Source organism: Xylella fastidiosa (assembly GCF_011801475.1).
Classification (GTDB): domain Bacteria; phylum Pseudomonadota; class Gammaproteobacteria; order Xanthomonadales; family Xanthomonadaceae; genus Xylella; species Xylella fastidiosa.
The window spans coordinates 1152915-1268257 of record NZ_CP044352.1 but is presented as its reverse complement, the minus strand read 5'-3'; the positions used below and the strand labels follow the sequence as shown (position 1 = coordinate 1268257).

Genomic DNA, 115343 nt, shown 5'->3' with positions numbered 1-115343 from the left:
CGCCAAGTTGGAATCAATGGTACAGCGCACGCGACAACAGCAGACAGCCGTATCCCAGCCCGGACACATCGACGTTGCTGTAATACGATGCTGCGGCATCCAGTGGTCAACAACAATGACACAGCAACCAGACACAACACGTTCACCGACACAACACGCCATTGCCTATATATCTATGGATCACGTGCAACCAGACAATGAGTAATACAGACACCCCATACCAACGATAAAACAGCCATCACAAATGGATAAACGAAGGACACCCCTCAACCGAATCCCAGAACATGCAAACCAATATTCCAGCCGCTGAAAAACTTGCGGGCAATCCAGTCGAAGCAGCCTATCAAGCTACAGCGCTTGGCCATACAGCACACGCTACACAGCAGCTTTCCCCACCATATATCCTCATTTAAAGACCACTCTGCCCAATGACAACACCAACAACATCAAAGGTCATTAAAAAGCAACGCTGCACAAACTTCAAAACAACACGCATTCCTCAAGGTCAATCCGAGATATTGTCAGCATCACATGAAGAACTCTTTTAAACCGAGTTCATATCGCTGACTGAAGTAGATCCATGACCATTCACAATTTCGACCTACTGGTGGTCGGTGGCGGTATCAACGGCACCGGCATTGCCCGTGATGCCGCCGGACGTCACCTCTCAGTGTGTCTGTGCGAACAACACGACCTGGCCTCCCACACCTCCAGCGCCAGCACCAAACTGATTCACGGCGGGCTGCGCTACTTGGAATATTACGAATTTGCGTTAGTCAGCAAAGCATTGGCCGAACGCGAAATCTTGCTACGCCAAGCACCGCACATTGTCAGGCCACTGCATTTTATCCTCCCGCACCAACCCCATCTGCGCCCCACCTGGATAATCCGCGCGGGCTTGCTGCTGTACGACCACCTTGGCTTTAGTCGACGCACCCTGCCTCGCTCACGTCGCTTGAACTTGGCCCAACATCCCGCTGGGCAACCACTCAAACAGGAGCTGCACACCGGCTTCATGTATTGCGACGCCCAGGTCCAAGACGCACGGCTGGTCGTGCTGAATGCAATGGATGCAGCACAACGTGGCGCACGTATCCTCACCCGCACCCGCTGCGTGAGAACGCGCCGTGACGGCGCACATTGGTTGACTGAACTGGAAGACGCTCAAGGAAGACAGCAACAAATTCGTACACGGGCCATCGTCAATGCCGCCGGCCCCTGGGCCGTCACGTTTCTGGATCACATCGCTCAACAGCCACATCAGCACACACTGCGTCTGGTGAAAGGCAGCCACATTGTAGTACCCCGTCTGTTTGAACATGAGCATGCCTATATCTTCCAACAACCAGACAGACGCATCGTCTTTGCCATTCCTTACGAACAACATTTCACACTGATTGGCACTACCGACGTCGACTACGTAGCTGATCCGGCAAATCCACACATTGACGCTGCCGAAACCATGTACCTGTGCAATGCAGTCAATTCGTATTTCAGACAACAAATCACACCGGAAGACGTCCTCTGGAGCTACAGCGGAGTCCGTCCCCTACTGAACGATGGACACAACAATGCATCGAAAGTCACTCGTGATTACCAATTAGAAATACTTGGAAACAGCGCACCATTACTCAACGTGTTTGGTGGCAAACTCACCACCTATCGCAAGCTTTCCGAAGAAGCAGTGAACCAGCTATGCGTAGCATTGGACCACCCCTACCGTGCCTGGACTGCCAATGGGCCACCCCTGCCTGGCGGCGAACACCACGACATCGCAGCGCTACAAAACACACTGCGCCAACACCGCCCATGGTTACCTACTGCCACTGCGCAACGCCTGATACACAACTACGGCACCTATGCCGAAACGCTGCTCGGCAATGCCACCAACCTACACACCCTGGGAATTCACTTTGGCGCCGACCTGTATCAAGCCGAAGTAGACTACCTGCGCACCCACGAATGGGCATGCAGTGCCGAAGACATCCTCTGGCGCCGCAGCAAACTCGGCCTGCATTTAGATGCGCATGGCACACAGCGCCTTGAAGACTATCTACGCTCCTGCTCACGCATCCCTGATCACGCGGACACAACAACACAATGATCCTGCCAGCTCCAAAACATCAATTGCACTGCCCCTGAAGCTAAGACGTTTCAGCCACCACGGAATGGAGATAAATGCACTCAATCCCCCTGCCCCCTGCCTGAAGGAACACCGCAATGAACCGAAAGATGTTTGGCGAATTAATTTCCGAAGCAATCGCAATGTTCATCATCATCGCATTGGGCGAATCTGCGGCCGCAATGTACATCCTTTACGACCCCAGTCCTTATCAAAACGCCTACTGGGGCCTATGTATCTGCTGGGGATTGGCGGTGACAATCGCCATCTACGTCACCGCTTCGGTTTCCGGAACCCATGCCAATCCGGCCGTTACCTTGGCACTGGCGCTCTACCGCGGCTTCCCTTGGAAAAAAGTATTGCCGTACTGGGCAGCACAAGTCATCGGCGCCTTCATCGGTGCAATGATTGTGTACCAGCTCTATAGCCCTGTCATCGACTACTACAACCACATTCACCAACTCACCCGAGACGCTGGCGGGGCTGCTGGCGTGTTTTTCACTTCCACAGGGATGGCAATCACCCCCATACACGCACTCGGTGATGAAATCATTCTGACCGCATTCCTGGTCTTCGGCATTTTCGCAATCACCGAACGCTTCAACGAAGCAGCGCCCACCGCCAACAGCGGCGCACTGGTCATCGGACTCCTCGTAGCAACCATCGGTGCCTGCATGGGCTACCTAGAAGGATGGGCCATCAACCCAGCACGCGATCTCGGCCCACGTCTGTTCGCCTTTCTGGCGGGCTGGGGTGAATCGGCATTCCCCGGAAAAGATCACTACTGGTGGATTCCGATTATCGGCCCCCTGATCGGCGGCGTGATGGGTGCAACCGCATTCCAATGCCTGATCTATCCATTCCTACCGGCACGGGTACAGGCCAAACAACAAGCCGCGATACTGCTGCACAGGAAGCATCCCTGAATCATTCCCCTTCACCAAGACCACGCACCCTGTCCGTATCGAAAACACTGCACTGATGAAAAAAAAATACATACTGGCCATTGACCAAGGCACCACCAGCTCCCGGGCCATTCTGTTTGACCACAAAGGCCGCATCATCGGGATGGCACAGCGGGAATTCACCCAGATATTTCCCCAACCTGGCTGGGTCGAACACAACCCGCGCGACATCATGACCAGTGTGTACACCACGATCACCGAACTGCTCAACAACACCCAGATTGACGTGCGCGCCATCGCCGGAATCGGTATTACCAACCAACGCGAAACAACCGTCATCTGGGATCGTCAGACCGGCCAACCGATCTACAACGCAATCGTTTGGCAATCACGCCAAACCAAGGACATCTGCGACCAACTCACGACCGCCGGGTACCAAGATATGGTTCACGCCAAAACCGGACTCCTGATCGACGCCTATTTTTCAGGCACCAAGGTGAAATGGATTCTGGACCATGTCGAAAACGCACATACACAAGCAGCGCGCGGAGAACTGGCATTCGGCACCATCGACACCTGGATCATCTGGAACCTGACCGGCGGCCAAGTCCATGTCACCGATTACAGCAACGCCTCACGCACCCTGCTGTACGACATCCACGCCCTGCGTTGGGATCCAGACCTGCTGACAATGCTAGACATACCAGCGGCGATCCTGCCGGACGTCCGTTCATCCAGCGAAATTTACGGTCTCACCCAAACCCCGTATTTCCACGGAGAACAGATACCGATTGCCGGAATCGCCGGCGATCAGCAAGCCGCACTCTTCGGCCAAGCCTGTTTCGAACCTGGCATGGCCAAAAACACCTACGGCACCGGCTGTTTCATGCTCATGCACACCGGCAAAAAAGCCGTGGAATCCCAAAATGGACTACTCACTACGATCGCTTGGGGCCTGAATGGAGAAATCGAGTACGCACTAGAAGGCTCGATCTTCATCGCTGGCTCTGTGGTGCAATGGCTGCGCGATGGATTACGCATGTTCGGCAAAGCCAGCGATTCACAAGCCTACGCCGACCGTGTCAGCGACAACGGCGGCGTATACGTTGTACCGGCCTTCGTTGGCCTGGGTGCGCCCTACTGGCGTAGCGATGTCCGCGGCGCAGTGTTCGGACTGACACGCAGCACCACCAAAGAACACTTCGTCCGCGCCGCACTAGAATCAATGGCCTACCAAACCCGCGACGTCCTGAGCGCAATGCAGGCAGATGCAGACATCGAACTCAAAGAACTACGCACTGACGGCGCGGCCATCACCAACGACTTCATGGCCCAATTCCAGAGCGATATCCTCGCCGTGCCAGTGCTGCGCTCGCAGATCGCCGAAACCACAGCACTCGGTGCCGCCTACCTGGCTGGACTTGCGACCGGATTTTGGTCCAGCCGCGAAGAGATGACGCAACACTGGGCGATCAATCGCTGCTTCAAGCCACAGATGGATAAGGAACAACGCGAGCACCTATACGCAGGCTGGAAACAGGCCGTCGAAGCCACATTAGGTTTCCGTGTGGCCTGAACGCGGCAGTGGCAGCGACATCACCAACACGTATCCCTTTTCTCAGACCACCCTGCACCAGCGCATCACATCCACAGCGACATACAACGCCCGAGCCACACCAGGCCCGGACGATCACATCACCGCAACATAAACATCACGTCCATGACCAAGCAAGGCCAAGGGGGAAACACAGTATCCCAAGATAACCGCTGCCCAGAGGGATCATCGACAACACATTCAAATCGTCGTGGCAGCCAAGCCACCATCAACCGGCAAATTGACACCGTTGATCCAGCGGGCCGCATCACAGGCCAGGAAGATCACCGCCTCAGCAACCTCATCCGCATAAGCAGGCCGCTTCATCTTGCTCGCATCAGCCTGTACCCGATCCGGACCCAACATGCTGACAAAGTCACCCAAAATCGGAGTAAAGACCGGCCCAGGTGCCACACTATTCACTCGCACTCCATGCCCAGCAAACCAATCACGCGACCGCAGCATGGTCCAGACGATCAGTGCTTCCTTAAAGTACTGATAGCAGATGGAAGCCGGCACCGGATGCGCCACCAACCAATCCAGCCCCGCAGCGAAATCCGGGGTGGCAGCTAATTGTTTGTGCAACTCCAAGCGTTGCGGCCATTCGGCACCCAAAAGCGAAGTCATGTTGATGACATTGCCTCCCGGCGCGAGGCGCGGCAGCAAGGCTTGAGTCAAATGACGCAACCCCAAGTAATTAACCTTAGCAACGAGGTCAGCCGCCACCGTACCCGGCACACCGGCAATATTAGCCAGCACATCAATACGTTCGGGCAACTGCGCGATTAACGCATCAATGGAGGCAGGATCACCAAGATCAGCATGGAAAAATCCATGCAACGTCATGGTGACTGGTCGACAATCGATACCGATCACCGTGGCACCGTGAAAACGTGCCAACCGTGCTACCTCCGAACCAATACCAGACGCCACGCCAGTAATGAGCACCGTTTTGTTGTGCAAATTCATGTAACAACAACTCCACCTAAAAATCACAGTGGCAGCGAGCATACGTGGATGTGAAGATTTTATTAGAGACAACACTCTCACTTCGTAACCATCCCAAAACCGCTCCTAAAATGACGATAACGGTGCTTATCCTTAAGATGTAGACCTAATCTCATTTTTGAGAAACTTACATCATTCCCGCTGATTCCCACTTTCCCAGCATGCGTATGGACTTAGTCATCTCCCCTTCCCCCTAAGTAACACCACCATCATTCACCAAAGCACTCTTGCCCCCGTACTCCACCCCACTCCAGAAGGTGACCACGATGTTCGACATCCCCGGCCTGAGCACAGGTGATTTCCATGGTTTCCCCTCACTGCTGATACAGACCCCGTTCTCACATGCAGCGATCAGTCTGTTTGGCGGGCAGTTGCTTTCATTTGTACCGAGCGGTGGAGAAGAAGTCATGTGGCTATCCCCCCTGGTCCAGCCACCACCCACTGCAATCCGCGGCGGTATCCCAGTCTGTTGGCCTTACTTTGGCCGCCAAGGGCAACGCGACACCATGCCCGCGCATGGGTTCGTGCGTACTGTGCCATGGCAACAAGTGGAGAGCTGCCAAGAAAACGATGGAAGTCTGTTTCTCGTCATGGCACCGCCACCACTCAAACACCTGGGGTTGCATCTGCGGATGACACTGCGTATCGGCCGCACCCTGGAACAAGAGTTAGCCACCGAGAACATCAGCCACGCTCCGATCAGCTTCACCCAAGCGCTGCACAACTATTTCAGAGTCAGCAACGCACTACAGGTCACGGTCCAAGGACTGGATGGAGTGGAATATCTGGACAAATTCGAGGGCTATACCCAACGCCACCGCCAACAGGGCCATTGGACCTTACAAGATCCACATGATCCTGGCCGTGCGGATCGTATCTACGTCGACACCAGCGGCCATTATGTGCTGGTCGATCCATTATTTTCCCGGCGCATCGTGCTGACGACGGAAGGCAGCCACAGCCTGGTGGTGTGGAATCCAGGTCACGCTGGTGCAAGCAACATGATTGATGTCGCCGACGGCTGGCGCGACTATCTCTGCCTGGAACCAGCTAATGCAGGACCAGATGAAATCGAACTGCTCCCCGGAGCACGCCATGTGCTGCGCCAGAGCATCGCCATCGCACCACTGTAGCGCCTGCGATAGCACCCCAACAGCATCCTGCCCTCTCATCGGCACATCACCACAATGCGTCAATCGCTGCCCCAAAACCATTCCAGAGCCGGTGTCGCCACGGAAACGAATCTCAAGACCGACATAGCCACACCACACACGCCACAATTGAAGTACACCGACACTTGACCTGGAGATGCCAGGGACCTACGCTGCACACGTTGCTGATTTCATCTCTATATCTGGATGAAGCGATGAAATTAAATAAAAGACCGGCGAAGGATGCTTGCATCCCATGCCGAATCTGCGCCGCAACGGTGAATGGAAACGACCTCCGTCATTCACACCAGGCACCACCGCGTCCCTGGAACATGGCGGACAGTAGGCTTGCCGTGTACTCGCACGGCTTTTCCATCCATCCGAAGACCCATCTGGATCGGAGGAGTACATCATCCTTTGTTCCAGCATGGCGCTCCGTGGGAAGTAACCCGACCCGCATTGAGCAGACATGCATCCGCATTCTGTCCACTCCAACCGGTCCGCTAGCGGAGCAGAAGGCCAATACCCTGGAATCGACAACAAGCAGGATGCACCTTTATTTCGCTCTTCACCGCCCTTACAAGTAATGAGAACACCCACTATGACAATTGTGACCAACCTGGGTTTCCCGCGCATCGGCGCACGACGCGAACTCAAGCGCGCCCTAGAAAGCCACTGGCGTGGCGAGACCGATGCCACACAACTCCAACACACTGCACGCGAACTACGCGCACGGCACTGGCGACTACAACGTGATGCGGGCGTGGACCTGCCACCCAGCAACGACTTCAGCCTCTATGACCACGTCCTAGATACCGCATTCCTGTTCGATGCCATTCCACAGCGCTACCGCGGCCTGGTAGATGCTGATCCTCTGGCCGGTTACTTCGCGATGGCGCGTGGCCGCCAAGCTGACAACATTGATCTGCATGCTCTGGAGATGACCAAATGGTTCGATACCAATTACCACTACCTCGTCCCAGAACTGCACCGTGACCAACACTTCGCACTACGCGGTAACAAACCCATCGCCGAGTTTGAAGAAGCACTGGCACTGGGCATCACTACCAGACCGGTGCTCCTTGGACCAGTCAGCTTTCTCCTGCTGTCTAAGACAGTGGATGGCAGCAACCGGCTCGACCTACTGGAACGTTTACTGCCGGTCTACACCCAATTGCTGCGCCAATTGCAGGAAAGCGGTGCCGAATGGGTGCAAATTGATGAACCAACACTTGTGCTGGACCTGGATGCACAAACACAGCAAGCCTTCCGTAAAGCCTACGCCATACTCAATCAAGGACCACGCCCAAAATTGCTACTGACCAGCTACTTTGGTCCGCTCGGCGACAACCTCGAACTGGCCTTGCAACTGCCTGCCGATGGCTTACACATCGACTTAGTGCGTGGCACCGAACAGTTGGATGCGGTCCTCAACACCTTGCCCGCGGGACGGGTACTCTCCGCCGGACTGGTGAATGGACGCAATATCTGGCGTACCGATCTGGATAACGCACTGACGATGGCACGCTACGCGCAGGGCCACGTCGGTGCGGATCGGTTATGGCTAGCACCGTCATGTTCACTACTGCATGTGCCTGTTGACCTGGAACAGGAAAAAAACCTGGACGCCGATGTACGCAATTGGCTCGCATTTGCCAAGCAAAAACTTAGCGAACTGCGCGTACTGGCTGACGCACTGGACAACAAGCCAGAAGCAGAAACAGCACTGACCCAAACACGCCAAGCATTGGAGGCACGGCGCCAATCACCCAAAGTCCATCGCCCCGACGTGGCACAGCGTCTGGCCGCACTCACACCGGACACCACCCGGCGCAACACGGCCTACCCACAACGCAGCCAGGCACAACAACACACACTCAACCTACCCGCTTACCCAACCACCACCATTGGCTCCTTCCCACAGACGCTAGAAGTCCGTGAGGCCCGCGCGCAGTTCAAATCCGGCAAGTTGTCTGAAAGCGACTATGAGGCGTTTTTGAAAGCGGAAACCGAACGTTGCGTACGTACCCAGGAAGAGATCGGGTTGGACGTCTTGGTCCATGGCGAATTCGAGCGTAACGACATGGTCGAATACTTCGGGGAGCAATTGGACGGCTTCATCTTCACCAAGCTCGGTTGGGTACAGAGTTACGGATCACGCTGTGTCAAACCACCCATCATTTATGGCGATGTAGTGCGTCCAGCACCGATGACCGTCACCTGGTCGGCTTACGCACAATCACTCACCGACAAACCAATGAAAGGGATGCTCACCGGTCCGGTGACAATGCTGCAATGGTCGTTTGTACGCGATGATCAGGAACGCGCGCAGACATGCCGGCAGATCGCACTAGCCCTTCGCGACGAAGTCCAGGATTTAGAAAAAGCCGGAATCAAGGTGATTCAAATCGACGAACCAGCCATCCGCGAAGGGCTACCGCTGCGCCGTGGTGAATGGGCAGACTATCTGAACTGGGCTGTGGAGAGCTTCCGCATTGCCTCTTCAAACGTCCATGACACTACACAGATTCATACCCACATGTGCTACTCGGAATTCAACGACATCATTGAAGCCGTGGCTGCATTGGATGCAGACGTGATCTCGATTGAAACATCCCGTTCACGCATGGAATTACTGGATGCCTTCGTGAAATTCCGCTATCCAAACGCCATCGGCCCAGGGGTGTACGATATTCACTCCCCGCGTGTCCCACAGGAAGAGGAAATGGTGCTGCTATTGAAAAAAGCACGCGCAGTACTTCCCCCGGAACAATTGTGGGTCAACCCGGATTGCGGCCTGAAGACGCGCGGTTGGAAAGAAACACGTGCTGCATTGCAAACAATGGTGCATGCCGCGCAGCGGCTACGTGCCGAATAAGCACAGACCATCCGTATACAATCGCTGGGGCGTTCAACCGCCCCAGCTCGTACTGGAGCACCCTGTATGACCTCCCCAACTCCTACTCGCCAACCTCTACAACTTCCACAAGGCCAGCGCCTGCTATTACATTCGTGCTGTGCTCCCTGCTCAGGCGAACTCATGGAAGCCTTTGTGGAGTCCGGCATCGATTACACCATTTTCTTTTATAACCCCAACATTCACCCACTCAAAGAATACGAACTGCGCAAACAGGAAAATATCCGTTTTGCGGAGAAAAACGGGGTGCCATTCATTGACGCCGATTACGACACTGATGCTTGGTTCGCCCGCGCCAAGGGCATGGAGAACGAACCAGAACGCGGCATCCGCTGCACCATGTGTTTTGATATGCGCTTTGAACGCACCGCGCTGTACGCACACGAACACGGCTTCCCTGTCATCACCAGTTCTTTAGGGATCTCCCGTTGGAAGAACATGGAGCAAATTAACGACTGCGGGCATCGTGCCGCTGCACCGTATCCCGGATTGGTCTACTGGGATTACAACTGGCGCAAAAACGGCGGCAGCCAACGCATGATCGAAATCAGCAAGCGAGAGCACTTCTACCAACAGGAGTATTGCGGCTGCGTCTACTCACTGCGCGACACCAACCAACATCGCCGCACACAGGGCCGGGAACGCATCAAACTCGGCGTGCTGTACTACGGCGACACCCCTGAATCTGCAAACACAAACAGTACATCAGGTGTCACCCCAACAGAGACAACGGATTAAACTGCCTCACCTGTTATCTCAATGGAGCACTTCATGCACCCTGAAAACGTCGCATTGATCGTCGTCGACCTACAGCCTGATTTCATGCCAGGCGGCGCACTGCCATGCGAGGAAGGTGCATCCATTGTCCCCGGAATCGCCGCACTCTTGGATGCGCGCCAGTACTCTACGATCGTTGCAACGCAAGATTGGCACCCGGCTGACCACGTTTCGTTTGCCTCGCAACATCCCGCACAGCGACCGTTTGAGCAAATCACCCTGTATGGCCAACCCCAGACCCTATGGCCCGATCACTGCATCCAGGGCAGCGCCGCAGCGGGGCTTGATAGCCGTGTTGATTGGCGGGCGGCTGATCTGATTTTGCGCAAAGGCACCCGCCGCGACACCGACTCTTATAGCGCGTTCCGCGAAAACCACGGTCCCAACGGCGACCGCCCGGCCACTGGTCTGGCTGGCTGGTTGCGTGAGCGCGGTATTGAAGAAGTCCACGTCTGCGGGCTGGCCCGTGACTACTGTGTCCTGTGGACTGCGCAAGATGCCCTCTCGGCAGGATTCAAAGTCCGTTTTCTGTGGCCGCTGACACGTCCCGTCACCCCTGAGGGTGACGCCCCAACCCGTAAAGCGCTTGAAACCCTAGGGATCATCATTGATCACGGCTGAAGATCAATCCTCGCAACCCACATTGCACCACCGCCAAGGATGTCACAGAATCGACTCCTCACTACTGAAAACAATCAGCAGCGCAACCGTTGTGCTGCCCAAACCGCCAAGCGTTCACGTCCAATTTTGGCGTTATGACGGATATCCACCGGGAACCCTGGATGTCCTAGAACATCGACAATACCAACAGTGTGTATAAAAGCCCGTGCCGTGGCACGCAAGCGCTGTTCTAACGCAGCCACATCCACACCGGGCAGCGCCTCGTAGCACAATACGGGGCGCTGCGCGCCAAGCGTACCAATACCCACCAATGCAGTGCGACGCACCCCATCAATAACATTGAAAACAGGCTCGACCTGCTCGGTATACAACGGTCCCTGTACTGTCTCCACACGATGGGTCTTGCGCCCACAGAACCACAAACGGCGCTGCGCATCAAAGTAACCCAGATCTCCCATGCGATGCACGATACGCTCACTGCCATCAGCCAAACGCTCGCGGATTTTAGCCAGGCGCGTTGCTGCTGTACGGTTGTAATAAGCATCGGTGGTACTGGGACCAACGACAGTCACTTCACCAATCTCCCCCAAATCCACTTCACGCGCCCCGCCCCACTCTGCAATCCCCTCATCATCAATCGCGATGATACGTACCAGATTAGGTGCGATCACATGACCAACGCACGTCCCTGCACCACGCTCCGTCGCAGCACGCGTCGTTTCTAATTCACGACTCTCAATCACCGCAATTGGTAAACATTCGGTCGCTCCATACGGTGTCAAAAATTGCGCCTCATCCGACAATAGCGCGCGTATCTGTGCCACTACATACGGAGGCACTGGGGCACCTGCTGAGGTCACGCAACGCAGGGTTGGCAATGGTTTGCCATACTCAGCTAAGACCCGCAGCAATGCCGGTGAACCGAATAAATGATTCACCCCGAAACGCGCGATGGCATCATGCAGCTTGCGTGGATCAGCCCTGGCTGGGCACCTGGGATCCATATCCGGAATGATGCTGGTTAAACCAAGTGCTGGATTAAATAACGCAAACGGAGGAAAGGTCGGCAAATCTACCCCTCCGGGCACAATGCCAAGCGTTTCCCGCAACAACGCAATCTGACCGACAAAATGCCGGTGACGATACACCACTCCTTTAGGCACGCCTGTCGAGCCACTGGTAAACAAAATCGCGGCCACCTCGTCGGCAGTCGTATCGGCCAGTTGTGCGCTGGCACCTATGCCAGCACGCTCCAGGTGCGCCAGCGTGGTGCCACACCATGCCCAACGGGTACCGACACTGACAACGCGGGTGACAGAAGGCGCCCAACGCAATAAACGCCGCGCCAGTTGGGCCAGAAAAACACCGATGAATGCCTGAGGTTCAGCCTCGCTCAAGCATTGTTTCAAGGCCGATCGATCAATGCCCGGATCCACGAGTACCGGTACGGCGCCCACCTTGAATAGGGCAAACATCAGCAGGAAAAATTCCGGTGAGGGCCGCACCATAACCACCGTACGCACACCACGACCGATACCATAAGCGATGAAACCAGCCGCAATCGCATCACTGCGGCTGTCTAATTCACGGTAGCTGAGGGTTAAATCATAAGCCGCCATCCCGCCAGAACCGGGACGCCCCGGACAGCGAATCGCAATCTGCTCGGGGCGTTCGGATGCCAAACGCGGCAGCGCAGCAGCGATGTTACAAGGCTCTTTCATGTGTTGAATTCCACCCCCTGAATAGCAGCGTCCATTCCAGCCGATCACATCCCCAAAACGCCTGGGTTGTTTGATACTCACCGCATACCTTTCCCCCTGTCTGCCGCTACCATCACAGCAATAACGTTGTGATCATGACCACGAGGAACCTGTTATCACCCACACTTGAACAATGACGAATCAGTCATCATAGAAACCGCGCTCACGCGTAGATGCACTGGCATCTGCTTGATCTGTTGATTGACCGAATCTGCTGATGTTGAAAGTGGAACAAGAACTGACCTCCAACCCCGTTACTTCCAACCTCGATGTTTGATGTCCAAATGCAGGCTGTATAACGCCGTGAACGCTGGTAACACGTTCTGTAATACACCTACCGAATCCTGCTTGGCCGAGAACATGAAGTAACTCAGTGTCATCAAACTTCCGAGCACACTCATGTACCAAAACAGCCGTGGAATCACTGGCCTACCGGCACGCTTGGAAGCTAAAAATTGGACTACCCAACGTCCACCGAACAGCAACGCACCGCTATAACCAATCAGTTTCCAATAGGTGATATGAAGTCCTGTCCAATACAGCCATTGCAACTGTGCGTTCAATCCATCGTCTCCAGATCTCAATACTCACGCGCGTCGATACACATGCTACGCGCTATCAACCATGCCACGCCATACAAGTCACGGATGCCGACTAAAGCACGATTAAGATTGTTGTACTTGGACACTCCAGAGACACGAGAACGATGATTCACCGGCACATTCGCCGTTTTCCAACCAGCACGCTGCATCAGCACTGGCAAGAAACGATGCATATGATCGAAGTGCGGGAGTTCTAAGAACACTGCACGCTCAAACAGTTTGATACCGCAAGCAGTATCAGGGGTGTCATCGCGCAGCACACGTGCCCTGATCGTATTTGCCCATTTGCTCGCCCAGCGCTTTGAAACTGTATCTTGACGATACACACGCCAGCCGTTGAATAGTTTCACCGATGGTTCCGCTGCTTCACGTGCAGCCAACAGTTTGAGGATATCGGACGGATCATTCTGGCCGTCACCATCCAGAGTGACCACCCAAGGCGCACGCGCAGCTTTGACACCATTGCGTATCCCCGTACTTTGTCCCGCTCGAACCGCATGGTGAAACACGCGTAGTTCCGGAGTGGAGAGCTTCAACGCCCGCAACACAGAGAGCGTGTCGTCTTTCGAATTGTCATCAACATAAACAATTTCGAACACCCTCACCCCACGCAACACACCCACGATCTCTGCAATCAGGGGGGCGACATTATCACGCTCATTGAACACAGGAACAACAACTGAAAGCTGCAAATCAGTCATGGGTTATCCATCGCAACAACTATTACGATCAAAAAGCATTACGTTGAGGCACGGGTATCAAAGTAGTGACGGCACCACTCCACCACTTGCGGCATACCGATCTCAATGGATGTGACTGGTTCAAATCCAAATGCAGCGCGTGCCGCTGCAATATCAGCCATTGTGGCCATCATGTCACCCGGTTGCATTGGTTTGTAATGCTTATCGGCAGGACGGCCAGCAGCCTGTTCAATCACCTTGATGAAATGCTCAAGCGACACGGGGGTATGGTTACCTAAGTTGAATAAACGATGCGGCACCGCTTGTTCACCCGGAGCATCAAGGGCACCAATGACACCAGCCACGATATCATTGATAAAGGTGAAGTCACGCTCCATGCGGCCATGGTTGAATACTTCAATAGGTCGCCCTTCCATTACAGCGCGGCTAAAGATCAGCGGCGCCATGTCAGGCCGTCCCCAGGGACCATAGACAGTAAAGAAACGCAGGCCAGTCGCACGCAATCCATAGAGCTGAGCATAGCTATAAGCCATCACTTCGTTAGCAACCTTCGTTGCCCCATACAGAGAGCGTGGCTGGTCCACGCGCTGCTGCTCCGAGAACGGCGGAATCGCTGAGTCCCCATACACTGAACTGCTCGAAGCGTACACCAGGTGCTGCACACGGCAATGACGACACAGCTCCAACACATTGAGAAAACCGACAAGATTGCTATCTACGTAGGCATGTGGGTTTTCAATGGAGTAGCGTACCCCCGCCTGCGCCGCCAGATGCACCACCTGATCAGGCTGGACCTCATTAAAAAGAGCCGCGCATCTCTCACGGTCAGTCAAGTCAAGCGTTCGAATGTAAACATCCGGACACAGCGCAGTCACGCGGTCGCGCTTCAGTTGCGGATCGTAGTAGGCATTGTAGTTGTCCAACCCAACCACGGTATCGTTACGCGCGGCCAGTGCGCGACACACATGAGCGCCGATAAAGCCGGCCGCACCTGTGACCAGCACCGTCATCGGGAGCCTCCACAGAAACCACAGACCCGCACATCCATACAACCAGTCGTAGCAGATGCATCCATCCTATCTATAGGCATGACAGAGTCTGCAACGTGCTTGGGAAAGGATCGATTACACATCTTCATGCCAGCCCTACTCCAACCACCACACAGCACGACGTATAGTAGCTATAGGTGTCGTCATCATGCGGATACACCACAATCAATTAGCGTTCCTGCGCGCAGTCCAGAAACAAGCACTGGTGATTGTTCCTCATCATCATTGGTAGACATGACAACAACAGTGGAGAAACCATGAGGACACTTAACCAACCGCACGAGCACGCAATCTCTCCAAAACACCATCAAGGACATCCAAATCGGTGTAGTGGATGACCAATTTACCTTTACCAGTACGGCCATGATTGATCGCCACTTTGGTACCCAAACGCTCCGACAACTCCGTTTCCAACGAGGCGATGTCGGGTTGCGCAGGAGCACTCGCGAGCGACTTGGACTTCTTGTCACGGATGTCTGGCACTTTTCCAGCAGCAAATTGCTGAGCACGGTGCTCGACCTCACGGACTGACCACCCTTGGTCAGCTGCTTCCTTGGCCAATTTGGCGGCCAGCTCAGGAGTCAGAGTCAACAACGCACGGGCATGCCCCATCTCCAACTGATGTGACTCCAGCAGCGTACGGATCCCCAGAGGAAGTTCAAGTAAACGTAAAAGATTAGACACTGCCGCACGTGAACGACCAACAGCCTCAGCCGCCTCAGCATGGGTTAACGAAAACTCATCAATCAGTCGCTGTAGCGCTTGTGCTTCCTCAAGTGGATTAAGATCCTCGCGCTGGATGTTTTCAATCAGCGCCATCGCAACAACGGTACGGTCATCTAACTCACGAACGATCACCGGTACTTCCGTCAGCCCAGCCAATTGCGAGGCCCGCCAACGGCGCTCCCCAGCAACAATCTCAAACATATCCACATCCAACTCACGCACGATGATCGGCTGAATCACCCCCTGTGCCTTGATCGAATCAGCAAGCTCTGCCAGCTTGGCTTCACTCATCTCTCGCCGCGGCTGATACTTACTAGGTTGTAATTGCGTGGTCTGCAGGGTACGCAGTACTTCGCCAGGTAACTGCTCCTGGGCAACTGTTGGTGGGACAGAAGATCCACCCTTAGACCCAAGCAAGGCTTCAAGACCACGACCCAGGCCGCGCTTCTTGAGGGGGAGGCTGGGTTTATTCATTAATTAATCTCCACAACGTTGGCTTTTTTGCGGTCTTTTTGACGGAGAATCACTTCATTGGCCAAGCCCAAATAAGCTACGCTACCACGCGAGGCGCCGTCATAACCAACGATGCTCTTACCGTAACTTGGAGCTTCAGCCAAACGCACATTACGCGGCACAATCGTCCGGAACACTTTGTCACCGAAGTGCTCTGTTAACTCCGTCGACACTGCATTGGCCAGATTATTGCGGATATCAAACATCGTACGCAGTACACCCTCAATCTCCAGTCGCGGATTCAGATTGACACGCAGCGCCTCAATCGTTTCAAGCAACGCACTCAACCCCTCCAGCGCGTAATACTCGCACTGCATCGGCACAATCACCGAATCCGCTGCGGTGAGGGCATTCACGGTCAGCAGCGACAGCGCCGGCGGACAGTCAATCAAGATGAAATCGTACTCACGGCGAATCGGTGACAGCGCACGCTTCAATCGCTGCTCACGCTCGCTTTGCTCCATTAACTGGATGGCCGCTGCAGTCAAATCAATGTTGCCTGGCAGCAAATCGAAACCTTCCGGCGCCCTGGCCCGACTCTCAGCAACACTCCTTTCACCCAACAGAACCTCACAGGTAGACGAGATCAACCCGTTCTTATCCACGCCGCTGCCCATCGTCGCATTGCCCTGCGAATCAAGATCCACCAACAGGACTCGCTCGGATGCACGCACCAAGCCTGCCGCCAGATTAACCGCTGTAGTGGTCTTACCGACACCACCTTTTTGATTGGCAATGGCGATGATCCTGGCCATAGAAGGAGTTTTGATGAAAGGGGTCATCCGAGCATTATGCGGTCTACGAGGTCAATCAGGAAAATTCTGATACCGCTTCTACCAGACAACAGCGCATTTCAGCTTTAGAGAAAGAATGCTCCAAATGTCAAGTCCAGTGAGCACCAGACATCGCCTAACCTGAAACACATTTATGTATCAAATGAACATGGCCAGAAAAGAGCGACACTCCGCAATAGAAAATAGATGCATTTATCACAAAGAAGCACCACGCCGTGTAGGAATAAGGATAGAAACGTGAGCATAGTCGCCCATCACATCACTTCCATTCCATCTCGCCCTTGGCCACCTTGGCACTGAGTTCGAGCGATCCCTCTCCACCAAGTCCGGGATAACGTTGCTTCATCGCCGCGATCAACGCAGCCGAATCCTTGGCCTTGACGGTTTCCTCGTCAAAGGCACGAATATAATCGGCAGTGAACGTCACCGAGCGCACGTCCAGCGACGCGCCAGGCAAAAAATGTCCTGGAACCACTACCTTCGGATCCATTGATTTGATCCGATCCAGCACAGCCAACCACTCCATGTGGGACTGTGGGGTCTGTGTGTCAGCCATCCATACATGCTGAGCCCCCATCACCGAGATACCGCCAGCAACTGTTCTGCTTGAGGGAATCCACACGAAAGTACGGTCAGGCGTCGGACCATCCATACCAATAATCCTCAATTCCTGACCTTCCAGTACCAGCTGGTCTCCTTGCATTGGTTCTGGAATCAAGATTTGTTTCGGTGCATCCTGTCCCAGCTGTGGCGCCCAGAGCTTCAGTTTCGCATCTTTGGTGGCCTGGATATGCGCGATAGTTTGCGGAGTAGCGAACACCTTCGCCTCAGGGAAGGCAGCGTGCACACTATCCAGACCAAAGTAATAATCAGGGTCACCATGACTGATATAGATAGCCTTCAGACGCTTGCCAGATGCTTTTATTTTGTCTACAAGCTGACGTGCATCAGCCGCAGAAAACTGCGTATCAATCAAAATAGCATCCGCAGTCCCTGTCACCAATACAGAGGAGACTGCAAACATCGAACGCTCGCCCAGGTTAAAAACTTCAACATTCAAAGGAGTTTTTTTAGCACCTTCTTGTTCCGACCCTTGGTGGGACGACTGGGGCGGTTCAGCAGAACGATCTGCCGAGTTGCATCCAGCTAATGTCACCAGGACCATCAGCGTACACACTAAAAACGCATATCGAATTTTATTTAACGCTTTCATTTCAAGCTCTCCTACTTTTCAATATTTTTGAAATAAAATAAAAATGCACTCTCTTTATTGATAATAATTCAATACTTTCGCCCTGATTAACGAAATCACGAGCATGTGCTGTTGTCACTATATCATTGCAAAGTTGGCGTATTTTTCCATCAAGATGCTGTTTCCGTACTTACAGCAGTGTGCAAACAGGCAGGCGCCACTTTGCTGACCTTACGAGTAAGCGCAACGCTTTATTGCAGTACACATATACCCAATAACCAGTCTTTATTCCGGTAACTGACACCAGAACGCATCACCATCGGATTACATCCAATGTTTGTCTTATATCGTTGTATAACCTGATCTTGTTTTCAGGCAAGGGATGATGCTGAGAAACGATTGACAATCAAATGAATAAAACCACATCTGATATCAAACATAGCAGGCAGAAAAATAACTTGCAGGGAGTTTAATAAAGCAGCTCACTTATGGAACACAAGAAGCGCCAATGGTATTTCACAGAACGGATAAACGACAGCCGATGCTGTTTGGCTCTATGACATCAGTATGTACTTCAATGTCATCATCAGATGTTGATGAAGTTTTACGTTAATTTCTCATCATTGAGCCATGCTGCTATTGACAGCTTCAACAGACAGACAGTCATTACCGTTTCTCATCAACATCATGTCGTTGCAGGTTTGCTAGCAATTCAATAGCGCTCATTGAACAGGGAGCGATACTCTGCTCACCGTTACAGTGTACCGTGGCAGATCACTGACAGATCACAGCACCTTTGTGACATTGCCGCCACTTAGAACTCAACCAATCCGACTCAAACCATCCATGTAAGGACGCAACACCTCCGGCACCGTAATCGAACCATCAGCATTCTGATAGTTCTCCATCACCGCAATCATCGCACGGCCAACAGCGACACCAGAACCGTTGAGTGTGTGTACCAATTCCGGTTTGCCGGTGACAGAATTGCGCCAACGGGCTTGCATGCGTCTGGCTTGGAAATCACCGCAGTTGGAACACGATGAAATCTCGCGATACATTCCCTGCGACGGCAGCCAAACTTCCAAGTCGTAGGTTTTGGTCGCAGCAAATCCCATATCACCGGTACACAGCAGGATCTTGCGGTAGGGCAGTCCCAGCATTTCCAACACTGTCTCTGCGCAGCGAGTCATACGATGGTGCTCACCTTCACTGTCTTGCGGTTTACATACGCTGACCAATTCGACCTTCTCAAACTGGTGCTGACGAATCATGCCACGCGTATCACGACCACCGCTGCCTGCCTCGGAACGGAAACACAATGAGTGTGCAACCATACGCAACGGCAGGCGATCCGCCTCAATAATCTCGTTACGTACTAAATTAGTCAGTGAAATTTCAGAGGTCGAAATCAAATAGCGCCGATGCTCACCGAGCTGAGTACTGAACATGTCCTCTTCAAATTTCGGTAGTTGACCAGTCCCATGTAAGCTGTCTGCATTGACAATGATTGGGACATTGACTTCTTCGTATCCATGCTGGCTAACATGTAAGTCAAGCATGCACTGCGCCAGTGCGCGATGCAGCCGTGCAATGGGGCCACGCAATACAGTGAAACGCGCACCGGATAGCTTGGCAGCACTCTCGGCATCTAACCAACCATGACACGCACCCAATTCAACATGATCCTTGATGGCAAAATCAAACGTACGTGGCACTCCCCAACGGGCCTGCTCTACGTTGTCACGTTCATCGGCACCCAACGGCACATCTTGCTGTGGCAAATTGGGAATATCCAAGGCCACTTTCTCTAATTCAGTACGGATTTCCTCCAACGCTATCTCCGAGGCTTTTAAATCATCACTAAAAGCGGCAACCTCAGCCATTAACGCAGACACATCTTCACCCTTGCTCCTGGCTTGGCCAATCGCCTTGGATTTACTGTTACGCAGGGATTGCAACTCTTGGGTATGCACCTGGATACGTTTACGTTCGCTTTCCAATGCTTCAAGGGCTGCAACATCAAGAGTGAAACCGCGTACAGTCAACAAGCATTCAGCGAGTTTCGCAAGTTGTTGACGGAGTAGAGTCGGATCGAGCATAGAAGCATCACGGTGCAATGGATCGGATGATGATTATGACCCGTTAAGGGGCATCAATGCCTCCGGCGTACATTCATCTGCGCTATGAAATAATGGGAAGATTCGTCCAGGCCTATGTCCCATGTACGACCGCCGTATTTATTCCTCCCCTCCCACCCTCCCCGCGCATACATTCAAAATTACCGGCATCGCATTTGGTATCGGTATACTCTTATTTTGTTTTTTTTGGATGACAGGACGCAGGCAAGGCACTGCCACCGATACTCGGGTAGCACCGGTGGCCGAAAGTACGCAGACGCTTCCTCCGTTACCAGCACCGTTGCCAGCAAAAGGCAATGTTGCTGCCAATATGCCCAAGGCACCATCAGATCCGCTCCCAGAGAACGACCTGGACACAAACAACGGAGCAATCAGCGACACGCTTCCCGAATCCATCCCGTCAGTTCCCAACGACGCAGCAACGCCTAATATGTCGGCGCAAGCACAGATGCCGACCGCAACAACATCAACCCAGAACGCAGCAACAACGGCTGCCAGCAGCCAACCCACTCCTATCCCTGGAAAAATGCCACCACCTGACTATCCAGTCGAAGCGGCGGCACGTGGCGATCACGGTACCGTCACGGTGCGAATACTGGTGGATGCCGAAGGTGCTCCCAGTGGTGTGGAAATGGCTAAAAGTAGCGGCTCGCGTGACCTGGATAATGCTGCACTGCAAACGGTACGCAACTGGCGCTTCAAACCAGCGCGTAACAGCAACGATCAGCCGGTACCGGGGAGCATTGAAATCCCATTCGAGTTCAATGTCGGGCAGTAATCTCACTACTTTGCTCGTTAACGCCACATGGCAAGGCATCACCTGCTGATCTTGGTCATCAACCCAGCAGGCCGCTTCTTGACCACTTCGGCACAGCAGCATCGGCGTAGAAATCACGGGGGGGTTCTTTTGATTTTACGAATTGGCTGGCAAAGCAGGGAACGTACAACAATCATCGCAAAACCCCATATTATTTGTTGATTTAAAAAAATTTCCCGATCAAGGTTTCCGCAACTTACCGACTATCTCCCGTTGGTGCTCACTTGGTCGGCTTCACTATATTTCACCCACGGGCCGATACACCCGCTGAGTGATTTGCTGCTGAGTGTGGCCTAACAGCTTGCTGGCATGTTCCAACGGTAGTTCACTGGCAGCCTTGGGGTGAATATCGCGGAACTGAAAAATAAGAATTCTTTTTGCTAAATCCACTTCGCCCAATTCAGAAGCGGCCTCCGCAGCAGCAGCTCGCGCACGTTGAAATTGGACTCGCAAGGGCTTGCTGCCTAGCCCAACGCCTTTCGATGTGGAGACGAGAGAAAAGCCGACAACCTTACGTTTGCGTGCCTTGATACGGTCGATCACTTTTCCTAATACTGTACGTATGCCGTCACCCTCCAAAAGGATTCGCAGCTTCTTTTTTGTTTTGTTGTACCTCAAGCGAGCCATCTCTAATATCCGTAAAGCGCATCTTGAGGACATCAGCAGGACGTTGGCCGGTTAAATAGGCTAAATCCATTGCATCTTTGAGTTCTTCACACGCCTTGGCATATACGGCGTTCCATACAGCAGCATCAGCGTAGAAATCACGGGGTTTTTCTTTGATTTTGCGAATCCCTTTCACTTGGTTTTCTTTATTGGTGTAGCCCCATTCACGCGCCATAGTCCACACGCTGGAAAACACACTGAGTTCCCGGTTAGCGAGTACCGGCGCAGTGCGTGCGCGTTTGTCGCGGTACTGTGCAAGCTGCTGCGGGGTCACTGTATGGATATTCACGTCGCCGAATACTTTGCGTAGTGTGATAATGCAGCTTTTAATTTGGTACCGGGTCGCACGCGCTTTAGTGGGAGCCACTTCGCGCAAATAGCGATCAAATATAAAGCCAAGTACTTCTGTTTCTACGGGGGCCTTGCAGCACTCCAGCTCCGCCCATTGACGCTTTGCTTCGTTTAAATCACCACCCAACGGAATTTCAACGCGCCGCCCTTCGGTAGTGCGCCCGTTGTAGTAAAACGACTCCCACACTTTTCCGCTTTTTAATACGCGGGTACGGCGTAACATCTTGGGCGGTAAATCTTTGTGGCTTGATTTTGGGCGCATTGTGCTGCTTTCTAGTCATCTAGCGCAGCAAAATTAGGAAGCTTTACCGGGCGTATACCAGCCCCTGCCATGTGCAGCGACTCACCGGCGACGCACAAACGTGCATACCAACACCCCACAATCGGGCGTCCAGATGCGTTGATCACATAACACCAGCCTTCGCTGTCTAACCATTTACGTTGGCCAGTTACGTTGGCCAGCACATATCTTGTAACCGGTTAGCTCGCACACTTCATTAGCGGTTAAAAATTCTGATTCTCTCGAGGCCGTTTCGTCCGATTGTGTGGTACCAACAAATCGGTAATTGTAGGTGTCGCTCATCGCGTCATTGCTCCTTGTGATGTGAGTTGTTTATATGTTTCTCTGCGTTTCACCGCTTCCAGCAGCAGGTCCTGTACTTCGCGTTTGGATTCACGGCGGACCATCACCAATTCATCCACCGTATCTGCTGCCACGATGTGGTGAATGAAGACGGGGGCGATCATGTCCGGCTTGCGCCTGACGTGTGGGGCCAATGCGTTCGATGATTTGTTGGTAGTGCTCTAGATCCCCGTGGACTGGGCGCAGTTTGTGGACTACGCCAGGCGCGATGTGGCGGCCATGCGGGACGTGGTGAAGCGCTTGCCGTCCCACAACTACACGGGGGCGGAGCTGGCGCTGTGGTTTCTGGACCAAACTATTAATGACCGAGGCGTTCTGGTCGATACGGACTTAGCGCAGGCCGCCATCGGCGCTGTGGAACGCGCCAAGCAAGCACTGGCCGAGCGCACCAGTGACCTCACAGCAGGAGTGGTGCAGGCGGCAACCCAGCGCGATGCACTGTTACACCACCTGAGCACCGCGCACGGCGTGGCGTTGCCGGACATGCAGCAACACACGGTAGAGCGCTGCCTTGACGATCCGCTGTTGCCAGAGACGGTGCGGGAACTGCTGTCCATCCGCAGGCAAGCCAGCACCACCAGCACCGCTAAGTATCAGGCGCTGCTGAACTGCACCAGCCGCGATGGCCGCCTGCGCGGCACGCTGCAATTCAACGGGGCCAGTCGCACCGGACGGTGGGCGGGGCGGCTGTTTCAGCCGCACAACCTGCCCCGCCCCACGCTCAGCCAAGAAGCGATCACGGTTGGCATTGATGCCATGAAAGCCGGTTGTGTGGATTTAGTATTTGACGATGTCATGGCGCTGACCAGCAGCGCGCTGCGCAGCTGTCTGATTGCACCAACCCATAAAAAGCTGGTCGTGGCCGATCTGTCCAACATTGAAGGCCGCGTGTTGGCGTGGCTGGCCGGTGAAACCCCCAAGCTGCACGCGTTTGGTGAGTTTGATACCTGCCAAGGGGTGGATGGTACATGGCACAGCGGCGAGGCCATCACTCACGGCGCACTGCGCGGGGCACCGATCACCTTGCAATGGAATGCCGAGCACGCGCCTATTCGCAAAGGGGACGACATTTACAAGCGCGCCTACGCCCATTCATTCGGGATAGCGCCCCAGGCCGTGACCAAGCAGCAACGCCAAATCGGCAAAGTGCAGGAATTGGCCTTGGGGTATGGCGGCGGTGTCGGGGCCTTTGCCGCCTTTGCGGCCATGTATCACATTGATTTGGAGGCGATTGCTGGATACTACCCCCCGCCCATTTCCACACATGAAACTGCTCCGCCGCACCAGCCACATCACCGGCATTAAGCTTGCGTAACAGCGTCGAGCGGTGGAACGCACCCGCACCAATGTTGAAGCTCAGCGATACCAACGCATCAAATTGATGTTGCGCCAAAGTCACCTTCACATGTCGCCGTACCGCTGGCTCAAATTCTTTCGCTAAGCGTGCACGTAACCGCGCATCTGCTTCCTGCTCATTGGTAAGCCGCAACCCTGGTACGACGTGCTTGCCCGTCTCGCCATAGCCAATCGTCAACACACCACCAGGACAGGTGTACGGACTCAGCTTGCAACCCTCAAAAAACTTGATGAGTGCAATGCCTTCTTCGCCAATGGTCTGCATGGGGGGACTCCAGTACGCAAAAAACCGCTCGAAGGCGGTATGAGCCAAAAAAAATCCCGCTAAACAGCGGGGATTAGAACGCGCTTCACTCAGCGGCGTGTTACGTGCTATCTGCTAAACGCTGCTTCGTTACATCGCAGTACCACGGTGATAGCTCCATCCCAATAAACCGATGTCCAGCACGCAAGGCGGCAACGCCGGTTGTGCCGCTGCCTGCAAATGGATCAAGGACCGTAGAGGCAGGGGGGACGATCTTTACCAGATGCTCCATCAGCGCTAACGGCTTCCCCACTTGGTGCCGCTTTTCGCGGGGGGCTGTGCCGGTAGCAAAAACGCCTACCGGCGTGACCGGATGCGCTTTGGGATTCATCAGGCCGCAGGACGCCCAGACGATAAATTCAGCTTGGCTGCGAAACCGGCCTAGCTGGGGACGACATGCAGGCGTCTTATCCCATACCACAATGCCCTGCCACGCCCAGCCTGCACTCTGTACGGCATCGGTGAGCGTTGGCAGCATCCGCCAATCAGTAAACACTAAAAGCACACCACCAGGGCGCGTGACGCGGCGACACTCTGAAAGCCATTGGCTGGACCACGCTAAAAAACCTCGGTGGTCGCGGAAGTCGCAATCAAAATCAGGGGCAACGTGTTTCGTGCCGTTGTTGATATATTTTCTTTTCGTGGGCTTGAAGCGATCCGCCATCCGCATCGCACCGGAACAGTACGGCGGATCGGTAATCACCGCGTCCACGCTGGCGCTGTCTATGCCGCAAAGCAGCCGCAGTGCGTCGCCTTGGTGCAGCCTGTACGCAGCAGATGACGCAACAATCATAAGGTTTTAGTGCCTAAAATATATGAATGATAGGCTATCATCGCACCCAACAGTATGTGACCGTTATAACCCATTGTTTTATAATGGAATTATCATAAGAAAACTACGATCATTTCCGCAATCGTTTCCGCAACTTATTTAGTAATTTTACTAAATAGTTTCCACGCTGGCGAAAACGGACAGAAAAAAACCGCCTTTAGGCGGTTTTCATGGCTTTATCTGAGTTAAAAAGCCCCGCGCTGCGTTAAGGGGCAGAAGGGGGCAATGCATCCATGCGTTCGGTGACAGGTCCTTGGACGGCCACGGCAAGAGCAACGTGTGTATCTGGTTTACTGCTGTTCGTCTGTGTATTGCCCCAGCGCGTGCGGGCTTTGCTGGTTGCGGCGGGGAAAAGACGCACTATGACGATGCCAAACCAATTGGCACAACGGGATCGTGGCTATCCTCTGTGGCAACCACACTTCCCTTGTTTTTCTTAGATGACATCGCAATGCAGCATCTGCCTGACATTGTCCCCCTGTTGTTTCAGTGAAACGTCGGACGGACAATAGGATGTACTGGTTCAATAGAGCTGAAGATCCAAACAAGCACACTTGGCTGGCGCTTCCTCAGTGAATCGCGTTAGCCTCAACGGCTTTGGTGCTGTCAATCGGCAAGGGCGAAGCAATGTGTGCAACATCATTGGAATATGACGGATAACGCACCAATCACATTTGATGGAAAAAGGTTCGCCGCACATCTGAGTACGGCGCCTGGCGTCTATCGTATGTACGCTGCTGACGACACGTTGTTATACGTTGGCAAAGCAGGGGCGCTGCGCAAACGCGTTGCCAGCTATTTCAATGGCACTCCAAAAAATACCCGGCTGACCGCCATGCTCGCCCAGGTGGTACGCATGGACGTCACCATCACGCGCAACGAAGCCGAAGCCCTGCTGCTGGAGAACCAGCTCATTAAATCACTGACTCCGCGCTATAACGTCTTGCTGCGAGACGACAAGAGTTATCCATACGTACTGCTGACACGTGAGGCATGGCCACGCATTGCACTACATCGCGGCCCACAGATCGTTCCAGGCCGCTACTTCGGCCCCTATCCTGGGGTGACCGCGGTACGCGACATGCTGAATCTCATACACAAACTATTCAAACTACGCAGTTGTGAAGACAGTGTGTTCCGCAACCGTTCGCGACCATGCCTGCAATATCAAATTGGACGTTGCAGTGCACCATGTGTCAACGTGGTCACACACGATAATTACACTGAGGCAGTACACCGTGTGACGCTGTTTCTTGAAGGGAAAAGCGATCTGCTTGCAGAAGAGTTGATACAAGCAATGCAAGTTGCCAGTGAACATCTGGAATTCGAGCAGGCCGCGCGGTTGCGCGACCTGCTCACCTCATTACGCAGCATGCAAAATCGGCAATACGTGGACGGACGCGCCGCAGATTTAGATGTGCTGGCCTGCGCGGCTCTATCCGGTCACGCCTGCGTACTGCTGCTCAGTTTCCGTGATGGCCGCAATCTTGGCACACGTATGTTCTTTCCCAAGACAAATGGTGAAGAACGCACCGCTGAGATACTCAGTGCCTTTGTCTCTCAATACTACGCGGAGTACCCACCTCCACCGGAGATCCTGCTGGACCAAGAAATCCCCGATCACACACTCCTGGAAGCCGCATTCAGTCGTTCCAGCGCACATAAAATCAGCCTACGCTGGAACGTCCGTGGTGAGCGTGCCGGTTACGTCGAGTTAGCCGTACGTAACGCTCAAGTAGCCTTATCCACCGAACTCACCAGCCAACGTGCCCAGCGGGTACGTAGTGAAGCAGTACGTCAACTGCTCGGTCTGGAGGGGCCGATTAAGCGTGTAGAATGCTTCGACATTAGTCACACGATGGGTGAGGCCACGGTTGCCTCCTGTGTGGTGTTTGATGCTGTTGGTCCGGTACGTTCCCAGTATCGGCGTTACAACATCACTGGCATTACCCCTGGTGACGACTATGCAGCAATGCGTCAGGCCATCGAGAGGCGCTTCCGCCGTGCGGTTGAAGAAGACAAACAGGGAGAACGACCGGACGTGCTATTCATTGACGGTGGTGCTGGCCAGTTGGCACAAGCCAAGATGGCACTCAACGCTGTTGGGGTGGAAAGCGTGCTGCTGGTCGGCGTGTCCAAGGGCGAAGAGCGCCGTGCAGGACACGAGACGCTGATTATGCTGGATGGACAGGAGCTGCATCCTGGAGCAGCTTCACCCGCGTTGCAGTTCATCCAGCAGGTGCGTGACGAGGCACACCGATTTGCAATCACTGGACACCGCGCACGTCGGCAAAAAACGCGGATGACCAGTAAATTAGAAGACATTCCTGGAATCGGCTCACGCCGCCGCGCCAATCTTCTCAAGCATTTTGGTGGACTGGCGGGAGTCAAAGCTGCTGGCCAAACCGAGATTGCCAGGGTGGAAGGCATCAGTACTGCGCTGGCAGCCAAGATTTACGCCAGCCTGCATGGACTATCGAAAAATGATGCAGCAAATGCGTCGAGGGTGTCATGAAATTGACCGTCCCCACTTGGTTAACGCTGCTACGGATCGTGATGATCCCTGTGCTCATTGTGGTGTTCTATCTACCTTATCAATGGAGCAATATTGTCGCTACGGGAGTGTTTGCGATCGCTGCAATTACCGACTGGCTTGATGGATGGATCGCACGTCGTTACGCGCAACATTCGTTATTGGGTGCGTTTTTAGACCCAGTTGCGGACAAATTGATGGTGGCCATCGCATTATTTCTCATTGTGCAAGGTCACCCGACACCGTCGATGGCATTTTGGGCAGCAGTGATCGTTAGTCGTGAAATTGCAGTGTCAGCATTGCGTGAGTGGATGGCCGAAATTGGTCATCGTGCCAAGGTGCGTGTAGCTGTCCTTGGCAAAGTGAAGACGACGGCTCAAATGATTGCGGTACTGTGTCTGCTCTATTCGGTGACACCCGAGAAGAAGGCGATCCATCAAATATGGTTTGGCCACTTGATCTTCCAAGTCGGTTATTGGACATTGCTGATTTCCGCGTTACTGACACTGTGGTCTGGTTTCCAGTATTTGCACGCTGCCTGGCCTAGTTTACGTACCGGAAAACCTGTAGTGATTAAAACGCACATCAGCAAGAACCGACAAAATTAATAGTTGACAGCATTCGTCAAGCGTGTAGGATTTCGTGGCCCAAGCGGGAATAGCTCAGTTGGTAGAGCGCAACCTTGCCAAGGTTGAGGTCGCGAGTTCGAGCCTCGTTTCCCGCTCCAATAAAATCAATAGGTTGCGCAATCTTATCAATATTTGATTTATTGACTGGCGCGCAGCTTGCCCATATAGGCGTCAATAGCGCCAACAACATCTGCCATATAGTCGTCACCCCTGTATTTGGCGTACCCCCCCCGTAATCCCACTATATGCACGGTGCCGCAAGCATCCATTGAATGTTCTCCGCAGCCACGCCTGCAGAGCATAGCTCGGTAGACATCGTGTGACGGATCACCTTTTGAACGGTGTCCTTGGGTAAGCCTGCCCACGTCCGTAATGTGAGCGCCACGCAGTTCTGAAGTTCGCAACGGATTTACTGCGCAAGCGCACCAACGGCCCACTGTCTACTGACAATATTCATCAAAACGATGGCTAAGCCATCAGCCAGAAACTAAGCTAGGGCCCCCTGAAACAAGCGAGAGCCCCCCTAAAATCGCTTCCGCTTGCGGTTTTTCGAACACAATAAAATCAATGCGTTATGTAAAAAAATTACAACTAACTGATTGATAAGTGCAGGTCAATAAACCTGATAAAGACTATTTACACGGAGACATCATATCCAAGTGACCCACCTTCAGTGGTTGCACAGGCATTACATTATCGAGCAATCCAGTCTCATCTATGGTGTCTTGGTCAGCGAGCTGGACTCTTCTGTGGCTCCCTAGAAGACCCACTATCAGAGGGTACGAAAATCGCGATACCTGCCGCTTGCTTTCGCATGGTAGGAATACCAACACTCAAACCACTGGCGATACTTCCAGCAAAGCTTCCAGCACCGATCGACACGCCGCCACCGGAACGCTGTGAGCCGACACCCACCAAGACCACGCCATTAGCACCAAGTTTGGCTGCCTCACGCTTGAGTTGGGCTATCGCAGCATCCGTTTGAGCTTGACTGCCAAATCCAGAACCGCTGATCGATTCAAGCTGTGCGATCTCTATAGCATTGGCAGGAGCATTCGAGTAAATGCGTACTAACGCTGGATCAATCGGTGTACGCGCTGAGCTTAACATTACTTTAGAAGTGCTGGCACAACCAACCAAAACGAGAGAGAAAAGAGTGGCGATCACAAAACGCAAAGACATGGGCATGGAACTCCTGAACTAAAACTAATGCCGTAGTGGAAATGATGTGAGTAGGTCACTGAACCTGGAAAGACTATCTTAACGTGATTGCCATCACTCATTATTATCTGGAGGTATTAGACATGACGCAGTCGTCACCATGCACCAAGCATAACGTGAGGACCGATCTTCCGCCGAAAGCGTCTTCATAGGGAAACGCCATGAAGATCATTGCTCACTGGGCATGATCGAAAGGGTCCGCCCACTCCAAGCGGATATGCTCGTGTCTTGGTTGGTCCTGACTCTTCTCCAAACCCTCATAAGGCAAACGCGTAGCAGAAGGTACGAAAATCGCGATACCTGCGGTTTGCTTCCGCATAGCAGGGATACCAATATTCAAAGCACTGACGATACGGCTAGCAAAGCTTCTAGTATCGGAACGTTGGGAGGCACCTCCCACCAATATCAGACCATTAGCACCAAGTTTGGCTGCTTCACGCTTGAATTGCGCTATCAAAGCGTCCCTCTGGGATTGACTTCCAAATTCAGAACCACTGATCGATTCAAGCTGTGCGATCTGTACGGCATTGGCAGGAAGATTAGGATAAATGTTTACTAATGCTGGCTCAATCGGCTCACGTGCCGGGCCTAACATTACCTTGGAAGTAATGGCACAACCAACCAAAGCGAGGGCAAAGAAAGTGACGATCACAAAACGCAAAGACATGGTCATAGGACTCCTGAACGAATTCCATGGTCACTGAACCTGGGAAAGATCACCTTACAGTGATTATCCTCACATATTTTATATGCTGCGACATCAGGCATCAGACAGACTTCACCATGCACCAAACACACCTCGGGAACCTACTTCCGAACACTCTCAATAGAGACATCCAATGAAAATCATTGCTCCCTCGACATGATGGAGAGAGTCCGTTAACTCCAAACGGATGATGTAACCGCGACATTACGTCCCATAAGCACCATCACAGAGCCGCATATAATGATTGTCATAATAGACTCATTCACCTGATGCAGATTGTAGACCTCTGTATACGATCGTCCCCTCTGCGGTTCACCAGGCTGGCCCTTAATTTAACGTCCCGCACAACCTAATCCAATCGACTTACCTATCCAAATGACCGCAACCGGACCATGAACATTAGGAGAGTGAGGTCAATACACATTGACTCTCATCCCTCTTGCCTCCGTTTCGATCAGTATTCAACCATCAGCCCTTAAAAACACTGGCACAAAATATTGCTTTCCCAATCGTGACAACCACATAACAACTGAATGTCACGCCCCACCCCATCATTCACATCAACTCAATCATGGCCTATCCACATTACCGTCCACGGCGTATGCGCCGTCATCCCTTTATTCGACGACTGATACGCGAATACACCTTGACTGTGGATGACCTAATCTGGCCGGTCTTCGTGCATGGCCTACCCGGGCGGACACCCATCGCATCAATGCCTGGTGTAGAGCGGCTCTCACTGGATGCACTGCTCCATGAGGCCGAACACGCATTAACTTTAGGTATTCCACTCATCAGCTTATTCCCGGTCATTGATCCGGCATTGAAAAGCCTTGACGCCGCCGAAGCATGGAACCCAGATGGCTTAGTACAACATGCAGTACGTGCACTTAAAACACGCTTCCCAGAGATCGGCGTCATGACAGATGTCGCACTAGATCCATACACCACACACGGGCAAGACGGAATCATCAACTCACAAGGCTACGTACTCAACGACATCACCGTAGAAGCACTGGTAAAACAATCACTCTCGCATGCACAAGCAGGTGCAGACATCATCTCACCCTCTGACATGATGGATGGCCGCATCGGTGCGATTCGCAAAGCCCTAGACACTCATCCAAACTTCGTAGATACCAGCATCATGGCTTATTCGGCCAAATACGCATCGGCATTCTACAACCCGTTTCGGGATGCAGTGGGCAGCGCGACCAACCTTGGTAAAGCCGACAAAAAAACCTATCAGATGGACCCGGCTAACAGTGACGAAGCACTCCGTGAGATTGCCTTGGACATCGAAGAAGGCGCAGATATGGTGATCGTCAAACCTGGATTGCTTTGCTTGGATGTAGTACGCCGGGTAAAAGAGACATTCCGGATGCCCACTTACGCATATCAAGTCAGCGGCGAGTACGCCATGATCAAGGCTGCTGTATCCAACGGCTGGTTAGAAGAACGCAGCGGTGTGCTGGAAACGTTAATAGCATTCAAACGTGCCGGTGCAGATGGCATATTGACCTACTTCGCACCACAAGTAGCAAGCTGGTTGCGTGAAGGTAAATCGGAGGATTAAAGACGCACGCTCAACAATGGGAATATCACCTCACCACCTGGAAACACAGCGACACTGCATCGGCCATACACGCTTGATCAAATCAGAGGATAGCTCCACTCCAGGGCTTACAGACAGCGTTCCCAGCATAGCTACATCAATAAGAAACAGTATTCACGTTTGATTGGTACACCGCATTGCACACATAAATAGCAACGTGCTGTACTACAGTAGCTCAGCACGGCACGCAACGTTAGCAGTTTACCGTCAAGAAACCACATGAAGAAATACATGCACAGCTAGTGCGTCCTGAAGAAAAACGGGAGATGCACAGCAGGATGCGGAAACTCCCTGTCTAAACACAACGAGCGGCAGTTTCCCTATATGATGCATCCGCATCATTGATCATGTGTTTACTGGAACCATAGACGCTGTATCCAGAAATCCATACACATGTTCAATAAGGCCGCCTCGGGTAACATACTTCTTTTTGCGATGCTACCCGACGCGGCCTTAATGCGACAGAACCGTTTTCGTTCCACTGAGCGTCAACCCCCTAACAGCGCGGACATTATCACCAGCGGTTAGTGATTTTCATAATTCGAGATTTCTATAAGATTAAGGTCAGGATCACGCAGATATAGTGAAGTTATAGCACCGCACGCCCCCGTCCGGGATACCGGACCATCGACAATCACAATGTCGTTTTTTTCTAAAACCTTCTTTATCTCATCAATTGAGTAAGAACTTATCAGGCAGATATCCAGGGAACCAGGAACAGGAAGATGCGCTTTAGGCTCTATCTCTTTACCATATTCGTGAACGTTTATTTTTTGTTGTCCAAACTTGAACGCGATTCTGTTATCACCAAACTGGATCAGCTCCATTCCCAGTATACGAGTATAAAAATCAGAGCATACTTTGATATCCCTAGTGGTGATAACAATATGATCAATGCAACTTATCATTTACAACCCCTTGTTTAATAAAATCACTTGCTACACTAAATGGCGAACAGTATTTTCGCCAGTTAGCTTCTAATCTAAACATTCTGTTGACGGAAATTTCTGCGGTTCCATTCCAGCGTAAAACCCAAAAACTGGCCTTTTTGCGCATTATCACCCAACAGGCCTTACCTCATAAGGCTCTTCATCGCCACTGCTCGTGGTTAGGAAACCCCCAAAGGGTCGATTGAGTTTCCTAACCATAAACAGGTCGTTCTGCTCAGAGAGCGAGCCGATGCATGAACACCAGAGGTAATTCAGCTTGCTGCCCAGCTTCGCGCTGATGCCCAGCTGGCATCCCTTTTTGAGAAGCCACTCAATATCAGGGGCAACATCATGCGAAAAACGCCGTTGCTTCAGCGCGGTACCCAGCCAGCGGGTGAGAAAGAGGTTTTCCTGCGCCTGTGACAACACATCGCCATTCTGTCTGGCCAGTGCAAGCGCCACCAGGGCGCACCACGCCAGATGACCCAATTTTTCTGTCAGCGTCACTGCGTGTCCTTCTCCTTAAATCCTTCTGTCGCCTGCATTATCCCGCCGATATTATTGCGCAGTGTGTCCGCTGGTACCTGGCTTATGCCCTGAGCCTACGCAATGTCGAGGAAATGATGGCGGAGCGTGGTATTGCCGTGGACCATTACACGCTTCACCGCTGGGTCATTCGCCTGCTGCCGTTACTGGATATGGCATTTCATCGGCATAAACGTCCTGTGGGAAGTCACTGGCGAATGGATGAAACGTACATAAAAGTCAAAGGTCAGTGGAAATACCTGTACCGTGCCGTCGATACAGCAGAGCAGACCATTGATTTTCTGCTGACTGCCCGACAGGATGCCGTTGTGGCGCTTCGTTTCTTTCATAAGGCCATCCGTCATCACGGTGAACCCGAGGTGGTCGCTATCGATAAAAGTGGTACTAACACCTCAGCTTTGGCCGCGCTCAATGCCGACAAACCCGATGAGGAAGCAATTCAATTAATATCAGGCAAAGCAAGTACCTGAACAACCTGATTGAGCAGGATCACCCAAGTATTAAACGTCGGAGTCGACCGATGCTGAGATTCAAATCGTTTCGACGGGCACAGACGATCCTGGCCGGCATAGAACTGCTCCGCATGATACGAAAAGGGCAATATCAACACCTGCAAAGTGAGGAGCTATCGCCTGCGGAACAATTCTACCTGCTAGCGACCTAAATAACCGCCAACGCAACTTTTGCCAACTTCATGTCACTAATGCGACAGAGCCGTCGCTGCCGCAACAATAGACATGCTGTACGCATCCACTCATTCATCCCACTACCCGTGCTGCAAGGTCTCCGCTCCCCATGAATCATTCCCGCTCTCATGCCCTCTTTGTCCAGGCCCAAACACGCATCCCTGGTGGCGTTAATTCACCAGTCCGTGCGTTCCGCTCAGTTGGCGGCGAACCGTTCTTCGTTGCACGTGCCGACGGCCCTTATCTGTTTGACGTCGACGGCCACCGCTACATTGATTATGTCGGCTCTTGGGGACCGATGATCGTCGGCCACAACCATCCAGCGGTGCGTGAAGCAGTGCAAGTGGCGATTAGCAACGGCCTGTCCTACGGTGCCCCATGTGCCGCCGAGGTGACCATGGCAGAAACCATTGCGCGGCTCGTGCCATCCTGCGAAATGGTGCGCATGGTCAACTCTGGCACTGAAGCCACATTGTCAGCGATCCGACTAGCGCGCGGTGCCACTGGACGCAATTACATCGTTAAATTCGAAGGCTGTTACCACGGCCACGGCGACTCATTCCTAGTCAAAGGCGGCAGCGGCATGCTGACCCTTGGCATACCAAGCTCACCAGGGGTGCCTGCCGAGCTGAGCAAACTAACGATCACGTTGACTTACAACGATTTCGATGCGGCCACGGCACTGTTTGAGGAGATGGGACACCACATCGCGGCCGTCATTGTTGAACCTGTCATCGGCAACGCCAACTGCATTCCGCCGCAACCAGGCTATCTGCAACATTTACGCACCCTGTGCACCCAGTACGCAGTGCTGTTGATCTTTGATGAAGTCATGACCGGCTTTCGCGTCGCACTTGGCGGCGCGCAAGCGCTGTACGGAGTGACACCGGACCTGACCACCTTCGGTAAGATCATCGGTGGCGGCATGCCGGTCGGTGCCTATGGTGGCCGCCGCGATCTGATGCAACACATTGCCCCAACCGGTCCAATCTATCAGGCAGGCACCCTCTCCGGTAACCCAGTGGCAATGGCGGCTGGTCTGGCCATGCTGGAGCTAATACAGGCTCCGGATTTCTATACGCATCTGAGCAACGCCGCCGCAGCCCTGTGTACCGGTTTGCAACAAGCAGCCAGCCAGGCAGGCATTGCAATGACCACACAACAGATTGGCGGTATGTTCGGACTGTTTTTTACCGATCAACAGGTGGAAACCTATGCCCAAGCGACCGCCTGCAATACCGACCGCTTCAACCGCTTCTTCCACGCGATGCTGCAACGCGGCGTGTTTTTTGCCCCATCAGCGTATGAAGCAGGATTTATCTCCAGCGCCCATTCACCAAACATCATAGAGACCACGCTGGAAGCTGCGCGTACAGCCTTCCAAACAATAGCCAACGAAGCAGCGATCCTGAGTAAATCAGAAACACCTATAAAAATGCGATGACTAAATAAAGTAAAACGCACTTCAGCAACGCACCAAGAAAGTGAGCCTATTGCAGACATTACTGTTTTCAGCAACACAGCATATTGCCGCACCGCTCAACCCAATGTTGTGGTCATCGGAATCGCAGCACGCGGACGCTTGGCCAATTCCGCCGCCAGACAGGCAGCAACAGCAGCATAGGCTTGCCCAACGCTCCCTTTAGGTGCAGCAACCGTAATCGGCTGACCCAAATCACCATGCTCGCGAATTACAATGTCCAATGGCAATGACCCAAGCAATGGCACATGGTAGTGCTCTGCCATCCGCTGCGCGCCTCCTTCACCAAACAGATGTTCCACATGTCCACATTGTCGGCAACAGTGCATCGCCATATTCTCGACGATACCAAGGACCGGTACATTCACCTTTTCAAACATTTTCAGCGCTTTACGCGCATCCAGCGTGGCAATGTCCTGGGGTGTGGTCACAATGACAGCACCTGCCACAGGAATCTTCTGCGATAAGGTCAGTTGGATATCACCAGTGCCCGGCGGCAAATCAATCAACAGATAGTCAAGATCACCCCACAAAGTGTCATTGAACAATTGAGTCAGCGCAGAGGTGGCCATTGGACCGCGCCAAATCATCGGGGTATCAACATCAATCAGCAGCCCGATCGACATTGCCTCAATTCCAAATGCACGCAATGGCTCAATCAATTTATTGTCTGGACTCTCCGGACGCCCACTTAAACCCAGCATCGCCGGCACACTCGGCCCGTAAATATCTGCATCCAGCAGCCCCACCCGAACACCCGTCCGCTGCAACGCAACAGCTAGATTGACCGCAATCGTTGACTTGCCTACCCCACCCTTGCCCGAACCAACCGCAATGACATTACGCACGCGTGGATGTGGAGAGAGACCAGTTTGGACAGCGTGGCGGCTGACTCGGGGAAATGTGTTACTCAATTGCAGGGGCGCAGCACAAGCGCGCTCATCGGTGGTGACGCCGCCATCTTCGCTCATTCGCAGGATTCAGCCAAGAGGCAGCCTGCCCGCGATACAACATCGCATGGCACCACATGATGGCCTGCTCAACCACATTCCATACGTATATATCAGCAATGAACCTCTGCACCACTCAGCATCAACATTCCACAGCAAGCACAGCAAAAAGACATCTTCTGCCCCAGAAGCAATGTATAGCTTCATTTCGCGCCATATTCGATCTGTAGCGCCCTCCCCTCACCCGCAGTTACTACACATTCGTGCAGCGCCAAGCAGGGACAACCCGATACAATAAAATCAGCTGCGGCTACTGCAATTTCAGGGAATGTGAGAAACACAACGTGTCACCTCAATCCACATGAATCAGCCGAAGTATGAATGTGCCCCACATGAGCACAGAAAAACGCCGTTGTTTTTGATGTCGTTTGACTTGATTTCATAGGAAAGTCTGGATGAGTCTCGAAATCGTGCCTTTTGTAGTTGCTATTCCCGCACGTTTTTCCGCATCACGACTGCCTGGAAAACCGCTACGCCTGCTTGGTGGTCGCCCACTGATTCACAGGGTAGCCGAACGGGCACTTAGTACAGGGGCACGAGAAGTATGGGTTGCAACCGACGATGTACGCATCGCTGAGGCCGTTGCTTCTCTGGACGGTGTCCACGTGGCGATGACCGCAAACACTCACCTATCCGGGAGCGACCGTTTAGCCGAGTGCGCACGCATCGCCGGATGGGATCCTGAGGTGTGCGTGGTCAACCTACAGGGCGATGAGCCGTTCGCACCAGCGGCGGGGATCCGTGCTGTAGCGGCATTGCTGCATCACAGCAACGCCGACATGGCAACGCTCGCAACGACCATCGACAAGAGCGAAGACCTGTTCAACCCGAATATCGTCAAACTAGTGTGCAATACACATGGAGAAGCGTTGTACTTCAGCCGTGCACCGATCCCATGGAATCGGGATACCTTCGCCACAACGCGTGAACCAACGCCATTGGGTCCGTGGCTACGCCACATCGGTCTCTATGCCTGCAACGCTGGGTTCCTGCAACGCTTCACCACGATGCAACCGGGGACCTTGGAGCAGATTGAATCGTTGGAACAACTGCGTGTGCTGGAAGCAGGGCATCGGATCGCGGTCAGGATCACTCCGGAACATTTCCCGCCCGGTATCGATACCCCAGAAGACTTAGCCAAAGCCGAGAAGGCATTGGAGGATGTATGAGATTGTTGGTCGTTTGCCTGGGTAACATTTGTCGCTCCCCAATGGGCGAGGGAGCATTACGCAAGCACATCACCGCAAGCGGTAAAAACGAGGAAATCGCAGTCGACTCCGCTGGCACCAGTCACTGGCATATAGGCCAGCCACCAGATGCCAGTGCAGTCCATTGCGCACGCAGCCACGGTATTGACATTTCCACACTGCGCGCCCGTCAGGTACACCATGCGGATTTTGAGCACTTCGACTGGCTACTCTGCGCCGATGCGTCGAACCAATGCGACCTGCTCCGCTTAGCGCCCCCCGGGACAGCCCATAAGATCGTCCTGTGGTTACCTTGGGCAGGAATCACACAGGAACGCGAAATACCGGATCCATACCTTGGTAACGCGAAAGACTTCGAACATGTGTGGCAGTTGATTGACACGGCTGCACAACGCAGCTTGGCACGACTCACACGTACTTAAAACGCGACATCTCCATCCCAATAACCATCCCAATAAACCGATGTCCTGCACGCAAGGCGGCAACGCCGGTTGTGCCGCTGCCTGCAAATGGATCAAGGACCGTAGAGGCAGGGGGGACGATCTTTACCAGATGCTCCATAAGCGCTAACGGCTTCCCCACTTGGTGCCGCTTTTCACGGGCGGCTGTGCCGGTAGAAAAAACGCCTACCGGCGTGACCGGATGCGCTTTGGGATTCATCAGGCCGCAGGACGCCCAGACGATAAATTCAGCTTGGCTGCGGAACCGGCCTAGCTGGGGACGACATGCAGGCGTTTTATCCCATACCACAATGCCCTGCCACGCCCAGCCTGCACTCTGTACGGCATCGGTGAGCGTTGGCAGCATCCGCCAATCAGTAAACACTAAAAGCACACCACCAGGGCGCGTGACGCGGCGACACTCTGAAAGCCATTGGCTGGACCACGCTAAAAAACCTCGGTGGTCGCGGAAGTCGCAATCAAAATCAGGGGCAACGTGTTTCGTGCCGTTGTTGATATATTTTCTTTTCGTGGGCTTGAAGCGATCCGCCATCCGCATCGCACCGGAACAGTACGGCGGATCGGTAATCACCGCGTCCACGCTTGCGCTGTCTATGTCGCAAAGCAGTCGCAGTGCGTCGCCTTCGTGCAGCCTGTACGCAGCAGATGACGCAACAATCATAAGGTTTTAGTGCCTAAAATATATGAATGATAGTCTATCAATACATCTAGCAGGATGTGGCCATTATAACTTATTGTTTTATAATGGAATTATCATAAGAAAACTACGATCATTTCCGCAATCGTTTCCGCAACTTATTTAGTAATTTTACTAAATAGTTTCCACGCTGGCGAAAACGGACACAAAAAAACCGCCTTTAGGCGGTCTGTGATTTTAAATAAAAAAGCCCCGTTGAGAGTGGACAGGACGGGCCTCCATGTGCGGCTAAAACGATGAGTGACTCCAGAATACGTGCCACCCCCATTCCAATAACGCATTGCGCTACTATCGCAACATGTTACTACTGGAGTATGGCAATTCAATCCTTAGCATGTCAGCACACAGAATCGCTCTTCAATGGCAAGCGCATTCCTCGGTTCGTCAATATCGAAACTGTTGCTATGCGTAAACTTGCGATGCTACATCGTGCTGCTCATGTCGATGATCTACGCATTCCTCCCGCTAATCGGTTGGAAATGCTGAAAGGTCACCGCAAAGGGCAATACAGCATCCGTATCAACGATCAATTTCGTATCTGCTTCACCTGGACCGTTGCAGGCCCTAAAAACGTCGAAATCGTGGACTATCACTAAGAGGCTGCTATGCGCACTGTTCCATATCCCACTCCAGGAGACATCCTGCTCCATGAATTCCTTGAACCCATGGGCATTACCCAATACCGCCTTGCTAAGTCCATTGGCGTGCCACAACGGCGTATTGGCCAGATTGTCAGCGGTGATCGCGCTGTCACTGCCGATACGGCATTGCGTCTGTCAAAGTTCTTAGGCACATCCGATGGTTTCTGGCTCGGATTGCAAATGGACTACGACGCTGCCGCCACAAAAGACAAGCTCGCCGAAACACTCAGCAAAATCACTCCTTGGCATACTCAAGCCGCTTAAAACGGTACACCACAGCAGAGAGTACACAGCACCACTCAGGCGCGTACAGTAGGGGTGAAAGTGCGGGGGCATCAATCCCGCACTACGCTCCAGTCCAATAAAACACATCACATGGGTATGGAACGACTTATTTCTAGGACGGCTTACACGTACAAAATAATGAAGGAGAATTTCTTTTATCAGGTGTGGACTTCATGCTGAATCGCTTGTTCTACAAATTGGTTCAAACTGATGCCCTGTGCTGCTGCGGCTTCAGAAGCCAAAGCATGCAGTTCAGGAGAAATCCTTGCATTGAACTTCCCTGAGTAGCATTTACGTGGTTCCACGCTATCTTCTTTGCAGGCTTCCAAAAATACCTTCAGAGAAATAGCTCCTTCTCGACGAAGACCCTTAAGGTCTTTTGCATAGAAATCAGCACCACCATTGATACCCACAAATTCACCGCGAAACATGTCGATCTCCGGATCATAGGTAATGATGGCTTTAAAGCTCTCAATAGTCATGATGTTCTTCATGGTGTAACTCCGTTCGATTTCAACCAAGCTCGGATTGATTCAACAGCACCCTTGTCAGTGTTAGGAGAAGGGTGGGGCCGGTGGAATATCCGACGTTCACCGAACAGTCGCACCAACATACGAGAACCTTCACGTTCTTCTACTTTCGCTCCAAGCTCCACGAACAGCGCTTCAATATCGCGCCATTGAATGTTGGCCGAAACAGGGCGTGTGTATATAGCGCTGAGAGTTTTAGCGTGCTTACGCTTCATAGATTATATGGTACTATAATATAGTACCTAATGCGAGAGGTCAACGAGCACATCACGCAGCATCTGTCTGCAACGCCTCTTGCAACTGCGTCGCGGCCTGTCGTTCCGCAACACCCATCCGCTCCAACAGCCACTCATACAGGCCGCGCCATGTCGTGCGGTAGGTGGATTCGTCCCGGCCAAGGGCAGCGGCACGCTTGCGGTCACTGGCGGGAACCGCACCGCTGCCCCCGCACGCCGTGCACACCTTCACCAACGCCCCTACACGCCGTTCCCCCCGACCATGACAGCAGGGGCATAACTGCGGCGTGGACAGCTCACCCACCACCGCCGCAACCAGTACCGGTAACATCTCCAACGTCGCCTGCGGCCACAGGTGGGCTTTGAGCTTGTCCAGCCGCTCCTGCGCACGCCTGAGCGCCGCCTGCTGTGTGCTTGTCGTTACTCGGGTCCACCCCATGCACGCTTTGACAATGCCCACATCGGTACGCGCTTCCAGCAAGCGCTGCTGCTGCCGTCGAATCTCCGGCACCACCAAGGCCACCGCCGCATCGCGCAAGGGGCTACGGCGCAACGCTGCGCCATCCGGCCACCAGCACGCTTGCAGTACCTCACGCCCCAACCCCGCAGGCACCAGCCCCAGGGCATGGGCAATGTCTTGCGCTGTCAACTCAGGCACTCCACCAGGTAGCGTGTCGTAGCGGATCGTGCTCGGGTTCAAACGAGCCAGTAAGCGTCGCGGATCAGTCATGGCGGATGTCCTGTGGGTTTTACGTCAAAAGCGGTGACCAGAAGCAGTCACCAGGCGCTTCATAGCGCTCAGGTAGGCATCACCTGAATAAACGTTGGTCACACGGCCATCACCACGGATGGGGAGGATCAGAATGCAGGATGGGCGTGCAGGCGTGGCCCTCCGTTGCTTGCTTGCTGCGTGATGCCCGTGATGGTGATGACCACCTGTCCGGCGTGGCGTACCTCATCCTCAATCAACGGATGCGATACAAAACGCCGGTCATCAATGCCCAGGGCATCGGCAATGCCATCCCGGTACGGCTTAAACCGCGCCAGCATGTTGTCATCGTCAGGCAGACAGCGTGTGGGCGGATAGAAGCTAATCCATAAATCCAGACGCCCCTCAACAGGCAGTGACAGGCCACTCCATCCGGCACGCCGTGCCATCACCTCGGCGTAGCCTCTGGCCTGTTTTACGGCTTTGCTGCGCCGTGTCCAATGCACCCGTGCGTTCGGTGACAGGTCCTTGGAGGGCCACGGCAATGTTAAAGATTGCATCTGCTTCACTCCTGCCATGGCGCAGGCAGCCATAGGCATCGCCTTGCTCATACCACCCCCGATTCAATCAGCTCATGCGCCTGATTCCGGCTGATGTGGAATTCGGCCATGAGCTTTTCCTCACGGGCGGCCAGCTCAGGGTGATGAAACATGCTGCTAATTTCCTCCAGCGCTGCGTGAGCCACGTCAGGGGAGGCCGGTTGGGGCGCTGCGGGCTGTTGCGCCTCAATCAGGGCAACAGGCACCTCTGGCAGGACGCCGCCACGCATGACAAAGTCTCGCGCTTGCTCGTAGGCCTCACGCAGCATCCGATCAGCCTCAGCACGGCTGGACTGGCAATAGCTCCATGAGTCGATGAACTCCCAGCATTTGGCTACAAACGGCGTATTGCGTTGCGTGGTGCCTGCGGTGAAGTGACTCCGTACCGCCGCCAGGGATGGGACGCCTAAACACATGCTACGGAACCGCGGCGCACTGGGCGGAAACTCGCCGCCTTCAGCAATGCACGCCGCCAACCCGTCCGCAAACTGAGACGCCTCCAGCCCAACCAGCGCCTTCTGCCAGGTTTCACCAGCCACGGTCAGGGCGCCTTCTTCGTCTTGGGCCGACTGACCATGAACATTCACCCAGGCGTGGCCATAGAACGCAGTCATCCGCTCCCATAAGCGGCGCAGCCAGGGGAACGGGATCACCGTGGCTTGCGCAAGGGAAGCGGTGTTACTGGAGCGATCCGTCACGCAGGTCAAATTGTCTATGGAAGGCGCGGGCTTGATCTGCAAGGCCGAGTCGCATAGGTCTTGAATTGTATTCATGGCGTTGATATCCGTGCTTCATGGAGCTGGTTTTGTCTTCGGCAGCGCGGCGAATCCAGTTACGCCAAGTGGCCTCCCAATCCTGTTTACGCCCCTTGGCTCCGGCCACGCTGCGCCAGTAATCGCGGAATTTCTCGGCTTCGTAGCGTCCATCCACACCCTGCTGGGTGGCGTACAACACATCAACCTCACTGGGTACCCAGTCATCGGGCAGGCGTGAGCCGTGAGGCGAGCGCTTGGGTTTTCCCGTGCTGCCGGTGGCGTTGCCGTCCTCGGCGAATACCAAACTCTCTTCCGAACACAGTGAGGAAGAGATAATGGTTAATGGATTAATGGTTAATGGTTTAGCCGTTACAGCCGTTACAGGTGCGTTACCGGTTTTTGCATTCGTTTTTGCGTTCCATTGCCGTAATTCTTTAATAGATGTCTCATTTTCGGCGCGGATCAAACGCTCTTCCGAACGTAATGAGGAAGAGGGACCGGTGAATGATTCTTCTTGGGTAGGTGTTACAGGTGTTACAGGTGTTACAGGTGTTACAGGTGGCGTTACAGCCGTTACAGGTGCGTGACAGGTTTTTTTGTGCAACAGCCGTAATTCCTTGATAGGCATATTCCATTCTGGAGTGACCTGATGGTCTTTCAGTTCGGCAAACAAGCGTGAGCGTTCTTTACGGTGGCGACGCGTCCGGGTGTTCTGACCGTTCTTATTCGCCTCCTTATGCTCATGCCACGCATCGCCTTCTTTATAGGCGGCAATCTCTTCATCGCATCGCTTGTTATGCCAGCCGTCTTCTTGCAATGAGAAAAATGTATCAAGCACGAAATCAACGGCGCTTTTCTCTTTTTTGGTACGGGCATAAGCAATACGGTACGTGTGCGTTTTATCAGCCGGTATCGGTTTTTCTGTAGCGTAGTAGTGACTTAATAGAAGGAAGTAGATGCCGTGTTCTTGCAGCGAGAGATAGCTAGCGTCACTCTTGTAATCGCCAATGTGGTGCATGTAATAATTCATGCCGCCTCCCTCAGACACGCGATGACGTCTGGATTCCACAAGAGTTGATAACTGCTGTGCCCGTTGCGTGAGTACGGAATGGCTTCACACCACACGCGACCGGCTTCGGTTAATTCCCATTCGTCGCGTTCATTACGGAACTGAAAGCCTCTGGAGGCTAATAATTGGTTCACCGTCTTGGCCGAGCAATGCAGCCGCTTGCCTAGTTGCGTGGCGTTGAGCAGGCAAAGCGGTTCCTGCAACGCAGGCAATGCACGGCGTATCTCTTCGGTCGTTAAATTCGTATTGCTTTTGATGCAGGCCGCGGTGACGGCAGGCTCTGCTCTGGCTGCTGGTTTATCAAGCGCTGGGGGGTGTTTCGGCTCTCAAGGCAGCATTCCAGTCTGCCCAGCAAAACATGGCGAGCGGTGGTGGTTCTGGATCAGGTTCAGGTGGAAATTCTGCTGGAGTATCCTCTGGCGGCAGTAGCAGCTTCATGTCGGCGATGGGTACAACTGGACGCTTTGCTGCTGACATGGGAACGAGTCTTGCCAAAGGTGTTGGCCAAGTTGTTAAAGACAATGTTGGAGGCATGATCGCATCCGCTAAAGAGCGGGTCGCAGACACTACTGGCGGCAAGGTTGCATCCGCAATCCGTAACAGTATGGATGCGGCATCAGGGCAGAATGACTTCAAAGGTGACAGCCTAGCAGGTGCAGCTCAGAGAGGTTCTGAGACGGCCATGCATGATGAGGTCGCTGCCTTTGTGAACAAAGGTAAGCAGCATGAGTAATCACGATGCCCTTCCTTGATCTGCCACCGCAAATACAAGAGCGCGTTGTTTGCTCGATTACTGCTGCCGTCAAGTACGAAGTTCCAGCAAACATTGTATTGGCAGTAGCCGAACAAGAGGGCGGCAAGCCAGGCCAATGGGTCAGGAACACAAATGGCACACATGATGTGGGACCAATGCAGTTCAATACGGCCTATCTGGTCGAGCTACGTCAATATGGGATCACGCCACAAGACGTAGCACGGGGTGGTTGCTATTCCTATGATCTGGCTGCGTGGCGTTTGCGTGTTCACTTACGTAATGATCAAGGTGACATTTGGACGCGGGCTGCGAATTACCATTCGCGTACACCGCAATATAATGCTGTTTATCGCATCTCTCTCATTAAGCGTGCCGGTAAGTGGGAAAACTGGCTCGTCGCTCGCTTTCCCACGTTTGACACCATACAAGCGAGTAAGCCGGTTATGGCAGCTAATACGACACCAAGGGTAAAGCTTGAGATGCCAAGGTCTTCCGTCGTGAATACCTCAATGCCCGTTGGGCATTACAATGCAGCAGCAGCAGATGCTCTTGAGGCAGTCTTTGGACAGAAAGATTTAAGGAGAGAATGACACAAATATATTAAAGATAATCAAAAGAGCCTCCAAGCATCCCTAATAATTTTGTTGTATCTCTTGTATTCCATAAAGGATAAAAAACTTGCATCCTATAATTCAAAAGACCTTCGGTGGCCTTTCAAAGCCGTGCTATTTCCGGCATTTTTTCTTCGGCCTTATTTTCGTGGCCATCTTCGTCTTCATGTCGCTTTAAAACCAAAACAGTTTTTTGATTAGCAGCGCAATGTTGTTTGCTGTGAATGCTTTTCTATACCCGTATTCCAGGTTTGTCTATGAAAAGGTGATCGGTTTCATCGTTGGGAACAATATATTTGTGCTCCCAGCCGTGGTGATGCTGTTTGCCAAACTGATGACAATGATGGTGTGTTTCATGTTTGCAATCTTCATTGCGCCGATTGGGCTTGCATTCCTGTATTACTATCACACGAAGCAAGCCGAATGATGGTATAAGTCTTCGTGCAATCCAATAATTTCTTTACGTAGTAAGCTGTTTAGTTCGTTGCAATATCTGGCAGATGAAAACGAGGTGCTATTAGAAAGAAAAAGGTAGAAAACCAGCAGTACAACGGTACGACGCAGTACGGCTATTTTTATCTTGTCGTGGATGATGGGAGCGACGCACCGCCTTCCAATTTGCTGTCGACAATCTATTAACGCCATCGACGCAGTGCATCCGCTGACCAGCACCTTCGGCGTGTTCCCTCCATCCGTGGTGCTAGCAGACGCCAGCATGACGATCACCACAGCCGCAGGCTACGACCACGCGGCGACAGTCTCGTTAGTGGGAACGGCCTTGCAAAACTATATTAATTCGTTGCCACTGGGCACGCCGCTGGCGTGGTCGCGGCTAACACAGGTCGCTTACGATGCCTCCCTAAGCGTCACAAACGTTTCGGCAGTACGCCTCAACGGTGACACGGCAGATATTGCGACCACTCACCAGCAGCTCGTGAAGGCCGGAACAGTTTCGGTGGCTTGATATGGCAACAGGTGACCAAACCGACATCTTTAGGCGCATCAAGGCGCTGCTCCCGCAATGGTTCAGCGACAACACGCCGGTGCTTGATGCGCTGTTGCGCGGCTTCGCCTACGCCACGGCGTTCGTGTATGTTCTGATCGCCTATGCGGCACGTCAAACCCGTATCAAGACGGCAACCGACGGTTGGTTAGACATGATTGCGGCTGACTTTTTCGGCGCGTCGCTGCTGCGCAAGCCTGGGCAGTCCGATGCATCGTTTAGGGGGCGCATCCTTGCCGACCTGTTCCGCGAACAAGCCACTCGAAACGGCCTTGTGAAGGTGTTAACTGCACTGACAGGCCGCGCTCCGCGCATCCTTGAGCCGCAGCGGCCTCTGGACACCGGAAGCTATGGCGGGCCGCTCCTCGGGTACAGTCTGGCGGGGGGATATGGGTCAATGCTGCTGCCGTATCAGGCGTTTGTGACCGCATTCCGGCCAGCAGGCACGGGCATCCCCTACGTAGCAAGCTACGGCACCCCAAACGGCGGCTATGGGCAAGCTTCACAAGCAGAACTAGCCTCAATACGCATAACGCATAATTCAGGACGCTGTGAGCGATGCGGACATTTACGCGACCATCGACAGCGTCAAACCCGCCGGAACGATTGTCTGGACGCACATCAGCAATTAGCAACGTAGCGGTCCATCCCCATTCACTAAATCTGGCTGCCTTCGTGCAGCTTTTTTCTTTACGGGAGACTTCATTTTGTAATCATCAAACCGTCTACGCCGGTGCTATCCCACTGGAAACGGATTTACTGAACACCAACCGTAACACACTCGTTGGCCTTGGAAAGCTCGCCGCCGCCATGCTCGGTACGAGCACGCTGCTCAATGGCCTGGCTGTGTTCCGACGGCACCGGCAACGTTGCATGTGCAGGTCCTTGCTGGCGAGATTTACCGTCTGCAAAACCTCAATGGCACCGCCTTCGGCTTTTTACCGTGGCGCATTGCAGCCGTGCTAATTGGCATTGCAGCTATGATCGGCATCGGTGCGACGTGCAGCTACAAGGCAGAACATGCGCACTACGCGCCGCAGCAAATGAGAAGATACAGGCGCTCACCATGACCAATAACACATTAACTGCCTCGCTCAAGAAGCAGAACCAGGACATCAACGATCTACAAACGGAAGCCAAACGACGCGAGTAAGCGGCCACGGCAACCATGCAGCAAGCGCGACAAATCACCATGCAAAGCTAGAACCGCGCCGTTAGAGTGCTGCTGCGTAAACCGCCTGCGGGTGTGAATCAGTGCATTGCAACGCAAACCGCATTTGATGAGGAGTGACGCAATGAGCGAGGCGCACAATGAACAGCACAGGGCTTAGCGTTCTGTCCGGATTGCTGCTCCTTCTCGCCGCTTGTGCGACCACGACGCCCGTATCCGCAACTCCTATAGAAGCAAGTACGCTGGTGATGGTACAGATACCGCAACGCACGCCCTTTGCCGTGAATACGCTCCCCATCGGTGCCAGCATTTGGGATCAGATGGCGGCATTGCGAGCCGAGCGATTGCAGCGGATAGACTACATTGAAGAGTTAGAAGCGACTGTTAAAGGCTGCCAGTAAAATAATCACCAGCACTTTAATACATGCTTATTACATTCATTGCGGAGTATTTCGATAAATTAATTCATTATTTTATATATAATAATAAATGGATTTAAATTCTCCAAGATGGGCATCTGCTCAGATGATTAGAAGCCAACGACCTTACTTAGAGTCATCCTTCTTTTCCTTTAGACTCCCATCAGGATTGAGATGAGTATCTATATAACGATACATTAATAATAAGGATGTGGAGAGCGCAACCGCAAGTATCGCTGCACTACCAAGATCCAATGAAGAAATATCCAAATCCGAGATCGAAGTCATTGAACCTAAAGACACGAAAAGAAAAGTAATAGTTGCAGAAATCTTCCCTACAAGTCGTCCACTAGGCCTAGGAAGGTGCGATGCAACAAGACTATAAAATGCAATTATCATCGTCTGAAATTTATTCATTGTTATCACCGTTAAAAGTGGGCACCAGAAAGCATCATGAGTTCACAGAAGAAATTAACTTAGAATCTAGAAACATAAGCTATTGGATGGTTTGAGAATCCATCAATCTCTGACCAATGTATCTCCCAATCCCCCAACCTAACCCCCAAGAAAACCCTATAGCACCTCCAAAAAGGCCTAATCGGGATGCACCCGCCACGGTACCGGCGGCGGCATAGCCTATAACTGTCCCAATAACAGAACCTGTTTCGGAATCCTTAATCGGGCCAGCGCCATCGACTTGCATTATTTCAGAAGTTGATAATTCACGTATATTCATCATTATTACTCTTTTGATTAACGCATCCCCTGCGCCTTGGAACCGGGAACACCCCGGAAATCTTCTATCCATATCCATAAAATATATTACCGTAGTATTTATATCCCCCCTAAATAAATACAGCGATCTAACGTATATCATATATTCATGCATTCGCACAATTAATGAGACTAATTCAAATAACAAATAGGTTTTATCCCCTTCTTAATTAAAGAAAAATAAAATAAATAATCTGCACTATTTTGCTCATTTGGCGAGCATATGGATTCAGCCATGCAAAAGATGATGAGTGCGCAGGAGTCATAGCGGCGCTCAAAATGCTCCGCTTTCTGATCAAAGCATACCTCAGGAAGAAAACCGGAAATGGTAGATGAGTAGTTGGACAGCACATTCTCCGATACATCAATGCGGTATTTTCCGATACCGCCATCCTCACCTCGTCCAGCAGATTAACCCTGCCAGACGCGAGGCCATGATGGCCGCCCAACCCCGTAACCCTGGGACATTGCCTCTACCCGCAGCTTAATTTGACCGCTAAAAATCATTTCCGCATACGGTTTCAAGCGATCTATAAAATCAATAAGTTATATTGGAGCTGATAGCAGTTGTTGTAGAAAAGAATTGCAATTAACTATTTGATATTTAAATTTTTCCGCTGTCCGCTGATCTAACAGCATCGCTTAGTCACTCGCTAACGATGACATTGCTCACTGCTTGTTTTCGCATTTTCACGCATTGTAAAAACACCAAGAACAAGTGAAAGAAACACGAAAGAACTGCTGGGCTTCTTTAAGTGAGAACAACCATCGCATGGCTTACAAGGCAGTACAGATATTAATGGCGTTCATTCATGCTGGATCGCAGTACACCTCAAGACCGAAACCAGCGCTGCGCGCTAACGTCTCATAGTCTGGAAAAGAAGTCGCAACATTGGCGACATCTTCAATACGTACTGTACTGACGGAAAGCTGCCCTGCAATTGAAAACGCCATGGCGATGCGATGATCGCCATGGCTGTTGATGGTGCCATGACCGATGGGCCCTCCATGAATCGTTGCCCCGTCGGCGATCTCATCCACCTGAACGCCAAGCACGCGCAAGCCTGTCACCATCGCAGCCAACCGGTCCGATTCTTTAACGCGTAGTTCAGCCGCACCACTCACTACCGTTTGACCTTCGGCTGCCGCTGCAGCGACAAACAAGGCAGGGAATTCGTCAATCATATCCGGCACCAAATCTTCAGGAACACGCGTGCCCTGGAGTGACGCATAACGCACACGTAGGTCAGCAACCGGCTCACCACCCTGTTCATGGCGATTGGATTCAACAATATCTGCCCCCATCAGCCGCAACACGGTTAACAAACCAATACGACGCGGATTGAGTCCAACAGCACGCAGGGTGATATCAGAGCCAGGAATCACGCTGGCTGCAACCAGATAAAACGCAGCTGAGGAAAAATCAGCCGGGATTGTAATATTGGTAGCACATAACCGTTGCCCACCACGCAAGCGCGCACACCCTGTGGAAACATCAATGTCCACACCAAACGCAGTGAGCATACGCTCGGTGTAATCACGCGTCGGGTGCGGTTCACGCACTACCGTTTCGTTACGTGCATACAATCCAGCCAGCAACACCGCTGACTTGATCTGAGCACTGGCCACTGGGGAGATAAAATCGATACCGCGGAGTAATTGACCACCGTAAATACGCAGCGGTGGAGTGCCATCGTCACTGGTATCGATACGTGCGCCCATCTGTGATAGCGGATCCGTCACACGTCGCATCGGTCGCTTGGACAGTGATGCATCTCCGACTAAGACGCTGTCAAAAGGCTGCGCTACCAGCAAACCAGCGAGCAGGCGCATGCCAGTGCCTGCATTGCCACAATCCAGGGCAATATCCGATGCCTGGAGTCCATCCACACCAACGCCATGGACGATGCGCTGCGTGGATGAGGGAGTTTCGATACGCACACCCAATCGGGCCAAGATCGCTGCTGTAGAGCGCGTATCCTCCGCCTCAAGAAAGCCATCAATACGTGACGTACCATCCGCAAGGGCAGCAAACATGACTGCACGATGGGAGATTGATTTATCGCCGGGGATACTCAGGACGCCATGCAGTGGGGTGCCCTGGTGTGCGATCCAATAGTAATGCGTTCTATGACTCATACTAGGTTTCTTCAACTGAGAGCGACGACAATACAAACCGCCGAGGCTGCGATACTGCGTGTCGCTCCTGGACAGAAATACTCAAGCATCATAGAAGGGCAATTGGATAGGCTCCGAGGATCTTGACCTTCACCGCATGTTGCTCCAATTCAGCCAGTGCCTGTTTCATCGGTTCATCCTCAACATGGCCAAGCAAATCAATAAAAAAGACATACTCCCATCTGACCTGATGGGAAGGGCGCGATTCAATACGATTCATGTTGATACCGTGACGCGCAAATGAACCAAGCACTTCAAACAATGCGCCAGGGTTGTCACGAATAAACACAAGAATCGAAGTACGATCGCATCCGGAAGGCGCAAATATCCGACGACCGATCACCAGAAAACGCGTTGTATTGTCCTGCTCATCTTCAATTGAGTGTATGAACACCTTGCTCAACGCATACACTCGCGCGGCGCTCTCGCTACCGATCGAAGCTGCATCGTTAGCATTGGAGGCACGACGTGCACCTTCGGCGTTGCTAGACACAGGGATTTTCTCAACATGAGGCAGATTGGCACGTAGCCAACAGGCGGTCTGCGCAAACGACTGCGGGTGCGCATAGATCCGATGAATGTCTTCAAGGCGACCACTACGAGACATCAGATATTGATGCACGCGCAACTCAATCTCGCCACAGATTTTCAATTTAGAATTCAAAAACAAATCCAGCGTAACCTGGATTGTTCCATGACCTGAATTCTCCACCGGCACTACTCCGAAATCGGTATGACCGGCCTCGACCTCCTGGAACACCTCCTCAATACTGGCCATAGGCTCGCCAAGGACATAATGGCCAAAGTGTTTGAGCACTGCTTGTTGGCTAAAGGTGCCTTCCGGACCAAGGTAACCAATCTTCAATGGTTCCTGCTGGGCTAAACAGGCAGACATAATTTCACGGAATAAGCGGACTAGCACTTCATCTGACAACGGACCTTCATTGCGTTCCACCACCATACGTAGCACCTGCGCTTCACGCTCGGGGCGGTAGTAATCCATCGCAGCGGCAAGTTTGCTTTTTGCCTGACCGACTTGCTGGGCATAACACGCACGTTCGGCAATCAATGTCTGAATATCACGGTCAATCTTATCGATTTTAGTGCGGATATCGGCCAATGCCGTGTCAGACAGAGCAACCTTGTCAGCAGTAGTATTAACCGGCTTAGTCATTTGGAAACCAGCTTGGTAGTCACGAGCAAAAATGCCTCATCGTCATCACCGCTCAAACGGTGTGGTATGGGCGCCAGAATCAACCATAGCGCTGTTGAAAATCATGCATAAATGCCACTAATGCCTGCACACCAGCCAGTGGCATGGCGTTATAGAGGGAAGCACGGATGCCACCAACCGCTTTATGCCCCTTCAAGGATAATAAACCAGCGGCCTTAGCCTCGGCGGCGAAACGAGCATCTTGCTCAACATTCGGCAAAAAGAACGGAATATTCATACGCGAACGCACTGCCGCAGCAACTCCATTACGATAAAAACCGCCAGATTGATCAATCGTCTGATAAACCAATTGCGCCTTGGCCTGATTACGACGCGCGAATTCCTGCACTCCCCCCTCAGCAAGCATCCACTTGACGGTAAGACCAAGCAGGTACCAATTGAAGGTTGGCGGGGTATTGAGCATCGAATCACGTTCGGCATGCGAGGCGTAAGTAAAAATATCAGCACGCGGCTGACCGGTACGTTCAAGCAGAGTACGGCGTACGATCACCACGCAAATTCCGACAGGACCAAGGTTCTTTTGCGCACCAGCATAGATTAAATCGTATTTGGATACGTCGATCAGATCAGCAGCAATCGAGGAGCTAAAGTCGGCAAACAACGGCACATCGCCAACGTCCGGCGTCTGGCGGAACTCGACGCCGTGAATCGTCTCGTTCGCAGTCATGTGCACATACGCCGCATCTTTAGACAAACGCCAGCCAGCACGGTTTGGAATATCCTGAAAACCATCACGTTCCCCATCGGCCACCACGTTAATATTCACATAGGGGCTGGCTTGCTTCAGTGCGGTCTTACTCCAATGCCCGGTGACCACATAATCAGCAGTCTGTCCTGGGGCGGCAAAATTAAGCGGTAACAACGCTTGCTGAGTTGTCGCACCACCGGACAAGAACAATACTGCATAGTCATCTGGTACTCCAAGCAAACAACGCAGGTCGCTCTCAATACCTTTAGCCAGCGCTATAAATTCAGCACTTCGGTGACTAATTTCCATCACAGAAGCCCCCACTGCATTCCATTCAAGCATTTCAGCCTGCGCTTGGCGCAAAACTGGTTCAGGTAAGGTCGCTGGACCGGGGCTGAAATTAAAAATACGCATCGTCATCCACCTTTTAGAAAGAATTTATTTTTATTGAATCAGTATGCAGCAGCTCGATAGCAACATAACATGCTTAAAAATACCGGCATCCATTCTTTCGAGTGACATTGCATAACCACCGCAGGCTGAAATGCACACCATTGTTTGCTGTCAGTCTACTGAATTTATGCGTGAATAAAATCACAAAAAAATCTAAACTAAAGGGGCTTGTTTCCATATTCTTAGCCGACTCAACTGGAGTGCGCTCCACTCCTACGCTACAAACCATGACACCTTCAAACAAACATACCAATCAGTGTTTTTCTGTCTCACATCGACGCTGTAACGACAGAATCTTAGGATCCCCCATCCACTCTATGAATGCTTTGCAAGCAACACGGTATGCACCAGAGAGCCAGTTCAAAAGACCACGATAACAACCAATTACTTATAAATAAATAAGCATTTAGCGGAGCAGGAGTGTCAAGTATTGTTCTCGAATTTGAAAGGTAGCCTCCTAAGCGAGCTTTATATAACCTGTCTCTCAGGTATCAGCACACGTCATATTGAGAAAAAAGCAGCATCCTCCACATGATGAGAAATGCTAAATTGCGATTTCTCGCCGCTCGCGCATAAAAACATCCATCGCGGTGTCTCGCCACATTCATACTCGCTCAATGAGGAACATATGTTGCAACTGAAGATGAGCCGTACCGTACCATTGAGCACACCAATATTGCTTTTACTAGCGATGCTAGTGGCTTGTTCCAAGCAAGACGATGAATCGGCTCCCGTTGCAGATGCACAAAGCACACCCACTGTCCAAGGGACAGGATCACCATCGCCATCATCATCACAAAATATGGCTTTGGATCAGTTACACGAAGCCGCAACTCAAGCGCTACGTGATAATCGAATGTATGCACCCGCCGGAAACAACGCCGTCGAGTACTACTTAGCACTCCGTGAAAAACAACCCCAAGACGCCATCGTCAACAGCGCCTTGACCGATTTACTACCTTACACACTCATCGCAGCAGAACAAAGCATTCACCGGAAAGACTTCGATGAAGCCAGACGCTTGGTGAATCTGATTGAAAAAGTGGATCCCAACGCACCAGCATTCCCACGTCTAAAGCAGGCGTTAATGAGCGACACACATACAAAAAAATCAAACTCTCAAAAAATCGTAGAACATAATTCCAATAAGAAAACCAGTGAGCAGGCACACGAAAGGATGGCTGAGCAACGTGAAGTGGCCGAGCAACGTGAAAGAGTCCGTCAGGAAATAAACGATTTCGAACGTCAAACCCCAATCAAACGCGATGTTGAGCAGCGCACCACACAACAACTTAGCTCACCAGTAGCGGTGCCGATACTGATACAGCCTTCAGTCAAAACACAAGGATCTGCAGCTGCTATCACTACAACAACCCCCACAACAACAATACCCACAACGACACCACAGACACCTATAACAACAGCTGTACCTGCAACAACACAGGGAACTGCACTCTCACCCATATCGGTAAAAGCTCCCCCTATAGCACCAAACCTACGGCCGATCAGTACGCCAGCACCAAGGTATCCGACAGAGGCGCTACGCGCCGGTATCTCGGGGGAAGTGGTGGTGGAAATCAAAGTAAGCACTGACGGCTCAGTCGCCAATGCAAGGGTGGTGCAATCCACACCAGCTCGCGTATTTGATCGAGAGGCACTGCACACAGTCAAAAGCTGGAAATTCGAGCCAATGAAGAACATGGTCACGACGCGCCGCACGCTATCGTTTACCCCAGGTAACTGAGGGATGATGTGCAACTCACTACACACTTAATCAGAAACTGCGAGTTGCTCCTTACAGTAACGCCGTACCGCTGCCCACCATAACAACAGAGCCAAACCAAAACTCATGCTTAGGTAAATTGCCCATACCTCAATCCCAACCACTTCATTCCTGATCACTTTCTGTAATAACTGGTTTTGTGCCAAGAATGGGATCGCAAATTGCCATAACTGACTTTTTAATGGATACGCCATCATCGCGTAGCTGGGCAGTACCGGCAGCAATAGCAACCATGCCATATGGGACTGCGCTTCTTTCACACTTTTAGCTGCAGCAGCCAGAAAGGTTAACAGCGCGGTCCCCATGAACAGCACCGGCAAAAGAATAAACAGCATCTGTAACATCGGTATGAACCGGACATTGAGCTGCTGACTCATTTCAGCACTTGCCAGCTGGGCGCTGAGTTTAAATGCGAGCAACGTCAGTAATAACGAGAGCAAGCCAACCGCACACGCTGCGACAATCTTCCCACTCACGATGATATGACGTGACACTGGTGTCGTTAACAATGGTTCCAGTGACTGCCGCTCACGTTCACCAGCAGTGGCATCCAACACCAACGACGCACCACCAATGAAGGATGTAATCACCAACAACATCGGAAGGATCACCGACATCAACAAAGCACGTTTGGCATCGGGCGTTGCCAAATCCCAGGTACTTATTTCGATCGGGCGAACCACTTGCGGATCGATCCCCCTTGCCAGTAACCGCAGCATGCCGACCTGCTGACTGTAAGCATTCAAGGCGTCCTTCAAACGTGCAACCGGGATTTCAGCATCACGGCGCGTAGCATCGTACACAATCTCCACCAGGGCCGGACGTCCTTCTCGCCAAGCATCGGCATAGCCAGAATCAATACGCAACGCAACGTCAATCTGCTGTGTGTGGATCGCCGTGACCACATCACTTGAAGGGGCAACTGCATTTAGACGTTTAGCCGCAAGAAAATTTATCAAGGTAGGCGCGTACTCGCGTCCGATCGTAGGCACTTCCAGCAACTGATCCACTTGCGTCTTGACCCGCGACTCACTCAGCATCCCCATACCTAGAATAATCAAAGGATAGAGCAGCGGTGTCAGCAGCAGTGACAGAACAAGGGTGCGGCGATCACGCAGGATATCCCGTAATTCCTTGCAAATCACCGTCCATAAAGTAGAAAACGCACTCATGCATGCAGCCCTTCATCTGAACCAACTGCATCAATGAAGGCATCCTCCAGATTGTCCTTTCCAGTGCGCGCGCGCAGCTCATCGCCACTACCGGCCACTACTACCGTGCCCTTGGCAATCACAATGATGTGATCACACAACGCCGCCACTTCTTGCATGATATGGCTAGAGAAAATAATACAGCGGCCTTCGGCGCGTAACTGACGGAGAAAATCCCGCAACTTACGTGTGGTCATCACATCTAAACCATTCGTCGGCTCATCCAAGATGATGTTACGTGGGTCATGCACCAAGGCACGTGCAATTGCGATCTTAGTACGCTGGCCATGGCTGAAACCCGCAGCCTGACGGTCAAGAATGTCATCCATATCCAGCGCCTTCGACAGTATGGAGAGACGCGCGGCGACGTCTATGCGGGACAAACCATGCAGTTCACCGAAATAAGCGATATTCTCACGCGCGGTCAACCGCTTATAAATACCGCATGCATCTGGCAATACGCCAAGTCCACGACGAACCGTCATCGGATCGCTTACTGCGTCCACGCCATCGACGCTGATGCAGCCCTGATCTGGGACCAATAGCGTATAGAGCATGCGCAACGTCGTCGTTTTTCCAGCGCCGTTGGGACCGAGTAATCCCGTGATTCGACCATCAGCAGCGTGGAAACTGAGGTCCTTTACCGCATTAACCAGCCCCTTCTTGGTCTTGAAGGACTTATGAAGATGTTCAGCGGTAATCATGGTTCCCACCCGTTGAACGAGGTGAATACTGGCACGTTAACGAGACGCTGCACACAGGTTGTATCAAGGGACGTAGCATCAGCACGATCAATAAACTGGCCAAGCAACTTGGACACACATCCAACACGGATGGTGCCATGGCCCTGGCCCGGTGCCACGATGTGACGACCGTAACGCAAGCCCTTAAGCAACTTTTCGGCGTAATGGGGCGGCGTCACAGGATCACGCTCACCTGAGAGCAACAATGCCGGAAGATCGGAAACCAACGGCATCATGAAATCAGGCGGACGGACACCAGTAGGCCAAACTTTGCAGGGCGTAAAAAACATCTGTGCAACCTTTGGTCCAAACAGGGCACCTCCTGCACTTGCACTTGTCACGTAGCGGTCCGCATCCTCAGTACAAATGACAGACCAGTGCAGCGCATGGTTCATCTGATCGTCCATGCCACGCTGGACAAGCTGAGACAACGACATCAATGGCGCGTAATGCCCTGAAGCGGCCTCATTCAAAATCAACGGCAACAATGCAATCAGCTCTGGTGCATACGAGAGACCAAAGGCTAAGCTAACCACGGTGTCGGCAGTGATACGGCGGCGGCGCATCTCACCGGAAGCAGGATCCTGATACTCCACCTCGCTGCCCTGACGGAGACGCTCCATCAAAGTACGCAGTTGCTGCCGACTGTCAATCGGAAAACGCTTGGCGCAGGATGGATCCTTACGGCACTGCGCATCCTGCAACGCAATTGCATTCTCGAATGTAGTAGCAAATTCACTACCGATCACCAAGTCATTCGGAACTACTCCATCCATCGTCAAGGTACGGACGTGGGCACGATAACGACGTGCATAGTGCTGCGCCACTCGAGTGCCGTAAGAGACGCCAATCAGGTTGATTTTATCCACGCTGAGTGCAGTCCGAACCATATCTAAATCGGTGACAGCTTCGGTAGTGGTGTAATAGCGAGGATCAGCACGCCCCTGTAGCGAAGCAGCGCAACGCTGTACAAAGGCGATGTATTGCTCTGGTGTCGTGGTGTTCTCTGCCTCCAGCTGAAGCGCCCTCCCCTGCGCATCTACGCAGGTGAGCGGATGCGAACCACCCGTACCACGCTGATCCACGAAAAAGATGTCACGCTTTTTACGTACCTCATTCAGACTAGGTGCCACCGCAGCAACGACTCCAGTTGCTGATTGGCCCGGACCTCCAGCAATGAAAAAAACCGGATCTGAGGCAGGATGACTACCGCTGTCACGCTCCAGCCAAGCAATCTTCAGGGTAATCCTACGTCCTTCAGGTAACGCAGGATTCTCAAGGATCGGCAGTTGCGCGCAGAGCACCCTGATGTGTCCGGCACCACGAGCACTCAGTGTGCATGGTTCAAAACGCAAACGGCCATAGGAGCGGACCACAGGTTGCAGTGTTGCAGCTGATGAGGCTTCAAATGACGAAGCGGCTACACGCGTTGGGAAATAAACAAAAATACCCCCCACAACAAGCGCTAGAACTATCCAATATTTCTTCAACATCCGTGTTCCTTCTCTTCGGACGGTACATCCATGCTCCAAGGTATCCCCTGGAATAATAATTCAGTAAACATTCATTCATTGTAGCTGGATATCACTCGCAATCGCACTTCATTGAATACTGTTGATGAACAATAGCCACCGCGCATCCCGTCACTGCTCACTGCATGCGTTGCAGAAACACAAGATCGTGGGAATGCACTAACGCAATCGGCGGCAATAGTCTATGAAGGTGAACGGGTAGGCATGACGCCCATCGCCCTGATGGGGTTCACGGTTCTTGATCTCCCAATCGACGGCGTCGAACATAGGAAAATACGTGTCAGCGCCCGCAACAGCCACATCCACGTGAGTTAAGTACATCGCATTGGCGTGCGGCAAAGTCAGTGCATACAGTTCACCTCCACCAATCACACTTAACGTGTCGGCACCCTCCGCAGCCGCCTGGACGATAGCTGCATCAAGCGAATCCACCGCCCGCATTTCAGAAAATGGCACGTGTCCAGAACGCGTCAATACCAGATTGGTTCTCCCTGGTAAGGGACGTCCAAGGGAATGCGCAGTCTTGCGTCCCATCAGCACCGGTCGACCTAAAGTCAATGCTTTGAAACGCTTCAGATCGTCCGGCAAGTGCCACGGCAACCCATTATCACGACCAATGGCGCGGTAACGATCCAACGCCGCAATTAAGGAAACAATCATGGCACTACGTACAACACGTTGTAGATATTCATTATTTTCTCTGGCTTTCTTGAGATGCGTCTCCACTCATTACGCCGACTGGTCTGAGTCGCCAACTGATGCCGCAGATCACACAGCCACCGGTGCCTTGATAGCCGGATATGGATCGTAACCTTCAATCACAATGTCATCGTAGGTAAAGTCGAACAAGTCAGTCACTGCCTGATTAAGCCTTAATACCGGTTGCGGTCGCGGCACACGCCCCAGTTGCACGGATGCTTGCTCGACATGATTAGCATACAAATGTGCATCACCCAACGTATGCACAAAATCACCGACCACGAGCCCAGTCACCTGAGCCAACATATGGGTGAGCAGTGCATAACTAGCGATATTGAAAGGGACGCCAAGAAAAATATCAGCGCTACGTTGATAGAGCTGACAGCTCAATTTGCCATTGGCAACATAGAATTGAAACAGTGCATGGCACGGCACCAAAGCCATCTGTGGAAGATCAGCCACATTCCAAGCACTAATCACCAAGCGGCGCGAATCTGGATTACGCTTGATCTCCTCCACCAACCAACGGATCTGGTCGATCTCGTGACCATCCGCACCAGCCCAACGGCGCCATTGCTTGCCGTAAACAGGTCCCAACTCACCCGTGGCATCGGCCCACTCGTCCCAGATGTGTACCTGATGCTTCTTAAGATAAGCAATATTGGTTTCCCCCCTGAGAAACCATAGCAACTCGTGAATGATCGAACGCAAATGCAGCTTTTTAGTCGTAACGAGTGGAAAACCTTGGCTCAAGTCAAATCGCATCTGCCAACCGAACACACTGCGTGTCCCCGTGCCAGTGCGGTCAGGCTTTTTTATGCCATGCACAAGCACATCATTCAGTAATTCAAGGTACTGCTTCACTTAGCGACCTCAGGGGCAGGCACTGGCTGTAATACTGGTGAGCGGCACGACAACCAGAACAGGAACAATCCAATCACGATCAACGGCAAGCTTAAGATCTGGCCGCGAGTCAGCCATCCGAACGCTACATAGACACCATTGTCTGGCATACGCACAAACTCGACCAAAAAACGAAACACACCGTACAACAACGCGAATAATCCAGACACCGCATAACGTGGACGTGGTTTGCGCGAAAATAGCCATAGCACTATGAACATCACCAGCCCCTCCAGGAACGCTTCATACAGCTGCGAGGGATGCCTGGCATAGTGACCCAAAAGTCCAGCGGCATAATGCTCTTGGATCTGCACAAAATTTATCACATCCTGCATCGCAAGCTGCCCAGCAGGCACATCGCTCAGCGGAGCACGCGGGAAAATTACTCCCCAGCCATTGTGTGTGAGCTTGCCCCAAAGCTCACCGCCAATGAAGTTGCCAAGCCGACCAAAACCCAAGCCCACTGGGACCAGGGGTGCGCAAAAATCAACCACATCGAACATATGCATGCGCTGACGCCGGCTCCACCAAGCGACTGCCAGTAGGACGCCAATCAAACCTCCATGAAAACTCATGCCCCCTTCCCACACCCGAAAAAGCAGCAATGGTTCTTGCAAGAAGTCATGGAACGCATAGAACAGCATGTAACCCACACGGCCACCCAACACCACACCCATCATCGCGTAGAACAACAGGTCGGAAAAACCATCTATGTTGACACCAAGCAAACGCCCGGCCTGGATGCGTTGGCGTCCCAAGCACCACGCCGCACCAAAACCTGCCAGATACATCAAGCCATACCAATGCACCTTCACCGGACCAAGCGAGAAAGCAATCGGATCGATAGCGTGGAGATAAATCATGTGGAACCGTGCCCTGCCCCAAAGCGAGAACACCCATTGTGCCACCGTGCAGCCATCCTTTAGATAACTTGCAACAAGCAAAAGCACTAAAACAGACGCGGACCTAAGATCAACACCCAGCAAAGCACCACATTACCCAAGGTAATGAATACCGCAGCCGAGCCCATATCCTTAGCACGCCCAGCAAGTTCATGGTATTCAGGCCCATAACGCTCGATCACTGCTTCAATCGCCGAATTCAGCAACTCCACCACCAACACCATGAATAAGCCGCCAACCAACAGTACCTTCTCCACCGGGGTTTGCCCCAGCCACAGGCCCAATGGCCCAAGCAGCAGAAGCAATACCACCTCCAGACGGAAAGAAGATTCGTGCAACCAAGCGGCACGCAATCCCTTTAATGACCAGATTGCAGCTTTGAAAATGCGCCGCGGTCCACGCGGAATGTGCCCAAATTGGTCAGCCATTATTTGACAGAAGTTAAAAAAACTGGAACGCGAAAGATCGTCCCAATCACGCCGTTGAAGGGTGACGATTCTGCCACAACAACGCCGCCATCTTCATCGGAAGCCATCCGTATTCCGATGGAATCTATTCGTAATCCCTGTCAAAAAAGAAGCATTGCACAATGCATTGTCCAACACCTTACACAGATGCACCGACTATTCAGCGCAAGCATCGCCAACGTCTAGTAGGGATACTTAATTTCTTTTGGCACCAATACAGCACCTGATTAGAGAGTTTCATATGACGATTAACTATCAATCCATTGATTGTTCGATATCAACCATCCGGTAGCCTGCGCTCTGTACCGTGTGTAACAGCGGTCGGCCAAATGGCTTATCAACCACCTTACGCAGGTTATATAGATGGCTGCGCAATGTATCCGAATCCGGCAAACAGTTTCCCCAGATTTCGCGTTCAATCTCCTGGCGACTGACGACACGTGGTGACTCCCGCATCAAGATCGTCAGAAGACGTAGCCCAATCGGGGAAAGTTGCAGCTCAGTACCGGCACGGGTAGCACGCAGGCTCACCGGATCCAGGACAAGATCAGCAAGCTTCAACACTTCCGCACCAACTTGGCGACGCTCCCGACGGATGAGAGCACGCAAGCGAGCTTCTAACTCCTGAATTGCAAATGGCTTCGTCAGATAATCATCAGCACCGAATCCCAATCCGGTGAGCTTGTCGTCCAGTGTGTCACGCGCTGTCAACATCAGCACAGGTGTCGATTTACGTGCGTCCTTACGTAGCTGGCGACAAACCTCTATGCCATCCAGGCGTGGCAACATCAAATCGAGTACCACCACGTCATAGCTGTTCTCAACGGCCAAACGATAGCCATCCAACCCATCGACTGCGTAATCCACCTCAAAGCCACGGCCTTCCAAGTATTCGCCGATCATCTCTGAGATGTTGCGGTTATCTTCCACTATCAGGACAAGCCCTGAGGTTTCCTTGGTCTGACGCATGACAGCTCCCAATTCTTCAGGTTTGTGAAATCGTGCTGGATGACCGTGTAGAAGCAGCGTGAAGATCCTGCCATTTATTGAGGACATTCAGTGAGCGTTTTTCAAAATCCTGACACAGGTACGCTAAACGCATTCTCAAACACCGGAAACAACTCAGTATTCATCACGTGTCCAACCAACCTGCACGCATCAGGACGGCAACACCACACTTAACTATTTCCATTTCATAGTAAGGAAAGCGATACACCTATCACCAAGCTCATAGGAAGTCAGGCAGGTGCAAGTACAGCAACCAAAAACTAAGCCGCTATCGGTACAGAGATAGACGATGCCAACCATCCAGCCCCCTCGGACCAGGCAATTGTATTGCTAGAATCCGGCACCTGATTGAGCAGGCCGCGTTGCATCTTGAGAGTGATCGTAAACACGGAATGAAAGCTCTGTCTTCATTGTGGCGAGCATCCTCCAAGACACAGTGCTCACTGTTCTGGCCGAGTCAACACGCAACCAATGCGGCGCATATCGATCTCATCGGCAGCTCGCATCAGTGCAACACGATCGCTCCCAGGGTCAAAGCTAATCCGAAAATGCAGTTCACCTGCTGGCGTACGCGATGAATGGATCGAGGACAAATTAATCCCATGCTGCTCGAACACGTGCAGCAGCCTTTGCAATGAACCAGGGCGATCCTCTGGAAGGTACACGCTGAAAGCCAACGGTTCGGTCAAATCAGCCAACAAATAACCGATGCGCTCGTAATTATAGTTACCTGCAACTAACGACGCTTCTGGAAAAACTTGGTGGTTGGCTTCCAAAAAGCCGGCACGAAATCGAGTACGTGCTGCATCATCACCACAACTCACCAATGCACGCAGCTCCAGCAAGTGACTAAGCAGATGGTCTAGCATCTCAAGCACATACGAATTTCCAAACTGGATATCCTCATAAATCGACGGATTCAACGATAGAATCCGCGCAATCATCGCCATATCCAACTCGAATGACATCGAACGAAATGACATGATCGACTGAAATTCGCCCAATAGCGGCAGGTAATCACGTAACACACTCGCCTGTGCCAAGTGACAGGCATGTACCATTGCCTGTACCAACGCCATCAGCCGGTCATGGTGCTCGGGCGTCGCAGCCACACATTCGGCCTCCAACGCCTCACACAACTGCATCAACCACGGACGCCAATGATGTAGCCGCGCCTCGCAGACCACCAACACCCGGCCCTTTAGCGTGGGTGCCTTTGGTGGTGCAGTCATAGGATGCAAGCCAACTACCTCCGCTTGCGAAGCCAACATTGCTTCCACGGGGGCCTGCTTGATTGAGGTCACATCAATCCAAAGCTGCCCAGCGTCAGTGCCATCAGCCATCGCCACATATTCACCAATCAAGGCAGCGGCTTTCCTGATCGGCACAGAGAACACCAGCACATCAGCACAACGTAGTAGCTCGGCAGGGGATAGCGAGGCTGGATCCGCCGGATCATAGCCAATCACCTTCAAGTCCATACGCTCACGCAGAAAGCGTCCCAACCAGTGTCCATAGGCACCAGCACTGCCGACAATACCAACAACGGGAGACGCACTCACACCAACATCCGTTTACCTCACCAGGCGAAAGCAATGATGGCCCAAACGCAACGCGGGCATTCATTCACTTAAGACGTCATCCGGTCCCAGAAGCTTTTTACACCATCAAGAAAAGTAGCCGATTTAGGGGAATGCTTACGCGCATCCTCACCAGCGAAAGTCATTTCAAATTGCTCTAACAGCTTACGCTGCTCAGCAGTCAAGTTCACAGGAGTCTCAACCACAATACGACAGTACAAATCGCCTTCAGTACGACTACGCACCGAGCGTACCCCCTTGCCACGCAAGCGGAACAGTTTACCAGACTGGGTCTCCGCAGGAATACGAATTTCTGCCTCCCCATCAAGCGTAGCTACACGCACAATGTCGCCAAGCGCAGCCTGTGAAATACGCACCGGCACTTCACAGTGCAAATCATCACCATCACGCTGGAAGATCGGATGCTCACGCACACGCACTTCCACATATAGATCCCCTGGGGGCACCCCATCCGGACCCTGCTCGCCCTCACCGCTGAGGCGAATACGATCACCATTGTCTACACCAGCAGGGATCTTCACTGACAGCGTCTTATGATCCTCAACACGCCCAGCACCATTGCAGACCTTACACGGATTTCGAATAATCACGCCTCGTCCGCCGCAATGCGGGCAAGTCTGCTGCATGGCAAAGATGCCGCGTTGAATCCTAACTTGACCGCTACCGCGGCACGTACCGCACGTCTCAACGTGACCGTCTTCTGATCCACTCCCATGGCAGTGAGTACATTCAACCAAAGTGGGTATCTGGATCTGTCGCTCAACACCAGCAACAGCTTCTTCCAAATCCAGCTCAACCATGTAACCGACATCGGCACCACGCCGCGAAGCGCGCGCGCCACCAAAAATGTTACCGAAGATATCACCGAAGATATCGTTCATGTCGGGGGTATTTCCGCTCCCCACGCCATGTTCGAAAGCGGCATGACCATGCGTATCGTATAACTTTCGTTTTTTCGTGTCGGCAAGAACCTCATAAGCTTCCTTGCATTCCTTAAAGGCCGCCTCCGCAGCTGCATCACCAGGATTACGATCTGGGTGGTATTTCATCGCACAGCGACGATACGCTTTTTTCAGATCATCTTCGCTGGCAGTGCGAGGCACACCCAACACTTGGTAGTAATCACGTTTACTCATGGATAGCAGACATCGATAGTTGTTAAAGAAACGGCACTCAATCGAAACATGCAGAGAGCGACAATGTCACGGTAAAACCGCGAAGGGCAAAGCGTTTGCTCCGCCCATTCGCAAATCCATACCACTTCGGCATAAAAAGCCTATTTTTTGTCGGCCTTGACTTCTGTGAATTCAGCATCAACCACATCGTCAACCTTGGCTGAAGCGCCTGCACCAGCCCCCGTGCTTCCTGACTGCTGCTCTGCTGTTGCTGCCATATGCAACGACTGTGCAACTTCCTCAAGAGTTTTGGATTTCGCCTCAATCTGGTTTTTATCATCACCTTTGACGGCAGCCTCAAGCTCTGCAAGGGAGGCTTCGACACGCCCAATCAGCTCACCCCCAACCTTACTACCATGCTCCTTAATGGCCGAACGAGTTGAATGGATCAAACCGTCAGCATGGTTCCTTGCCTGCACCAACTCTTGGAACTTTTTGTCTTCCTCACGATGTGCCTCAGCATCGGCAACCATCTGTTGAATCTCACTATCCGAAAGTCCAGAACCAGCTTTAACCTCGACCTTCTGCTCCTTATTGGTTTTCTTGTCCTTGGCAGAGACATGCAAAATACCGTTGGCATCAATATCAAAAGACACCTCAATCTGCGGCTGGCCACGCGGCGCAGGTTCGATACCCGCCAAATCAAATTTAGCAAGCGATTTATTGAAACGCGCCTGCTCACGTTCACCTTGCAACACATGGACAGTCACTGCGGACTGACCATCCTCGGCAGTAGAAAACACCTGGGACGCTTTGGTCGGAATGGTCGTGTTCTTCTCGATAATCTTGGTAAACACACCACCCATCGTTTCAATACCAAGGGATAACGGGGTCACATCTAGCAGTAACACATCCTTCACGTCACCAGCCAGCACCCCACCCTGAATTGCAGCACCCAATGCAACTGCTTCGTCCGGATTAACGTCCTTACGCGGCTCTTTACCAAAGAAGTCGGCAACCGCTTGCTGGACCTTCGGCATACGGGTCTGGCCGCCAACCAAAATCACTTCTTGAACATCACTGGTACGCAACCCAGCGTCGTTCAACGCAATGCGGCATGGCTCAATTGACTTACGGACCAAGTCGTCTACCAAGGCTTCAAGCTTGGCACGAGTCAGTTTGATATTCAGGTGCTTCGGACCCGATGCATCCGCCGTAATGTATGGCAGGTTAACTTCGGTTTGCTGGGATGAAGACAATTCGATTTTAGCGCGCTCAGCAGCATCCTTTAAACGTTGCAACGCAAGCGGATCCTTGCGCAAATCAATCCCCTGATCCTTATTGAATTCATCAACCAGATAATCAATAACACGCTTGTCGAAATCCTCACCTCCCAAGAAGGTATCACCATTGGTCGCCAATACCTCGAACTGCTTCTCACCATCCACTTCAGCAATTTCAATGATTGAGACGTCAAAGGTACCGCCGCCAAGATCATATACAGCGATCTTGCGATCTCCGCCCTTCTTGTCCAAACCGTAAGCCAATGCCGCAGCGGTCGGCTCGTTGATAATACGTTTGACATCCAGGCCAGCGATCCGACCAGCATCTTTCGTTGCCTGACGCTGACTGTCATTAAAATATGCCGGCACGGTAATCACCGCTTCGGTGACTTTCTCGCCCAGGAAATCCTCGGCGGTCTTCTTCATTTTCTCCAGCACCTTGGCAGAGATTTCCTGCGGCGCCAGCTTCTTACCATCAGCAGTGGCCACCCAGGCATCCCCATTGTCATGCTGAGTAATCTTATACGGCACCAAATCAAGGTCCTTTTGGACCTCTGCATCACCGAACTTACGTCCAATCAAACGCTTAACCGCATAAAAGGTGTTTTTCGGATTTGTGACCGCTTGGCGCTTGGCTGCAGCACCAACAAGCACTTCACCATCCTTGGTGTAAGCAACAATGGAAGGAGTGGTCCGATCACCCTCCGAGTTTTCGATGACACGCCCTTTACCGCCTTCAATAATCGCTAAGCACGAATTTGTGGTGCCGAGGTCGATACCAATGATTTTGCCCATGAGAGTAGCTCCTGAAAGTTTTGAATCAAATTCCCAGCGGTGCCGGGATCTGTTTCGAATGTGGGGATGACCGACGCCTGCTCAAGCGGCTGTCAAGACGTTGTACTGCATGAACAATAAGACTCAAAACAACTCAATCCTGCTTGGCAACCACCACCAGAGCAGGGCGCAGCAAACGTTCGTTGAGCAGATATCCCTTCTGAAACACCTGAATCACATGCCCTGGTTCGACGTCAGTAACCTCCGTCTGGCTGATCGCTTGATGGTGCTCGGGGTTAAATAGCTGACCCACTGGATCTAGAAGCATCAAACCGTTGTCAATAGCAACCTTCAACAATTGCTTGTAAGTCAGCTCCAGACCATCGCGCAACGGGCTTGGCTCACTACCGGAAGCAGTCAATCCCGCATCCAGACTGTCAAACACCGGCAGTAACTCGCCAAGCAGCTTTTCATTAGCGAATTTTCGCGCTTGTTCAACATCTCGAATGAGGCGCTTGCGCTGATTCTCCAGCTCAGCACGCTCACGCAATACATCCGCCTTAATCGACGCAATCTCACCACGCAACGTCTCAACCTCAACCTTGAGCGGATCTGTTTCCGGTGAATTCTGCGTCAGTTCTTCAGAATCACATTCGGGGTGGTCTTGGTTCATATAAAAATCCTGAGTCGGCGGAACGCCCGCCTCAACCCCAACCCGTATGTGGGCAAGCCGCCAGCTTTCAAGCCATCCATGCATAATTCATCAAACGATGGCGACAATGCAGCTCAACCGACCTAAGGCATCGTTGGCGGCTCCAGTGCCGTACCCAGCACCTGGGCTACAACCTGCACCAGAGGGATGACCCGGTCATATGCCATCCGCTTGGGCCCAATCACTCCCAACACTCCCAAAACCTGACCGTGCGCTGCATATGGCGCAGTGACCAACGAAATATCCTCCATCGAAACCATTCCGGTCTCCTCACCAATGAAGATACGCACCCCAGGTGCATCAATCGTACGCTCCAGTAATTGCAGGATCTCCCTCTTGCTCGCAAATATCTCAAACAACTCACGCAAGCGATCCATGTCAGAAAGATCCTGAAGCGCCATCAATCGGGTCTGGCCAGTGACCACAATATCCTCACTATCGTTTGGCACAAGCATCTGCGAAGCAAGATCCAGGCTATGTGCCAACAACTGTTCCATCTCGTCCTTGGCCTTGCGTAGCTCGCACAGCACAGTGGTGCGGATATCGGCCAATGTGCGTCCGATGAAGTGTGCATTCAGATAATTGCTGACCCGTTCCAGCTCTCCAGGCTCGTACACACGACGCGGCTCAATGACCCGGTTCTGCACCTCATTGTCAGCAAAAATTAGGATCGCCATGATCTGGCGCGCATCCAGTGGCACAAAATCAATATGGCGGAATACGAACTGTTCACGCCGTGGGGCGCTGACCACACCTACAAAATGAGTCATCGCCGATAAAATTTCCGATGCACTGCCCAACAGCGTCTGCGTGCCCCCACCAGTCATCTCAACACGTAGCCGACGAATATCATCTTCACTGGGAGGCTGCATCTGTACCAAACTGTCCACAAACATCCGGTACCCGTGTGCAGTCGGCACCCGCCCCGCCGATGTATGCGGCGAATTGAGTAGACCAAGTTCCTCCAAGTCAGCCAGGATGTTACGGATCGTCGCCGGACTGATGTCGAGTCCAGCCTGCTGGGCCAGCGTCTTGGAACCAATCGGCTCACCGTTCTGGATGTAGCATGAAATCAACGTCCGTAACAATTGTCGGGATCGGGAATCAAGCGTAGGAGAAAAGGAAGCGCACATGGAGTATTGGTAAGACGAAGGGAAACAAATAGTTTTTCGGCGGAACGTTGGCAAGATTACCCACTCCCTACCCTCTCAACTCGCCCTAAGTTTTTTGATTGACACTGTTCTAACGCCATGCTCAGACATCTCACGATTAAGGATTTCGCTGTTGTCCGTAACATCGAATTAGAATTCGGCCCTGGTATGACTGTGGTCTCCGGCGAGACAGGTGCCGGCAAGTCACTGATCATTGACGCTCTGGGTTTCCTCTCCGGACTACGCGCCGACAGCAGTGTCGTTCGCCACGGAGCTGAACGGGCCGAATTATCGGCTGAATTCGACATCACGATACACCACCATGCCCGCGTCTGGCTGCGCAACGTAGAGCTTGACGACGGCGACCAATGCCAGCTACGTCGGATCATCCGTGCCGACGGTGGCTCGCGTGCATGGATCAACGCACGCCCAGTCACACTATCGCAACTAAGTGATCTCGCCACCCATCTCGTCGAGATCCACGGCCAACATGAACACCAAACACTGCTCTCACGTCAAAGCCAGCTCGTACTACTGGACACCTACGCACAAAACGAAACCGAACGCGACGCAGTACAACAAGCCGCAACACATTGGCAAGCACTCCTGGACGAACGCGATGCGCTACAGGCACAAGGCGATATGTCCGAGCGAATCAATTTCATAGAACACCAACTGACAGAATTGCAACGCGAAAATCTGGATCCGGCCACTATCACCGCATTAGACGCCAGTCATCGACGCCAAGCCCATACCGCTGCGCTCATCGAAGCATGTAAGAACACTACCCAGACATTACATGGCGACGACACCACCTCAGCGTTGCATCTGCTCCATGCAGCGCGTCACACACTCAGCCGGGTCAACGAACACGATGCACGACTAGGCGAAGTTGAAACTTTACTAGACAACGCAATGATCCAAGTGGACGAAGCACTGACATTATTAGATCGGATTCATAACGATCTGAACATTGACCCTGAACAATTGGAAGCCATCGAACTCAGAATCGGACGCCTACACAGCCTGGCACGCAAACATCGCTGCACACCGCTTGACTTAGCTGCACAGCGCGACCGTATGGCCGCCGAAGTCGAATCAATGCGCAACATGGATATACACCTGCAACAGCTGGATCATCGGATCAGCAACGCCATGACAAAGTGGCGGCAAGCAGCGGAAAAACTTAGCATCAGCCGCACGCGCGCTGCCGCGGCACTTTCAACAACCACGACAAACCTGATCAACGAATTGGGCATGGGCGGGGGACAGCTTCTGATCCAACTGCAACCACACGAAAACAATCGACCACATCCTAACGGTGCCGAACGCACCGAATTTCTCATCGCCACCAATCCAGGCCAACCGCCACGACCGCTACGCAAGATTGCCTCTGGAGGTGAGTTGTCGCGCGTATCGCTGGCCATCATGGTCGCCGCACTAGGCCTGGATACAGTGCCAACAATGGTCTTTGACGAAGTCGACACAGGCATCGGGGGCGCAATCGCCGACATCGTCGGCCAAAAACTACGCGCCTTAGGCGAGCAACACCAAGTATTATGCGTCACTCACTTACCACAGGTCGCCGCAAAGGGACATACTCACTACCGCGTCAGCAAGATCCCTATAGACGGCATCACGCAAAGCGCCATCTGCCTACTCGACTCACAAGCACGTCAAGAAGAAATAGCCCGCATGTTGGGCGGCGTACACATTAGTAAAGAAGCCCATGCAGCAGCAGGCAAACTTTTACAGGAGTTACAGGAGATGTAACTAACGTCGCAACAAACGAAAGGTTGCTTTACAGGTCAGGAAGGCATCCATGAAGCACTGTACATTCAAGAAAATAACTCCGCTCCCCCTACCCTCACACCACTCTGTTCTCCCGTTACACGCACGGAAACGCACTCACCATCAACGACCGCGTTTTTTACGTACGTACAAGACCAACGAGTGTTCTTCCAACTCATAACCGCGTTCAGCAGCAATGCTGCGCTGCAACAACTCAATCTCCTCGTTGTGAAACTCAATGATCTTACCGGTATCGACATCCACCATATGATCGTGATGTCCGCCACGGTCGATCTCGTAGACCGCCTGCCCGCTCTCGAAATTATGCTTAAGCACTAATCCTGCCGCCTCAAACTGAGTCAGCACCCGATACACTGTTGCCAAGCCAATTTCGTTACCCTGCTCAAGCAACTGCCGGTAAATGTCTTCAGCACTAAGGTGATGTTCACTACTGGACTGTTCGAGCAGTTCGAGGATACGGATCCGCGGATGTGTCACCTTCAAACCAACTTTACGTAAATCATTTAATTCCATTGACTTCTCAATTGATGGACCATTTAGCATCCGCGACCTCGTGAATCGGTTACGGCAACCGCATAGGAGTGTATCATCGTGCAAATATTTACCTGTTGACTGCTAAAATTCCAATGCGCAATCTCCTCCTAGCCGCTGCCCTTCCTCTCCTCTTTACCGCCGGTTGCAGCATCATCTACAAACAGCCAATTTATCAAGGCAACTTGATCAAAAAGGAAGCTGTTGACCAATTAAAAATTGGCATGAATAAACAAGAGGTCGCCATGCTGCTTGGTACGCCGTCGATCTCCGACATATTTCACACAGACCGTTGGGACTATACATCCACACAACGTATCAACCGCGTAGCGCACACTGAAATCAAGAATCTCACCGTTTACTTTCAGAACGACCTAGTCACCCGATGGGAAGGAGACTACTTCCCGAACCAAGATGAGAAACTGGCGGAATCGGCACGCAAGCAATTCGGTCCAAACCTCTCCAGAAAAGAACACGGTAATCGCTGAACAGATTCTATCGAAACGATAGACGTATTTACGCCGACACAGCACGTCGGCGCCGCGCCTCCTTAGGATCAATCAACAAAGGACGCAACAATTCAACCCTATCGCCATCGTTCAACACATGGTCTGATGTAACCAAAACTCCGAACACTGCATAACCTACTGCCTGTTCGATCCCATTTAACGCAGCCATCTCCACCGCATCGACCACCCTTGCTCCTTCTTGCAACATGATCTCGCAGCAATGAACGCGATCTGGCCAAGCAATTAGCACTTCAACTCTCACCACTGCCACCACAATCAGCAATGCGAATGAAGTCCTTGACCATGCGATCAGCTAAGCCATTGAATCCAAGTGTCAACGCCGGATTCAACATACGAGACACTGGCTCGAACTCCAGCCTCAAACTGACCTTGCAAGACTCCTCCGCCAACATCTGGAACTCCCAGCGTCCTTCCAAACGCTTGAATGGCCCATCACGTAACTTCATATCTATCTGAGATGGCCGCTTCAGGGTATTGTCAGTGATAAACCAAGTCCGGAACGCTCCTACAACCACATCCAACCGCGCCATCAAACGATGTTCATCATGCTCAAATAACTGCGCCGAATGACACCAACTAAAACGGCTAGGATAAGCAGTAATATCGTTGACAAGATCAAACATACAACTTGCGCTGTGGCAGACCAAAGCGCTGCGGCAAATAATAGGCATAACATTAGGCGTGACAAACGGACAGATTCGTTCACAAGAACTCTATTCTGGGACAATAGCCGCATGAACAACAAACATCCCAAGAATAAAGCAAAGAGCACAACAACTCCAAAAACCATCGCTCTGAACAAACGTGCACGTCATGAATACCATCTGATTGAACGCCATGAAGCCGGTCTGGAACTGCAAGGCTGGGAAGTCAAAGCAATCCGTGCTGGCCGTGCCAACCTTGGCGACGGCTATGCCTACGTGCGCGACGGCGAAATCTTTCTCATCGGTGCCCAAATCACTCCGCTCATCCAAGCATCCACCCACGTTGTCGCCAACGACCGCCGTACCCGCAAACTACTGCTGCACCGCCACCAAATCGACACACTGATCGGACGAGTACAACGTGAAGGCTTCACCCTGGTCCCAACTGCGATGTACTGGAGCAAAAATCGAGTCAAAATGGAGATTGCTCTAGCCAAAGGTAAACAGGCCCATGACAAGCGCCATGCAGAGAAAGAACGCGAATGGCAACGCGACAAACAGAGGATCATGCGGGCCCATAATCGCAACGCATGACACCGAACAAGTATCAAAACAATCAAAATATGAAGTATCACTGAATATAAACGAAGCCAAAAATAAATCGCATCATCTAACCCATTGCAACAACGGTCACATCCACCGCGATGGTTAAATTTATTTTCCTCAACCCATCCACAAACCAAAAAAAGAGCCACATTATGTGGCTCTAAAATTAAGTATTAATAATAACCCTGTTAAAAACGGCCGCCCAAACTCAACGTCCCACTCCAGGTCCTATCACCCAGTGCCCTCCTGCTGACATCGAACGTCGCCCCCAAAAACATGGTTGGACTTAGGCGATACTCCACACCGCTGCTTATTGTCCCTATCACGCGCTTCATAACCATTTGATGTACAAAGCCACCAATATAATCAGCATGCCCGCCATATACTGGATCATCTCCATAAAGCCTCCTATCAATTTCAAGACCTGCAATCCATTTCAAACGTGCTGTTAGCGGCACCGCAACATCCGCACCAACATACGCAGAAGTACGCCGATTATTGATCGCACTATAGCTGACAGGGAACGCTGCATTCTGCTCGCTGTATGCAGTACGCAAGACACTGCTATGACGCACTCCCAGATGCCACCCCAATAAAACACTTTGATCGGCATTGAAACGTTGCCCTGCTTCCAGCGAGGCATCCCGACCTTTCATACGACTGCGACCGGATCCTGCCTCTGTATTTGTTAACAACGGACGTTGCACAACCACGCTGTACTGATTGAAAGCCACGGCTGGACGCACATACCATTCACCTCCCCTAAAGGGAGCATTCCATTGTGCATAAAACCCTGCACCCAGATTGTGATTGTTCTTGAAATAACTGTCCTGCAATGAGCGGGACAGTGAACGGTCCAGCGAGAAACCTGCAGACAACGTTTCAAACATGGCATAACCGAATCTGAAACCAACGACACTGTCCCGATTGCTTCCTGTAGAGACGAGCCCAGTACGCACAGACCAGCAGACCTGGCTGTCATCAATCTCACATCCTTGCTGTAGAAGGATGAGTCCTTGGCGCTGCAAATCCATAACTGAAAATGTCTCTGCGGCCAACACCGATAAGGCACCTATGGTATTGACAGTATCTACCTTGACCACGCTAGGTTGGGATTGGGGCTGAGATTCAGAGTGAGATTGCGTTGGATAAATGATCTTCCAGACAGTGGCATGGTCTTTTCCTGAATCTACTTCAGAATACCCTGCTGCAACTGTTCCATCTGCAGAGAGTGCAGTAGCAATGGAATATCCCGAGTTATCACTTTTTAATGTTCCCAGATCGATTTTCGTTTGCCAGTGATCCCCCAACCAAACAGTGGCACGCCCTATAGAGGAATCAGATTCAGCAAACCCTGTAGCGATTTTCCCATCAGCGGAAAGTGCATAAACCAAAGAATTCCCTGAATTATCACTTTTCAATGTTCCAAGCTGAGTTTTCGTTGTCCATTGATCACCAGACCAGATGGCCCCATAAAAAACACTGCCATTTTCCATAGAAAAATAACCACCTGCCACTTTCCCATCAGTAGAAAGTGCTCTCACCTCAGCCCCTTCGGATTCATTATTATTCAATGTTCCCAAATCAGTTTTTATTCCAAAACCATCGCCTGACCAAATAAATGCATGCGTAAAATTTTGGATATCATTTCTACTTTTCCCTTCTAAAATACCCCTTGTAGTGTTCTTTGAACTAATATACCCCCCAGCAACCTTTCCATCCGTGGATAAAGCCTTCACCTCAGCATCATAATATTCTTTTGGTACATCAAGCTGTTTTATATCTTTCCAATGACTTCCAGACCAGATAATGGGAACAAGATGAGTAGAGAAACCGTACCCACCAATAGTTTTTCCATCCCCAGATAATGCATTAACCACTCCGGATTCTAAAATCCCCAATTCAAGCTTGACTTCATTCTCCCATGAGTCAGCAGACCAAATGACTGGAATAAAAGTAGCTGAATCATCATTGGCTAGAAACTTTCCATTAGATGCCTTCTTTTCCAAATTGGCACTCGAAATAGATTCATGAATTCTGATGTATTGATAACCACCGGCAATTGATCCATCAGCAGACAATGCTTTCACTTTACTACGCGCAAAAGATGCTCCAATATTAATTGTATCCTTGAGATTATTCCATGACCAAATAGTTGCAATATATTCATTACCATCAGGAGTAACAAATCCACCAGCCACCCTACCATCCTTTGAGAGAGCATTAACATATGAATATTGAGAACCATCATTTGTCAACGTTCCCAAATCATATTTGTTTGATACTGATGGCACGCTCCCATTCGCATATACAACACTGCCCCCATACATAGAAAATACGATAACTACAGTCAAAAATTTTCTTTTTTGAAATTTTAATTTCATAACAAATAATCCATGAATTCTTAAAGATTATCAATCACCTAATAAATTTTATTAATACCTCAACGCATAATTAGAGTAACAACCCAAGTAGTCTCATATTTTTTAATGCCTTTATCACTTACACTTTAAATAATTTTATACATCACAGGCTAAATAGCGTCTGTAGAAAAATAACGAATACCACAGATTCATACGGCGTGATCAATAAGACGAGCAAGCACTCTTATTACCGACCCCCTCTTTAAAAAATCCACACGCAATCTCAAACGGACATCAACATTTAAATTTTCTTCATTTCCCCATAAAAAACAAACAGCCATTGGCTAGAGACTGCATACAGGACATATCATCGCACTATTGGACACATCACACACTGGCAAGCACCATTCAACGTATCCAAGCACTCCCCTAATCGCAGAGCCTATGTCCTGCATCACCAAATAATAAACACAACACATGTACTTACCATCTTCCCCTTATTGCGTCCTTGCTGACATCTAGTGTAATCATTCCAAGCTCATGTCACTGGGAAATATCCAAAATCAAAATCATTCCCGGTACACTGCTTTAACTTACCTGATAAGAATCGCATACAACTCCCGGACAATAGCAACCAACATAACGGCTACCGATAGACCTGCTACCAATACGAAATCCCCGACCAGATTCAACCAGCCCAACTAACTCCAACTCGACACGCATGAGAGCATCTCAGAAATGATCGTATCAATAGATGTCGGAAGCCAATCTTATTCAGATACGAGGATATTCAAGCAACCCAATAAAAATGCGACGCCCATTGTGGAGCGTCGCCAAAATCGCTAATCGTAAGTTTTTTAGCACACACAGCGTACTGTGAAATTTTAATTGAACACTAGGATGGTTGACACCATCTACGCGACATTTCTTATATTGGCGTGATATTCGATGCTTGGGGACCCTTCGGGCCCTGCGTCACGTCATAAGTAACTCTCTGGCCTTCATGCAAACTACGGAAGCCTTTTGAGTTAATCCCCGAATAGTGAACAAATACCTCGGGAGTCCCATCATCCGGTAAAATAAATCCGAATCCCTTTTGGTCACTAAACCACTTAACTGTACCGCTCTGCATGGTGATGCGAGACCTTTTCAAATTGAAATGAGTAATGTACGTCCCCTAGCGCACAGACTGAGTATGCAAAGCTTGTGTCCAAATGACAATCACTCTCGCGCAACTTTACTAATTAGTTCCGGAAGACAGCTGAAGGCTGTCGCAACATTGGACAAAATTTCTCCCATTGTGATCTCAGCGCCATCACCACAACCCGCCGCCCAGTTGGAGACAATCCCCAAACAAGCATATTCCAGCCCCTTCTCACGCGCCAACGCAGCCTCAGGCATACCCGTCATACCAACTAAGTCACACCCATCGCGGCGTAACCGATCAATCTCAGCAATCGTTTCCAAACGTGGTCCCTGAGTCACACCATAGCAACCATACTCGACCAAACTTACATCCACATCACGTGCTGCACGCAACAAACAACCACGCAGCAACGGAGAATAAGGATGACCAAAATCCACATGGAGCACCTCACTCCCCACTTCCTCGCAGAACGTGGAGACACGCCCCCATGTATAGTCAATCAGCTGATCAGGACAAACCAACGTACGTGGGCCAAACGCCTCATTGATTCCACCGACAGTATTGAGCGCCAGCACACGACTGACACCAAGCTGCTGCAAAGCGGCAATATTGGCGCGATAATTAATTTTGTGTGGTGGCAACGCATGCTCCTCACCATGACGGGCAAAGAAAGCCACACGCTGGCCAAACAACATACCAACACGGATTGGACCAGAAGGGCGGCCATACAACGTCTCAACCTCATACACCTGTACATCGTCGAACTGAGACAACGTATAAACACCAGTACCACCAATCACCGCCAGAGCAATCGTTTGCATACTATTGCCTCATCGCATAAATTGCCGGGATACCGCGCAGCTGCCCCGCTATGTCCATTCCAAAACCAAACACATAGCGATCCGGAACCTCCACGCCATAATAATCTGCCCTCATATTGGGTATACAACGATCATGACATTTAATCATCAGCACCACTAGCGACACATCGGTAGCCCCCCCGCTTTAGGCACCACTGACGTATCTCAGACAAGGTATGACCCTCGTCGAGAATATCGTCAACCAGAATCACACGACGACCAGACATGGCACTGACCGGATAATGCCTCCACACCAATGCACCGCCAGTCTGCTCACCACGGTAACGCGTCGCATGTAAGGAATCCAACTCTATGTCCTGACCACGCTGGCCCAGCTCCAATGCTAATTGACCCGCAAACGGCAACCCACCATGCATGATGGTGACAAACAACGGCACATCCCCCTGATAGTCCCTGGCGATGTCATCGGCGATATGCGCAATAGCCACATCAATACTGGGACGGTCTACCAATAAATCAGCCCGAGCAAGTATCTGAGAAATAGTGAAGTTAGACATCAAGTGGATGTTCCGAATCGTTCAAATAAATGGGATTGAATGGAACCATAACGAACATCGGCCAGTAGCCCATCCCAACCAAGCACACCGCGACCGATCAAACCAATAAGAGCAGCCGTATTGGAACGACGGCCAGCAACAGCAGACAGCGCATCGTTCACCAATTCCGGATGACACACCAGAACCACATCACAACCAGCATCAAGATGCGCGTGCACACAGCCAACAACACCACCAACGCCACGCACAGCAGCCATACCGATGTCATCAGAAAAAACCACCCCCCGAAACCCCATGCGCCCACGTAAAATAACCTCGATCCAATGCGCAGAAAAACCTGCCGGTTCAGGCGCGACATTTGGATAAACTACATGTGCCATCATCACTGCATCCGCACCGGCAGCAATGCCTGCCGCAAACGGCACCAAATCCTCAGACTCAAGCGTTTCCAACGCACGCACATCCACTGCAAGATCAACGTGCGTATCCTCCAGAACACTACCATGCCCAGGAAAATGCTTAAGCGTCACTGGCATACCAGCAGCATGCATCCCCTGCACATAAGCCTTGGCAAACGCCGCCACCACGTGCGGATCATCACTGAAAGCACGATCGCCAATCGCACGATTGCCACGCCCAAGATCGACCACCGGAGCAAAACTTAAATCCACACCACTGGCTCGAACTTCACTGGCCATCAACCAAGCATGCTCGAACGCCAACTCCAATGCCGCCTCCGGATCGCGTACATACAATGCACCAATCCCCTGTAATGGTGGTAACGCACTATAGCCCTCATGGAAGCGCTGCACACGCCCACCCTCCTGATCAACCGCCAACAACAGCGGCCGCGGTGCAGCTTCACGCAGCGCAGCCGATAATTCGACAATTTGCGCACGTGAAGCAAAATTACGCTTAAACAACACAACACCGGCCACCGCATCGTCCTGCAACCAATCCACCTCCTGAGCACTGAGCGTCGTACCCGCCACACCAATCAGTAACATTGCAAAAACCTCCGGCTCACAACACCACAGAGACACAAACACGACATAGCAACAAAGATAACGGCGCGCACATCAGACACCATGCGCAATAGTTCCCACCAACCTGATTACTACCTCACACTACAAATAACACACCGCTTAACAAACAACTCACCACGACAACAAGCAATACGGGCGCACACAACAAAAGATTCAGACTGATGCACCCCAACAAACAAACGGATGCGAAGCCAGAGCCAGACTGTAGTAACGTGCGTCATCAGTCACCTCGACACCAAGCCAATCCGGCAACACAAAACCCTCATGTGCACTGTCCAACTCAATCTCAGCCACAACCAAACCAGCGTTATCACCTAAAAACTCATCCACCTCCCACACGTGACCCGCATAACACACCAAATGACGGCGCTTATCAATCAATCCCCCCACACACAACGCAAGCAAATCACGCGCATCACTCAAAGGAATTGCATATTCGAACTCCTGCCGAGTATGACCGAATGCCACCGATTTAAGATTGAGATACGCCGCATCCTCTTGAATACGCACCCGCACCGACGCCTTTTGCGTCCCCTTTCCCAATACTTTTTGGTCATTGATATACCCTTGAGTCATCGGAATCACCCTATGCGCAGCAGCACGCCAACCTTCCCCAACAACCAGGAATTTACGTTCTATTTCGATAGCCATAATTTTATAAAATTCAGAAAAAGTCAGAGCGAATCAGACCGTGCAACACTCTTCGGATCACTCAGCAACGATCAAATACAGCAATACTCTCCACATGCGCAGTATGCGGAAACATGTCCATCGCCCCAACCGCACGCAACACAAAGCCCTGTTCATTGACAAGGAAATCAGCATCACGCGCCAGAGATCCAGGATGACAACTGACATAAACGATGCGTTCGAACATCTTTAACGGCAACTGCTTGAGTACCTCAATCGCTCCGGAACGCGGCGGATCCAACAGCAACTTATCAAAGCCCTGACGCATCCACGGCGCATCGCGTTGATCACGGGTCAAATCAGCAACAAAAAATTCAGCATTCCCCAAACCATTACGCCGTGCATTCTCCCTGGCCCGCTCCACCAGCCCAATATCACCCTCCACTCCAACCACCTCACCCACAGTACGCGCCAACGGCAACGTGAAGTTACCCAAACCACAAAACAGATCGAGCACACGCTCCCCAAATCCAGCACCGAGCAGATCCAAAGCATGCGCAATCATCTTCTCATTCAGCCCACCATTGATCTGAATGAAATCCAGCGGACGGAACACAAACTCCACATCCCAAGGCTTCAAGCGAAATGCCAACAACACCTCATCAGGCCACAACAAACGCACACTCTCCACCCCACCCGACTGCAAAAAAATTGCAATACCATGCTCCTTGCCAAACTCAATCAGCGCCAAACGATCCGCCTCACTCAACGGCTGCAAATGACGCACCGTTAATGCCACAACAGCATCACCGGCAATAAACTCAATCTGCGGTACGTCACACCTACCGTCCAAACTGTCAAGCAACGTTGCCAAAAGCGCAATTTTTTCACCGACCTGCGGAACCACTGTATGACAGACCGACACATCGGCAACAAAACGCGGATCATGCTCACGGAAACCAACCAGCGTCCTCCCCTTTTTCTCAACCCAACGTACAGAAAAACGCCCCTTACGCCGATACCCCCAGCTCTCCGCGGCCAACGCCGGCAACACACGCTCCGGACTGACACAACCAATACGTTCCAAACTTTCCAACAACACCCGTTGCTTCGACACAACCTGCGCATCTTCAGCCAAATGCTGCAATACACAACCAGAACAGACACCAAAATGCGAGCAACGCGGTATCACCCGTTGCGGCGATGCCTGCAACACCTCAACGACACGTGCCTCATCAAAATGACGATTACGCGCAACTGGCTCAACAATCACCACCTCACCTGGAAGCGCGCCAGTGACGAAAGTCACCTTACCTCCCTCGCCATGAGGTCGTGCAACCCCACGCCCATCATGACTGAGATCAATAATCTGCGTTTGAAATGACGTACGATCGAAACGATTTTGGCGAGCCACAAAAGAAACACTGCAAATAAGATTCGAAACATTGTCGCAGATTGCGTTCCATACTGAACCCAGCCCACCATCCACATATCCATCCAAACAAAAAATAAAGAACAACTGTTGTACAAATAAATAAACAAGAGCAGAATTCTAAGAGAGTTTTGAACATACATATTGTGAGTAATGACGCTGACACGGAAGCAGCCCGATGACCGAATCTCCACATCACCTGCACCCACGGCTATTACTGGTAGAAGACGACCCGATCAGCCGCAGATTCTTACAAACCTCACTACAAACATTGCCAGCTCACGTTGATTGGGCCGATTCAAGTACTTCAGCACTCACACTCAGTCGCCACCACCACCACCACCTATGGCTGATCGATCTCAACCTCCCGGATGGCGGCGGTACAGAACTACTCTCATCATTACGCCATCTACACCCAAACACACCGGCGCTGGCACATACTGCTGAAGCCAATCTCCAACTCCCCCATGACACAGACTTTCTCGCCGTCCTGCCCAAACCGTTATCGAGCAAACGTCTACTGGAAGCCGTGCGCCACGCACTTTCAAACGCCCCTGTGGAAAACGACCCATACCCATCCATTTCCACATATTCAGACCAAAACTGGGACGAAGCGGCTGGATTAGCCGCACTGAATGGACAACACAACCATCTGGACGCAATGCGCAAACTCTTCCTGGCAGAACTGCCAAACAACTGCACTGCAATCGAGACTGCACTACACCACAACGATGCACAAACACTCTGCGCACACCTACACCGCCTACAAGCCAGCTGCGGCTTTGTTGGAGCATCGCGACTGAGCAATGCAACACGCCGACTAAAAGAAAACCCAAACTCACAACAAGCCCGTGCCCACTTCCACGAAGCCATCAAAGACCTGCTGCACTAAAAAAACCATAACCTCGCCCCCCGCGATCACCAGCGATTATCTCCTCACTGAATATCGCCTGGGTCTTTGATAGTAAAAAAAAAACTATTATTTCCATCAGTACACACAGAGTATCAGCACCAGAAATGTAACAAAACAGGACAAAAACATCCTGAAAATGCATACATCAATACTGATAAATAAAAAATCAGAAAACACGAAAATTAATCCCCTTCCCTTCGCCGCAATAAACACACACCGAAAAAACGAAGCAGATCCCAACTGTAGCGTTTTAATAAACGTCTTGGCTCCAACAACAATCGGTACAACCATTCACCACGTACACGACGTACCCATAAAGGCGCACGCCGCACATTACCAGACATAAAATCAAACAACGCACCAACACCAAAAACCAATGGCGTACGCAACTGCACATCATGATCAAGAATCCAACGCTCCTGCACAGGATTACCCAAAGCAACCAACAACACATCGGCACCGCTGGCATTAATTGACTCAACTAAATCCTCACCAGTCGCAACGAACTGCGCATACCCATCACAAGTACCGACCACTAATTGCCCCAACTGACACAACATCTGCGCCGCCATATCGGCAACACCAGGCTTGGCACCAAGCAAGAAAAAGCGCAACGGACGTGGAGCGTGCTGACATAGATACGGGATCAAATCAGTACCATTCAGATTACTAACAAAACGACGACCATGAATGAACAGCGCAGCCAAATCCATACCTATCCCATCGTTGAGGATACAAACCCGCTCAGAATACATCCGCCCCCGGAGCGACTGGCATTGCACGATAAAATTTGTATTAGCAAAAAATACCCGCTGCTGTCTTTCTTCAATCAAACTACGGTACAGCGAAGCAACAAAGGCAGACGGCGTGGTTGATAACACCGGAAACCCACCAAGCATCAGAGTATCAATCGTTTCAATGAAGGGTTGATCGGAAGAAATGCCAGAGATCGTCACAACAAAGTCTCCAAAAGCCCATACCCCAGTACGGGAAAATCATCAACAGTAAAGATGACTCCACACGTTTAAACACACCTCACACCTTCTATAGAGACACCAAAGTTATGCATCAACTTTCGCTCCTTCACCACCAATAATGAAAAATAAAGCTACGGATACAGATACGCTCACACCGCAGGTAATATCTTGGTTCCCTCATAGGCAGTAGGATCCAAAACACGAGCAACAACCTCTTCCCAACTCAAATATTGACGAGACTGCTGATGCGGCGCTTGCAACGCACGCTTGATCGCAGCCACCAACTCAATAGCATTCCCTGGAGTATAACCAAAGCGTGTCGGATAAGAGCCGACCACCGCATGCGGACACACCGCCGGTAACCCGAAAAAGTCGTACTGCAACAGTTTCATCGAACTATCGGCTAAATATTCTGGAACCTGCTGTGACACATACGGCGCAATACCGAAAGATGCATGCCTAATATAACGAATAGTTTCAACGTACTTCATCTCACCGTAAACCACGACATTATCAGGATAATCAGGATGTCGCCCCATCCCTGAACCAATTACATGAAAAGTAATATGTGGAAACTCCTTCCCTGCAACCACAAAAAATAACGGATCAAACAACATCGAACCAACCGATACGGCATGGATCCCACCCTCATATGGCGATGGACCACCAAGCTCACTCAAATTTTGAAGAACCCCATGGCCGATATAAAACACATTGCCATGACTAGGAATTTCTTTAGCCATCGCAGGAGAAACAACAGCGATCACATCCAAACTTGGAGCAACCCGCTGAAATTCACGCTCGATATAAGATGCTACATTAATCGCACTGAGACTGTCTGAAGCATTATAAATAAGACGGGCAGATGGATTAATACGCTTCGCCATATCAATGAACGCAACTGCAGTACCACTCTCGAACAAAATGATGTCTGCTTCGCGTATCCACTGCAATAAAATCTCCGGTGGATGCTGCACATACCAGCGAAAGAGCATATCCTCAATACCACGCAACCATGATCTACGTGTATTAAACGGATGTACCAACGTACGCCATAGATAACAATGCACACCATTATACTCAACCACATGATTAGCATACTCATCCAACGGGACACGCAAATCTTTTTTTAGCCTGGACAACAAACTGTAACGTAATGAGAAAAAACGAGTATCACCACGCTTAGCCAATTCATCCGTAATGAAATGAATACTGGCACGACGTGGTGTACGATAATCATGCGCTGACAAAACAAGATAATTGGGACGCACTCCAACGGACATCGTAGAAACATTTGCATCGTGGCTTAATACCGCACTTGTAGAAGCATTCATAAGCTCGCTCGTTATTCACTGAATTAACGTATTCCATTAATTTTCAAAAAAATCCTAAGAACCGATGAATTAAGATCCCTTCCTCACTCTCCTCATGATCCTTAGAAGAAAAGAAGATACAGCTGAAGAAGACATACCGATCTTAATGATAGACAGCACATCACGACGAAATGCTGGCCATAACAAGGATAACACTGCAAAAACTACCAACATTGCCAAAGCACCAACTATCAATTGCTTCCAAAGATTCGACTCGTCACACCACTGCGAAGCATACATAGAAGCAAATGCACACACCCCGTAACCTACGATCGCACGCATCCCATTAAAAAATATTTCCCAACCAGGAACAGGTGTAATACGTGCCGCCCAAATAATCGACAATGGCCATATCAAAGCCAAACTAATGCTGTAACCAATAGCCACACCAAATACACCCCAATAAGCACCAATGCACACACACAACACCAAAAACACATGACTGACAATAGAAAATAAAAGATGATCGCGTATCAAACCGCGTGCTAAAAATAGCCAATAACTTGCATAACTAGCACTCTGCGTCATACCAGCCAATGTCAAAATTTGAAATAACAACACCGCAGAACGCCACTTTTCACCAAGGACCAATACAATTAATGGAGTTGCCTGCGCACAAGCAAATGCAAACAACGGAACAATCACATGCAACATCATCGTTTGCCCACGCAATAAGAAGCTATCGAAACGAGCACGATCATCTTGCAACTGAGAAAGCACCGGCAACGCCACTGAACTTGCCGGCGCAATCACCTGATTCAATGGCATCATCAACAACTGGAATGCACGGTTATATAAACCAAGTACATTAGGACCAAGCCGATAACCGATAATCACTTGACCAACACTGCGATTGGCATAGCTTAGCAATTGCGCAACCATCAGATTCCAACCAAAACTGAGAAAACTCCCCATCGGCACACCACGGCGATAACCACCTGGCAGCCAACGCGCACAGACCATTGCAATTACAAGATTCGCCACAGCTTGCACCACCTGCTGCAACACCAACGCCCAAACGCCCCATCCGACTAGCGCCACACCAACACCAACTAAAAGACCTAACACCTGCGCACCAATATCACTCAATGCAAGCTGACCGAAACGCATCTCACGGCTAAGATTGGCGCGATACTGAGTTGCCATCCCATTAAGTAAAAAATTAATCGCCAATACCTGCGTAATCGTCACTAATGCAGGCTCACGATAAAAATCAGCAATTACCTGTGCCGCAACGAATACCACCAAAGACAGTGCCAATCCAATCGCACTATTAATCCAGAATAGATTATCGCGCTGCGCGTTTGTAATCTGCTTTGCCTGGATCGCCGCCGAAGAAAGGCCAAAATCACGAAGAATATCAGCAACACCCACAATCGCAGTGACCATCGCCATCAGACCATAATCATGCGGATTCAACAACCGCGCCAATAGCACGATAATGGAAAATTGGATAACTACCCTCGCCCCCTGCCCAAGCATCGTCACCACGGCACCGCCAACCGCACGTGAAGCCAAACTACGCTCGGACACCGTAGATACAGTCACCACACCGTCACTCATATCATCACCTTATCCTTGTGCCACAGCACCTGAACTAAACACGACATTGGCAACATCCATTTAATGTAACTGAGGCATAGAATCCACAATGCCCCAAGCAGATAGTGCAACAACACATTAATCCGCCTGGATTGACTATCGCTATTTCCAAGACTCTTACAGAAACTCACAATCAAAAAATTAGTAACGACACATACATCAATCATCCGATTTAGCTGCATACTCAACAGACCGCGATACCTGCGAAATATTTTATACATTAATAAATCATGCACCTGTGAAAAAAATTTATTCGCCACCAATAGTGCTCCACTGAAAAAAACCTATTCAATCGCTTCGACATACTGGAAACAACACAAAACAAAAAGACACCATTCACCTCAGAAATTCCTGCTCACCACTTAATCCAAGGGCTCTACAATACTCATCCTGATAACAACCAATGACATAACGCCAGTGATAACGATCACTGAAAGCCATCGCTTGAGATCGCCAGTCGATAAAATGAGTATCTACCTGTAATGCCAATCCCTGTACAGCAACTGCAGCCTGCTGTGGTTGTAATGGATCGACCAAAACACCTAAACCGGACTCACGATGTAGACGCGCAAATGGTGGAATATCACTCAAGACAGGAATCAATCCAGCACTCATCGCCTCAACTGCAGCGATACCAAAACCCTCATGCCGCGACAGTGAAATAAAAAACTGTGCTTGCTCCATTAAAAAGCGCAACTGCGACTGTGACGGACTACAATGAAAATCCACCTGCTCAGATAACCCAAGCCTATCCACCTCATACACCAACGCAGCCTGATCATAATCATATTCACGCCCAGCAATAATTAATCGCCAACGCGGATCTAACACATACAATACAGCCAGTAATTGCAACGTCTCCAACAATCCCTTATTCATCGACCAGCGCCCGAAATACAAAAGAGTGCGTCCAGCTTCAGAAGCACCACACCTTGCATACTTCTCCACATCTACGCCATTTTCAATGACTCGCAATCGACTCGGCGCCACGATCTTTGAAAACAACGCACCATCACTCTCACTACTCGCAATAATCCGTGCATAAGCCAACGCTGATAACCTAGTCAACGTATTGAACCAAAGTAATTTAAGTCTTGATGCATAATCCGTATGGAAGAAACCACCGTGCGTTGAAACGACCATTGGCTTTCCATGTAACACTCGAGTCAATGCCAGGAAGTCATAAAAAAAATCAATACCGTGTACATGAATCACATCGGCTTTATCCAACATACTCAACACTCCTGGTGCCAATGGATAACGCGAAGAACCACGATAACCAATGCGCTGGATCGACACACCCTGATACTTATCAGTACATGGAAGTAGAACATCAGACTGAGTAAATACTCGGTTCAACGTCACAACATCAACACCGATTCCAGCATGCAAATGCAGCTGCATCGCAATATTGAAGACCACATCCTCCATCCCACCAATTGACGGATGAAATTGACGAACAACATGCACCACTTTCATTAAACAGTGCTCCCATTCCATTCAAAATTACAAAGATTCGAATGATCCCCACTAAATGCAACAAGCCATAATTTTTTGATAAAAAAAGATTTAAAGCTCAAAAGATAAGAACATCATTTTCAATAACACAACAATATCCTTAGCCATAACGGATTAGACTTTGGCATGAAACTCCCTAGAACAAACCACCAACCCATTATTAATGAATCAAAAAAATCATTAAAGAATAATAAAATATCTAAATACTTAATTATGCCTATAATATAAAAAAACAAATGCACTTCTTATCTAAAATAAGGAAAACGCTGTCGCCACAGCCGATTATCAAAATCCAACACAACATAAAAAAAACCACATCACCTAAATGCGACACTAATTATTGATAGAAGACCAATATAATCACTGAGCATCACTACATATAAAAGCAGAATATCGATAAGATATTAGAGATCCATCACATAAAGATAAAACTCACATCATGATGAACGCGCTCGCATATATGAACATGCACCTAGTGACCAAGGTATCCACCTCATCAATATCCATCTAAAAATTGGAATAAAACACAACGTAATTGCTGAAAAAAGCAATGCCAAGATCAATCCAGATGTCCCTCCGAGCAAAGACAATACTCCGAATAACACAAAAAAAACTAGCGTATGCGTGCACAAAATCAACAGCGTATTACGCCCAGCCCATTGTACCAATGACCATTGTTCAACAAGAGCTGCCATACATAACACTATCGCCACACCTAACAATGCGGAAACATGAAAAATAAATGGTGAATTGCCAAAAATAAGCATATTCATATCAACTTTTTCATTGCACAACGCCAACAGAAACCAAGGAAACAACAACACAGCAAGTAAAATCATATTCGCTTTTCTTGTTTTCGGGAGCAGCCGTAACCAAGACGTCCTACGTCCCATCACTCCAAGAACGAAAAATAAAAATGCAATAGGCAATTCATCCAAAGAAAATGGGAAACGCACACCAAACCCAGGAAAAAACCCTACCCATACCCAAGAAAATATCCCACCAAACAAGACCAATCGTTCTAAAGAAACATACTTAGACAACACTTGATAGGTTAATTTCGTCACAAACAATGCTGGAAGAAACCACAACGACGGCTGGACATACAAAGCAGTTCCTCCACCCATCAACAAACCATTCAACGGCTCCCACCAAGGGTGCATCCCCCAACGCAAATCCTTCGCACCAATATGACGTGTAAGCAACCAATAGATATAACCAACGAAAAAAAAGAATACATATGGAACCAGTAAGGTACGCATCAAGTGCAACAAACATTCGCAGAATCCAGACTGACGCATATTCGTGCCAGCAGCCCAACCAGATAACAGAAAAAATAACGGCACGTGGAAACTGTAAATCAGCACAACCCACCATTCTGGGAGGCCTTTAGCATGACCAAGTACCACCAGAAAAATACCCAGTCCCTTCGCCGCATCAATACGCGCATCACGCCCAACTGATAGAGATCCCGGAGAGTGCGCTAATGTCCCCACTCCTACTGGCACATACTTTTTTTTATTGATCACGACACACCTACTTGTGCTATCACTCTCGCTTCTACAAGATTCCTTTTTGCAGCCAATACATTAGGCGAGCAATTCCAAAGACAGCCACACGTAAACCACCACAACGCAGACGTTTTAATCGAAAAATAACTATTTGATACCAAAAGACTCAATGCAAATGCGAATATGGCCATGTTTTTAAATCCCCTCCCCTCATGACTTTGCATGTCGAAAAGAAATGAATAAGACAACAAAAAAACAAGTACAGTGATAACTGACTGTGACGCGATGAAATAAGCAATACCACTATCAAAATAACGATAGGACGACTGAACATCCAAGCCAAACCACGAATCCAAGGGCAAGTGAGCCAATGAATACACACTGAAAAAAGTCCTGCTCAGAATCGTATCCTTGTCATATGTATGAATACCATTCAGCTGAACTATGAACCATCCACCGAGTAACACCGAAAAAAATAACAAAAACGCAAAACGCTGATCAAAACGTTTAAGAAATGGTGCAAGCAATACCATTAATATGCATGTACCAGTCGCCAAACGGCCATCTGAAGCGACAATTAAAAATACGATCATTGCGATCGATAAAATCAACTCGGAGACACTCATCCAACGCCAGAAAACCAACACAATTGCAGCAAAAAATATAATGTAATTTCCCATCGTCACCGGTTCAATGAACACAGAAGATGCACGCGGTAAATTCGAACCAGCAAAGAAGTTACGCTCATCCGGACGCGTCGCACTAAGATACAAACTACTCCCTTCATTCCAGAAACCGTCTGCGCTAGCACCACGAGAATTCACGAAATAACTTTTCGGATTGGCAATGTCGCCATAAACATCTGGCATCATTAACTCGAAAACAGCAACAAAAGTAATAAAAATACTCATGCCCATGAATAGACGCAGCAAAGATCCACGGTAGGCTGCACCGAGTATCAGAAAAGCGAACGGAATCAGCGCATCCCTGAAGAATTTTGGATCAAAATCCAAACTCATCAAAAACCGTAGTAACGTCAATGCAACGAGAAACCCGAGACCACTCATCACAAGCACAACGCGCTTGCGATGCAATGCAGATAATCCGAGCATGAAACAGGCAAAATAAATTACCAACTCCACTGCATAAGTCATCACTGGAGTCACCGTAAAAACTTTGGCGTTAATCATGGCTAACGGAAAGTTATAAGCCACTCCCAAAAACAGAACTATTCCAACAAGAAGATTCCGTGAATTCTCTTTGGTGATCTTTTTCATACACATCAGCATGGAAACTCTCCTGACACAACCATGCATGGACTGAAACATCTAAGATCAATAAGCATTTTTCTGACCAAGTACACGTACTAAAGTCAAAACAATAATTCTAAAATCGAACCACAATGACCAGCGCCTGATGTAATCAAGATCATACTGAATACGCTTTTTCATTGTCCTTAATTCTTGTGTTTCACCACGAAAACCGTTGACCTGCGCCCACCCAGTAATCCCTGGTTTGACGTAATGGCGTTGCATGTAATGCTGGATCAACTTCTCGTAATAACTGTTGTGCTGAGCCGCATGAGGACGCGGGCCAACAATCGACATACTGCCGCCAAGTACATTGAAGATTTGTGGTAACTCATCCAGACTGGTGCGACGCAGGAACGCACCCAAAGCAGTGATACGACTATCATTACGACTGGCTTGCTTCAGATGCTGACTTTGATCGTCATGCACCCGCATCGAGCGAAATTTGAGCACATAAAACTCACGCCCATTCAAGCCATGGCGGCGTTGCCGGAACAATACCGGACCTGGGGAACTGAACTTGATACCAATCCCAATGATGATTAACAACGGCCACAGCAATAGCAATGCAATCATGGCCAGCACCTTATCCTGGATTGTCTTGGCAACAAAAAAGTAGTTATCTCGATCAACCCCGCCCTGACGAAGATTAATGACAGGCACATGACCAATTTGTTCACCCGACTGATTGAGTGTGCCAAAGTCGAATAAATCAGGAATAAGTTTTACATTGATCGGATAACGCTCCAATTTCTTCAACAACGTCTTAATATAATCACGCTCACCGAGAGGCATCGAAATCCATACTTGCTCAACGTGATTTTTTTCTAAAAAATCAAACAATCTATCCGGAATCCCAAGACACGGAAGACGCCTCACATATTCAGATACAGAGACATCGTAGGAAGTACTGAAATACCCAATCAATTGCATCCCTGTCCATGTATTACGATTCAGATAATGGTGAATTTTCATCACAGGATGACGCAGCCCAACCACAACAATACGTTGGACATCCACACCACGCATATGCAACCAGTTGAGTAGACTACGAAGCGCTACACGCGCACTCAACAAGGTAGAGAGCGCACCAAGGAACCAGAAAGTAATCCATAACCAGGACACAGGATGTCCCAATTGAACAATCAGTGTATGCAACGAAAACAAGATAAATACACCACAGAACGCACTACTAATTACTAACAGCTCCCGCGCCAGAGCACGCCCACGCCAACTGCGATACAACGGGAAAAAAGAAAAACAAATCACCGAATACAATAACGTGTTACCAATAGCAATACGATATGTGGCCGTTAACATCCAATTACCAAACAACAATCTGTAAATCAGTACACCAGACAGCACCACCATTGTTAGATCAAAAACACGAAGTATTAGATCAGCGGCAGCAGAATATTTCGACAATAACCGCGGTGAAGAAGCAATATCAGTAACACTGTTCAGATCTGCCAGAAGCATTGATAGAACTCCTCACATATCCTGGGCAGCGCATATTTTGGGAGGAACAAGCGCACACCACCAGACAACGTTGGTTTCGTTCACCAGCATTTGCCACCATGCATCAATCCCTAACAAACGCCGGCACTTTACTTAAAAGGAATCTGACCACCAAGCATCAGAAATAAATCAATGAAAACCGCCTGCTACACTTCACTCAATACAACTGCTTTTATTCAACACTCATCACGTTTATCCGCTTCGCTCCATGCATGGAATAACGCACCATAGCAACTGTCAAACCTAAAAAGACACCAAAAATTCCACCCAATATCGTGTTCATTAACAAATTCGGCGAAATCGGGCGGCTCGGAATGTCTGCAGCATCCACTACCGTCACATTGTTACTACCAACATCGCCAAGCACACTAATTTCCTTATAACGTTGCAACAACGCATCATAAAGTTGGCGATCTGTTTCAGCCTCACGCTCGAGTAGGTTGTAACGAATAAGACGCGTTTTCAGATCCAACTCATCCTTCTCCAACACTGCAATACGGTCATTCAATAGATTTTCCTGACGTAATGCAGCTTCATACTGGGCCTTCAACGATTGCCTAATATTGAATACCTCGGCATTAATTTGCTTAGTATTTTCTTTGATTCTTGCTTTCAACCGTTGCATCTCCGGATACTCCGGTTTGAACATGGATAATTTCTGCTGATATTCATTGACCATATTCGCCTGGTCGGTACGCAAAGACTGTACCAACAGGTTAGACAACACTTGAGGGATACTCAGACCATCGCCAATACTGGCCTGACGCCAAGAGGCTTCGGCCCTAATCCGCTCATTTTGTGCGGAGGCCAGCAACGCATTAAGATCACTCAGGTTTTGTGCAGAGAGTGATGGTTTTTCGTCACCGACAGAAACAATCTTTTCATCAGTTGAATACGCAACCACATTCCTTTCTGACTTATCCACCTTGATACGCAACTGTTCCAAGCGTCCAGCAAGATACTTCATTGCAAATGAGAAAGCATTTGAACGACGCTGCTGATTATTTTCAATGAACATCTTGGCGTAGGCATTAGCAACCTTCGCCGATAAGGTGGGATCATGAGAATCAAAATGCACATAGACCAGCCTCGAATTGAGGATTGGTTCGATCTTTAAACTGTTCAACATCATTTCTATCAATGCACTCTCGATAGCCGTGTTACGAGTATTAACTGGAAGACTCTGTACCTTTGACAATACCTTATCAACGAGTGGTTTGAACATTGGCTCTCGACCCAAGTTCATCTTACGAATGACTGCACGCGCTAACGAACGACTCTGTAATAACTGATATTGAGTTTGATAAAAATCACGATCAAGCGGCGACTCTACAGGGATCAGATTATCGACATTCATCACCTTAGGCACATCGCGCTCAATCTGTAACGTTGCAGTGGCACGAAACTTTTGAGGAAGCAGCAACGAGACACCAAAAGTTAGCGAAGTTGCGCCAATAGCAATACCAATAATCAGCCAATATTGACTGAGCAATACACGTAAATAATCAACAAGATTCAGACCCAATGGTTCTGAGGAGTGAAACAAAGCGGAAGAAGTTTGATTGGGATAATCCATAGTTATCGATACGCGCGCCAGACCATAACGAAGGGGGTAATTTCAACCAGAGTGCGCAAAAACAAGCGCATGTCGGAACGGTAAACAACAACCAGATCACCAGGATATATCTCAGGATCAGGATCCTTGCCACGCTCAATACGTGCCAAATCAAAGCGCGCCAACATCTTCTGCCCTTTGACAGTGCGGAATACAACCACGTTTTGAAGACTCGCCAGCGTGTTTATACCTTTAGCCTGAGCAATCACTTGCTGTAATGTCAGATTGCTACCGATCAATGGATAGGTCCCCGGCTCGGTCACTGCACCAGTCACGGTGACACGGCGTGCATTCGCTTCTTGGATAAAAACAGAAACCTGAGGATCCTGCAGATAGTCACTGCGGTAACGATTGGCTATCAGAGTTTCCAACTCAGCAGCACCTTTATTGGATACTTCAATGCTTCCTAACAATGGCAGGGTAATACGCCCTGTGTTGTCCACACGGACCTGACGTTCCAGATCATCGACTTGGAATACCTTGATCAACAATAAGTCACCAGGAGCAACTTTGTATTCAGGCTGCACCTGTGGAAAAAGCAGTGCATCCGGTACCGGGAGAGAAGAGGCCAGAGAATGCGGTGCGGTATTGCAAGCCATCAGAGTAACCGCACACATTAAGGACAAACTCATTATCGAGTTGAAACGTCCTGTTAATTTCATACGCGATGACATGAACCTCTTGTAGGGAAAAATCGAGTAATGGCTCCCCATATCGTCCCGATGCAAATAGAAACGGATAAAAAATCGGAACAATTCGCCAAACACATTTTGCATAAAGTATCGAGATACAACTTTTAACTATTTCTAACTATCGCATAGGAGATGCGCAGTGCAATATTTATTTAACTATTTTTTTGGAGATTCTTGACGAAGTTGGCTCAATGAATAGATTTTTATAGGCGCTCAAAACTTGAGGTTGCCTCCTAATACATCGCCACTCTAAAATTGCATCTTTTTTGATGCACGACTCATCAGGGAACCATGCAACAAATATGCCCCCACATAAAGAAATATCAGGAAATCTTATAAACCGATGAGGATATACAGCTCATATTGCATCGGCATGAGCCCATGAATTCGAGCAATATCAATTACAGACTGTGAAATAAATAGCAATACACGCCTTTATTAATGAGAAAGATCGCAACAATCACGGAACTCAGTAACTAAACATCACACTTTCTGAAACACACATATAACAAGCGTGCTTTAACATAAAAACCATTGATGCCGTAACTTAAGAAATCAGCATTGGGCTACATCAATATTGCATGTAACCCATAGAAGAAAACTAGCGTTTATCAAACCACACTGATTAATACGACTTAGAGCGCTGCGACCACTGCATCTCCCATCGCTACAGTTCCTACCTTGGTCATCCCTTCGGACCAAATATCGGCTGTACGCAAACCACTATCAAGGACGACACCAACCGCATATTCAATCGCATCCGCTGTTTTGATATATCCCATGCTATAACGCAATAACATCGCCACTGATAAAATAGTCGCTAATGGATTGGCGACCCCTTGTCCTGCAATATCGGGCGCCGAACCATGGCACGGCTCGTACATCCCTTTGTTATTGGCGTCCAACGACGCAGACGGCAACATACCAATCGAACCGGTCAACATTGACGCCTGATCCGAAAGAATGTCACCAAACATATTTTCAGTGACAATCACATCAAACTGTTTTGGATAACGCACTAATTGCATTGCTGCGTTATCCACATACATGTGCGAGAGGGTCACATCTGGATAATCTTTAGCCATTTCTCCCGCCACTGTGCGCCACAACTGACTGGAAGCAAGCACATTTGCTTTGTCCACAGAGCAGAGTTTCTTACCACGCAGACGCGCCATTTCAAAACCAACCTTGAGAATACGACGGATTTCACTCTCGCAATACGGCAACGTATCAAACGCTTCACGCTCGCCATTTTTTGATATGCGGCTGCCGCGTGGTTGTCCAAAATAAAGGCCACCTGTCAGTTCACGCACGATAAGAATATCGAGTCCGGCAACAACTTCAGGTTTAAGGGTGGATGCATCTGCCAATTGCGGGTACAACAACGCAGGACGCAGATTGGCGAACAGCCCTAATTGAGCACGAATCTTCAGCAACCCCCGCTCTGGACGAAGTGCCGGATCAATCGTATCCCACTGTGGTCCACCGACCGCACCAAGCAACACTGCATCCGCCTCACGTGCACGCGCCAAGGTTTCGTCAGCCAGTGGACTTCCATATTTTTCATAAGCAGCTCCACCAAGTGCGTCGAAACTCAACCTCATATTCAGCGTATGACGCACATTAACATGCTCTAACACTTTAACGGCTTCAGCAACGATTTCATGTCCAATGCCATCGCCGGGGAGAATCAAAATTTTCTTACTCATTCTGGATGATGTCCTATGTATTAAATAAGGCAGCAGCTCTGCTAGGCATGTTGCTCATAGATGTTGAGAAAGGGTAAAAAGGCGCACGATACATCTTAAGAATTCGCGTACTAGGAAACGTACGTTACAATCAAACAACAATCTAATATCTGAAAAAAAAGCTTTTACGGATGGTACATGCTCTGTGCACACCGTCATACCAACTGCGCCTAATACCCTACCTCACAGTGCACTGAATGAATGGCACTTATCGTTGTACTACTTAAAACGACTCACTGACCGCAACATCGGCATCAGTATTAGAAAATGGTAAGCACCTAAATGCATCCTGCACCATATGCATATTGCGAAAATAGTTTAAGTAAGACTCTTTAGCTATGTACGACAATACATCGCAACCACCACATCACATATCGACAAGGCAAATGCAGCACGGACGTAACCATCACTCAAGTTGCACGCACGGTGACCACACTCGTGAACGGGACACTCACCGTAATCTCGCAGATACGCTGAGCAACACGCACGAAGCTCCACAGAAATAAATTACTGCCTTCTGTAGAGTCATATTGATCAACAAGGATTCAGCGCAACGGCGCAAACAACCACGGTTGACGTATACGATGCGTGGCCTCAAAAGCGCGGATGGCCTCAGCATGCTGTAAGGTGAGACCGATATCATCCAGGCCGTTAAGTAGACAATGCTTACGGAACGTATCGATCTGGAAGGCGTAAGTAGTACCGTCCAGGGTAATCACTTGCTGTGCCGCCAAATCCACAGTTAGCGTATATCCCTCAGTCACTTGACACTGTGCAAACAGTGCATCCACTTCAACCTTATTCAACACAAGAGGCAATAAACCATTTTTAAAGCTGTTGTTGAAAAAAATGTCAGCAAAGCTCGGCGCGATGACTGTGCGGAAGCCATATTCATCAAGCGCCCAGGCAGCATGTTCACGGGAGGAACCACAGCCAAAATTGTCGCGCGCCAGCAACACACTCGCCCCACGATAACGGGGAAAATTGAGCACAAAATCTGAATTAATGGGACGCTTGCTATTGTCTTGCCCAGGTTGACCTGCATCCAAATAGCGCCATTCGTCGAACAGATTAGGGCCGAAACCTGTCCGCTTGATCGACTTTAAAAATTGCTTGGGAATAATCTGATCGGTATCGACATTCACGCGATCAAGTGGACAGACCAAGCCGGTGTGTTGGGTAAAGGGTTTCATCAAGCTTCACCAGTGCTTAAATATTCTATGTACGCTGCGATCATAGATCGCAGAACCGTTTTATTACGCTGCTGGAATCGAAAAAAATAACCGTTTAGAGACACTTTAAAGGATGAGCTAGAAGTATTGAAACAATCAAAAAACGGCATTGAATATAAACCTTCATTAGCACGTTATTTCCAAGAATCTACAAAGACAACATAAGGTTCATCACCGCATCATTTCGCGGACATCGACAAAGTGACCAGCCACGGCCGCAGCGGCTGCCATCGCAGGGCTGACTAAATGGGTACGACCACCGATGCCCTGGCGCCCCTCGAAGTTACGATTAGAAGTAGATGCGCAATGCTCGCCACTGCCCAATTTATCGGGATTCATCGCCAAACACATCGAACATCCAGGTTCACGCCACTCGAAACCAGCCTCAATGAATATCTTGTCCAAGCCCTCAACTTCAGCCTGTGCCTTTACCAATCCCGAGCCAGGCACCACCATCGCCTGCTTCACCGTGGAAGCAACTTTACGGCCTTTAACAACTTCCGCAGCAGCACGTAAGTCTTCAATACGCGAATTCGTACAGGAGCCAATAAATACACGGTCCAGCTTTATTGAAGTGATCGGATCATTCGGCTGCAAACCCATATATTTCAGGGCACGAATTAAAGACTCCTTCTTGACTGGATCAGTTTCGCGCTCTGGGTCTGGCACCGATTGATCCACTGCCGACACCATCTCTGGCGAGGTTCCCCAAGTAACCTGAGGTTTAATCTCTTCAGCAGATAACTCAACCACACGATCAAAGTGCGCATCTGGATCGGAAACCAAACCACGCCAGAATGCAACAGCAGCATCCCAATCGGATCCTTTAGGTGCAAACGGGCGGCCATGCACATACTGGATGGTCTTCTCGTCCACCGCCACCATACCCACGCGCGCACCAGCCTCAATAGCCATATTACAAATGGTCATGCGCCCTTCCATCGACAACGCGCGGATGGTACTCCCTGAAAACTCCACCGCATAACCGTTGCCTCCGGCAGTGCCTATCTTCCCAATCAACGCCAATACGATATCTTTGGCCGTCACCCCCCATGGCAAGGTGCCTTCCACACGCACTTGCATATTTTTCATCTTCTGGGTGACTAAGCACTGGGTGGCTAACACGTGCTCAACTTCAGAGGTACCAATGCCATGCGCCAATGCACCAAAGGCACCGTGTGTGGAGGTGTGTGAATCACCGCACACTACTGTCATACCAGGCAAGGTGGCTCCCTGTTCTGGACCGATCACGTGGACGATCCCTTGACGCACATCATTCATCTTGAATTCGAAGATACCGAAATCGTCGCAATTTTCATCCAACGTCTGTACCTGCAAACGCGAAACCGTATCGGCAATCGATAGCAAACTGCCTTGACGCTCCGCCTTGGTCGTCGGGACATTATGATCCGGAGTCGCAATATTGGCATTGACTCGCCACAACGGCCGTCCAGCTAAACGCAATCCTTCAAAAGCCTGTGGTGAAGTCACTTCGTGAAGTATATGGCGATCAATGTAAATGAGCGAAGACCCATCGTCGCGACGGGCCACCTCATGAATGTCCCACAATTTGCCATACAGGGTCTTACCGGCCATAGCAGCAATTCCTAATGTGGTTACAACAATTGGCGACTGATGTCACCGTTGGTTGGCAACCATACTAGAGCGAGCTGATCAAGATCAATCATGGGAATTCAGAATTTTCAAATGTGAAAATTATTTGATGATTTCGTGTGGGATCTCCACGGGCGCACCATGTCATCCCATACGCCCAAAATAAGTCGAACACTCGGCACTTAGCCTCGACATAAACCCATGTGCGATTCATCTGGAGACTCACAACAAGTAGGCCAGTCCACAAAGAAATCATGAGACTCAATGAGCTGAAGATAGCAATCACACCTCGCTATTAACTTTATCTTCTGCACCGCGGCCAAAAAACACTGGCAGATCCTCGAGATCTGCTGACACTCTAAGGAGTGGTTTATGGATCGACAGAATCACACTTTCTAAAAACCCAGCACGGTCACACACCCCATCCAAGGTAACACTGCAATAGCAGTCTGGCTGTGCCAATGAAAGTCAACACATCACCTTGGTAACGAGGAAGCTTGATAAGGAAACAGGAATATTTCCTGTAATGAATGCAAAAAAATCACACTATCTTTATGAAGTGACGCTGCACAATGGCCAACCAGGACACCAAGATAAAATCGATATAAAAAAGATGCGGCAGTCCTCCATGACCGCCGCGGCATGCGGCGCGCAAAAAGCGCGGCCAGCACCGGACGGCAGCAGACCATCCGTAATAAAAAAAACGACTCCAAAATGACTCTCCAGGTAGGCTTTTCACCCATTCAAGCAATGGTTACCTACACCCTAATATGACCCCCTGGAATAGCGCTGTCGAAAGACTACCAGGGACGTTAAAAACATGTGATACCAGAAATGATGAATTGCGATACACATCACGCCATGCATATACAGCATCTTCACGTTGAGGCCACGCGTTGCACGATTTCAACGCAACATGCATGTGCATCACAATCTGGGCACCACTTAATTAATTTGAATTCTAAAATGGAAAACGATTAATAAGACTTCGCCGCAGAACCAATCGAACCGTGGCGAAAATCAGCATTAACCCGGGCAATGACAAATTTCCGGGAATCCAATTCAAGCCATTTGAAGAACAAATAATCATTCAGATCGTCCACTTGCTGTATCGCGCTGACACAAGAATGGAAACCAAATAACAAAGATTAAGTGATTATTTTCACAACCTGATATTTATTAATTCGTGTGCATTGCAATGCAATATTGCCAACATGTCAGTGTCAAGCTAACGATCACCGCAGCGTAGATACCAATGTCCATGACCTCACATTGACCGATTGGATGACACAGCGCACCGTAGAAACTGCGTATTACGTCAAGAACACAAAAGCCAAGCTCTACAGCTTGTATCTCAGAAAATCACAATGTCATCCCCCCAACGACCTAAGCAACATCTTGGTGTTGACAGTGCTGTTCTACACTTCCAAAAACACTACGCTGCGTAATAGCATTTTGGTATTGGGCATGTTGCTCTACATGTTGGCCTTGGCCAAGAAGCAATGGAATGGCATCAAACTATCAAAACGCTGCAACATCTGGATGTGGCGTCATGAATACAATTCTGAAGCAACTACTTACCGGCAAGGATAACCAGACGCATGACTTAGTGCGCTGGCTGGGTACCATTGTCGTCTTTACAGCACTGACGCTAACCATCTACATCGTCCTATGGCGTGGCCAAGCCTTCGAACCCCAAGCATTCTGCTTCGGCATGAGCTCCATCTTCACCACTCTTGGCGCTGCATTGAAGCTCAAAGAAACGACTGAGCCATACAATTACCCTGAAAGCAACGGCAGCAATGCTTCCAAAGCGGCTGACTATCAAGACGCGCATGATCCTATGAGCAAGACATAAAACCGCAACAACGATGACGACCTAATCCCAGCGTTCCATCCCGTGCTTGGCGTGTATCGTATTACTGCGTGTGTAAGGCATCGGCAGCCACCCAAGCTGCCGTTTCTCTCGCCAGCGTCCCTCTTGGATAGTCAAGAAGTATCATGCAAACACAGACAGGCCAATGAAACGTAATTACCTGTCTTATGAAAACGTATTAAAACCGTATGGCCTGCTTTATCCCCCAGGCTCACGGAAAACAGCTTTCCTAGCAGAATCACCACTGCACCGCTCATCATTTGATTCTTGCAACATCAGGAACGTACCTGCACAACATGTCTAACTGCTTGCAAAGATTTTCGAGTCGCCCCTAAAACGCAATGTCATCAAAGACGCGAACTATCATGCTGTGAAATCAAACGCATCAAAAGCGATCTAAAACACTTCCTAAAGCACAGCACGCTAAATACGGATCGTCCTGCAAAGATCACCTTAAAGTACAAGGTTGCAACGACCATCTAAGACTGTGACGATCACATCCCAGCAAGCTGCAACGCTGCACAGCTTCTGGAAATTTCTAGCGCATCAAAGAACAACACAGGCTTAAATACAGGAAAACACCGTGTGCATCACCTTCACTCCATTTTGCTAGCAAAATGGCACTGCCGCACGTTCACTTCTTCAAGCCCTGAGCACAACACCACATTCACAGCAACAACGCACTATTGACGCGGATCACGAAAGACCGAGAGCGGCCATGCCATCTCCGACGTGGTACGCAGAGGATTAATATCCAGGCCACCGCGGCGGGTATAACGTGCCTCTACAGCGAGGCATTGCGGGGCGCATCGCTGTAACACATCCTGAAAAATACGCTCCACGCATTGCTCATGAAATTCAGCATGATGACGAAAACTGATGAAGTAACGTAACAAGCCCTCATGATCAATCGGCATACCAAAGTAACGCACCGTGACGCTGGCCCAGTCTGGTTGACCAGTCACCGGGCAATTAGACTTGAATAAGGTCGAAGTTAGAGTTTCTTCAACCATTTCTTCAACCAAATTCTGAGCAACATTGGACAAATAATCGGGATTCGGTGGACCGTAGTCCTCAATGTCCACATTCAACCTATCAAGCGATATTTCCTTGTCCCCGCTCCCAACCGGCGGCAACCCAAATTCAACCGCAACTGCCGCACCAGCGCACGCCGACAGATCAGCGGCGATGCGTAAGCGCAGCGCCTCAGCACGATTAAACACCTCAGCACTGAACGAATTGAGATAGAGTTTGAGCGACTTGGATTCAATCAAATAGGGCGAATCACATGGCACATGAAACGTCGCTGTAGCCACACATGGCTTACCGCGTGCATCCAACCAACTCAGCTCATAAGCATGCCAACGATCCTCACCAACGAACGGCAACACCACACCGATACCGATTTGAGTACGCCCTACAGCACGGGAAATTGGGAAAAGTAACGACGGATCGTAAACTTTTGGGTAGGGAACCGTATGTCCAAGAACAGAATAGTGAGAGGTGTTCATACCTGGATTCTAGAAGCTGCTGTGAAGATTGAAGAGGACTATATTTAGGGTCGAAATATCAAAACTATGCACACCTCTCCAATTCATATTCCGTTCACCAGCTCCTGAAAATGCTATAGCATGGCGTCAACCTGAGGATATAGTGATGCCGAACACACCAACTGTCTCTACGGCATCCAGGATTGAGTAATGCCATATTTTTTAAAAATCTCCCTGCTTGCCGCAGCACTCATGACCACGTCATGCAGCCAAGGCGACAAGAATAGTGCACATCCTGCTGGCGCTGACAACACACAAAGCGTTGAGAAACAGGGGGATAACGCTCCAATTCCTGTCACAGTAGTCGCAGCAAGCAGCCAAAATGTTCCTGTGTACGCTGCCGCCCCAGGCACAGTGGCCGCAATGAATACCGTCACGATTAACCCGCAGGTCAGTGGTCAATTGATCAGCCTACACTTCCGCGAGGGTGAATCAGTAAAAAAAGGCCAATTACTCGCCGAAATTGACGCACGCGCACTTCAGGCCAGCTACGATCAAGCCGCAGCGGCGAAGCGTCAGAACCAAGCACTGCTGGCAACCGCACGTGCCAACTACACCCGCTCCAGCACGTTGGAATACCAACCGTACGTCGCCAAGACAGAATTAGATACACAACATAACCAGGTCACGCAGTATGAAGCGGCAGTCGCAGCAAACGAAGCCGCAATGCGAGCAGCCCAAGTACAGCTGCAATACACTAAGATTGTCGCACCGATCGACGGCGTCGCCGGGATCCGCAGCGTAGATGCTGGGAACGTGGTCACAACTAGCACCTCCATCGTGACACTGACACAGATGCATCCAATCTACGTCTCATTCAATCTTCCCGAGCGCTTGTTGCAGGAAGTACGCCAAGCCCATGCCTCCGGCCCCGTGATGGTGGCCGCGCTGGACCGCGGAGATGCACACCCACTGACCGAAGATGGCACATTGGATGCGATCAATAACCAAATAAACACTGATAGCGGCACTTTCAGCGCACGTGCCGTGTTCTCCAACCGCAATAACGCACTATGGCCTGGCCAGTTCGTCAACGCGCGTCTGCAACTACGTACGATTGCCAATGGTGTCGTGATTCCGGCGCAAGCAGTGCAACGCGGCCCCAATGGCGACTACGTTTACCTTGTCAAGCAAGATCACACGGTCGTTACTCAGGAAGTCACCCAAGGTGTGGAAATCGGTGACAGCCATGTACAAATCGCCAAAGGCTTGAATGTCGGCGACACAGTAGTCACAGAAGGTCAATTCCGGCTCAAACCAGGCAGTAAAGTCATCGCGCTAGCACCAGGTGAAACTCCACCAGCACCAACCGAAGCCGAATTGAAGGCTGCTGCGGAAAAACGCAGCAAAAATAGCATGGGTGGTCCTCCTCGCGGCGGCCCATAATTCCGACGTTGTTCATTCTGTAACGCGTTTTCTCCAACTGACGTTATTTGTCAAGGACACACCACGTGGGCTTTTCGACGATCTTTATCCGCCGCCCAATCGCCACTTCACTGCTGATGTTCGGCGTACTCCTACTTGGGATCCTGGGCTACAAGAAATTACCGATGTCGGCACTCCCTGAGGTCGATGCACCTAGCCTGGTCGTCACCACCCAGTATCCGGGTGCCAACGCCAAGACAATGGCCGCATTGGTGACCACCCCACTAGAACATCAGCTCGGGCAGATTTCTGGCTTGGACATGATGAGTTCTGATTCCTCGGCTGGCTTATCAACAATAACCCTGCAATTCTCAACACACAAAAATCTCGACATCGCCGCACAAGACGTACAAGCAGCGATCCATCAGGCCACCCTGCCCTCAACATTACCTCACCAACCGATCTACAACCGGGTGAATCCAGCTGACGCGGCCATCATCACCCTCAAGCTCACCTCTGATACCCTGCCACTACGCGAACTCAATACATACGCAGACGCTATCCTGGCACAACGCCTCTCACAAATATCAGGCGTTGGTGTGGTCTCGATTGCTGGCAACGTCCGACCAGCGGTGCGGATCCAAGTGAATCCGGCACAGCTATCCAACATGGGCCTGACCATGGAATCGCTGCGCAATACACTGACCCAAGCCAACGTCAACGCACCTAAAGGCTCGCTCAATGGCAAGAACCAGTCCTACAGCATCGGTACCAACGATCAACTGAAAGATGCTTCGCAATATCGGGACACCATCATCCATTACCAAAATGGACATCCGGTTCGCCTCTCAGAGGTCGCCAATGTGGTGGACGGCGTCGAAAATGACCAGATCTCCGCTTGGGCCAACGCAAAACCAGCCGTGCTGCTGGAGATTCGCCGCCAGCCCGGCGCCAACATTATTAAGACCGTCGAACAAATCCGCGCGATCCTGCCGCAGTTGCGTGCGGTGCTGCCCACGGATGTACATCTTGACGTCTTTTCCGACCGCACCGAAACCATCCGCGCTTCCGTGCATGAAGTAAAATTCACCCTGCTACTGACCATTGGTCTGGTGGTCGCGGTGATCTTTGTATTCCTGCGCCGACTATGGGCCACGCTCATTCCATCGGTAGCGGTCCCCCTATCACTGGCCGGCACCTTCAGCGTGATGGCATTTAACGGGATGTCACTAGACAACCTCTCCCTGATGGCACTGGTCGTCGCCACCGGCTTTGTCGTTGATGACGCGATTGTGATGATCGAAAACATCGTCCGCTACATTGAACAAGGCAAGAGCGGACGCGAAGCAGCGGAGATTGGAGCACGTCAAATTGGTTTCACCATACTCTCGCTCACCATTTCGCTGGTCGCCGTGTTTCTCCCCCTGCTGTTGATGCCTGGCGTCACCGGCCGACTGTTCAACGAGTTCGCCTGGGTCCTGTCGACCGCCGTCGTCATCTCGATGCTGGTATCACTGACCCTGACACCGATGATGTGTGCCTACCTACTCAAACCCGATACTCTGCCCGAAGGCGATAGCCCAACACAAATCACCAAGATCACCCTGTGGACACGCACTGTCGCACTATACGAACGCACCTTAGACTGGGTGCTGATGCACCAACAACTGACCTTAGTTGTAGCGCTAGTGACAGTAGCACTCACCATCGTGCTGTATGTAACGATCCCCAAGGGGCTACTGCCAGAACAAGACACTGGACTCATCATCGGCGTTGTGCAAGCCGACCAGGACATCGCATTCTCACAGATGGAACAGCGTACACGGGCCGTGGCCGATGCACTGCGCAAGGATCCCGCCGTGACAGGCGTCTCCGCATTTATCGGTGCCGGCACCATCAACCCCACACTCAATCATGGCCAACTATCGATCGTTCTCAAGCCACGCAACCAACGTGAGGGGCTAAACACCATACGCCCACGACTACAACGCGCCGCAGCCGGCATCCCAGGCATCGTCCTCTATCTAAAGCCGGTACAGGATGTGACTCTGGATACCCACGTCGCTGCAACCGAATACCAATACTCACTCTCAAACGTCGATGCAACGGAGCTGGCTACCTGGGCCACACGCATGACCGAGGCAATGCGCCAGATTCCGGCACTGGCCGACGTAGACAACAACTTGGCCGACCAAGGGCGTGCCTTACAGATCACTGTTGATCGTGATAAAGCCAGCCTCCTTGGCGTACCGATGCAGACTATCAACGACACCCTATATGACGCATTCGGCCAGCGCCAAATCTCCACGATTTTCACCGAACTCAACCAATATCGGGTCGTCCTGGAAGTGGCCCCACACTTTCGCACCAGCACCGCACTGATGCAGCAACTGGGAGTCGCCAGCAACGGCAGCGGCGCACTGACTGGCAGCAATGCCACGAGCTTCGGCCAAGCCGTCTCATCAAACTCTTCCACGGCCACAGGTATTGGCAACCTCAACACCGGAATGACCGTCGGTACTGGCCGTATCATCCCGCTGTCAGCCCTTGCCGATGCTAAGGTCACCAACGCTCCTCGCGTTATCAGCCATCAGCAGCAACTTCCCTCCGTAACGATCTCATTCAACCTGGCCCAGGGGTATTCCCTCTCCCATGCCGTGAAAGCCATCGAACAGGCACGTACCCAACTACAGATACCTGCCCAGGTACGCGCCCAGTTCATCGGTAAAGCCGTCGAATTCACCAGTAGCCAGAGTGACATCGTGTGGTTGCTGCTCGCTTCGATTGTGGTGATCTACATCGTGCTGGGGGTGCTATACGAAAGTTATATCCATCCGCTGACGATCATCTCCACACTACCGTCGGCAGGCGTTGGCGCATTGCTGGCACTGATGCTCTGCGGACTGAGCCTGTCGGTGGATAGCATTGTCGGTATCGTGCTGCTGATTGGTATCGTCAAGAAAAACGCAATCATGATGATTGACTTCACCATCGAAGCACGCAGCACCGGGAGCAGCGCCCACGATGCGATCCGCCGCGCCTGTCTGTTGCGCTTCCGTCCGATCATCATGACTACTGCCGCCGCACTGCTCGGCGCATTACCGCTAGCACTGAGCGACGGCATCGGCTCGGAATTGCGCCGTCCACTGGGCATTACTATTGTCGGTGGCTTGCTGCTATCGCAGTTGATCACCTTGTACACCACGCCTGTCATCTACCTGTTCTTCGAACGGTTATCCGAGCGCCTACGCCTCCGGCGTACACACCGTACCTCGGTCCAGGCCACACCACAGCGCGTATGAATCACCCTCCCCACCACCACCTGCTGGCAGCTACTGCCAGTACATCAACGTGTGCAAGCCGGACGCATCCCTCCGATTTCTGGGAGCCAACCTTATGAATCTCTCTGCCGGGTTTATCAAACGTCCAATCGGCACTTCATTGTTGGCCATCGGCGTGTTTGTCCTCGGGCTGATCTGCTACCTACAGCTGAGCGTCGCGCCATTGCCAAAGTTTCAGATCCCGGTGATTTTTGTCGAAGCCAGCCAAGCTGGGGCTGACGCCAGCACAATGGCCTCCACGGTCACCGCTCCGTTGGAACGTTATCTTGGACAGATTCCCGGCATCAAACGCATGCGCTCTTCCAGCTCGGAGAGCAACAGCAACGTCTTTTTGTTGTTCCAAAGCAACCGCAATATCGACTCAGCCGCCCAAGACGTCCAAGCCGCGATCAACGCAGCGCAAGCAGATCTGCCCTCCGGACTGCTCCCCCCGTCGTACAAAAAAGCCAACCCAAACGACGACCCAATCATCGCCCTGGCACTCACCTCCGATACCCAGTCAATGGATGCCCTCTACAACGTGGCAGACTCGCTTCTAGCACAGCATCTGCGCCAGATTCAGGGCATCAGCTCGGTAGATATCGTCGGCGCATCGACACCGGCGGTACGTGTGGATGTGGATATGCATGCACTCAACGCACTGGGCTTGACAATGGACCAATTGCAGAATGCCGTGCGAGCCGCCAATGTCACCTCCCCCACTGGCTTGCTTTCTAACGACACCAGAACAACCGAAATCCTGCTCAACAGTACGATCTCCAAAGCCGCCGACTTCGCCCAGCTAGTGATCGCGACCCAACCTAACGGGCGTATCGTCCGCCTGAGCGATATCGCCCAGGTTTACGACGGCCAGCAAGATGCCTACCAGGCAGCCTGGTTCAATCACAAACGAGCCGTGGTGATGTACGTTTTCCTTCGTACCGGAGCCAACGTTGTTGAAACCGTAGACAGGGTAAAAGCGGAGCTACCTGCATTACGTACCTATCTGCCATCCGGGACGGTAATAACACCTTACTTCGACCATACCCCAACGATCCGTGCCTCACTGTATGAAATCCAAACCACCCTGATCATCAGTTTGGCGATGGTGATGCTCACCATGGCACTGTTTTTACGCCGATTGGCGCCCACCATCATCGCTGTGGCGACAGTTCCCTTATCACTGGCTGGCGCGGCCATCGTCATGTATGCGTTAGATTTCACCCTAAATAACGTGACTCTCCTAGCACTGGTCATCGCGATTGGCTTCGTGGTTGACGATGCAATCGTGATGATCGAAAACATCTCGCGCCACCTCAATACTGGCATGTCGCCCCTGGAAGCCGCACTCACCGGCGCCCGCGAGATCGGCTCCACCATTGTCTCGATCACCGTGTCATTGGTGGTGGTGTTCGCTCCCTTTCTGTTCGATCACGGCATGATCGGCACATTATTCCGTGAATTCGGAATCACCCTGGTCTCTGCGATCATTATCTCAATGCTGGTCTCACTGACACTGACTCCGGCACTCTGCAGCCGCTTCCTATCCGCGCATGTCGTACCGGAAAAATCCAACGGCATCGGCGCTTGGCTGGAACGTATGTATCTGCGCATCCTACGTTTGTATACCGTGGCGTTAGACTTCTCGTTACGTCACGCACTGCTCCTGGCACTGACCCCACTGTTATTGATTGTCTTGACCGTCATGCTTGCCGGAGCAATCAGTAAAGGTACATTTCCGTCCCAAGACACCGGCTTGATTCAAGGGCGTGCTAACTCCAGCGCAACAGTAGCGTTTGAGGACATGATCAACCGGCAACACCGCATCACTGAAATGTTGCTCTCTGACCCAGCTGTCAAAACGGTTGCCGTGCGCCTAGGAACAGGCCGTCAGGGTTCCAGCGCATCGTTCAACATCCAGTTGAAAACCCGTGCCGAAGGCCGCCGCGAAAGTACCGATACCGCCCTGATACGGCTCAGTACTAAAGCCGCACATTACCCTGACTTGGCACTGCGTCTACGCACTGTCCAGGATTTACCCAACAACTTTGGCGGCGGCGCCAATCAGGGAGCTCAACATCGCGTTTCGCTCCAGGGCAACGACCTGAAACAACTGGAGGAATGGTTACCAACATTGCAAGAAGCGTTGAAGAAAAACCCAAAATTGCGTGACGTCGGCAGCGACATGGATGCTGCGGGGCTGTACCAAAACATTGTCATCGACCGCGTCAAAGCGGCACAGATGGGCGTTTCAATCGGTGCGATTGACGGCGCACTGTATGGTGCTTTCGGTCAACGCCAAGTCTCCACTATTTATTCCGACACCAACCAATACGCGGTCGTCATCAAGGCATTAGCCTCTCAAAGCGCCACGCCAGCGGCACTGGACAACATCCATGTTCCTAACCGTAACGGCAAGATGGTGCCCATCACTGCCATTGCGCACCAAGTACCAGGGCTAAATCCTCCGCAAATCAAACACGACAACCAGTACACAACAATGGACTTGAGCTACAACCTTAGCCCGGGCGTGAGCATCGGTGAAGCTGAGGCAATCATTGACGCGACCATCAAAGGATTACGCTTGCCTGGTGATATCCGCGTCGCTATCGCTGAGGACAACGACTTCACCAATGATCAGATGAACATACTCCTCCTCGCTACGCTTATTGCCGTGTACATCGTACTAGGCATGCTCTACGAGAACCTCATCCATCCGATCACGATCTTATCCACACTACCTGCGGCCGGTATGGGAGCATTGCTGGCGTTATATCTCAGTCATACCGAACTGTCAGCGATTTCGATGATCGCACTGATACTGCTGATTGGCATCGTCAAAAAGAACGCCATCATGATGATTGACTTCGCACTGGTAGCACAACGTGAACGCGGATTAGAACCACATGCTGCGGTACGCGAAGCCTCGATCGTGCGCTTCCGTCCGATCATGATGACCTCCATGGTCGCCATCCTGGCGGCCATGCCGCTGGCAATCGGCGTTGGCGAAGGTGCTGAACTACGGCGTCCACTAGGGATCGCAATGATTGGCGGCCTATTGATCTCGCAAAGCCTGACGCTCCTCAGCACCCCAGCGCTGTACGTCATCTTCTCCTGTCTGAGCCAACGCTGGCACGCATGGCGGGGCAAATACAGGGCAGCACATTCACATTGATGACGGCGATCCACTTCAGAAAACAGGCTGTACCACCGGAGTCGGCACGTGATGCAGTGATGCAGTGATGCAGTGATGCAGTGATGCAGTGATGCAGTGATGCAGTGATGCAGTGATGCAGTGATGCAGTGATGCAGTGATGCAGTGATGCAGTGATGCAGTGATGCAGTGATGCAGTGATGCAACTCAGCGTAGACGCGACGCTCAGATAGGAATGCAACCCGTCATGACCGCACATCACCAATTAGCATTCTGTTACGGCAAACCGCATCTCCTCCGGGGAAAAGACTACAACCCAGATTGTTGTGCCGCCGCTGCCGCTTCAGCCGCTGCTCGGGCGGCGGCCAAGCGTTGCGCACGGTCACCTAACTGACGACGCAGCAACGCATCCAACACAATGGGACGATCCCAATGGTCGTAACTGGTCACTAATGTGTGGCGCAACATGCGGTAGTGCGTATTCTCTGGGGCCACCGGCAAAATGGCCAAAGCAGCATGCCAGCCCTCCTGTAAGTGTGCTTGGTATACCTGCAACACCGCATGCAATGGCTGCCGCGTAATCAGCGCCCAGGCACCAGCAAAATACACATCAGCAGCACGCCACCCCTGTTTAAGCAGCGTCTGCGCTTCGGCGTGCGGTATTCCGATATAGCGTGCCAACTCATCGACAAAGCTATCTGGATAATGTTTGGCATAGATATCCAGGTCAGACAATTGCTGGTCGATCCACGCATCCCCTGTCGTCACTGCAGGCACACCCGCCGGCTGCGCCAATGCGGGGAACACAGAGACGACCAACAGCAACGCCAACACTAAGACGCAACGATAAATACGATGCAACAAGAACCCCGAAAACACACAGGCAGAAGACATGCATTGATGATGCCCCAGAAACAGCACGGATCGCAAAATTGTCTCACCGCACTTGAAATAACATCGTCCATGAAGCTCAATGACTGCACTAGCAACAGTGACACCGAAATACCAGCACACTGAACACTCACCGTAGCACCAAGCAATCCCAAGCTATAGCAGCAGCACACACACTAATGTGAACCTGCCCCAATCCAGAGTACAGGTCCACAACGTGCATGAGCGGTAATACCCAAGGCCTAGCGCGGTTGTTCAATCCAACGGCAGACACAATGCCGCTATTTCATCAGCCATGTGAAATTCTGCATGTGCCATCAAGCAGCCAAAGTGGCATTGTCAATCACAAAACGGTACTTGACATCGCCTTTCATCATTCGTTCGTAGGCCTCATTGATACCGTCGGCACGGATCAACTCAATGTCCGCAACAATGCCATGCTCCGCACAGAAATCCAGCATTTCCTGTGTTTCTGCAATACCACCGATCAGCGATCCAGCAATGGAACGACGCTTAAAGATCAGATTGAAGACTTCCGGTGAAGGATGCGGCGTAACAGGCGCACCAACCAAGGTCAATGTGCCATCCCGCTTCAGCAGAGTCAGGAAAGGATCAAGAGAATGCGAGGCAGCCACAGTATTCAAAATCAAATCGAAACTCTTTACATGGGCAGCCATCCTTTCCTCATCACGTGACACCACCACCTCATCTGCTCCCAGCGCCTTGGCATCCTGTCGCTTAGATTCGGACGTGGTGAACGCAACGACATACGCCCCCATGGCATGAGCCAACTTAATCCCCATATGACCCAAGCCACCAATGCCGACAATGCCGACTTTCTTACCCGGACCAGCATTCCAATGGCGCAGTGGCGAGTACGTCGTAATCCCGGCACACAATAACGGTGCGACTGCGGCAAGCTGTGCCTCAGGGTGGCGGATGCGCAACACAAAGCGCTCATGCACAACGATCTTCTGAGAATAACCACCCAATGTATGGCCCGGAGCATCCTGAGTCGGGAAGTTATAGGTACCAATCATGCCATCGCAGTAATTCTCCAACCCTGCATCGCACTCCTGGCAATCCTTGCAGCTATCGACCATGCAGCCAACAGCGACAAGATCTCCCGCCTTAAAGCCCTGCACATGCGTCCCGATGGCAGAGACCCGACCGACAATTTCATGTCCTGGTACACACGGAAAAAGCGTGCCCGCCCATTCAGCCCGTACTTGATGAATATCGGAATGGCACACGCCACAGTAATGAATATCAATTTGCACATCATGCGCACCCGGAGCACGACGGGCAATCTGCATGGATTCCAAGGGTTTATCCCCAGCGTGTGCACCGTAAGCATTGATAAACATTAGGAAGTCTCCTTTTATATAAGTATTTTTCAGTGAAAAAAGCGGTAATAGAGCGGCCAAGCACATACTGATTTACCGCACACTTACAAGCAATGTTGCTTTTCTCTTGAAGCACTAACGCAGCATCAAGCTGGAAATAACCAATGAAGAAGCAGTCAACGCGTGCTTTGCATTGCAACGATGCCACCAATCATCGCACCGGAAGAACGCCTGTACCCAAACGGGACCACGCAAACGGTAGGAACCTAACACCTTCGTTCATCATACATGTCAATGAATGGTTATGCATCGAAGAGAAGATGTGATGCCGCGCCTGACTGGCTGCAATCACAATTAGGCCGACTCGGGCCGAATAAAACTAAGTAGCTCATGATGGAATCATCGGACATCGCGGATGAAAGAACGAGCTGCCTTGCCTGCGAAAAACTCATGCTTAGACACCTGTCCGTACTACCAACACCTCTGGCGCAACCATAAACGTACGACATAAACGTACGACTATGTGAATTAATCAATCCTACCAACGTCAAGATCACCAAGTCCTTACTGTTGAACAGTGCACCGCTCTGCTCATCAACACCAGGAGTGAAAAGCAGAAGCGTTACACGCTTGGCGTAAGTATCAGCGGTGCATGTCCACAATCCGATCAGTGTCTCCATCAACCACGATTTCAGCGAATTCTTGCCGAAGAGGTTGCCACGAATATTGATCTTGATGGGACCGAGATTCAGGCAAAAAAACGTGGCGTGGAGATAACACTTATTACTGCGTCGAATACAAGCATTTCATTGCCAACAACAGCATTCATGCACGCCAATATTAGCTTTATAGGATATTGCGGCGTTGAAGCATTGCCACGTACCAACCTGGCCGCTGCCAGGAAAGCCATCATAGCTTGTCCCACTCCTACCACAGCGGCTGATGCGCATCTCCCTAAGAGATAATATCCAGGAAATATATAAAACTATAATCGGATGTTAATCAAATCTACATCTTCATTAATTCCAGGAACACTTCCCTTACCGCTATACTTCCAGACTGAACAACTTTTACAAGATTTACTCTAAGTCTGTGGAATTATAGGTTCATCAACATCCTAATGGGTAACCGATAATGGTTATTCACTAAAATTATCTCTGTCTCCAGCTATCCTTTTATCCCAGAAATTTTTTGAGCAATAAATTAATTGCTTTCTATTCAAAAAAAATAAACTCTTCCCAAGCAGAAGAACAAAATCATTAAGGTTGTCGCCCATCACTTCTGGTGTTGCACTCTCATTGCCGATCAACTCCACATCCAAAGCAAAATATTCACATGAAGCATCAAATTCATTTTGAGTCAGCACATTAACCATATTATCTCTCTGCGCTTTTGGTGTACTGCTCAATGCACGGAAATAATGATAAGTTCCTGATGTCATACCCGCAGATAGCACATCGCAACGATACCTCACATAGTTGGAATCCTGGAATGTTGCACCTTCCGTTGCTTTCATAAAAACATAACACATATTAGCCTCTCTCACTTTCGTGAAATCTATTTCACCATTTCCGTGAGATATATCAATACCTTTATTAAAAATATCAGCCTCTCCTAAATTATTTTAAGAACCTATCGAATTTTATATTTCTTCCTAAATCATAATCATCCTGAAATTATAATAACTTAGTAAAATAAAATCATTTAATGTGAAATATAATTTGAGTATAGCGTAATCCATGTCGAAAGAAACTATTCTCATGATGAAGCTTGAGCCTAAGTTGTGCGCCGAGTTCATGCCCAAAGCGGCACGCAAACGCATGCATGACTACATTGAGCGGCATCACCATGCGCTCGAATACGATAACGACCTACGCAGCAAGATCAAGAAAACACGCACACTTCATGAACGCCGATCGTAACCGCCCGAATACAACGTGCCCGCCAAATTCAACACCATCGCGCTGCATCAGTGAACTGGGAAAATCAATCCAGCACCCACCGCTCCATCTGATGTGAACTGTTCTTGATCGCAGATCCACTCACCAACTGCCGCATGTACTGCATCCATTGGATCATCCGGATGCAATACATTAGCTAGGCTTGCTTTACCGAGCCTTATACCGTCGTTCCAGCACCAACAACCCCACTCCCCCTGGGAATACCAATGTCACCCAGGAACCATGACATCCGACATCCCTCATGGATCGGTTCAATACTTCGGCACGCCAGGATCAACCTGGGTGGACCAAGCATCAATGCCACCACCGATATTGTAGATAGAGGTAAACCCCAGACTACGGAAATGCTCGGCGGCCTGGAGACTACGCCCGCCGTGATGACACAAGAATGCCAGCGGCGTCCCTTTGGGAAGCTGCTCCAGAACAGCACGTTCGCCGCCGTCCATGGTGCGGAACGGCACAGCGACCGAAGCAACCGCACGCTCATCAGCAGGGCGCACATCCACCAACGTCAGAACACCCGCATCAACCTGAGCCGCCGCATCACCGGGCGATAACTCCTGAATCGGCTGAGGCGCGTTTGGATTGTCAATCACTAACCCCTGGCCACGGATATCATCAACCCAATCAATCGTGATGCCCTCAGCACGACGCGCACTGGCAAGATCAAACTGCACCCGTAAACCGTTATATTCTGCAGCAATTGCCTGCGTATTAATTGGCGCCAGCTCAAAAGTAGGTTGGAAACGACTATCGATTGACAGTGCCAACGTACTCCCGGGTGCATTGGCTAATGTACCCTTGAGCATCTCCACAGCAGTTGGAGTGATCGTGATGGATGGCGGCGTAAGGTCCGGAGCAGCCACACCAAGCAAAGTGCTC

Annotated in this window: 107 protein-coding genes, 1 tRNA gene and 5 pseudogenes (2 of these 113 cut by a window edge); 38 read left to right on the top strand and 75 right to left on the bottom strand. The window is 50.8% G+C overall.

Annotation, left to right across the window (positions count from 1 at the left end; all coding sequences use genetic code 11):
- The 4 genes from F7G16_RS11925 to glpK form a co-directional block, all read left to right on the top strand.
- Nucleotides 1-205, top strand: the 3' portion of a protein-coding gene (locus F7G16_RS11925; RefSeq protein WP_172632645.1) for a hypothetical protein. It extends 125 nt beyond the left edge of the window; the window shows 205 of its 330 coding nt (coding positions 126-330); its start codon lies beyond the left edge, outside the window; the stop codon is at nt 203-205.
- A gap of 375 nt (nt 206-580) precedes the next feature.
- Nucleotides 581-2104, top strand: coding sequence for a glycerol-3-phosphate dehydrogenase (gene glpD, locus F7G16_RS05585; protein WP_004088278.1), 1524 nt, complete (start codon nt 581-583; stop codon nt 2102-2104).
- A 116-nt stretch (nt 2105-2220) separates the two neighbouring features.
- Nucleotides 2221-3048, top strand: a complete 828-nt coding sequence (locus F7G16_RS05580) for an MIP/aquaporin family protein (protein ID WP_004088277.1) — start codon at nt 2221-2223, stop codon at nt 3046-3048.
- Nucleotides 3049-3103: 55 nt separating this feature from the next.
- Entirely contained in the window at nt 3104-4603 is a 1500-nt protein-coding gene (gene glpK, locus F7G16_RS05575; protein ID WP_004088276.1) for a glycerol kinase GlpK, read from the top strand.
- Between the two features lie 219 nt (nt 4604-4822).
- Here glpK and F7G16_RS05570 read toward each other — a convergent pair whose 3' ends face one another.
- Nucleotides 4823-5590, bottom strand: coding sequence for a coniferyl-alcohol dehydrogenase (locus F7G16_RS05570; RefSeq protein ID WP_011098042.1), 768 nt, complete (start codon nt 5588-5590; stop codon nt 4823-4825).
- 305 nt (nt 5591-5895) lie between these two features.
- Between F7G16_RS05570 and F7G16_RS05565 the strand changes: the two genes are divergently transcribed.
- The 4 genes from F7G16_RS05565 (at nt 5896) to F7G16_RS05550 (ending at nt 11095) form a co-directional block, all read left to right on the top strand.
- Nucleotides 5896-6762, top strand: coding sequence for a D-hexose-6-phosphate mutarotase (locus F7G16_RS05565; protein ID WP_004088274.1), 867 nt, complete (start codon nt 5896-5898; stop codon nt 6760-6762).
- Nucleotides 6763-7381: 619 nt separating this feature from the next.
- Complete coding sequence (gene metE / locus F7G16_RS05560; RefSeq protein ID WP_004088273.1) at nt 7382-9658, top strand: 5-methyltetrahydropteroyltriglutamate--homocysteine S-methyltransferase; 2277 nt, start codon at nt 7382-7384, stop codon at nt 9656-9658.
- A gap of 66 nt (nt 9659-9724) precedes the next feature.
- On the top strand, nt 9725-10435 hold the full coding sequence (locus F7G16_RS05555; protein ID WP_004088272.1) for an epoxyqueuosine reductase QueH: 711 nt from the start codon (nt 9725-9727) through the stop codon (nt 10433-10435).
- Nucleotides 10436-10468: 33 nt separating this feature from the next.
- Nucleotides 10469-11095: a nicotinamidase gene (locus tag F7G16_RS05550; RefSeq protein ID WP_004088271.1), complete on the top strand. Its 627-nt coding sequence runs from the start codon at nt 10469-10471 to the stop codon at nt 11093-11095.
- A gap of 74 nt (nt 11096-11169) precedes the next feature.
- On the opposite strand, the gene oleC is transcribed toward F7G16_RS05550, so the two are convergent.
- The 8 genes from oleC to serS form a co-directional block, all read right to left on the bottom strand.
- Complete coding sequence (oleC, locus tag F7G16_RS05545; RefSeq protein ID WP_004088270.1) at nt 11170-12816, bottom strand: olefin beta-lactone synthetase; 1647 nt, start codon at nt 12814-12816, stop codon at nt 11170-11172.
- Nucleotides 12817-13109: 293 nt separating this feature from the next.
- Nucleotides 13110-13418 (bottom strand): lipid-A-disaccharide synthase N-terminal domain-containing protein, encoded by a 309-nt coding sequence (locus F7G16_RS05540; RefSeq protein ID WP_012382664.1) that lies wholly within the window; start codon nt 13416-13418, stop codon nt 13110-13112.
- 17 nt (nt 13419-13435) lie between these two features.
- Nucleotides 13436-14158 carry a glycosyltransferase gene (locus F7G16_RS05535; RefSeq protein ID WP_004088269.1) on the bottom strand — a complete coding sequence of 241 codons (723 nt, stop codon included), beginning with the start codon at nt 14156-14158 and terminating at the stop codon, nt 13436-13438.
- A 38-nt stretch (nt 14159-14196) separates the two neighbouring features.
- Nucleotides 14197-15168: an SDR family NAD(P)-dependent oxidoreductase gene (locus tag F7G16_RS05530; protein WP_004088268.1), complete on the bottom strand. Its 972-nt coding sequence runs from the start codon at nt 15166-15168 to the stop codon at nt 14197-14199.
- Nucleotides 15169-15474: 306 nt separating this feature from the next.
- Nucleotides 15475-16407 carry a ParB/RepB/Spo0J family partition protein gene (locus F7G16_RS05525; RefSeq protein ID WP_004088267.1) on the bottom strand — a complete coding sequence of 311 codons (933 nt, stop codon included), beginning with the start codon at nt 16405-16407 and terminating at the stop codon, nt 15475-15477.
- Entirely contained in the window at nt 16407-17201 is a 795-nt protein-coding gene (locus tag F7G16_RS05520) for a ParA family protein (RefSeq protein ID WP_004088266.1), read from the bottom strand. The genes F7G16_RS05525 and F7G16_RS05520 overlap by 1 nt, the downstream gene beginning before the upstream one ends.
- Nucleotides 17202-17499: 298 nt before the next feature.
- A complete protein-coding gene (locus F7G16_RS05515; protein ID WP_011098046.1) occupies nt 17500-18453 on the bottom strand; it encodes an MBL fold metallo-hydrolase in 954 nt (317 codons plus the stop codon).
- A gap of 800 nt (nt 18454-19253) precedes the next feature.
- Nucleotides 19254-20534 (bottom strand): serine--tRNA ligase, encoded by a 1281-nt coding sequence (serS, locus tag F7G16_RS05510; RefSeq protein ID WP_004088264.1) that lies wholly within the window; start codon nt 20532-20534, stop codon nt 19254-19256.
- Nucleotides 20535-20655: 121 nt separating this feature from the next.
- On the opposite strand from serS, the gene F7G16_RS05505 reads away from it, so the two are divergent.
- Nucleotides 20656-21351, top strand: coding sequence for an energy transducer TonB (locus F7G16_RS05505; RefSeq protein ID WP_004088263.1), 696 nt, complete (start codon nt 20656-20658; stop codon nt 21349-21351).
- A 276-nt stretch (nt 21352-21627) separates the two neighbouring features.
- Here F7G16_RS05505 and F7G16_RS12135 read toward each other — a convergent pair whose 3' ends face one another.
- The 7 genes and pseudogenes from F7G16_RS12135 to F7G16_RS12715 form a co-directional block, all read right to left on the bottom strand.
- A complete protein-coding gene (locus F7G16_RS12135) occupies nt 21628-21933 on the bottom strand; it encodes a site-specific integrase (protein ID WP_225621673.1) in 306 nt (101 codons plus the stop codon).
- A 25-nt stretch (nt 21934-21958) separates the two neighbouring features.
- Nucleotides 21959-22669: a phage integrase gene (locus F7G16_RS05500; RefSeq protein ID WP_004088262.1), complete on the bottom strand. Its 711-nt coding sequence runs from the start codon at nt 22667-22669 to the stop codon at nt 21959-21961.
- An 11-nt stretch (nt 22670-22680) separates the two neighbouring features.
- Nucleotides 22681-22990 (bottom strand): annotated as a pseudogene (locus F7G16_RS12720) (DUF4224 domain-containing protein).
- Nucleotides 22987-23218: pseudogene (locus F7G16_RS05490) on the bottom strand (hypothetical protein); the annotation flags it as partial. The pseudogenes F7G16_RS05490 and F7G16_RS12720, both read right to left, overlap by 4 nt.
- 273 nt (nt 23219-23491) lie before the next feature.
- Entirely contained in the window at nt 23492-23779 is a 288-nt protein-coding gene (locus F7G16_RS12635) for a hypothetical protein (protein ID WP_330848581.1), read from the bottom strand.
- A 48-nt stretch (nt 23780-23827) separates the two neighbouring features.
- Nucleotides 23828-24046: a hypothetical protein gene (locus F7G16_RS12630; RefSeq protein WP_330939741.1), complete on the bottom strand. Its 219-nt coding sequence runs from the start codon at nt 24044-24046 to the stop codon at nt 23828-23830.
- Between the two features lie 52 nt (nt 24047-24098).
- Complete coding sequence (locus tag F7G16_RS12715) at nt 24099-24614, bottom strand: lysozyme (protein WP_425527305.1); 516 nt, start codon at nt 24612-24614, stop codon at nt 24099-24101.
- Between F7G16_RS12715 and F7G16_RS12125 the strand changes: the two genes are divergently transcribed.
- On the top strand, nt 24552-24734 hold the full coding sequence (locus F7G16_RS12125) for a hypothetical protein (protein ID WP_228446185.1): 183 nt from the start codon (nt 24552-24554) through the stop codon (nt 24732-24734). The two genes, F7G16_RS12715 and F7G16_RS12125, sit on opposite strands and share 63 nt — an antisense overlap.
- Nucleotides 24735-24771: 37 nt before the next feature.
- On the opposite strand, the gene F7G16_RS05475 is transcribed toward F7G16_RS12125, so the two are convergent.
- Both F7G16_RS05475 and F7G16_RS05470 read right to left on the bottom strand, forming a co-directional pair.
- Nucleotides 24772-25503 carry a DNA-methyltransferase gene (locus F7G16_RS05475; RefSeq protein ID WP_004089563.1) on the bottom strand — a complete coding sequence of 244 codons (732 nt, stop codon included), beginning with the start codon at nt 25501-25503 and terminating at the stop codon, nt 24772-24774.
- A 244-nt stretch (nt 25504-25747) separates the two neighbouring features.
- Nucleotides 25748-25903, bottom strand: a complete 156-nt coding sequence (locus tag F7G16_RS05470) for a hypothetical protein (protein WP_155115072.1) — start codon at nt 25901-25903, stop codon at nt 25748-25750.
- Nucleotides 25904-26191: 288 nt separating this feature from the next.
- Here F7G16_RS05470 and uvrC point away from each other — a divergent pair, with 288 nt between their 5' ends.
- The 3 genes from uvrC to F7G16_RS05455 all read left to right on the top strand — a co-directional run bounded on the left by uvrC (nt 26192) and on the right by F7G16_RS05455 (nt 28802).
- The gene (gene uvrC / locus F7G16_RS05465) at nt 26192-28057 is read left to right on the top strand and encodes an excinuclease ABC subunit UvrC (protein ID WP_004089558.1); all 1866 of its coding nucleotides are present in this window, start codon (nt 26192-26194) and stop codon (nt 28055-28057) included.
- On the top strand, nt 28054-28683 hold the full coding sequence (pgsA, locus tag F7G16_RS05460; protein ID WP_004089556.1) for a CDP-diacylglycerol--glycerol-3-phosphate 3-phosphatidyltransferase: 630 nt from the start codon (nt 28054-28056) through the stop codon (nt 28681-28683). Before uvrC ends, pgsA begins: the two co-directional genes overlap by 4 nt.
- A 43-nt stretch (nt 28684-28726) precedes the next feature.
- A tRNA-Gly gene (locus F7G16_RS05455) sits at nt 28727-28802 on the top strand.
- A 631-nt stretch (nt 28803-29433) separates the two neighbouring features.
- On the opposite strand, the gene F7G16_RS05450 is transcribed toward F7G16_RS05455, so the two are convergent.
- Both F7G16_RS05450 and F7G16_RS05445 read right to left on the bottom strand, forming a co-directional pair.
- Nucleotides 29434-29892 (bottom strand): outer membrane protein assembly factor BamD, encoded by a 459-nt coding sequence (locus F7G16_RS05450; RefSeq protein ID WP_011098051.1) that lies wholly within the window; start codon nt 29890-29892, stop codon nt 29434-29436.
- A 208-nt stretch (nt 29893-30100) separates the two neighbouring features.
- The gene (locus tag F7G16_RS05445; protein WP_011098052.1) at nt 30101-30598 is read right to left on the bottom strand and encodes a hypothetical protein; all 498 of its coding nucleotides are present in this window, start codon (nt 30596-30598) and stop codon (nt 30101-30103) included.
- Between the two features lie 604 nt (nt 30599-31202).
- Between F7G16_RS05445 and hemB the strand changes: the two genes are divergently transcribed.
- Nucleotides 31203-32207, top strand: a complete 1005-nt coding sequence (hemB, locus tag F7G16_RS05440) for a porphobilinogen synthase (protein ID WP_004089540.1) — start codon at nt 31203-31205, stop codon at nt 32205-32207.
- Nucleotides 32208-32770: 563 nt separating this feature from the next.
- On the opposite strand, the gene F7G16_RS05435 is transcribed toward hemB, so the two are convergent.
- Nucleotides 32771-33154, bottom strand: a complete 384-nt coding sequence (locus F7G16_RS05435) for a VOC family protein (RefSeq protein WP_004089538.1) — start codon at nt 33152-33154, stop codon at nt 32771-32773.
- Nucleotides 33155-33304: 150 nt separating this feature from the next.
- Nucleotides 33305-33682, bottom strand: a complete 378-nt coding sequence (locus F7G16_RS05430; protein ID WP_038233122.1) for a DUF2913 family protein — start codon at nt 33680-33682, stop codon at nt 33305-33307.
- Between F7G16_RS05430 and F7G16_RS05425 the strand changes: the two are divergent.
- Both F7G16_RS05425 and hemL read left to right on the top strand, forming a co-directional pair.
- Nucleotides 33682-34385, top strand: a pseudogene (locus tag F7G16_RS05425) (IS6 family transposase). The gene F7G16_RS05430 and the pseudogene F7G16_RS05425 sit on opposite strands and share 1 nt — an antisense overlap.
- A 131-nt stretch (nt 34386-34516) precedes the next feature.
- Complete coding sequence (hemL, locus tag F7G16_RS05420) at nt 34517-35851, top strand: glutamate-1-semialdehyde 2,1-aminomutase (RefSeq protein WP_004089531.1); 1335 nt, start codon at nt 34517-34519, stop codon at nt 35849-35851.
- Nucleotides 35852-35946: 95 nt separating this feature from the next.
- On the opposite strand, the gene apbC is transcribed toward hemL, so the two are convergent.
- Complete coding sequence (gene apbC / locus F7G16_RS05415) at nt 35947-36858, bottom strand: iron-sulfur cluster carrier protein ApbC (RefSeq protein WP_004089529.1); 912 nt, start codon at nt 36856-36858, stop codon at nt 35947-35949.
- A gap of 434 nt (nt 36859-37292) precedes the next feature.
- Here apbC and kdsB point away from each other — a divergent pair, with 434 nt between their 5' ends.
- Nucleotides 37293-38066, top strand: coding sequence for a 3-deoxy-manno-octulosonate cytidylyltransferase (gene kdsB, locus F7G16_RS05410; protein ID WP_004089528.1), 774 nt, complete (start codon nt 37293-37295; stop codon nt 38064-38066).
- Complete coding sequence (locus F7G16_RS05405) at nt 38063-38527, top strand: low molecular weight protein-tyrosine-phosphatase (RefSeq protein WP_011098056.1); 465 nt, start codon at nt 38063-38065, stop codon at nt 38525-38527. Before kdsB ends, F7G16_RS05405 begins: the two co-directional genes overlap by 4 nt.
- Here the strand turns inward: F7G16_RS05405 and F7G16_RS05400 are convergent.
- The gene (locus F7G16_RS05400) at nt 38514-39227 is read right to left on the bottom strand and encodes a DNA-methyltransferase (RefSeq protein WP_011098057.1); all 714 of its coding nucleotides are present in this window, start codon (nt 39225-39227) and stop codon (nt 38514-38516) included. The genes F7G16_RS05405 and F7G16_RS05400 overlap by 14 nt on opposite strands.
- A gap of 350 nt (nt 39228-39577) precedes the next feature.
- On the opposite strand from F7G16_RS05400, the gene F7G16_RS05395 reads away from it, so the two are divergent.
- Both F7G16_RS05395 and F7G16_RS05390 read left to right on the top strand, forming a co-directional pair.
- Nucleotides 39578-39859: a type II toxin-antitoxin system RelE/ParE family toxin gene (locus F7G16_RS05395; protein WP_011098058.1), complete on the top strand. Its 282-nt coding sequence runs from the start codon at nt 39578-39580 to the stop codon at nt 39857-39859.
- A gap of 9 nt (nt 39860-39868) precedes the next feature.
- A complete protein-coding gene (locus F7G16_RS05390; protein WP_004089519.1) occupies nt 39869-40168 on the top strand; it encodes a HigA family addiction module antitoxin in 300 nt (99 codons plus the stop codon).
- A gap of 179 nt (nt 40169-40347) precedes the next feature.
- Here the strand turns inward: F7G16_RS05390 and F7G16_RS05385 are convergent, their stop codons facing one another.
- The 7 genes and pseudogenes from F7G16_RS05385 to F7G16_RS05355 form a co-directional block, all read right to left on the bottom strand.
- Nucleotides 40348-40683, bottom strand: coding sequence for a type II toxin-antitoxin system HicB family antitoxin (locus F7G16_RS05385; protein ID WP_004085025.1), 336 nt, complete (start codon nt 40681-40683; stop codon nt 40348-40350).
- On the bottom strand, nt 40680-40934 hold the full coding sequence (locus tag F7G16_RS05380; protein WP_004089517.1) for a type II toxin-antitoxin system HicA family toxin: 255 nt from the start codon (nt 40932-40934) through the stop codon (nt 40680-40682). The genes F7G16_RS05385 and F7G16_RS05380 overlap by 4 nt, the downstream gene beginning before the upstream one ends.
- A 52-nt stretch (nt 40935-40986) precedes the next feature.
- On the bottom strand, nt 40987-41685 hold the full coding sequence (locus F7G16_RS05375; RefSeq protein WP_011098059.1) for a DnaJ-like cysteine-rich domain-containing protein: 699 nt from the start codon (nt 41683-41685) through the stop codon (nt 40987-40989).
- Nucleotides 41686-41813: 128 nt separating this feature from the next.
- The gene (locus F7G16_RS05370; RefSeq protein WP_011098060.1) at nt 41814-42275 is read right to left on the bottom strand and encodes a hypothetical protein; all 462 of its coding nucleotides are present in this window, start codon (nt 42273-42275) and stop codon (nt 41814-41816) included.
- Nucleotides 42272-42961 (bottom strand): hypothetical protein, encoded by a 690-nt coding sequence (locus F7G16_RS05365; RefSeq protein WP_011098061.1) that lies wholly within the window; start codon nt 42959-42961, stop codon nt 42272-42274. Before F7G16_RS05365 ends, F7G16_RS05370 begins: the two co-directional genes overlap by 4 nt.
- Complete coding sequence (locus F7G16_RS05360) at nt 42942-44048, bottom strand: YdaU family protein (protein WP_012382665.1); 1107 nt, start codon at nt 44046-44048, stop codon at nt 42942-42944. The genes F7G16_RS05365 and F7G16_RS05360 overlap by 20 nt, the downstream gene beginning before the upstream one ends.
- Nucleotides 44045-44362 (bottom strand): annotated as a pseudogene (locus F7G16_RS05355) (hypothetical protein); the annotation flags it as partial. The gene F7G16_RS05360 and the pseudogene F7G16_RS05355, both read right to left, overlap by 4 nt.
- An 83-nt stretch (nt 44363-44445) precedes the next feature.
- Between F7G16_RS05355 and F7G16_RS05350 the strand changes: the two are divergent.
- The 6 genes from F7G16_RS05350 (at nt 44446) to F7G16_RS05325 (ending at nt 48027) form a co-directional block, all read left to right on the top strand.
- A complete protein-coding gene (locus F7G16_RS05350; protein WP_004091110.1) occupies nt 44446-44820 on the top strand; it encodes a conjugal transfer protein in 375 nt (124 codons plus the stop codon).
- 5 nt (nt 44821-44825) lie between these two features.
- Nucleotides 44826-45431: a lysozyme family protein gene (locus F7G16_RS05345; protein WP_004091108.1), complete on the top strand. Its 606-nt coding sequence runs from the start codon at nt 44826-44828 to the stop codon at nt 45429-45431.
- A 700-nt stretch (nt 45432-46131) separates the two neighbouring features.
- Complete coding sequence (locus F7G16_RS12120) at nt 46132-46416, top strand: hypothetical protein (RefSeq protein WP_228762611.1); 285 nt, start codon at nt 46132-46134, stop codon at nt 46414-46416.
- Nucleotide 46417: 1 nt separating this feature from the next.
- Nucleotides 46418-47095, top strand: coding sequence for a hypothetical protein (locus F7G16_RS05335; protein ID WP_004091097.1), 678 nt, complete (start codon nt 46418-46420; stop codon nt 47093-47095).
- A 35-nt stretch (nt 47096-47130) separates the two neighbouring features.
- Nucleotides 47131-47421, top strand: a complete 291-nt coding sequence (locus F7G16_RS12115; RefSeq protein WP_225624603.1) for a hypothetical protein — start codon at nt 47131-47133, stop codon at nt 47419-47421.
- 345 nt (nt 47422-47766) lie between these two features.
- Complete coding sequence (locus F7G16_RS05325; protein WP_014607365.1) at nt 47767-48027, top strand: hypothetical protein; 261 nt, start codon at nt 47767-47769, stop codon at nt 48025-48027.
- 514 nt (nt 48028-48541) lie between these two features.
- Here F7G16_RS05325 and F7G16_RS12110 read toward each other — a convergent pair.
- The 4 genes from F7G16_RS12110 to serC all read right to left on the bottom strand — a co-directional run bounded on the left by F7G16_RS12110 (nt 48542) and on the right by serC (nt 53339).
- Entirely contained in the window at nt 48542-48967 is a 426-nt protein-coding gene (locus tag F7G16_RS12110) for a hypothetical protein (protein ID WP_225621650.1), read from the bottom strand.
- 662 nt (nt 48968-49629) lie between these two features.
- The gene (gene aroA / locus F7G16_RS05310; protein ID WP_038233126.1) at nt 49630-50958 is read right to left on the bottom strand and encodes a 3-phosphoshikimate 1-carboxyvinyltransferase; all 1329 of its coding nucleotides are present in this window, start codon (nt 50956-50958) and stop codon (nt 49630-49632) included.
- 88 nt (nt 50959-51046) lie between these two features.
- Nucleotides 51047-52171 carry a prephenate dehydratase gene (pheA, locus tag F7G16_RS05305; RefSeq protein ID WP_004091077.1) on the bottom strand — a complete coding sequence of 375 codons (1125 nt, stop codon included), beginning with the start codon at nt 52169-52171 and terminating at the stop codon, nt 51047-51049.
- Between the two features lie 79 nt (nt 52172-52250).
- Complete coding sequence (serC, locus tag F7G16_RS05300; RefSeq protein WP_011098070.1) at nt 52251-53339, bottom strand: phosphoserine transaminase; 1089 nt, start codon at nt 53337-53339, stop codon at nt 52251-52253.
- A gap of 661 nt (nt 53340-54000) precedes the next feature.
- On the opposite strand from serC, the gene F7G16_RS05295 reads away from it, so the two are divergent.
- Nucleotides 54001-55116, top strand: coding sequence for an energy transducer TonB (locus F7G16_RS05295; RefSeq protein ID WP_012382668.1), 1116 nt, complete (start codon nt 54001-54003; stop codon nt 55114-55116).
- Nucleotides 55117-55142: 26 nt separating this feature from the next.
- On the opposite strand, the gene F7G16_RS05290 is transcribed toward F7G16_RS05295, so the two are convergent.
- The 13 genes from F7G16_RS05290 to hrcA all read right to left on the bottom strand — a co-directional run bounded on the left by F7G16_RS05290 (nt 55143) and on the right by hrcA (nt 69238).
- Nucleotides 55143-56327, bottom strand: a complete 1185-nt coding sequence (locus F7G16_RS05290; RefSeq protein ID WP_011098072.1) for an ABC transporter permease — start codon at nt 56325-56327, stop codon at nt 55143-55145.
- Nucleotides 56324-57070, bottom strand: a complete 747-nt coding sequence (locus F7G16_RS05285; RefSeq protein ID WP_004091068.1) for an ABC transporter ATP-binding protein — start codon at nt 57068-57070, stop codon at nt 56324-56326. Before F7G16_RS05285 ends, F7G16_RS05290 begins: the two co-directional genes overlap by 4 nt.
- Nucleotides 57067-58602: an alpha/beta hydrolase gene (locus tag F7G16_RS05280; protein ID WP_004091066.1), complete on the bottom strand. Its 1536-nt coding sequence runs from the start codon at nt 58600-58602 to the stop codon at nt 57067-57069. Before F7G16_RS05280 ends, F7G16_RS05285 begins: the two co-directional genes overlap by 4 nt.
- Nucleotides 58603-58800: 198 nt before the next feature.
- Nucleotides 58801-59301: a dihydrofolate reductase gene (locus tag F7G16_RS05275; RefSeq protein WP_004091064.1), complete on the bottom strand. Its 501-nt coding sequence runs from the start codon at nt 59299-59301 to the stop codon at nt 58801-58803.
- Between the two features lie 108 nt (nt 59302-59409).
- Entirely contained in the window at nt 59410-60204 is a 795-nt protein-coding gene (locus F7G16_RS05270) for a thymidylate synthase (RefSeq protein WP_011098074.1), read from the bottom strand.
- Complete coding sequence (lgt, locus tag F7G16_RS05265; protein ID WP_004091059.1) at nt 60201-61106, bottom strand: prolipoprotein diacylglyceryl transferase; 906 nt, start codon at nt 61104-61106, stop codon at nt 60201-60203. The genes F7G16_RS05270 and lgt overlap by 4 nt, the downstream gene beginning before the upstream one ends.
- Nucleotides 61107-61192: 86 nt before the next feature.
- Nucleotides 61193-61573 carry a diacylglycerol kinase gene (locus F7G16_RS05260; RefSeq protein ID WP_004091057.1) on the bottom strand — a complete coding sequence of 127 codons (381 nt, stop codon included), beginning with the start codon at nt 61571-61573 and terminating at the stop codon, nt 61193-61195.
- 294 nt (nt 61574-61867) lie between these two features.
- The gene (locus F7G16_RS05255; RefSeq protein ID WP_004085858.1) at nt 61868-62581 is read right to left on the bottom strand and encodes a response regulator transcription factor; all 714 of its coding nucleotides are present in this window, start codon (nt 62579-62581) and stop codon (nt 61868-61870) included.
- A gap of 479 nt (nt 62582-63060) precedes the next feature.
- Entirely contained in the window at nt 63061-64182 is a 1122-nt protein-coding gene (locus tag F7G16_RS05250; protein WP_011098075.1) for a prephenate dehydrogenase, read from the bottom strand.
- A 68-nt stretch (nt 64183-64250) separates the two neighbouring features.
- Nucleotides 64251-65357, bottom strand: a complete 1107-nt coding sequence (dnaJ, locus tag F7G16_RS05245; protein WP_004091053.1) for a molecular chaperone DnaJ — start codon at nt 65355-65357, stop codon at nt 64251-64253.
- A gap of 140 nt (nt 65358-65497) precedes the next feature.
- Nucleotides 65498-67414: a molecular chaperone DnaK gene (gene dnaK, locus F7G16_RS05240; protein WP_004091050.1), complete on the bottom strand. Its 1917-nt coding sequence runs from the start codon at nt 67412-67414 to the stop codon at nt 65498-65500.
- A 133-nt stretch (nt 67415-67547) separates the two neighbouring features.
- On the bottom strand, nt 67548-68066 hold the full coding sequence (grpE, locus tag F7G16_RS05235) for a nucleotide exchange factor GrpE (protein ID WP_004085850.1): 519 nt from the start codon (nt 68064-68066) through the stop codon (nt 67548-67550).
- A 122-nt stretch (nt 68067-68188) separates the two neighbouring features.
- Nucleotides 68189-69238 carry a heat-inducible transcriptional repressor HrcA gene (hrcA, locus tag F7G16_RS05230; protein ID WP_004091048.1) on the bottom strand — a complete coding sequence of 350 codons (1050 nt, stop codon included), beginning with the start codon at nt 69236-69238 and terminating at the stop codon, nt 68189-68191.
- 117 nt (nt 69239-69355) lie between these two features.
- Between hrcA and recN the strand changes: the two genes are divergently transcribed.
- Entirely contained in the window at nt 69356-71029 is a 1674-nt protein-coding gene (gene recN, locus F7G16_RS05225) for a DNA repair protein RecN (protein ID WP_004091046.1), read from the top strand.
- 141 nt (nt 71030-71170) lie between these two features.
- On the opposite strand, the gene fur is transcribed toward recN, so the two are convergent.
- Entirely contained in the window at nt 71171-71581 is a 411-nt protein-coding gene (gene fur / locus F7G16_RS05220) for a ferric iron uptake transcriptional regulator (protein ID WP_011098077.1), read from the bottom strand.
- A gap of 113 nt (nt 71582-71694) precedes the next feature.
- Between fur and F7G16_RS05215 the strand changes: the two genes are divergently transcribed.
- Nucleotides 71695-72087 carry an outer membrane protein assembly factor BamE gene (locus F7G16_RS05215; protein WP_004085841.1) on the top strand — a complete coding sequence of 131 codons (393 nt, stop codon included), beginning with the start codon at nt 71695-71697 and terminating at the stop codon, nt 72085-72087.
- 28 nt (nt 72088-72115) lie between these two features.
- Here F7G16_RS05215 and F7G16_RS05210 read toward each other — a convergent pair whose 3' ends face one another.
- Together F7G16_RS05210 and F7G16_RS05205 are read right to left on the bottom strand one after the other, a co-directional pair.
- Complete coding sequence (locus tag F7G16_RS05210) at nt 72116-72358, bottom strand: RnfH family protein (protein WP_011098079.1); 243 nt, start codon at nt 72356-72358, stop codon at nt 72116-72118.
- Nucleotide 72359: 1 nt separating this feature from the next.
- A complete protein-coding gene (locus F7G16_RS05205) occupies nt 72360-72800 on the bottom strand; it encodes a type II toxin-antitoxin system RatA family toxin (protein ID WP_004085838.1) in 441 nt (146 codons plus the stop codon).
- A gap of 63 nt (nt 72801-72863) precedes the next feature.
- On the opposite strand from F7G16_RS05205, the gene smpB reads away from it, so the two are divergent.
- Nucleotides 72864-73367, top strand: coding sequence for an SsrA-binding protein SmpB (gene smpB / locus F7G16_RS05200; protein ID WP_004091039.1), 504 nt, complete (start codon nt 72864-72866; stop codon nt 73365-73367).
- Nucleotides 73368-73567: 200 nt separating this feature from the next.
- Here the strand turns inward: smpB and F7G16_RS05195 are convergent, their stop codons facing one another.
- The 7 genes and pseudogenes from F7G16_RS05195 to rlmD all read right to left on the bottom strand — a co-directional run bounded on the left by F7G16_RS05195 (nt 73568) and on the right by rlmD (nt 81357).
- Nucleotides 73568-75763, bottom strand: a complete 2196-nt coding sequence (locus tag F7G16_RS05195; protein ID WP_011098080.1) for an autotransporter domain-containing protein — start codon at nt 75761-75763, stop codon at nt 73568-73570.
- Nucleotides 75764-76670: 907 nt separating this feature from the next.
- Nucleotides 76671-76874, bottom strand: a complete 204-nt coding sequence (gene csp1, locus F7G16_RS05190; protein ID WP_004085832.1) for a temperature-independent cold-shock protein Csp1 — start codon at nt 76872-76874, stop codon at nt 76671-76673.
- An 89-nt stretch (nt 76875-76963) separates the two neighbouring features.
- Nucleotides 76964-77710 (bottom strand): S-methyl-5'-thioinosine phosphorylase, encoded by a 747-nt coding sequence (locus tag F7G16_RS05185; RefSeq protein ID WP_004091032.1) that lies wholly within the window; start codon nt 77708-77710, stop codon nt 76964-76966.
- Between the two features lies 1 nt (nt 77711).
- Nucleotides 77712-78267: pseudogene (locus F7G16_RS05180) on the bottom strand (hypoxanthine-guanine phosphoribosyltransferase).
- On the bottom strand, nt 78267-79274 hold the full coding sequence (gene nagZ / locus F7G16_RS05175) for a beta-N-acetylhexosaminidase (protein ID WP_004091030.1): 1008 nt from the start codon (nt 79272-79274) through the stop codon (nt 78267-78269). The pseudogene F7G16_RS05180 and the gene nagZ overlap by 1 nt, the downstream one beginning before the upstream one ends.
- A 192-nt stretch (nt 79275-79466) precedes the next feature.
- Nucleotides 79467-79964, bottom strand: a complete 498-nt coding sequence (locus F7G16_RS05170; RefSeq protein WP_004085823.1) for a CYTH domain-containing protein — start codon at nt 79962-79964, stop codon at nt 79467-79469.
- Nucleotides 79965-80025: 61 nt separating this feature from the next.
- On the bottom strand, nt 80026-81357 hold the full coding sequence (gene rlmD, locus F7G16_RS05165) for a 23S rRNA (uracil(1939)-C(5))-methyltransferase RlmD (RefSeq protein WP_011098083.1): 1332 nt from the start codon (nt 81355-81357) through the stop codon (nt 80026-80028).
- Between the two features lie 196 nt (nt 81358-81553).
- Here rlmD and F7G16_RS05160 point away from each other — a divergent pair, with 196 nt between their 5' ends.
- A complete protein-coding gene (locus F7G16_RS05160) occupies nt 81554-82267 on the top strand; it encodes an Hpt domain-containing response regulator (RefSeq protein ID WP_004091026.1) in 714 nt (237 codons plus the stop codon).
- A 203-nt stretch (nt 82268-82470) separates the two neighbouring features.
- Here F7G16_RS05160 and F7G16_RS05155 read toward each other — a convergent pair whose 3' ends face one another.
- From F7G16_RS05155 to leuC, 12 genes are all read right to left on the bottom strand, one after another.
- On the bottom strand, nt 82471-83244 hold the full coding sequence (locus F7G16_RS05155) for a WecB/TagA/CpsF family glycosyltransferase (RefSeq protein WP_011098084.1): 774 nt from the start codon (nt 83242-83244) through the stop codon (nt 82471-82473).
- 170 nt (nt 83245-83414) lie between these two features.
- A complete protein-coding gene (locus tag F7G16_RS05150) occupies nt 83415-84548 on the bottom strand; it encodes a GumK N-terminal domain-containing glycosyltransferase (RefSeq protein ID WP_011098085.1) in 1134 nt (377 codons plus the stop codon).
- A gap of 120 nt (nt 84549-84668) precedes the next feature.
- Nucleotides 84669-86201: a lipopolysaccharide biosynthesis protein gene (locus F7G16_RS05145; RefSeq protein ID WP_004091019.1), complete on the bottom strand. Its 1533-nt coding sequence runs from the start codon at nt 86199-86201 to the stop codon at nt 84669-84671.
- A gap of 375 nt (nt 86202-86576) precedes the next feature.
- Entirely contained in the window at nt 86577-87719 is a 1143-nt protein-coding gene (locus tag F7G16_RS05135) for a glycosyltransferase family 4 protein (RefSeq protein ID WP_004091017.1), read from the bottom strand.
- A gap of 476 nt (nt 87720-88195) precedes the next feature.
- Complete coding sequence (locus F7G16_RS05130; protein ID WP_038232315.1) at nt 88196-89287, bottom strand: acyltransferase family protein; 1092 nt, start codon at nt 89285-89287, stop codon at nt 88196-88198.
- Complete coding sequence (locus tag F7G16_RS05125) at nt 89284-90546, bottom strand: polysaccharide biosynthesis protein GumE (RefSeq protein WP_225621652.1); 1263 nt, start codon at nt 90544-90546, stop codon at nt 89284-89286. Before F7G16_RS05125 ends, F7G16_RS05130 begins: the two co-directional genes overlap by 4 nt.
- Before the next feature lie 57 nt (nt 90547-90603).
- Nucleotides 90604-92058 (bottom strand): undecaprenyl-phosphate glucose phosphotransferase, encoded by a 1455-nt coding sequence (locus F7G16_RS05120; protein ID WP_004091011.1) that lies wholly within the window; start codon nt 92056-92058, stop codon nt 90604-90606.
- 211 nt (nt 92059-92269) lie between these two features.
- Entirely contained in the window at nt 92270-93673 is a 1404-nt protein-coding gene (locus F7G16_RS05115) for a GumC family protein (RefSeq protein WP_004091008.1), read from the bottom strand.
- Nucleotides 93674-93675: 2 nt separating this feature from the next.
- Nucleotides 93676-94374 (bottom strand): polysaccharide biosynthesis/export family protein, encoded by a 699-nt coding sequence (locus F7G16_RS05110; protein ID WP_172632659.1) that lies wholly within the window; start codon nt 94372-94374, stop codon nt 93676-93678.
- 665 nt (nt 94375-95039) lie between these two features.
- A complete protein-coding gene (leuB, locus tag F7G16_RS05105; RefSeq protein WP_004091005.1) occupies nt 95040-96113 on the bottom strand; it encodes a 3-isopropylmalate dehydrogenase in 1074 nt (357 codons plus the stop codon).
- 584 nt (nt 96114-96697) lie between these two features.
- Nucleotides 96698-97345, bottom strand: a complete 648-nt coding sequence (leuD, locus tag F7G16_RS05100) for a 3-isopropylmalate dehydratase small subunit (RefSeq protein WP_004091003.1) — start codon at nt 97343-97345, stop codon at nt 96698-96700.
- A gap of 210 nt (nt 97346-97555) precedes the next feature.
- Complete coding sequence (leuC, locus tag F7G16_RS05095) at nt 97556-98980, bottom strand: 3-isopropylmalate dehydratase large subunit (protein WP_004091001.1); 1425 nt, start codon at nt 98978-98980, stop codon at nt 97556-97558.
- Between the two features lie 544 nt (nt 98981-99524).
- Between leuC and F7G16_RS05090 the strand changes: the two genes are divergently transcribed.
- The 3 genes from F7G16_RS05090 to F7G16_RS05080 all read left to right on the top strand — a co-directional run bounded on the left by F7G16_RS05090 (nt 99525) and on the right by F7G16_RS05080 (nt 100856).
- The gene (locus F7G16_RS05090) at nt 99525-99716 is read left to right on the top strand and encodes a hypothetical protein (protein ID WP_038232311.1); all 192 of its coding nucleotides are present in this window, start codon (nt 99525-99527) and stop codon (nt 99714-99716) included.
- Nucleotides 99717-100204: 488 nt separating this feature from the next.
- Complete coding sequence (locus tag F7G16_RS05085) at nt 100205-100591, top strand: hypothetical protein (RefSeq protein ID WP_014607375.1); 387 nt, start codon at nt 100205-100207, stop codon at nt 100589-100591.
- Nucleotides 100551-100856, top strand: coding sequence for a hypothetical protein (locus F7G16_RS05080; RefSeq protein ID WP_004090997.1), 306 nt, complete (start codon nt 100551-100553; stop codon nt 100854-100856). The genes F7G16_RS05085 and F7G16_RS05080 overlap by 41 nt, the downstream gene beginning before the upstream one ends.
- A 701-nt stretch (nt 100857-101557) precedes the next feature.
- Here the strand turns inward: F7G16_RS05080 and queF are convergent.
- Nucleotides 101558-102385: an NADPH-dependent 7-cyano-7-deazaguanine reductase QueF gene (gene queF, locus F7G16_RS05075; protein ID WP_004090995.1), complete on the bottom strand. Its 828-nt coding sequence runs from the start codon at nt 102383-102385 to the stop codon at nt 101558-101560.
- A gap of 189 nt (nt 102386-102574) precedes the next feature.
- Between queF and F7G16_RS05070 the strand changes: the two genes are divergently transcribed.
- The 3 genes from F7G16_RS05070 to F7G16_RS05060 all read left to right on the top strand — a co-directional run bounded on the left by F7G16_RS05070 (nt 102575) and on the right by F7G16_RS05060 (nt 110284).
- A complete protein-coding gene (locus F7G16_RS05070) occupies nt 102575-103810 on the top strand; it encodes an efflux RND transporter periplasmic adaptor subunit (protein ID WP_011098090.1) in 1236 nt (411 codons plus the stop codon).
- Between the two features lie 65 nt (nt 103811-103875).
- Complete coding sequence (locus F7G16_RS05065) at nt 103876-107091, top strand: efflux RND transporter permease subunit (protein WP_012382675.1); 3216 nt, start codon at nt 103876-103878, stop codon at nt 107089-107091.
- A gap of 94 nt (nt 107092-107185) precedes the next feature.
- The gene (locus tag F7G16_RS05060) at nt 107186-110284 is read left to right on the top strand and encodes an efflux RND transporter permease subunit (protein ID WP_004090987.1); all 3099 of its coding nucleotides are present in this window, start codon (nt 107186-107188) and stop codon (nt 110282-110284) included.
- A 288-nt stretch (nt 110285-110572) separates the two neighbouring features.
- On the opposite strand, the gene F7G16_RS05055 is transcribed toward F7G16_RS05060, so the two are convergent.
- From F7G16_RS05055 to F7G16_RS05040, 3 genes are all read right to left on the bottom strand, one after another.
- Nucleotides 110573-111157, bottom strand: a complete 585-nt coding sequence (locus F7G16_RS05055; RefSeq protein WP_004090977.1) for a hypothetical protein — start codon at nt 111155-111157, stop codon at nt 110573-110575.
- A gap of 314 nt (nt 111158-111471) precedes the next feature.
- The gene (locus tag F7G16_RS05050) at nt 111472-112521 is read right to left on the bottom strand and encodes an NAD(P)-dependent alcohol dehydrogenase (protein ID WP_004090975.1); all 1050 of its coding nucleotides are present in this window, start codon (nt 112519-112521) and stop codon (nt 111472-111474) included.
- A gap of 1117 nt (nt 112522-113638) precedes the next feature.
- Nucleotides 113639-114082, bottom strand: coding sequence for a glycoside hydrolase family 25 protein (locus F7G16_RS05040; protein ID WP_080502619.1), 444 nt, complete (start codon nt 114080-114082; stop codon nt 113639-113641).
- Nucleotides 114083-114239: 157 nt separating this feature from the next.
- Between F7G16_RS05040 and F7G16_RS05035 the strand changes: the two genes are divergently transcribed.
- Nucleotides 114240-114422: a hypothetical protein gene (locus F7G16_RS05035; RefSeq protein WP_004090969.1), complete on the top strand. Its 183-nt coding sequence runs from the start codon at nt 114240-114242 to the stop codon at nt 114420-114422.
- A gap of 290 nt (nt 114423-114712) precedes the next feature.
- Here the strand turns inward: F7G16_RS05035 and grxD are convergent, their stop codons facing one another.
- A protein-coding gene (gene grxD / locus F7G16_RS05030; protein WP_004090967.1) for a Grx4 family monothiol glutaredoxin crosses the window boundary here: on the bottom strand, nt 114713-115343 show its 3' portion. It continues 296 nt past the right edge of the window; the window shows 631 of its 927 coding nt (coding positions 297-927); the start codon falls outside the window, past its right edge; its stop codon occupies nt 114713-114715.

What these genes read in the sequence shown, in the direction of transcription:
- glpD (WP_004088278.1), top strand. Translation starts at nt 581, where the DNA reads ATGACCATTCACAATTTCGACCTACTGGTGGTCGGTGGCGGTATCAAC.
- F7G16_RS05335 (WP_004091097.1), top strand. Translation starts at nt 46,418, where the DNA reads ATGGCAACAGGTGACCAAACCGACATCTTTAGGCGCATCAAGGCGCTG.
- F7G16_RS05280 (WP_004091066.1), bottom strand. Translation starts at nt 58,602, where the DNA reads ATGTTGAAGAAATATTGGATAGTTCTAGCGCTTGTTGTGGGGGGTATT.
- F7G16_RS05205 (WP_004085838.1), bottom strand. Translation starts at nt 72,800, where the DNA reads ATGCCTATTATTTGCCGCAGCGCTTTGGTCTGCCACAGCGCAAGTTGT.
- metE (WP_004088273.1), top strand. Translation starts at nt 7,382, where the DNA reads ATGACAATTGTGACCAACCTGGGTTTCCCGCGCATCGGCGCACGACGC.
- F7G16_RS05450 (WP_011098051.1), bottom strand. Translation starts at nt 29,892, where the DNA reads ATGCCCATGTCTTTGCGTTTTGTGATCGCCACTCTTTTCTCTCTCGTT.
- hemL (WP_004089531.1), top strand. Translation starts at nt 34,517, where the DNA reads ATGAATCATTCCCGCTCTCATGCCCTCTTTGTCCAGGCCCAAACACGC.
- F7G16_RS05390 (WP_004089519.1), top strand. Translation starts at nt 39,869, where the DNA reads ATGCGCACTGTTCCATATCCCACTCCAGGAGACATCCTGCTCCATGAA.
- F7G16_RS05135 (WP_004091017.1), bottom strand. Translation starts at nt 87,719, where the DNA reads ATGAAAGTGGTGCATGTTGTTCGTCAATTTCATCCGTCAATTGGTGGG.
- F7G16_RS05295 (WP_012382668.1), top strand. Translation starts at nt 54,001, where the DNA reads ATGTTGCAACTGAAGATGAGCCGTACCGTACCATTGAGCACACCAATA.
- F7G16_RS05255 (WP_004085858.1), bottom strand. Translation starts at nt 62,581, where the DNA reads ATGCGTCAGACCAAGGAAACCTCAGGGCTTGTCCTGATAGTGGAAGAT.
- F7G16_RS05345 (WP_004091108.1), top strand. Translation starts at nt 44,826, where the DNA reads ATGCCCTTCCTTGATCTGCCACCGCAAATACAAGAGCGCGTTGTTTGC.
- F7G16_RS05150 (WP_011098085.1), bottom strand. Translation starts at nt 84,548, where the DNA reads ATGTCCGTTGGAGTGCGTCCCAATTATCTTGTTTTGTCAGCGCATGAT.
- F7G16_RS05565 (WP_004088274.1), top strand. Translation starts at nt 5,896, where the DNA reads ATGTTCGACATCCCCGGCCTGAGCACAGGTGATTTCCATGGTTTCCCC.
- F7G16_RS05110 (WP_172632659.1), bottom strand. Translation starts at nt 94,374, where the DNA reads ATGAAATTAACAGGACGTTTCAACTCGATAATGAGTTTGTCCTTAATG.
- F7G16_RS05550 (WP_004088271.1), top strand. Translation starts at nt 10,469, where the DNA reads ATGCACCCTGAAAACGTCGCATTGATCGTCGTCGACCTACAGCCTGAT.
- smpB (WP_004091039.1), top strand. Translation starts at nt 72,864, where the DNA reads ATGAACAACAAACATCCCAAGAATAAAGCAAAGAGCACAACAACTCCA.
- dnaK (WP_004091050.1), bottom strand. Translation starts at nt 67,414, where the DNA reads ATGGGCAAAATCATTGGTATCGACCTCGGCACCACAAATTCGTGCTTA.
- serC (WP_011098070.1), bottom strand. Translation starts at nt 53,339, where the DNA reads ATGACGATGCGTATTTTTAATTTCAGCCCCGGTCCAGCGACCTTACCT.
- hemB (WP_004089540.1), top strand. Translation starts at nt 31,203, where the DNA reads ATGGCCTATCCACATTACCGTCCACGGCGTATGCGCCGTCATCCCTTT.
- aroA (WP_038233126.1), bottom strand. Translation starts at nt 50,958, where the DNA reads ATGAGTCATAGAACGCATTACTATTGGATCGCACACCAGGGCACCCCA.
- F7G16_RS05215 (WP_004085841.1), top strand. Translation starts at nt 71,695, where the DNA reads ATGCGCAATCTCCTCCTAGCCGCTGCCCTTCCTCTCCTCTTTACCGCC.
- F7G16_RS05350 (WP_004091110.1), top strand. Translation starts at nt 44,446, where the DNA reads ATGGCGAGCGGTGGTGGTTCTGGATCAGGTTCAGGTGGAAATTCTGCT.
- hrcA (WP_004091048.1), bottom strand. Translation starts at nt 69,238, where the DNA reads ATGTGCGCTTCCTTTTCTCCTACGCTTGATTCCCGATCCCGACAATTG.
- F7G16_RS05500 (WP_004088262.1), bottom strand. Translation starts at nt 22,669, where the DNA reads ATGCGCCCAAAATCAAGCCACAAAGATTTACCGCCCAAGATGTTACGC.
- F7G16_RS05475 (WP_004089563.1), bottom strand. Translation starts at nt 25,503, where the DNA reads ATGATTGTTGCGTCATCTGCTGCGTACAGGCTGCACCAAGGCGACGCA.
- F7G16_RS05435 (WP_004089538.1), bottom strand. Translation starts at nt 33,154, where the DNA reads ATGATAAGTTGCATTGATCATATTGTTATCACCACTAGGGATATCAAA.
- pgsA (WP_004089556.1), top strand. Translation starts at nt 28,054, where the DNA reads ATGAAATTGACCGTCCCCACTTGGTTAACGCTGCTACGGATCGTGATG.
- F7G16_RS05325 (WP_014607365.1), top strand. Translation starts at nt 47,767, where the DNA reads ATGAACAGCACAGGGCTTAGCGTTCTGTCCGGATTGCTGCTCCTTCTC.
- F7G16_RS05360 (WP_012382665.1), bottom strand. Translation starts at nt 44,048, where the DNA reads ATGAATTATTACATGCACCACATTGGCGATTACAAGAGTGACGCTAGC.
- F7G16_RS05195 (WP_011098080.1), bottom strand. Translation starts at nt 75,763, where the DNA reads ATGAAATTAAAATTTCAAAAAAGAAAATTTTTGACTGTAGTTATCGTA.
- glpK (WP_004088276.1), top strand. Translation starts at nt 3,104, where the DNA reads ATGAAAAAAAAATACATACTGGCCATTGACCAAGGCACCACCAGCTCC.
- F7G16_RS05145 (WP_004091019.1), bottom strand. Translation starts at nt 86,201, where the DNA reads ATGAGTGACGGTGTGGTGACTGTATCTACGGTGTCCGAGCGTAGTTTG.
- F7G16_RS05505 (WP_004088263.1), top strand. Translation starts at nt 20,656, where the DNA reads ATGTACGACCGCCGTATTTATTCCTCCCCTCCCACCCTCCCCGCGCAT.
- F7G16_RS05260 (WP_004091057.1), bottom strand. Translation starts at nt 61,573, where the DNA reads ATGGCTGACCAATTTGGGCACATTCCGCGTGGACCGCGGCGCATTTTC.
- F7G16_RS05035 (WP_004090969.1), top strand. Translation starts at nt 114,240, where the DNA reads ATGTCGAAAGAAACTATTCTCATGATGAAGCTTGAGCCTAAGTTGTGC.
- F7G16_RS05275 (WP_004091064.1), bottom strand. Translation starts at nt 59,301, where the DNA reads ATGATTGTTTCCTTAATTGCGGCGTTGGATCGTTACCGCGCCATTGGT.
- F7G16_RS05570 (WP_011098042.1), bottom strand. Translation starts at nt 5,590, where the DNA reads ATGAATTTGCACAACAAAACGGTGCTCATTACTGGCGTGGCGTCTGGT.
- F7G16_RS05125 (WP_225621652.1), bottom strand. Translation starts at nt 90,546, where the DNA reads ATGAAAAAGATCACCAAAGAGAATTCACGGAATCTTCTTGTTGGAATA.
- F7G16_RS05290 (WP_011098072.1), bottom strand. Translation starts at nt 56,327, where the DNA reads ATGAGTGCGTTTTCTACTTTATGGACGGTGATTTGCAAGGAATTACGG.
- F7G16_RS05080 (WP_004090997.1), top strand. Translation starts at nt 100,551, where the DNA reads ATGAATACAATTCTGAAGCAACTACTTACCGGCAAGGATAACCAGACG.
- oleC (WP_004088270.1), bottom strand. Translation starts at nt 12,816, where the DNA reads ATGAAAGAGCCTTGTAACATCGCTGCTGCGCTGCCGCGTTTGGCATCC.
- F7G16_RS05160 (WP_004091026.1), top strand. Translation starts at nt 81,554, where the DNA reads ATGACCGAATCTCCACATCACCTGCACCCACGGCTATTACTGGTAGAA.
- F7G16_RS05445 (WP_011098052.1), bottom strand. Translation starts at nt 30,598, where the DNA reads ATGACCATGTCTTTGCGTTTTGTGATCGTCACTTTCTTTGCCCTCGCT.
- F7G16_RS05375 (WP_011098059.1), bottom strand. Translation starts at nt 41,685, where the DNA reads ATGACTGATCCGCGACGCTTACTGGCTCGTTTGAACCCGAGCACGATC.
- grpE (WP_004085850.1), bottom strand. Translation starts at nt 68,066, where the DNA reads ATGAACCAAGACCACCCCGAATGTGATTCTGAAGAACTGACGCAGAAT.
- F7G16_RS05285 (WP_004091068.1), bottom strand. Translation starts at nt 57,070, where the DNA reads ATGATTACCGCTGAACATCTTCATAAGTCCTTCAAGACCAAGAAGGGG.
- apbC (WP_004089529.1), bottom strand. Translation starts at nt 36,858, where the DNA reads ATGAGCGAAGATGGCGGCGTCACCACCGATGAGCGCGCTTGTGCTGCG.
- F7G16_RS05170 (WP_004085823.1), bottom strand. Translation starts at nt 79,964, where the DNA reads ATGGCTATCGAAATAGAACGTAAATTCCTGGTTGTTGGGGAAGGTTGG.
- dnaJ (WP_004091053.1), bottom strand. Translation starts at nt 65,357, where the DNA reads ATGAGTAAACGTGATTACTACCAAGTGTTGGGTGTGCCTCGCACTGCC.
- csp1 (WP_004085832.1), bottom strand. Translation starts at nt 76,874, where the DNA reads ATGCAGAGCGGTACAGTTAAGTGGTTTAGTGACCAAAAGGGATTCGGA.
- F7G16_RS05115 (WP_004091008.1), bottom strand. Translation starts at nt 93,673, where the DNA reads ATGGATTATCCCAATCAAACTTCTTCCGCTTTGTTTCACTCCTCAGAA.
- F7G16_RS05060 (WP_004090987.1), top strand. Translation starts at nt 107,186, where the DNA reads ATGAATCTCTCTGCCGGGTTTATCAAACGTCCAATCGGCACTTCATTG.
- nagZ (WP_004091030.1), bottom strand. Translation starts at nt 79,274, where the DNA reads ATGTTACTGATTGGTGTGGCGGGTACGACGCTCAGTGCTCAGGAGGTG.
- F7G16_RS05535 (WP_004088269.1), bottom strand. Translation starts at nt 14,158, where the DNA reads ATGACTGATTTGCAGCTTTCAGTTGTTGTTCCTGTGTTCAATGAGCGT.
- F7G16_RS05055 (WP_004090977.1), bottom strand. Translation starts at nt 111,157, where the DNA reads ATGTCTTCTGCCTGTGTGTTTTCGGGGTTCTTGTTGCATCGTATTTAT.
- kdsB (WP_004089528.1), top strand. Translation starts at nt 37,293, where the DNA reads ATGAGTCTCGAAATCGTGCCTTTTGTAGTTGCTATTCCCGCACGTTTT.
- F7G16_RS05050 (WP_004090975.1), bottom strand. Translation starts at nt 112,521, where the DNA reads ATGTTTATCAATGCTTACGGTGCACACGCTGGGGATAAACCCTTGGAA.
- F7G16_RS05525 (WP_004088267.1), bottom strand. Translation starts at nt 16,407, where the DNA reads ATGAATAAACCCAGCCTCCCCCTCAAGAAGCGCGGCCTGGGTCGTGGT.
- pheA (WP_004091077.1), bottom strand. Translation starts at nt 52,171, where the DNA reads ATGACTAAGCCGGTTAATACTACTGCTGACAAGGTTGCTCTGTCTGAC.
- recN (WP_004091046.1), top strand. Translation starts at nt 69,356, where the DNA reads ATGCTCAGACATCTCACGATTAAGGATTTCGCTGTTGTCCGTAACATC.
- leuD (WP_004091003.1), bottom strand. Translation starts at nt 97,345, where the DNA reads ATGAAACCCTTTACCCAACACACCGGCTTGGTCTGTCCACTTGATCGC.
- F7G16_RS05385 (WP_004085025.1), bottom strand. Translation starts at nt 40,683, where the DNA reads ATGAAGAACATCATGACTATTGAGAGCTTTAAAGCCATCATTACCTAT.
- leuC (WP_004091001.1), bottom strand. Translation starts at nt 98,980, where the DNA reads ATGGCCGGTAAGACCCTGTATGGCAAATTGTGGGACATTCATGAGGTG.
- F7G16_RS05380 (WP_004089517.1), bottom strand. Translation starts at nt 40,934, where the DNA reads ATGAAGCGTAAGCACGCTAAAACTCTCAGCGCTATATACACACGCCCT.
- F7G16_RS05405 (WP_011098056.1), top strand. Translation starts at nt 38,063, where the DNA reads ATGAGATTGTTGGTCGTTTGCCTGGGTAACATTTGTCGCTCCCCAATG.
- fur (WP_011098077.1), bottom strand. Translation starts at nt 71,581, where the DNA reads ATGGAATTAAATGATTTACGTAAAGTTGGTTTGAAGGTGACACATCCG.
- uvrC (WP_004089558.1), top strand. Translation starts at nt 26,192, where the DNA reads ATGACGGATAACGCACCAATCACATTTGATGGAAAAAGGTTCGCCGCA.
- queF (WP_004090995.1), bottom strand. Translation starts at nt 102,385, where the DNA reads ATGAACACCTCTCACTATTCTGTTCTTGGACATACGGTTCCCTACCCA.
- serS (WP_004088264.1), bottom strand. Translation starts at nt 20,534, where the DNA reads ATGCTCGATCCGACTCTACTCCGTCAACAACTTGCGAAACTCGCTGAA.
- leuB (WP_004091005.1), bottom strand. Translation starts at nt 96,113, where the DNA reads ATGAGTAAGAAAATTTTGATTCTCCCCGGCGATGGCATTGGACATGAA.
- F7G16_RS05070 (WP_011098090.1), top strand. Translation starts at nt 102,575, where the DNA reads ATGCCATATTTTTTAAAAATCTCCCTGCTTGCCGCAGCACTCATGACC.
- F7G16_RS05370 (WP_011098060.1), bottom strand. Translation starts at nt 42,275, where the DNA reads ATGAGCAAGGCGATGCCTATGGCTGCCTGCGCCATGGCAGGAGTGAAG.
- F7G16_RS05395 (WP_011098058.1), top strand. Translation starts at nt 39,578, where the DNA reads ATGGCAATTCAATCCTTAGCATGTCAGCACACAGAATCGCTCTTCAAT.
- F7G16_RS05530 (WP_004088268.1), bottom strand. Translation starts at nt 15,168, where the DNA reads ATGACGGTGCTGGTCACAGGTGCGGCCGGCTTTATCGGCGCTCATGTG.
- F7G16_RS05555 (WP_004088272.1), top strand. Translation starts at nt 9,725, where the DNA reads ATGACCTCCCCAACTCCTACTCGCCAACCTCTACAACTTCCACAAGGC.
- F7G16_RS05185 (WP_004091032.1), bottom strand. Translation starts at nt 77,710, where the DNA reads ATGCAAACGATTGCTCTGGCGGTGATTGGTGGTACTGGTGTTTATACG.
- lgt (WP_004091059.1), bottom strand. Translation starts at nt 61,106, where the DNA reads ATGATTTATCTCCACGCTATCGATCCGATTGCTTTCTCGCTTGGTCCG.
- F7G16_RS05580 (WP_004088277.1), top strand. Translation starts at nt 2,221, where the DNA reads ATGAACCGAAAGATGTTTGGCGAATTAATTTCCGAAGCAATCGCAATG.
- F7G16_RS05090 (WP_038232311.1), top strand. Translation starts at nt 99,525, where the DNA reads ATGAATGCAAAAAAATCACACTATCTTTATGAAGTGACGCTGCACAAT.
- F7G16_RS05400 (WP_011098057.1), bottom strand. Translation starts at nt 39,227, where the DNA reads ATGATTGTTGCGTCATCTGCTGCGTACAGGCTGCACGAAGGCGACGCA.
- F7G16_RS05515 (WP_011098046.1), bottom strand. Translation starts at nt 18,453, where the DNA reads ATGAAAGCGTTAAATAAAATTCGATATGCGTTTTTAGTGTGTACGCTG.
- F7G16_RS05120 (WP_004091011.1), bottom strand. Translation starts at nt 92,058, where the DNA reads ATGCTTCTGGCAGATCTGAACAGTGTTACTGATATTGCTTCTTCACCG.
- F7G16_RS05520 (WP_004088266.1), bottom strand. Translation starts at nt 17,201, where the DNA reads ATGGCCAGGATCATCGCCATTGCCAATCAAAAAGGTGGTGTCGGTAAG.